At 47.1% G+C, this 115343-nt stretch carries 100 protein-coding genes and 1 pseudogene (2 of these 101 running past the window's edge); 13 read left to right on the top strand and 88 right to left on the bottom strand.

Translation table 11 applies throughout. The features are described 5' to 3' along the window. The 4 genes in view from BLCOC_RS11655 to BLCOC_RS11640 are tightly spaced (at most 21 nt apart) and all read right to left on the bottom strand, a layout consistent with a single transcriptional unit that may run on beyond the window. Nucleotides 1–1012, bottom strand: the 5' portion of a protein-coding gene (locus tag BLCOC_RS11655; RefSeq protein WP_115625374.1) for an NAD(P)-dependent oxidoreductase. 212 nt of this gene lie to the left of the window's left edge; 1012 of the gene's 1224 nt are visible here — the first part of the coding sequence; the start codon lies at nt 1010–1012; its stop codon lies off the left edge, out of view. 15 nt (nt 1013–1027) lie between these two features. After that, nucleotides 1028–2428: an MFS transporter gene (locus tag BLCOC_RS11650; protein ID WP_115625373.1), complete on the bottom strand. Its 1401-nt coding sequence runs from the start codon at nt 2426–2428 to the stop codon at nt 1028–1030. 12 nt (nt 2429–2440) lie between these two features. Continuing rightward, nucleotides 2441–4150: a glycoside hydrolase family 3 protein gene (locus BLCOC_RS11645; protein WP_115625372.1), complete on the bottom strand. Its 1710-nt coding sequence runs from the start codon at nt 4148–4150 to the stop codon at nt 2441–2443. A 21-nt stretch (nt 4151–4171) separates the two neighbouring features. After that, on the bottom strand, nt 4172–5014 hold the full coding sequence (locus BLCOC_RS11640; RefSeq protein WP_115625371.1) for an HAD family hydrolase: 843 nt from the start codon (nt 5012–5014) through the stop codon (nt 4172–4174). 205 nt (nt 5015–5219) lie between these two features. On the opposite strand from BLCOC_RS11640, the gene BLCOC_RS11635 reads away from it, so the two are divergent. Both BLCOC_RS11635 and BLCOC_RS11630 read left to right on the top strand, forming a co-directional pair. Then, nucleotides 5220–6452, top strand: a complete 1233-nt coding sequence (locus tag BLCOC_RS11635; protein WP_029469462.1) for a helix-turn-helix transcriptional regulator — start codon at nt 5220–5222, stop codon at nt 6450–6452. A gap of 158 nt (nt 6453–6610) precedes the next feature. Further along, nucleotides 6611–9052 carry a cation-translocating P-type ATPase gene (locus BLCOC_RS11630; protein ID WP_416385660.1) on the top strand — a complete coding sequence of 814 codons (2442 nt, stop codon included), beginning with the start codon at nt 6611–6613 and terminating at the stop codon, nt 9050–9052. Nucleotides 9053–9109: 57 nt separating this feature from the next. Here the strand turns inward: BLCOC_RS11630 and lon are convergent, their stop codons facing one another. Further along, nucleotides 9110–11386: an endopeptidase La gene (lon, locus tag BLCOC_RS11625; protein ID WP_115625369.1), complete on the bottom strand. Its 2277-nt coding sequence runs from the start codon at nt 11384–11386 to the stop codon at nt 9110–9112. 200 nt (nt 11387–11586) lie between these two features. Between lon and BLCOC_RS11620 the strand changes: the two genes are divergently transcribed. Beyond that, complete coding sequence (locus tag BLCOC_RS11620; RefSeq protein WP_226984467.1) at nt 11587–11970, top strand: winged helix-turn-helix transcriptional regulator; 384 nt, start codon at nt 11587–11589, stop codon at nt 11968–11970. Here the strand turns inward: BLCOC_RS11620 and BLCOC_RS11615 are convergent. The 39 genes and pseudogenes from BLCOC_RS11615 to BLCOC_RS11425 form a co-directional block, all read right to left on the bottom strand. Next, nucleotides 11940–12869 carry a tocopherol cyclase family protein gene (locus BLCOC_RS11615; protein ID WP_115625368.1) on the bottom strand — a complete coding sequence of 310 codons (930 nt, stop codon included), beginning with the start codon at nt 12867–12869 and terminating at the stop codon, nt 11940–11942. The genes BLCOC_RS11620 and BLCOC_RS11615 overlap by 31 nt on opposite strands. Before the next feature lie 98 nt (nt 12870–12967). After that, entirely contained in the window at nt 12968–14770 is a 1803-nt protein-coding gene (locus tag BLCOC_RS11610; RefSeq protein ID WP_115625367.1) for an ABC-F family ATP-binding cassette domain-containing protein, read from the bottom strand. Between the two features lie 102 nt (nt 14771–14872). After that, nucleotides 14873–16576: an amino acid ABC transporter ATP-binding/permease protein gene (locus tag BLCOC_RS11605; RefSeq protein ID WP_115625366.1), complete on the bottom strand. Its 1704-nt coding sequence runs from the start codon at nt 16574–16576 to the stop codon at nt 14873–14875. Further along, the gene (locus BLCOC_RS11600; RefSeq protein WP_115625365.1) at nt 16573–18324 is read right to left on the bottom strand and encodes an ABC transporter ATP-binding protein/permease; all 1752 of its coding nucleotides are present in this window, start codon (nt 18322–18324) and stop codon (nt 16573–16575) included. The genes BLCOC_RS11605 and BLCOC_RS11600 overlap by 4 nt, the downstream gene beginning before the upstream one ends. Next, complete coding sequence (locus tag BLCOC_RS11595; RefSeq protein ID WP_029469469.1) at nt 18317–18715, bottom strand: YbaN family protein; 399 nt, start codon at nt 18713–18715, stop codon at nt 18317–18319. The genes BLCOC_RS11600 and BLCOC_RS11595 overlap by 8 nt, the downstream gene beginning before the upstream one ends. Before the next feature lie 14 nt (nt 18716–18729). After that, the gene (locus BLCOC_RS11590; RefSeq protein WP_115625364.1) at nt 18730–19506 is read right to left on the bottom strand and encodes an ABC transporter ATP-binding protein; all 777 of its coding nucleotides are present in this window, start codon (nt 19504–19506) and stop codon (nt 18730–18732) included. Next, nucleotides 19496–19810 (bottom strand): annotated as a pseudogene (locus BLCOC_RS11585) (FecCD family ABC transporter permease); the annotation flags it as partial. The gene BLCOC_RS11590 and the pseudogene BLCOC_RS11585, both read right to left, overlap by 11 nt. Before the next feature lie 122 nt (nt 19811–19932). Then, the gene (locus BLCOC_RS11580) at nt 19933–20211 is read right to left on the bottom strand and encodes a hypothetical protein (protein ID WP_115625363.1); all 279 of its coding nucleotides are present in this window, start codon (nt 20209–20211) and stop codon (nt 19933–19935) included. Nucleotides 20212–20229: 18 nt separating this feature from the next. Beyond that, nucleotides 20230–20427 (bottom strand): hypothetical protein, encoded by a 198-nt coding sequence (locus BLCOC_RS11575; RefSeq protein ID WP_115625362.1) that lies wholly within the window; start codon nt 20425–20427, stop codon nt 20230–20232. Between the two features lie 330 nt (nt 20428–20757). Next, nucleotides 20758–21600 carry a hypothetical protein gene (locus BLCOC_RS11570; RefSeq protein WP_131918409.1) on the bottom strand — a complete coding sequence of 281 codons (843 nt, stop codon included), beginning with the start codon at nt 21598–21600 and terminating at the stop codon, nt 20758–20760. Between the two features lie 12 nt (nt 21601–21612). After that, nucleotides 21613–22458 carry a metal-dependent transcriptional regulator gene (locus BLCOC_RS11565; protein WP_115625360.1) on the bottom strand — a complete coding sequence of 282 codons (846 nt, stop codon included), beginning with the start codon at nt 22456–22458 and terminating at the stop codon, nt 21613–21615. Between the two features lie 133 nt (nt 22459–22591). Then, nucleotides 22592–23599, bottom strand: a complete 1008-nt coding sequence (locus tag BLCOC_RS11560; protein WP_115625359.1) for an Rpn family recombination-promoting nuclease/putative transposase — start codon at nt 23597–23599, stop codon at nt 22592–22594. Nucleotides 23600–24143: 544 nt separating this feature from the next. Next, nucleotides 24144–25226 carry a phosphotriesterase family protein gene (locus tag BLCOC_RS11555; RefSeq protein WP_115625357.1) on the bottom strand — a complete coding sequence of 361 codons (1083 nt, stop codon included), beginning with the start codon at nt 25224–25226 and terminating at the stop codon, nt 24144–24146. Between the two features lie 80 nt (nt 25227–25306). Then, nucleotides 25307–26500 (bottom strand): alanyl-tRNA editing protein, encoded by a 1194-nt coding sequence (locus tag BLCOC_RS11550; protein ID WP_115625356.1) that lies wholly within the window; start codon nt 26498–26500, stop codon nt 25307–25309. 2 nt (nt 26501–26502) lie between these two features. Continuing rightward, on the bottom strand, nt 26503–27795 hold the full coding sequence (locus BLCOC_RS11545; protein ID WP_018594843.1) for a homoserine dehydrogenase: 1293 nt from the start codon (nt 27793–27795) through the stop codon (nt 26503–26505). A 2-nt stretch (nt 27796–27797) separates the two neighbouring features. Then, nucleotides 27798–28631 carry a CehA/McbA family metallohydrolase gene (locus tag BLCOC_RS11540; protein ID WP_018594842.1) on the bottom strand — a complete coding sequence of 278 codons (834 nt, stop codon included), beginning with the start codon at nt 28629–28631 and terminating at the stop codon, nt 27798–27800. 45 nt (nt 28632–28676) lie between these two features. After that, the gene (locus BLCOC_RS11535) at nt 28677–29483 is read right to left on the bottom strand and encodes an amidohydrolase family protein (RefSeq protein WP_115625355.1); all 807 of its coding nucleotides are present in this window, start codon (nt 29481–29483) and stop codon (nt 28677–28679) included. Nucleotides 29484–29497: 14 nt separating this feature from the next. Next, nucleotides 29498–30289 (bottom strand): SseB family protein, encoded by a 792-nt coding sequence (locus tag BLCOC_RS11530; RefSeq protein ID WP_115625354.1) that lies wholly within the window; start codon nt 30287–30289, stop codon nt 29498–29500. Nucleotides 30290–30475: 186 nt separating this feature from the next. Then, complete coding sequence (locus BLCOC_RS11525) at nt 30476–31300, bottom strand: MBL fold metallo-hydrolase (protein WP_115625353.1); 825 nt, start codon at nt 31298–31300, stop codon at nt 30476–30478. Nucleotides 31301–31349: 49 nt separating this feature from the next. Beyond that, nucleotides 31350–32216, bottom strand: a complete 867-nt coding sequence (locus tag BLCOC_RS11520; protein ID WP_115625352.1) for a hypothetical protein — start codon at nt 32214–32216, stop codon at nt 31350–31352. Between the two features lie 133 nt (nt 32217–32349). After that, nucleotides 32350–32886, bottom strand: a complete 537-nt coding sequence (locus BLCOC_RS11515) for a Fe-S-containing hydro-lyase (protein WP_018594836.1) — start codon at nt 32884–32886, stop codon at nt 32350–32352. A gap of 32 nt (nt 32887–32918) precedes the next feature. After that, the gene (locus BLCOC_RS11510) at nt 32919–33764 is read right to left on the bottom strand and encodes a fumarate hydratase (protein WP_029469485.1); all 846 of its coding nucleotides are present in this window, start codon (nt 33762–33764) and stop codon (nt 32919–32921) included. Between the two features lie 33 nt (nt 33765–33797). Then, entirely contained in the window at nt 33798–34736 is a 939-nt protein-coding gene (locus BLCOC_RS11505; RefSeq protein WP_115625351.1) for an alanine-tRNA synthetase second additional domain-containing protein, read from the bottom strand. 89 nt (nt 34737–34825) lie between these two features. Beyond that, the gene (locus BLCOC_RS11500; protein ID WP_018594833.1) at nt 34826–36076 is read right to left on the bottom strand and encodes a methylaspartate ammonia-lyase; all 1251 of its coding nucleotides are present in this window, start codon (nt 36074–36076) and stop codon (nt 34826–34828) included. Between the two features lie 89 nt (nt 36077–36165). Next, entirely contained in the window at nt 36166–37614 is a 1449-nt protein-coding gene (locus tag BLCOC_RS11495; RefSeq protein ID WP_018594832.1) for a methylaspartate mutase subunit E, read from the bottom strand. Further along, nucleotides 37598–38986, bottom strand: coding sequence for a methylaspartate mutase accessory protein GlmL (gene glmL / locus BLCOC_RS11490; RefSeq protein ID WP_115625350.1), 1389 nt, complete (start codon nt 38984–38986; stop codon nt 37598–37600). Before glmL ends, BLCOC_RS11495 begins: the two co-directional genes overlap by 17 nt. A gap of 15 nt (nt 38987–39001) precedes the next feature. After that, complete coding sequence (gene glmS, locus BLCOC_RS11485; RefSeq protein ID WP_018594830.1) at nt 39002–39439, bottom strand: methylaspartate mutase subunit S; 438 nt, start codon at nt 39437–39439, stop codon at nt 39002–39004. A gap of 20 nt (nt 39440–39459) precedes the next feature. Then, the gene (gene citF, locus BLCOC_RS11480; RefSeq protein ID WP_018594829.1) at nt 39460–40863 is read right to left on the bottom strand and encodes a citrate lyase subunit alpha; all 1404 of its coding nucleotides are present in this window, start codon (nt 40861–40863) and stop codon (nt 39460–39462) included. Next, nucleotides 40856–41734: an HpcH/HpaI aldolase/citrate lyase family protein gene (locus BLCOC_RS11475; RefSeq protein WP_115625349.1), complete on the bottom strand. Its 879-nt coding sequence runs from the start codon at nt 41732–41734 to the stop codon at nt 40856–40858. Before BLCOC_RS11475 ends, citF begins: the two co-directional genes overlap by 8 nt. Next, nucleotides 41731–42003, bottom strand: a complete 273-nt coding sequence (gene citD, locus BLCOC_RS11470; RefSeq protein ID WP_018594827.1) for a citrate lyase acyl carrier protein — start codon at nt 42001–42003, stop codon at nt 41731–41733. Before citD ends, BLCOC_RS11475 begins: the two co-directional genes overlap by 4 nt. A gap of 158 nt (nt 42004–42161) precedes the next feature. Next, nucleotides 42162–42797, bottom strand: coding sequence for a cyclodeaminase/cyclohydrolase family protein (locus BLCOC_RS11465; protein WP_115625348.1), 636 nt, complete (start codon nt 42795–42797; stop codon nt 42162–42164). A gap of 50 nt (nt 42798–42847) precedes the next feature. Beyond that, entirely contained in the window at nt 42848–43741 is an 894-nt protein-coding gene (gene ftcD / locus BLCOC_RS11460) for a glutamate formimidoyltransferase (RefSeq protein ID WP_018594824.1), read from the bottom strand. 42 nt (nt 43742–43783) lie between these two features. Beyond that, nucleotides 43784–45037, bottom strand: a complete 1254-nt coding sequence (gene hutI / locus BLCOC_RS11455) for an imidazolonepropionase (protein ID WP_018594823.1) — start codon at nt 45035–45037, stop codon at nt 43784–43786. A gap of 24 nt (nt 45038–45061) precedes the next feature. After that, on the bottom strand, nt 45062–47104 hold the full coding sequence (locus BLCOC_RS11450; RefSeq protein WP_115625347.1) for a urocanate hydratase: 2043 nt from the start codon (nt 47102–47104) through the stop codon (nt 45062–45064). A 177-nt stretch (nt 47105–47281) separates the two neighbouring features. After that, the gene (locus BLCOC_RS11445; RefSeq protein WP_018596790.1) at nt 47282–49072 is read right to left on the bottom strand and encodes a S9 family peptidase; all 1791 of its coding nucleotides are present in this window, start codon (nt 49070–49072) and stop codon (nt 47282–47284) included. Between the two features lie 12 nt (nt 49073–49084). Continuing rightward, nucleotides 49085–50395, bottom strand: coding sequence for a helix-turn-helix domain-containing protein (locus BLCOC_RS11440; protein WP_018596789.1), 1311 nt, complete (start codon nt 50393–50395; stop codon nt 49085–49087). Nucleotides 50396–50440: 45 nt separating this feature from the next. Further along, nucleotides 50441–51619, bottom strand: a complete 1179-nt coding sequence (locus BLCOC_RS11435) for a M20 metallopeptidase family protein (protein WP_029469491.1) — start codon at nt 51617–51619, stop codon at nt 50441–50443. Nucleotides 51620–51630: 11 nt separating this feature from the next. Further along, entirely contained in the window at nt 51631–52377 is a 747-nt protein-coding gene (locus BLCOC_RS11430; RefSeq protein WP_115625346.1) for a hypothetical protein, read from the bottom strand. A gap of 13 nt (nt 52378–52390) precedes the next feature. Further along, nucleotides 52391–53110 carry a DUF5058 family protein gene (locus tag BLCOC_RS11425; RefSeq protein ID WP_018596786.1) on the bottom strand — a complete coding sequence of 240 codons (720 nt, stop codon included), beginning with the start codon at nt 53108–53110 and terminating at the stop codon, nt 52391–52393. A 288-nt stretch (nt 53111–53398) separates the two neighbouring features. Between BLCOC_RS11425 and glsA the strand changes: the two genes are divergently transcribed. After that, nucleotides 53399–54319 carry a glutaminase A gene (gene glsA / locus BLCOC_RS11420; RefSeq protein WP_029469493.1) on the top strand — a complete coding sequence of 307 codons (921 nt, stop codon included), beginning with the start codon at nt 53399–53401 and terminating at the stop codon, nt 54317–54319. Nucleotides 54320–54577: 258 nt separating this feature from the next. Here the strand turns inward: glsA and trxB are convergent, their stop codons facing one another. From trxB to BLCOC_RS11330, 18 genes are all read right to left on the bottom strand, one after another. Then, complete coding sequence (gene trxB, locus BLCOC_RS11415; RefSeq protein WP_115625345.1) at nt 54578–55489, bottom strand: thioredoxin-disulfide reductase; 912 nt, start codon at nt 55487–55489, stop codon at nt 54578–54580. A 16-nt stretch (nt 55490–55505) separates the two neighbouring features. Further along, complete coding sequence (trxA, locus tag BLCOC_RS11410) at nt 55506–55832, bottom strand: thioredoxin (RefSeq protein WP_115625344.1); 327 nt, start codon at nt 55830–55832, stop codon at nt 55506–55508. Between the two features lie 221 nt (nt 55833–56053). Next, complete coding sequence (locus BLCOC_RS11405) at nt 56054–57577, bottom strand: HAL/PAL/TAL family ammonia-lyase (protein ID WP_115625343.1); 1524 nt, start codon at nt 57575–57577, stop codon at nt 56054–56056. 7 nt (nt 57578–57584) lie between these two features. Beyond that, the gene (locus BLCOC_RS11400; RefSeq protein WP_018596780.1) at nt 57585–58613 is read right to left on the bottom strand and encodes an Ldh family oxidoreductase; all 1029 of its coding nucleotides are present in this window, start codon (nt 58611–58613) and stop codon (nt 57585–57587) included. Nucleotides 58614–58627: 14 nt separating this feature from the next. Next, complete coding sequence (locus tag BLCOC_RS11395; RefSeq protein WP_018596779.1) at nt 58628–60013, bottom strand: trimethylamine methyltransferase family protein; 1386 nt, start codon at nt 60011–60013, stop codon at nt 58628–58630. A 68-nt stretch (nt 60014–60081) separates the two neighbouring features. Beyond that, on the bottom strand, nt 60082–60510 hold the full coding sequence (locus BLCOC_RS11390; protein WP_018596778.1) for an aconitase X swivel domain-containing protein: 429 nt from the start codon (nt 60508–60510) through the stop codon (nt 60082–60084). Next, nucleotides 60498–61799, bottom strand: coding sequence for an aconitase X (locus BLCOC_RS11385; protein ID WP_029469498.1), 1302 nt, complete (start codon nt 61797–61799; stop codon nt 60498–60500). Before BLCOC_RS11385 ends, BLCOC_RS11390 begins: the two co-directional genes overlap by 13 nt. Beyond that, nucleotides 61796–62221: an aconitase X swivel domain-containing protein gene (locus BLCOC_RS11380; protein ID WP_018596776.1), complete on the bottom strand. Its 426-nt coding sequence runs from the start codon at nt 62219–62221 to the stop codon at nt 61796–61798. The genes BLCOC_RS11385 and BLCOC_RS11380 overlap by 4 nt, the downstream gene beginning before the upstream one ends. A 1-nt stretch (nt 62222) precedes the next feature. Further along, complete coding sequence (locus BLCOC_RS11375; protein WP_115625341.1) at nt 62223–63431, bottom strand: aconitase X catalytic domain-containing protein; 1209 nt, start codon at nt 63429–63431, stop codon at nt 62223–62225. Between the two features lie 69 nt (nt 63432–63500). Then, nucleotides 63501–65033 carry an HAL/PAL/TAL family ammonia-lyase gene (locus BLCOC_RS11370; protein ID WP_115625340.1) on the bottom strand — a complete coding sequence of 511 codons (1533 nt, stop codon included), beginning with the start codon at nt 65031–65033 and terminating at the stop codon, nt 63501–63503. Nucleotides 65034–65056: 23 nt separating this feature from the next. After that, entirely contained in the window at nt 65057–65593 is a 537-nt protein-coding gene (locus BLCOC_RS11365) for a hypothetical protein (RefSeq protein ID WP_029469501.1), read from the bottom strand. Between the two features lie 154 nt (nt 65594–65747). Then, nucleotides 65748–66026: a hypothetical protein gene (locus tag BLCOC_RS11360; RefSeq protein ID WP_018596772.1), complete on the bottom strand. Its 279-nt coding sequence runs from the start codon at nt 66024–66026 to the stop codon at nt 65748–65750. Between the two features lie 12 nt (nt 66027–66038). Further along, complete coding sequence (locus tag BLCOC_RS11355) at nt 66039–67460, bottom strand: sodium:solute symporter family protein (RefSeq protein ID WP_115625339.1); 1422 nt, start codon at nt 67458–67460, stop codon at nt 66039–66041. A gap of 68 nt (nt 67461–67528) precedes the next feature. Beyond that, nucleotides 67529–68920 (bottom strand): trimethylamine methyltransferase family protein, encoded by a 1392-nt coding sequence (locus BLCOC_RS11350; protein WP_029469503.1) that lies wholly within the window; start codon nt 68918–68920, stop codon nt 67529–67531. 14 nt (nt 68921–68934) lie between these two features. Continuing rightward, the gene (locus BLCOC_RS11345; protein WP_018596769.1) at nt 68935–69315 is read right to left on the bottom strand and encodes a RidA family protein; all 381 of its coding nucleotides are present in this window, start codon (nt 69313–69315) and stop codon (nt 68935–68937) included. 132 nt (nt 69316–69447) lie between these two features. Then, the gene (locus tag BLCOC_RS11340; RefSeq protein WP_165907333.1) at nt 69448–72303 is read right to left on the bottom strand and encodes an AAA family ATPase; all 2856 of its coding nucleotides are present in this window, start codon (nt 72301–72303) and stop codon (nt 69448–69450) included. A gap of 29 nt (nt 72304–72332) precedes the next feature. Next, complete coding sequence (locus BLCOC_RS11335; RefSeq protein ID WP_115625337.1) at nt 72333–73301, bottom strand: ATP-binding protein; 969 nt, start codon at nt 73299–73301, stop codon at nt 72333–72335. 282 nt (nt 73302–73583) lie between these two features. Next, nucleotides 73584–74345, bottom strand: a complete 762-nt coding sequence (locus BLCOC_RS11330) for a helix-turn-helix transcriptional regulator (protein WP_242999078.1) — start codon at nt 74343–74345, stop codon at nt 73584–73586. A 201-nt stretch (nt 74346–74546) separates the two neighbouring features. On the opposite strand from BLCOC_RS11330, the gene BLCOC_RS11325 reads away from it, so the two are divergent. Then, nucleotides 74547–75836 carry an IS110 family RNA-guided transposase gene (locus BLCOC_RS11325; protein WP_115623341.1) on the top strand — a complete coding sequence of 430 codons (1290 nt, stop codon included), beginning with the start codon at nt 74547–74549 and terminating at the stop codon, nt 75834–75836. Between the two features lie 586 nt (nt 75837–76422). Here BLCOC_RS11325 and BLCOC_RS11320 read toward each other — a convergent pair. The 5 genes from BLCOC_RS11320 to BLCOC_RS11300 form a co-directional block, all read right to left on the bottom strand. Next, nucleotides 76423–77337 carry a sugar phosphate isomerase/epimerase family protein gene (locus tag BLCOC_RS11320; protein WP_115625335.1) on the bottom strand — a complete coding sequence of 305 codons (915 nt, stop codon included), beginning with the start codon at nt 77335–77337 and terminating at the stop codon, nt 76423–76425. Nucleotides 77338–77349: 12 nt separating this feature from the next. Further along, nucleotides 77350–78363 carry a Gfo/Idh/MocA family protein gene (locus BLCOC_RS11315; protein ID WP_165907342.1) on the bottom strand — a complete coding sequence of 338 codons (1014 nt, stop codon included), beginning with the start codon at nt 78361–78363 and terminating at the stop codon, nt 77350–77352. 61 nt (nt 78364–78424) lie between these two features. Next, on the bottom strand, nt 78425–79309 hold the full coding sequence (locus tag BLCOC_RS11310; protein WP_115625333.1) for a carbohydrate ABC transporter permease: 885 nt from the start codon (nt 79307–79309) through the stop codon (nt 78425–78427). A gap of 10 nt (nt 79310–79319) precedes the next feature. Beyond that, a complete protein-coding gene (locus BLCOC_RS11305; protein WP_115625332.1) occupies nt 79320–80213 on the bottom strand; it encodes a carbohydrate ABC transporter permease in 894 nt (297 codons plus the stop codon). Nucleotides 80214–80284: 71 nt separating this feature from the next. After that, nucleotides 80285–81652, bottom strand: a complete 1368-nt coding sequence (locus BLCOC_RS11300) for an extracellular solute-binding protein (protein WP_115625331.1) — start codon at nt 81650–81652, stop codon at nt 80285–80287. Nucleotides 81653–82219: 567 nt separating this feature from the next. Between BLCOC_RS11300 and BLCOC_RS11295 the strand changes: the two genes are divergently transcribed. Both BLCOC_RS11295 and BLCOC_RS11290 read left to right on the top strand, forming a co-directional pair. Next, nucleotides 82220–83251, top strand: coding sequence for a Gfo/Idh/MocA family protein (locus tag BLCOC_RS11295; protein WP_115625330.1), 1032 nt, complete (start codon nt 82220–82222; stop codon nt 83249–83251). A gap of 13 nt (nt 83252–83264) precedes the next feature. Continuing rightward, nucleotides 83265–84254 (top strand): sugar phosphate isomerase/epimerase family protein, encoded by a 990-nt coding sequence (locus BLCOC_RS11290; RefSeq protein WP_115625329.1) that lies wholly within the window; start codon nt 83265–83267, stop codon nt 84252–84254. Nucleotides 84255–84362: 108 nt separating this feature from the next. Here the strand turns inward: BLCOC_RS11290 and BLCOC_RS11285 are convergent, their stop codons facing one another. Beyond that, the gene (locus BLCOC_RS11285; protein WP_115625328.1) at nt 84363–85913 is read right to left on the bottom strand and encodes an alanine/glycine:cation symporter family protein; all 1551 of its coding nucleotides are present in this window, start codon (nt 85911–85913) and stop codon (nt 84363–84365) included. A gap of 495 nt (nt 85914–86408) precedes the next feature. Here BLCOC_RS11285 and BLCOC_RS11280 point away from each other — a divergent pair, with 495 nt between their 5' ends. Then, nucleotides 86409–86672, top strand: coding sequence for a hypothetical protein (locus BLCOC_RS11280; RefSeq protein ID WP_115625327.1), 264 nt, complete (start codon nt 86409–86411; stop codon nt 86670–86672). 85 nt (nt 86673–86757) lie between these two features. Here the strand turns inward: BLCOC_RS11280 and BLCOC_RS11275 are convergent, their stop codons facing one another. The 3 genes from BLCOC_RS11275 to BLCOC_RS11265 all read right to left on the bottom strand — a co-directional run bounded on the left by BLCOC_RS11275 (nt 86758) and on the right by BLCOC_RS11265 (nt 89904). Then, entirely contained in the window at nt 86758–87606 is an 849-nt protein-coding gene (locus tag BLCOC_RS11275) for a carbohydrate ABC transporter permease (protein WP_018596764.1), read from the bottom strand. Between the two features lie 21 nt (nt 87607–87627). After that, nucleotides 87628–88476, bottom strand: a complete 849-nt coding sequence (locus BLCOC_RS11270) for a carbohydrate ABC transporter permease (protein WP_044912271.1) — start codon at nt 88474–88476, stop codon at nt 87628–87630. Between the two features lie 78 nt (nt 88477–88554). After that, a complete protein-coding gene (locus tag BLCOC_RS11265) occupies nt 88555–89904 on the bottom strand; it encodes an ABC transporter substrate-binding protein (RefSeq protein ID WP_165907341.1) in 1350 nt (449 codons plus the stop codon). A gap of 393 nt (nt 89905–90297) precedes the next feature. On the opposite strand from BLCOC_RS11265, the gene BLCOC_RS11260 reads away from it, so the two are divergent. Continuing rightward, nucleotides 90298–91170, top strand: coding sequence for an AraC family transcriptional regulator (locus tag BLCOC_RS11260; RefSeq protein WP_018596761.1), 873 nt, complete (start codon nt 90298–90300; stop codon nt 91168–91170). 104 nt (nt 91171–91274) lie between these two features. Here the strand turns inward: BLCOC_RS11260 and BLCOC_RS11255 are convergent, their stop codons facing one another. From BLCOC_RS11255 to BLCOC_RS11215, 9 genes are all read right to left on the bottom strand, one after another. Continuing rightward, nucleotides 91275–93317, bottom strand: a complete 2043-nt coding sequence (locus BLCOC_RS11255; RefSeq protein ID WP_115625325.1) for a urocanate hydratase — start codon at nt 93315–93317, stop codon at nt 91275–91277. Nucleotides 93318–93499: 182 nt separating this feature from the next. Continuing rightward, the gene (locus BLCOC_RS11250; protein WP_026255663.1) at nt 93500–96484 is read right to left on the bottom strand and encodes an AAA family ATPase; all 2985 of its coding nucleotides are present in this window, start codon (nt 96482–96484) and stop codon (nt 93500–93502) included. A 128-nt stretch (nt 96485–96612) separates the two neighbouring features. After that, the gene (locus BLCOC_RS11245; protein ID WP_018597265.1) at nt 96613–97197 is read right to left on the bottom strand and encodes a HutD family protein; all 585 of its coding nucleotides are present in this window, start codon (nt 97195–97197) and stop codon (nt 96613–96615) included. Continuing rightward, nucleotides 97166–97486 carry a hypothetical protein gene (locus BLCOC_RS11240; RefSeq protein ID WP_029469510.1) on the bottom strand — a complete coding sequence of 107 codons (321 nt, stop codon included), beginning with the start codon at nt 97484–97486 and terminating at the stop codon, nt 97166–97168. Before BLCOC_RS11240 ends, BLCOC_RS11245 begins: the two co-directional genes overlap by 32 nt. Before the next feature lie 122 nt (nt 97487–97608). Then, nucleotides 97609–99207 carry a BCCT family transporter gene (locus tag BLCOC_RS11235; protein WP_018597263.1) on the bottom strand — a complete coding sequence of 533 codons (1599 nt, stop codon included), beginning with the start codon at nt 99205–99207 and terminating at the stop codon, nt 97609–97611. A gap of 137 nt (nt 99208–99344) precedes the next feature. Then, complete coding sequence (locus tag BLCOC_RS11230) at nt 99345–100838, bottom strand: HAL/PAL/TAL family ammonia-lyase (RefSeq protein ID WP_115625324.1); 1494 nt, start codon at nt 100836–100838, stop codon at nt 99345–99347. Nucleotide 100839: 1 nt separating this feature from the next. Continuing rightward, entirely contained in the window at nt 100840–103104 is a 2265-nt protein-coding gene (locus tag BLCOC_RS11225; RefSeq protein ID WP_115625323.1) for a xanthine dehydrogenase family protein molybdopterin-binding subunit, read from the bottom strand. Next, nucleotides 103101–103949 (bottom strand): FAD binding domain-containing protein, encoded by an 849-nt coding sequence (locus tag BLCOC_RS11220; protein WP_242999077.1) that lies wholly within the window; start codon nt 103947–103949, stop codon nt 103101–103103. Before BLCOC_RS11220 ends, BLCOC_RS11225 begins: the two co-directional genes overlap by 4 nt. Nucleotides 103950–103957: 8 nt before the next feature. Then, on the bottom strand, nt 103958–104422 hold the full coding sequence (locus BLCOC_RS11215; protein WP_029469515.1) for a (2Fe-2S)-binding protein: 465 nt from the start codon (nt 104420–104422) through the stop codon (nt 103958–103960). A gap of 205 nt (nt 104423–104627) precedes the next feature. Between BLCOC_RS11215 and citC the strand changes: the two genes are divergently transcribed. Genes citC through BLCOC_RS11195 form a run of 4 tightly spaced genes read left to right on the top strand, consistent with a single transcriptional unit; the run spans nt 104628 to nt 107882 of the window. Further along, the gene (citC, locus tag BLCOC_RS11210) at nt 104628–105674 is read left to right on the top strand and encodes a [citrate (pro-3S)-lyase] ligase (RefSeq protein ID WP_115625322.1); all 1047 of its coding nucleotides are present in this window, start codon (nt 104628–104630) and stop codon (nt 105672–105674) included. Next, nucleotides 105671–107131 carry a citrate lyase holo-[acyl-carrier protein] synthase gene (gene citX / locus BLCOC_RS11205; protein ID WP_115625321.1) on the top strand — a complete coding sequence of 487 codons (1461 nt, stop codon included), beginning with the start codon at nt 105671–105673 and terminating at the stop codon, nt 107129–107131. The genes citC and citX overlap by 4 nt, the downstream gene beginning before the upstream one ends. Nucleotides 107132–107156: 25 nt before the next feature. Next, complete coding sequence (locus BLCOC_RS11200; protein WP_115625320.1) at nt 107157–107675, top strand: GNAT family N-acetyltransferase; 519 nt, start codon at nt 107157–107159, stop codon at nt 107673–107675. A 57-nt stretch (nt 107676–107732) separates the two neighbouring features. Next, nucleotides 107733–107882, top strand: a complete 150-nt coding sequence (locus tag BLCOC_RS11195) for a hypothetical protein (protein ID WP_018597255.1) — start codon at nt 107733–107735, stop codon at nt 107880–107882. 45 nt (nt 107883–107927) lie between these two features. Here BLCOC_RS11195 and BLCOC_RS11190 read toward each other — a convergent pair whose 3' ends face one another. The 8 genes from BLCOC_RS11190 to BLCOC_RS11155 all read right to left on the bottom strand — a co-directional run. After that, complete coding sequence (locus BLCOC_RS11190) at nt 107928–108644, bottom strand: DNA alkylation repair protein (RefSeq protein WP_115625319.1); 717 nt, start codon at nt 108642–108644, stop codon at nt 107928–107930. A gap of 80 nt (nt 108645–108724) precedes the next feature. Further along, entirely contained in the window at nt 108725–109285 is a 561-nt protein-coding gene (locus BLCOC_RS11185; RefSeq protein ID WP_115625592.1) for a GNAT family N-acetyltransferase, read from the bottom strand. Then, entirely contained in the window at nt 109278–109922 is a 645-nt protein-coding gene (locus BLCOC_RS11180; protein WP_115625318.1) for a GNAT family N-acetyltransferase, read from the bottom strand. Before BLCOC_RS11180 ends, BLCOC_RS11185 begins: the two co-directional genes overlap by 8 nt. 30 nt (nt 109923–109952) lie before the next feature. Then, nucleotides 109953–110627, bottom strand: coding sequence for a PHP domain-containing protein (locus BLCOC_RS11175; RefSeq protein WP_044954044.1), 675 nt, complete (start codon nt 110625–110627; stop codon nt 109953–109955). A 16-nt stretch (nt 110628–110643) separates the two neighbouring features. Then, entirely contained in the window at nt 110644–111942 is a 1299-nt protein-coding gene (locus BLCOC_RS11170) for a YybS family protein (RefSeq protein WP_115625317.1), read from the bottom strand. Nucleotides 111943–111950: 8 nt separating this feature from the next. Next, complete coding sequence (locus BLCOC_RS11165) at nt 111951–112787, bottom strand: DUF6179 domain-containing protein (protein ID WP_115625316.1); 837 nt, start codon at nt 112785–112787, stop codon at nt 111951–111953. A 39-nt stretch (nt 112788–112826) separates the two neighbouring features. Next, nucleotides 112827–113369 carry a DUF6323 family protein gene (locus tag BLCOC_RS11160; protein WP_115625315.1) on the bottom strand — a complete coding sequence of 181 codons (543 nt, stop codon included), beginning with the start codon at nt 113367–113369 and terminating at the stop codon, nt 112827–112829. Between the two features lie 224 nt (nt 113370–113593). Beyond that, on the bottom strand, nt 113594–115343 hold the 3' portion of the coding sequence (locus tag BLCOC_RS11155) for an ABC transporter permease (protein WP_115625314.1). Its footprint extends 509 nt past the window's final position; 1750 of the gene's 2259 nt are visible here — the last part of the coding sequence; the start codon falls outside the window, past its right edge; its stop codon occupies nt 113594–113596.

The raw sequence follows: 115343 nt of genomic DNA, 5'->3' as shown, positions 1-115343 counted from the left end.
GGCTGATGGAAACGATCACACTGTCCGCCGGATAGAGCTTTTCTGTCCCTTCGATCCGGCAGACACTCCCTCCTTCTGTCTCTTCCGTATCCGCAAAGACCACTCCCTCATCCCGGATCTCCACAGGCATCTTGCAATAGACAAATTCCACTCCTTCCAGCACGGCATAGTCATACTCACTTTTACTGGCAGCCACGGAAGAATCCCTGGAAAAACACTGCAGTTGCCGCACTCCTTTGCGCAGCGCAGTTCTGGCAACATCCATAGCCGCGTTTCCGGCGCCTATGACGATCACCCGTTCCCCCAGATGAAAACTGTCCGGATTATTCAGATAATGGATCCCGTAGTGCACATGCCCCAGTGTCTCCCCTTTTACGTGAAGCGCATTAGGCCTCCACACACCTGTCCCGATAAAAATAGACTTATAGCCGTCCCGGAGCAGATCGTCAATGGAAATAGCCCCTCCCACCGCAGTGTTTGGCCGTACCTTAATATCCTTCAGCCGCAGATGGCGATACTCGAAATCATCTAATATACTTTTGGGCAGGCGAAATTCCGGGATCCCGTATCTGAGTACGCCTCCAATCTTATCCTTGCTCTCAAAGATGGTCACCTGATATCCCTTCCGGGCCAGCAGCACTGCTATCGTAAGCCCTGCCGGACCGGAACCAATGATGGCAGCCCGCATCCCGTTGGAGGCTGCCGGGCCTTTTACCATCTTGGAACTGTAGGTGCTGGAAATATAGTTTTCGATTGTGGAAAAATGTACAGGCGCGCCTTTTCTTCCCAGCACGCAGTGTCCTTCACACTGTTTCTCATGGTCGCAGATCAGACTGCAGACTGTGGTCAGCGGATTATTTTCAAAAAGCTTCCACCCCGCCTCATCCAGACGGCCGTCCAGCATCAGCCGGATGACCGACGGAATCGGTGTATGGATAGGGCAGCCCTTCTGACATTGAGGGTTTTTACAGTTCAGACAGCGGTTCGCTTCGTCCAGTACATGTGCAGCCATATCCTTTTCCTCCTTTTATTTTCCTTCCCTCTTAATACGGAGATATTCCACGTTTGCCTCTACTTTCTTTTTCGACAGCGGATATACGAATATCAGCATCAGCGCCACACAGAGAAAGAGGATTCCCGGCACAACCGTTGCCAGTTTGTAAAGACCGCTCAAAACCTCTGCGCTCTGGGTCTTAGCTGTTGAGACATACCCGATAAGTCCCAGCGCATAGCCGCCCAGACCTCCGGCCAAAGCCTGACCTACTTTTCTGGCAAAAGAATAAACCGCATAGACTGTACCGTCTTCTCTCTTTCCTGTTTTCACCTCCACATCATCAATAACATCAATGATATTAGCCCAGATGATCAGGTTGAAATAACTCACGCCCAAATATCCCGCTGCCGCCAGGACCACGAACAGCCACGCATTTTTCACATTCATAAACCCTAATATCAGGAAGACAACACCTGTAAAAACAGTTGCCGCGGCTGCGGATTCTCTTTTTCCGAACTTCTTGACCGTGATACCTGTGATCGTTGCCATGAGCAGGGAACAGAGCATTGTGATCATATTATAAGAAGACAGTGCTTTTACATTACCAAAATAATCGGCGTACAGATATGTATTGACGCTGGACATCATCAGAGAGCTGAGAAGCAGGAAAATAGCTGCTCCTACGATGCCTAAAAGCGCCCGGTTGGAAAAAATAGCACCAAATGTCTTTGCCAGTGAAATCCTCTCCGCATTTGGGTCCGGTTCGATCTTAATACGCTCTGTGGTGCATTTGTAGCAGATAAAATAACAGATAATGGCACAGATGGAAAAGATTCCTGCCACAACCGGAAATATTTTTCCGTCATTGCGGATAACCTGCACACCGTTTGCGTCTGTGACATAGATGATCATAGGGCCACCCACACCGATGACAAGCTGGGCCAGTGTAGCGCCGATGCTTCGGAATGTGGAAAGGGCGGTGCGCTCCTCCGGTGCATCCGTGATCGCAGACGCCATGGATCCATACGGAATATTAATTCCCGTGTAACAGATACTTCCCCAGAGAATATACGTTGCGTACATATAGATCATCTTTACCGTCATGGAGGCGTCTACCAGGGCGGACTGGTACATCAAAAAACTGGCAAGCGCCACCGGACCGGCCATGATGCGGATCCAGCGTTTAAATTTCCCGTCTCTGCCCGGTTTGCAGGTATCCACAATACGTCCCATGGTCACATCTGTAAAGGCATCCACAAATCTCGCCACCAAAAACAGAGTTCCCACAGCCCCCGCACTGATGCCCAGGACTTTCATATAAAATACCATCAGAAAGGTACTGGAAAACATAAATGTGAAATCGTTTCCAAAATCACCGAGCATATATCCTATCTTATCTTTCAGGCCAAATGGCTTTACTGTCTTTTCATTCATTTTTATCACCCCCTAGAATCTGGTCTCCCATCTTCCGCAGAAAACATTTTCATTGTATCTTCCCTTGAATTCACTTTTTCCCATCATCTTCTCCAAGGTTGCCGCAAAACTCTCATGATGGTCCATATAGGAATTAATGTAGCATCTGGCCATAGGGACATCGATCAGATTATTGGTATTGCTCAGAGATACCACAAAGGTAGGCAGTTCCGACATATACCAGGGCTGTTTTACCGGCTCATCCCATTTTACACGCATGGTATTATACTGAGCAAATCCCTGTACATTGAGAACCAGCAGAACACAGTCGTACTGTCTCTTAAAGTCCTCTATTTTCCCTTTCTTTACGGGTACACCGGCATCCACTTCAAAGCCGGCCCCTTCAAGCTGTGACACAAGGTCAGAGATAATATTTTTGTCATTGGACTCAAATTTCATTCCCGCAATGACCGTGGCTTCTGACCCGATATACATGAGCTTGATCCTCTTATATCTCTTTGGTGTCATGGGGAGATAATGCAGGCGGTCTTTCACAAGCGTCACATACTTGTCGGCAAACTCTCTGGATGCCTTGTGATGTTCCGCACAACCAACCACCTCCAGATTTTCTTTTGGCGCAGTCAGTTTACCTTCCTTCTGGAGCTTGTGGAGATTCAGGGCAGCTTTTACTCCAAGTATTCTGTGAAGGGCGTCCTGCAGACGTTCTTCTGTGATGATACCACTTTGATACCCCTCCATCATATAAGCGAAATCTTCCTCTCTCTCATTGAAGAACAGGAACATATCACATCCTGCGGCAATGGCCTGGGGAACCTGCCGGCTTCTGGGGATGGTTGCTCCGAACATACCTATCATATGGGAGGCATCCGTAACAACCAGTCCGTTAAAGCCTAATTTTCCTTTCAGCAGGTCAGTGATCAGTTCTGGTGCCAGGGTCGCAGGACGGATATCCTCATCTTTGATACCGGGGCGCAGTTTTCTAGAATACGCAGGGAGTGCTATGTGGCCTGCCATGATAGTCATAACCCCTTCATCGATCAGCTCTTTATAGACTTTTCCATACGTCCGGTCCCATTTATCGCAGTCATACTCATTGATGCCCATGATCAGGTGCTGATCGTTTTCCTCTGTGCCGTCTCCCGGAAAATGCTTCATGCAGGTGGCGATATTCTGTGTCTTCATACCTTTGAAAAAGGCTTTTGCATAGCGGATGACATCCTCGGGACTGTCATTAAAGGCGCGGAGCTGCACAATGGTATTTCTCCAGTTATAGAGAAGATCAACAACCGGGGCAAAATTCCAGTTGCATCCAACAGCAGCAGCCTCCCTTGCTGAGATTTCCGCCATTTTAAACACTTCCTCCGGGGAATCTATGGCCGCCATAGCAGCGCCGTTGGCAATAGGCGTTCCTCCCTGGCAGCCGCCGTTTCCTCCTGCCTCACAGTTTGAGGCGATCAGCAGCGGAATTTTTGTAGTCTTTTGAAGACAGTCCGCCATTTCCCACAGTTCTTCCTTTGGCGCATTGTGATAGCGGATGGCTCCGGGATGATAGGTATCCAGTACCTTTTTAATATTTTCCGGTTTTCGTTCCTCCGCATTTGCCACCATATTGACAAAAAGCTGCCCTATTTTCTCCTCTGTGGTCATACCGGCGATCGTATCTTCCACCCACTGGATCTGTTCCTCATTCAGATAATACGGTTTTTCTCTTAAATTTACCATGATATTTCTTTCCTCCTGATCTTATTCTGTAAGATTTTTAATAAAGCTTTTGATCAACGCCTCCTGGAACGCACCTCCGAATGTGCCCTCCTTCATTCTCTCTGCCGCATCCAGAATCCCGGACCAGCTCATGCTCTCTTTGGATACCAAAATAGGATAAAAGAAAACATTGTTGTCCTTTGCCGCGTCCATGTCGCCGGGCGCATCCCCTGTCATCATGACATGTTCTCTTTCATATCCGTAAGTGAGCAGTTTGCTGATGCAGCTTTTCTTAGAACCTGCGTTTTGTGCCAGCAGTACATCCACATGTTCCAGAAGACCGAACCGTGTCCACTCCTCTTTTACCGCCTCGCAGTTGGCTGAGGAGACAATGGCGATATCACAGGTTTCATGAAGCTTTTCAATACTCTCTTTTACATGCGTAAAGGGTTTGATCTCCTCTTTTGGGATCTGTCTTATGGATTCATTCACCGCCTCTGACCAGCTCAGTGCTTTTTTCAGAATCGGACTATCCGCTGCGTCTATGGCTTTTTCCAGTGCAGCATTTGACAGTTCGTCTGTCTTATTTACCCACTGAATCAGGGTATCCACATCTTCTACCGGCACATATTTTTTATGGACTTCCTCCAACGCTTTCGCAAGCCCTTTAAAACGGTTGATCCCTCTTGTCATGGAATACAGATTCACCTGATTCCAGCGCTCCAGAATTTCCTTTTCGTGTGTCTCCAAATGCCATTCCTTTACCATGCACGGGCCAAAACACCTAAAATGCTTGATGTCCATACTGTCTATGGCACAGCCGTCCGAATCAATACATACCAGGTGATCATGCCTCCTTGTAAAATCTGAAAAAGGATTGTTCATACTCTCACGACCTTTCTTTCTAATTTTCTCTTGATGTGTTCAAGACCCGCAGGCCTGCTGAATCGTTATGTTTAAAATACTATAGTTTACAGTTTTAAAAAATAATAATATCCATTGAATTTAGCACAATTTTATGGTATTTTATTTGGTAGATGAATATTATATTATTTTTTCTTAAAATCATACCAAATTTCGAGGTAGACATATGAAACATAAACAACTGGAACTCCTTCAGCAGGCGGTGACCGCCTGCAGCGTGGGATGTCATATTATTTTCAGCGACAAATCCAACCTCTCCCAGACAGACAACGGACTCCGTCTCCGCCTTTATGAAGACTATGATTACCAGCCTTTGCTGGTACTTCTGGAACAATATGTGACAGACGGGAATATTGTCCGATACGAAGATTCCTTTGGAATGTATTATATTTTCCTGCACATTCCCTCCTCGTATCTATATGACTATGAATCCTCCTATTTTGTCATTGGTCCTTACCTGGAAAACCAACCGGACACAGAACAGATCCGTGATATGATGGAACAGCGCAGCATACCCGGCCGCCTTTTTTCTGATATCCGCATTGTCTATTCCTCCACTCCGGTCCTGCACAATACAGGAAGCTTCGAGTCATTGGTCCTGAACCTTGCCCAGGGATTATTTCACATGGAATATAATGTATCCCATCTCCCGGACAAAAATGAAATCCATATAGAACATTCCCCTCTGATCCTTAAGCTTCGGAAAGAGCCGCAGCTTACCATCAGCACCATTGAGGAGCGGTATGAAGTGGAAAATAAAATGCTGGAGGCTGTCTCCAAAGGGGATGACCGGCACGCCCACGAATTTTACCAAAAATTCCAGACCTATCAGTTGAGGCCCAGAACAGACAATGCCATACAGAACAAGCGCCATGGAGTGGTAATCTTAAACACGTTGTTTCGCAAAGCAGTGGAGGCCGGAGGCGTGCATCCATTATATATTGATGATCTTTCCGGAAAATTTGCTATTTTGATCAACGAAGCACGTACAGAGCGGGAGTTGGACCATCTGTCCACAGATATGCTTCACAAATACTGCCTGCTGGTCAGGAATCATTCCATGACCGGGTATTCCAAGGTGGTAAAAGAAGTGATCTCTTATATTGATTTTCATTATGCGGAGGACTTAAATCTGACATTTTTTGCTGAAATGTTCAGCCTGAACAAAAATTACCTGTCCGGGCTGTTTAAAAAAGAGACGGATATCACACTCACAGATTATATCCACCAGGTACGAATCCGGCGGGCCATCACCATGATCAACTCTTCCTCCCTGCCCATCAGCACAGTTGCTGCTTCCTGCGGATATAACGATATCAATTATTTTATCCGGCTTTTCAAGCGCACTTATGGGATGTCACCGAAACAATATCAGAAATCAATTCTGCATCCCGAGTAAATATAATATTTATAGAAAAAATGTATGAAATTGTTTGTATAAATTGGTAATTTTCTCCCTTATGTGTTAGAATATATGCATCAGTTATAGAAAATACTAAAGACAAAATGTCTTCGTCAGGAAGGAATGAGAGTATACTCGTGAAAAAACGGATAAAACTGAAAAAGCAAACAAAACCCCAGCTATCTGACAGTCAGGAGGAAAAGAAGGACCGGCGGATCCCAACTACCCGGTATAACCCAGATCATCAAACCGGGCTGACCAGCCAGCAGGTACAGGAGCACAGACTTCACGGCTGGACCAACAAAGCTGTGGACCCGCCGTCCAAGACCACGAAAGAAATCATACATGACAATATCTTCACATATTTCAACTTAATTTTCATAGTTCTGGCAGTCCTGCTGTGTATCGTCGGTTCTTTCCGGGATCTGACCTTTCTCCCGGTTATTATTGCCAATACACTGATCGGCATCATACAGGAAGTGCGGGCCAAGCAGGTTCTGGACAATCTGACCATGTTAAACGCCCCCAATGCCTCTGTGGTCCGGAACGGCAAAACTTCTGTGGTAAATGCCGAGGAATTGGTTCTGGATGATATCGTTATCTTCAAGGCCGGAAACCAGGTCTGCGCGGACGCTTTAGTCAGCGCCGGGGAAGTCCAGGTCAATGAATCCCTGCTCACCGGTGAATCAGACGAGATCACCAAGAGAAAAGGCGATCAGCTTATGTCAGGCAGCTTCATTGTGTCAGGGCAGTGCCATGCAAGGCTGGACAAGGTGGGGAAGGATTCCTATATTTCCCGCCTGACTCTGGAGGCAAAGGAAATGCAGAGCGGGGAACAGTCCGAGATGATCCGCTCCCTGGATAAACTGGTAAAATTCGTGGGGATCGCCATTATCCCCATTGGCCTTATGTTGTTCATACAGGCATTTTTCTTCCAGCATGAGGCTTTCCGCTCCAGTGTTACCTCCATGGTGGCCGCTGTCATCGGCATGATCCCCGAGGGGCTGTACCTCCTTGCAAGCGTGGCTCTGGCGGTAAGCTCCATCCGCCTGGCCCAGAAAAAAGTCCTGCTGCACGATATGAAATGTATCGAGACACTGGCAAGGGTCAATGTTCTCTGTGTGGATAAGACCGGAACCATCACGGAAAACTCCATGGAAGTCCAGGAGGTCATTGCAACAGATGACTACGATTCCGAAGAGATGGAACCTTTATCCGTGATGATCGGCGATTTCGCCGCAGCTATGAGCAGTGACAACATCACCATGGCTGCCATCAAAAAACATTTTAAAACCACCTCCAAGAAAAAAGCGGTGGGCAAAACAGGGTTTTCCTCTGCAACCAAATACAGCAGTGTGACTTTTGAGGACGTGACCTATGTACTGGGCGCCCCGGAATTTGTGCTGAAAGAGGACTATGATGACTATAAAGATGAGATTTTAGAATATGCCTCCAAAGGCTCCCGTGTCCTGGTATTCGGCACTTATGATGAGGAGATTGACGGGAAAGCCCTGCAAAGCCCCATTATCCCCTTAGGCTATATTCTCCTGGCAAACCCCATCCGTGAGCAGGCCAAGGAGACGTTTACCTACTTTGCCGAACAGGGTGTGGAGGTGAAGGTGATCTCCGGCGATAACCCGGCTACCGTATCAGAAGTGGCAAAACAGGCAGGCATCGCCGGAGCAGAGAACTATGTGGATGCCTCCGACCTGGAGACAGATGCGGAAGTGAGAGAAGCTGTTCTGAACAGCACTGTTTTCGGACGTGTCACGCCCAATCAGAAGAGACAGTTTGTACAGATATTAAAAGAAGCCGGCAAGACGGTTGCCATGACGGGAGACGGTGTCAACGATGTGCTGGCACTGAAGGATGCGGACTGCAGTATTGCCATGGCCTCAGGCAGCGACGCGGCAGCCCAGGCGTCCCAGCTTGTACTGCTGGAATCTGATTTTTCCTGTATGCCCCAGGTAGTGCTGGAAGGACGGCGGGTGGTAAACAATATTCAGCGTTCCGCCAGTCTGTTCCTGGTCAAGAATATTTTTTCCTTCCTGCTCTCCCTGTTCTCCGTTGTATTTATGCTCACTTATCCGCTGGAGCCTTCACAGGTATCCCTGATCAGCATGTTCACTATTGGCATACCGGCATTTTTCCTGGCACTGGAGCCAAATAAGAATATCATCAAGGGACATTTTCTCACCAATGTATGCCTAAAGGCCATGCCTGCTGCGCTGACAGATGTTCTGGCGGTAGGAGCGCTGGTGGTGTTCGGAAGAACCTTTGGAGTTAATTCTACGGATATCTCAACTGCGGCTACCATGCTGCTGGCCATTGTGGGATTTATGATCCTCTACAAGATCAGCGCACCTATGAACAAAATCCGTGTGGGCATTTTGTTGGGAACCATTGCGGGACTCATCTTCTGCAGTCTGTTTTTAAATAACTTATTTGCCCTTACCGGCATGTCCACAAAATGCATTATGCTCTTTGTAGTATTTGCCATCGCCACAGAACCGGTACTCAGATACCTGACCATGGCCATTGAAAAATGCCGCAATTTGTATCTCCGCTTAAGAGAACACGGCTTAAATGAACTATAACAACAAAAGGAGCGCAGGTTACCGCTGTTTTCAGACGACAGCCTGCGCTCCTCCTTTTTATTTCTTCTCACCAAAAACACGTTCCAGGACTTCCGCAGCCTTTTTCACTGGTATGATCTCCAGTTTTTCCTTCACTTCCTCTGCCACATCCTCCAGGTCCTCCTTATTTTCATAAGGGATAAACACTTTTTTCACTCCTGCTCTCTGAGCTGCCATTAATTTCTCCGGAAGGCCGCCAATGGGCATAACGCCGCCGCGGAGAGAGACCTCTCCTGTCATGGCATATTCCGGACTGACTGCTTTTTCTGTCACCAGAGAGGAGAGAGCTGTCACCAGAGTGATTCCCGCAGAGGGGCCGTCCTTAGGAACCGCACCCGATGGAACATGTATATGGAGGTCCATTTTGTCAAGTTTTTTTGTCTCCTCCGGGTACATGGCTTTTACCAGTGTCAGGGCAATCTCGGCGGATTCTTTCATCACATCCCCCAATTGGCCTGTGATCTTCACCTTTCCGGTTCCCCTGATAAGCGTAGTCTCCACAAACAGGATTTCCCCTCCGGCTCTGGTCCAGGCCAGGCCTGTCACAACTCCCGGCACAGCCTCCTGGAGAATGCCCTCATGATGCATGGCGTTTCTTCCCAGGAATTCAGGAACACGCTTTTCACTGACTGTGATGCTCTTCTGCTCGCCCTTGACTAGCTTCACTGCTGCAAAACGACATAGAATATCCATCTGTTTTTTCAGACCGCGGACTCCGGCCTCCGCCGTATAATCGCTGATCATCTTGGTGATGGCTTCATCTGTAACCTTCAGGTTCTGGGCTTTGATCCCCATACTTTTCATAGCTTTGGGAAGCAGGTGTTTTCTGGCAATGTGCAGCTTTTCGATGGGCGTATAACCTGGGAACTGGATCACTTCCATACGGTTTAACAGTGGTTCGGGTATGGTATCCGTACTGTTGGCGGTACATACAAAAAACACGTTTGATAAATCATAGGGCACATTCATGTAGTGGTCTGTAAAGCTGTTGTTCTGCTCCGGGTCCAGCACCTCCAAAAGCGCGCTGGCCGGGTCACCGCCGTAATCCTTTGCCAGTTTGTCCACCTCATCAAGGACCATGACCGGATTATTCGCTCCGCTTCGCTTCATCCCCTCCATGATCCGGCCGGGCATAGCCCCCACGTACGTCCTTCTGTGTCCTCTGATCTCCGCCTCATCCCGGATCCCGCCCAGGCTGATCCTCACATATTCCCTGTGCAGGGCCTTTGCAATGCTCTGTCCGATACTTGTCTTGCCGGTACCGGGCGCTCCCACAAACAGGAGAATGGAACCGGACTGTTTTTTGTTCAGAGCCATGACTGCAATCTGCTGGATGATCCTGTCTTTTACTTTTTTCAGGCCGTAATGCTCTTCATCCAGAATGTTTTCCGCCTCCTGCAGATCGATCTGCGGTAACTCCTCTGTTTTCCAGGAAAGACTTGTGACAAAATCCAGGTAATCATAGAGAAGCCCATATTCATGACTGTCCTTGCCCTCCTGCCTCATGCGGTTTAAGACCTTTTCGGCTTCTTTTTGCGCCTCCTCATTCATGCCTGACTCTTTTAATTTGTTCTCAAATCTTCGGACATCGGAGATATTTTCAGGGTGCATCTCATCTAACTGGTTCTGCAGAAAGTCAATCTGTTTTTTAATGGCAGACTCTCTGTATGCCTGTTCATGAGTCTCCTTTTGTGCGCTCTGAGCCTCCTCACTGACCTTGAACAGCTCAATAAATTCATAGATGGCTTTCTCGATCAGTTCACACCTCTGTCTCCTGGTCTCTGCCTCCAGAACAGCATATTTTTCCGGCCAAGACAAATTCAGATAACCAGAAAGAGCGCAGAGTATCTCATTCATATTTTTCCAGTGCAGAATAAAGCTTCTTGCCCACACACCCCATTGAAACATCTGTACAAACTTCAGCAGATCTCTTTTGAGTGCTTCAAAACGCTTCTGCATCTCCTCGTCGGAAAGATCCTCCACTTCGCCGCAGATGGCCCCGTCAGCGGATATGGACTGCAGGGTCACTTCTACATCGGAAATCGCCACACGCTCTTTCGTATGGACACGGATATTCCCCTCCTCATCCATGCTCTCGATTCTGCCGGATACCCCCATGGGACATATATCATCTGGTGTTATATCCTCCCGTTTCTTGTCCTGCTTCAGCATCAAAAACAGGACATCCTCGCCCACATGTTCTGCCGTTATCTCCTGTTCTGTAAAAATATCTTTTTTGAAAAAGAAGGTAACGTCCGGCAGTATCGTCATATCGTAAATAGGTATTGTGATCATATGTGCTTCCTCCTCATTTTATCAGCACTCATTTTAGTTGAGTGCTAGTATCAAATTAAAATATATAGCGAATTCATTGGAATCCGCCAAGTATTGTGATATAATTTTACCATTCAATAATTATTTTACAAGTACGCAGTATTTTCATACCTAGTATGTTTTTTCATACCTACTGAAAACCTGTAGAAAGGAAACCGGTTATGTATTCATCATCAATGGAAAAAGAGGAAAACAATGCTGTCTGCCCGCTGAAATATGCCCTGAATCTGGTGGGCGGTAAATGGAAGCTTCCTATCATCTGCATTCTGGAGCGGGAAGGATCTGTGCGCTATAACAGCCTGAAGCGAAAGCTCTCCGGGATCACCAACATGATGCTCTCCCAATCCCTGAAAGAACTGGAGGAGAACGGCATCGTCCACCGGGAGCAGTATAATGAGATCCCGCCCCGGGTGGAGTATTCCCTCACAAAGGAGGGGCGCAGTATCCTGGAACCGCTGGACAGCCTTTCCGAATGGGGAAAGACCCATATGGAAAAAATGCAGACGCACTCCCCCTATTGCCGGGAGTGCGGGGAGATGAAATAGGCTGCCCTGTCATCTGCCTGTTCAAAGGATGCCTGTTCTGAAATGATATCAAAGATCAGGCTGCCGCCCAGCCAGAATTCGTATCGGACCCGGCAGGAAGGACTTTCTCTGATGGTGCGGCTCATCACACCGCACTTTGGTGCCTTCAGGTCATGGGACGCTTCTTCCAGTCTGCGCACTCTAAGCCGCATCTTTCCCTGCCTGATGGTCACTTTTCCGTCTCCATATTCCTCTATGCGGACTCCTAGGTAGGTAGCCATCCTGTACTCTCTGCCTCCACAGTGTACAGCGCAGATGCACCCCTGAAAATGAGCACCTAAAAAGGGAATGTCCGCAACAGACAGCATCACACTGCTGCGTCTGCCGAATCCGCACTGGGTCCAGAGATATGTCTTTGGAAAGGAGCGCCCTTTATCTGTCTCAATATAACCTCTTCCTCCTGTCATGGGAATTTCTCTGCCGTTTACCAAAAGGCTTCCTTTCAGGCTGTGGTGCATACTCAGCACGCCGTGCCTGCACTGCAAAAAGGGGATATATTTGAAAAATCCCATAATATCATATGACAATCTGTCAAAAGGCGCATAGGCTATACAGCCTTTTACAGTCAGTTCCCTGCTCTCTATATCAATCTGTATTCCCTTATCCGTAAAAACGTTTTTTCCCACCCTGACGCCGAAAGGCTTCCTGCTGATGCGGCAGGCTTCCTTCGGATAAGTGAAATACCAGGCGCCTTCCTCAGTGACCACCTGCAGGGATACCGTCCACTGTCCGTTTTTATCTGCATGGACAGCCGGGATAAACGCAATGGTATTGTCCTGATTCTGATGTTTCAGATACCATCCCTCAAAGTAAGGGAACAAAAATGCCGCACATCCTCTCTGAATACATGTCTTTTTCATGTTCTTCACCTCTATGTCTAAAATTATCTGCAGCTTGCTTCCGCTTTTCAGACATATTTAGGATGTACAGCATTTATAAACGGTATACGTTATTTCATTCAGGCATTTTTCTGTTCCTCGATTTTTTCTGCCAGATCGTTTAAATAGACCCAGCGTTCCATCTTCTCTTCCAGTTCTGCCTCTGCCTTTTCCTTCTCGGCAGTGATCTCAGACAATTTTAAAGAGTTGGTGGCATTGGCCATCATATCCTGGTCCAGTTTTTCTATTTTTTCCTCCAGAGCCGCGATCTCGTCATCAATCGTATCGTACTCTCTCTGTTCCTTGAACGTAAATTTCAGCTTTGCCGGACGGTTCTGTTTCCAATCCTTGACTGCTTCCTTCTTTTCCGGAGTCTCTTTTTTCTGGGAAACGCTGATGTCAGCCCCTTTCAGTCGTCTCTCCTTAGCCTCCAGATAATCTGTGTAGCCGCCCTCATACTGCTGCAGATGTCCGCTGCCGTCAAATTCAAATATCCTGTCCACAACATTGTCCAGAAAATACCGGTCATGGGATACAGTGATCACAATACCGGAAAAGGAATTCAGATAATCCTCCAAAATTGTGAGAGTGGGGATGTCCACATTGTTGGAGGGCTCATCCAGAATATATACATTGGCCCCGCTCACAAGCACGGAGAGCATGTACAGCCTTCTCTTCTCTCCGCCGGATAATTTGCACACAGGCGTATACTGCATGTCCGGAGTGAATAAAAACCGCTCCAACATCTGAGAGGCACTGATCTTCCCGTCTCTGGTCTGGATGTATTCAGCAATATCTTTGATATAATCGATCACCCGCTGGTTCGTATCCAGATCCGGCTCTTCCTGTGCCAGATATCCGATCTTGATGGTTTCACCCACCTCAATCTCACCGGAATCCGGCTGTATCAGTCCCGCGATCATTTTGATCAGAGTGGATTTTCCGCAGCCGTTTGGACCAATGATCCCAAGTCTCTGGTTTCTAAGCACAATATAGTCAAAATCATCCACCAGCTTCGTCTCACCATAGCTTTTGCTCACATGGTGCAACTCAATGGTCTTCTTTCCCATCCTTGTCTCCACGGAATCCATCTCCACAGTCTGATCCTGTACCGGAGCCTTTCCGCTTTTCAGGGCTTCCAGGCGTTCCAGTCTGGCTCTCTGCTTCGTGCTTCTGGCCCGGCAGCCCCGCTTGGCCCACTCCAGCTCCATGCGCAGGACACTCTGCCTTTTTCGCTCAGAGGCCAGTTCCATCTCCTCCCGCTCTGCTTTCAGCTCCAGGAATTTGGAATAATTGGCATCATAACTGTACATATTTCCCCGGCTGATCTCCAGGATCCTGTTGGATACCCGGTCCAGAAAGTACCGGTCATGGGTCACCATAAGGATCACACCTCTGTATTCCCTCAGATACTCTTCCAGCCAGGTGATCATTTCCTCGTCCAGATGATTGGTAGGCTCATCCAACAGCAGAACATCAAAATCCGAGGCCAGAACCTTTGCCATAGCCACTTTCCTTCTCTGTCCTCCCGACAACTGGTCAAGTGGCGTGTCATACTGCACGATTCCAAGCTTTGTCAGGTTGCTCTCCACCATCCAGTCCGTCTCCGCCGACTTTCCCAGGGCATAGGAGGATACGGTTGCATCCCGGGGAAATTCGGGATTCTGAGGCAGATACGCAATGCGCAGTCCATTCTGCCTGACGATCTGTCCCGCATCCGGTTCCTCAATCCCCGCAACCATTCTGAGCAGGGTGGTCTTTCCCGTGCCGTTGATACCGATTATCCCTATTTTATCACCTTCGTGGATACCGAAAGAAGCATCCTCAAAGATTGTCTTTTCTCCGTATATTTTGCTGATATGTTCTATATTTAATATGTTCATTTGTGACGCTCCTCTTATTCTCATACTGACAATACTCATCATAAATGATTTTGAACGGAACGTCAACTTTTATCCTGATGCTTCAACTTGGAGCATACCGTTTCAGGACAGCCTTCCATTATCCATCGTATACACAATATCGGCCAGATTCATAGTGGACTTCCTGTGGGATACAAGAATCACGGTCTTTTTATGACAGGAGTCCTTCAGGGACTTCAATATGATGCCTTCATTCAAAGAATCCAGATTACTGGTTGGTTCATCCAGAAGAAGAAATGGCGCATCGTGAAGAAAAGCCCTGGCAATTCCAATCCTCTGGCGTTCTCCCCCCGAAAGGGTGTCCCCCAGTTCCCCCACCTCCGTATCATATCCTTTTGGCAGAGTCATGATAAAATCGTGGATGGAAGCTTTTTTTGCCGCCTCCATGATCTCTTCCCTGTCCGCATCCGACTTTCCAACCGCAATGTTGTTGGCGATGGAATCGTGGAACAAATAAGTCTCCTGGGTAACATATGATTCCATCCGCCGCAGATTTTCCGTGTTGATTTTCTTTATATCCCTGTCGGAGATTTTTATACTTCCGTCCTGCGTATCCCAGAATCTCATGAGGAGCTTTAAGAGCGTAGATTTTCCGGAGCCGCTGGCACCATGTATCCCCACGATCTGCCCCGGTTTAAAACAAATGGAATAATCCCTGAGAATCGTCTCCTCCTCATAAGAAAAGTTCACATGTTCACAGGATGCACCGGTAAATCCTGTCTCTTTTTCAGCGCTCACTTCCTGTACCATTGGTTCCTCCTCCAGAATGGAAAGCACCCGCTCCCCGCTGGCAAGTGTCTGGTTCAGATTATTGGAAAGACTGGATAATGCCACCACAGGTCCAAAAGAACCCATCATGGAAACCGTACACAAAAGCACCTCTGAAAAGCCAGCCTGTCCTCCCTGATACAGATACAGCATGAGAAACAGCATCAAAAAGGAAAATACCAGGATGCTCAGATTGGTGATGCCCCTGGCGGACGCCTCCATTTTGCTTAAATCCTTCTGGATACCGCCAAGTTTTACAGAGCGCTCATTCATCTGCTCTTTCCTCTTCTGTCCCTGTCCGTACTGAATGGTCTCATCCAATCCCCGCAGGGAATCCAGCACAAAGCTGTTCAGTTCCCCAAAGCCGGTTCTAAATTCCATGCCTTTACTTCCGCCTCGTTTTCCATTCCAGACAGGAAGTACGACACCCACCACCAAGTATCCCGCAAGAGCCAGCACTCCTGCATATAAATGAAAATGCCCTATAAACAGCACCATCACCAGAGATGTCAGGGAACCTATGGCAATGGGTGAGATCGTATGTGCATAAAACACTTCCAAAAGCTCAATGTCCGTAGTTATAATGGAGATCAGGTTCCCCTTGTCTCTTCCCTCCAATTTTGCCGGACATAGCCTGCGCAAGGACGCAAACACTCTGTGCCGGATAATAGCCAGCAATTTGAATGCAATATAATGGTTACAGTATTGTTCTGCGTAATGCAGCAGGCCCCGAAGAACTGCCATAATACCCATAACTGTAAAAACAGTTCCAAAGGGCAGAGAAATTAAAAATCCCGGCTGTTCTGTCAGACGGATCCCCCCTGCACCAACCGTAGTTAATCCGTGCAAAATGGCGCATCCGGCCAGTATAGTCAGAAAAATAGCACACAGGTAGCCGAGAACTCCCAGGGTAACTGCCGCAAACATTCGTCCCATAAGAGGTCTGACTAAACCAATCAGACTTCCCATAATGCGTATTCCGCTTCTTCTCTCTTTCATCCTCTCGCCCCCTCTTTGTCTGCTGCATGACTATACTGTTCCAAAGCGCTCTGGCTCTCAAAAAGTTTTCTGTAGCTTCCGCACTGTCCCATCAGTTCCCCGTGGGTTCCTGTCTCAGCAATTCTTCCGTTCTCCATCATATAGATACAGTCTGCCCCCACTCCATTGGCAAGTCTGTGGGAAATAAGGATCACGGTTTTCTCTTTAGCCATCTGCCGAATAACGCCCATGATCATCTCTTCACTCTCCACATCAATATTGGATGCGGCTTCGTCAAAAATGTACACCGGCGTATCGTGAAGCAGCGCCCTTGCAAGGGCAAGCCTCTGACATTGTCCGCCTGAAAAATTGCTTCCTTTTTCTAGTACCTTTGTATCCAAACCGTCCTGTTCTTTTAAGAACGCAAGCAGATTCACTTTTGAGAGTGCTTCCTCCAGCTCTGCCCTGGTGGCATCCGGCCTGCCCATCCGCAGATTGTCCTCCACGGTCCCTTTAAACAGATAGCTGTTATGGCTTACCAGTGTCACCGTCTCCATGAGATTTTCCTCATCCATTTGGGAAAGTTCTTTCTCACCTATGCGTATGCTCCCCTGGTACCCTTTATTGCGCCCCATCAGAAGGGATACAATGGTACTCTTTCCACAACCGGAGGTGCCTACCAGAGAAACCATACTTCCGGCAGGAATATGCAGAGACACATCCTCCAATATCCCCCTGTCCTCCTCATAAGAAAACTTCACATGGGACAGATCCACCGACAGATCACTTTTTTCGGCTCTCCCGGTTCCTCTTTCCGGTTCCGGTGTGTCCAGCAGAGCAAAAATCTTATCGCTGGCTGCCATGCCGTTCATCGCAATATGAAAAAATGACCCCAACAGCCTAAGCGGAATAAAAAACTCAGATGCCAGCAGCACAATGGCCAGCGTTCCCGCAAGGGATACATTTCCGGCAAGATACTCCCGTACAGCCACGATCATGCCAATGGCAGCACCGCCGTAAGCCACAATATCCATCACACTGGTGGAGTTAAGCTGCATAGTAAGAACCTTCATGGTAATATTGCGGAACTGCTCTGCCTCCCGATCCATCTCCTCTGCCTTCTTTTCATCCGCCCTATAAATCTTTAAGGTTGTAAGCCCTTGGAGATTCTCCAAAAAGCTGTCCCCAAGGCCGGCATAAATACCCCAGTATTTATTCAAAAGCCTTTTGGCAAACTTCTGGACCAGTACAATGGATATGGGAATCAGCGGGACACAAAGAAGCAGCACCACACTTGCCTTAATATCCACAAAAGCCAGCACTGCAAACAAAGTCACCGGTGCCAGCAGGCTGTAGAATAACTGCGGAAGATATTTTCCAAAATAAATCTCAAGCTGCTCCACTCCCTCTGCGGCCATCTGTACCACAGAAGAGGTGGCTGTATGCTCCCTGTAGGAAGCCCCCAGGCGCAGCAGCTTTTCATAAATCTTTTCTCTCAGAATCCGTTTTACATCCACACTTGCGTGATAGGATGCCCTGGAGGACATCCTGTCACATAGGAAGCGCATAATTACAGCAGTCCCAAAGACAAGGACTGTCTCTCCACAGTCTCTGGCAGTCATGGCTCTGTATAATGCCTTTTCCAGCAGTCCTGTCACAGAGAATATGGCGGCTATCCAAAATAGCAGCGCAATCCACTGCCACAGAATATTATAAACAATATACTTCTTTCCGTGGGCAAGAAGCTTAACCAGTCGTGTCTTAATCATATTCTTTTTCCCCTTCCGGAATGGTCCTAATACAGAAAGCAAAATAAAGTACATGGCATACCCATACGGCAGCCAGACAGATCCTTCCCACAGGAACACGGCTCATCATGATAAATCCTACTGACATAACAATGGTCACGGTACCCATGATGGTCAGCTTACTTCGCAGTGTCATAGATTTGCTTTTCACAAAGCTTTCCAGATGCTTCTTGTATAATCCTGTGCCCATAAACCAGTTGTGCAGCTTTTCTGAGCTTTTTGCAAAACAGAATAATGTCAGCATGTAAAAAGGCACTGTGGGCAGAATCGGAAGCACCACACCGATGGTCCCTAACGCCAGGCTGATAAATCCCAATATGATCCATAGTATCCTGAATGGATTTTTCTTCATAATCGTACACTCTCCTAAATTGTCAGGACAAATTTCTGCCCTTCTATTTTTGTTACATCCAGACGGATTCCATAGAGGGTCTCAATACTCTCTGTTGTGATCACGTCGTTTGGTTTCCCCAGGATTTCCACAAGCCCACCTTTCAGACCAATCACTTTGTCAGAAAAATATATGGCCTGATTGATGTCATGAAGCACCATGATGATCGTTATCCCAAATTCCTGGTTCAATTTTTTTACCAGCTCCAGGATTTCCACCTGATAACGGATATCCAGATATGTAGTGGGTTCGTCCAGAAACAATATTTTTGTATTCTGGGCAAGGGCCATGGCGATCCACACCCTCTGCCGCTGACCGCCTGAGAGCTTCCCCACCTCCCGGTCCCGGTATTTTGTTATATTCGTCACCTCCATGGCCCACTCTACCAGCCGGTCATCCTCCTCGCCTTTGGCCTGCATCATTTTCATGTGAGGAGTCCTTCCGTATGACACCAGGCGTTCCACTGTAATATCATCACTGGAGGTATTATACTGGTGTACAATAGACACCTTCTTTGCAAAATCCTTCAGCCCCAGATTCTGTATATTCTTTCCTCCCAAAAAGATTTTCCCCTTTCTTGGATACAGGTTCTTAGTCATGAGGGAAAACAAGGTGGATTTGCCGCAGCCGTTGGCTCCCATTATGGTTGTGATCTCCCCTTCCCCAATGGCAAAAGACACATCTCTTAAAATCTTGTTCTTACCATAAGAAAAGGAGAGATTCTTAACCTCCATTGCTGTTTTAGTTTGCATATTTCTTTGACCTCCTCAGCAGAATAATAAAGAATGGCCCGCCCACAACACTCATGATAATGGATGCCGAAATCTCATAGGGCGAAGCAACGGTTCTCCCTATGGTATCCGCCAGCAGGAAAGTAAACGCCCCGAAAAGCATGGAAAACGGTATCAATGCCTTGTGGTCACTTCCCACCAGTATCCTTCCGATATGGGGAACGATCAAGCCCAAAAAGCTGATAGCCCCCGCAACGGCTGTGGAGATACTGGCAAGCAGTACAGCTACAAGAGAGATCGTGATACGCATAGTGTTTACATTGACAATAGACGCCACGCCTGATTATAGATCTTACTTTTTATTCCATCCCTCATACTTTACCTCCAACGTCAGTAAGAGAGGCATGCCAACATCTGGTATGCCTCTCCCTGCGAATTTCTTTTATATTATTCCGTCACAACTGTGGGGAAAATAATGAAATCACCTTCGGATGCCGGCATGATAGAAACATTTGTTTTAAATTTCGCATCATACTTTGTTGCTTCTGTCGGAACGGTATCAGAAACAAAAGTAACACCTATAACGGCTTTATTTGATTTAATAATTTCATATAACCCAGCATCATCTTCGTCATAATCACCGTCTTTATCCATATCTAACTGTACATCGGTGAGATATCCCGTCATGCCATAAGCTTTAAATGATTCCTTCAGATTAATAGTCACTTTATATGTACCATCTGCCTATTCAACATAAGTAGTATTCTCTACCGCAGCATTTCCCATAGACAGATTGCTGTCCGGTGCACTCGCATCGAATTTGTCATTTTTATACAGTTTTGTTACTAGTGTAGTGGTATCTCCTTCGGCCGCGAATGTTGTAACCCCCATTGCCATCATCATAGTTGCTGCTGTACCAAATGCTACTAATTTCTTAAACATATCTTCCATCCCTTCTGCCGTAACGGCTATAAAACTTTAATATTTTATGGCATTCTTACGATGATAGTCATAGTTAGTATGCACTAACTATTCCCTAAAAAAAAGCAACGCCTGCCCACCAATCAAAAGCATATAATTTTTTGCTCTATCATACAGTTAGTTTCAACTACCTCACATTAAATATATAGCATATATTTCCAAATACTGTCAACTTCTTTTTTCCAAACCGTTTCCGTCCTGCACGGTTTTTTCCCTGTAAGTACAAGCGTTTTTGTTTCTTTTTACTCTCTAAAAAAATTTCATATTTTAATTATTTTTATATCTATCATGTTACATCCAAAAAAACAAAAGTGCCGTACTCTCCGGCATATGGGTTCTGCCTACATTGCAGGTCACCGTTACCGGAATCACGCCTTTGATTCTGCCCTCGCGTTTTCTCTGGAAGCGGCATGCGTCCAGTGGAATTCTCAGCTTATCTTCCTTTACTTCTGCCTGACACAACATACCTTTGTACTCATATTTCAGTGTTTCCAGATGCCCCAGCTTTTCTTCACCATCTGCCCGTGATCTGGCACTCATTTCACACACTCGAAGTTCCAGCCAGCTCCCTCTCTTGTTATGCCGTATGGTTGCCGGTTTTTGAAAACCTCTGTCTGCCATGGATATACTGATCTTATCCTCAGAATCCCTTTTATAAAGTGCAAAGCATACATGCCACATTCCGTTTTCAAAGGTACTGGCCAGAAAATTTTTAGATACTGCTCCTCTTTTTTCAGCAATATACATCCGTCTCATCTCCTGATCATTCCGCATCATTGACATCAATGTATGGTAACTCACATTTTCTATCAGATTCCTTACATTCTCAGCAACTTCCGCTTCCGGTTCTCCTATGCGCAGTAAATAGCCCTTTAATTCCTCTATAAGCTTTTTATACCCCCCAAGCCACGCTTTTCCTAATTTAGTAAACTCATAATCTTCTGTCAAATACCCTTTCTCACAGCAGAACTGCAGATAACGGCTGACCGGACTGTGGCTGACCCCGCAGGTTTTTGCGATCTGCATGACGCACCCTCTTTTTTTGTCAATTTTCTCCAGTTCCAAAAGATACTGAAGCTGCTGTATATTCGGATGGTTTTCCTGATTCAGATGCTCTTCTTTTCCCATTCTCAACTTTTCTCTCCTTTACCAGATATGTACATTTAATTCCCGAATATCCTCTTCTTTTGGCGGCTGTATCCTGGGTGGAAAAGCAATCATACAGCTTCCTTCTGTCACCGGATCATCCGTGCAGACGGTAAATATAAAAATATCTGAGGGGATTTGATAACCTTCTTTCGTTTCTTCTGCCTGCTTCCATTCCTCTTCATCCCTGTACCAGATACTGTCGATACTGTCCATCTCTGCTTCGTCCTTTTTTCTCAGATAAAAATAACTTCCTGCACTTTTTACATTTAAAGCAATCTCATCGGAAAACAAAAAAAACTCTTTTGCCAAAATCCTTGGATATCTCTTCTCTGTATAATAGATACCCATATAAAACTCATACCATCCTTCCCTGTACATAGAATAAAGATTGACATTGCGCATGACACGATCATAAGTGTCTCCATAATTCAAAAAATTACATATTTTCTTTGTAGCCTCATCACTCAGCACGTGTTCCATACGGCAGGCATCCTCCTCTGCCTGCTTCTCTTCCATTCCGATAAGCTGGAAAAACTGTGCAAGACGTTCATGGCGGAACCGGCACTGTGCTCCCTGGGATTTTCCAAATTCAGTTAGTTTAAGCCTCTCTCTGTTATCCAGGTTATAGAGATAACCATGCTTTACCATCTGCTTTAGATAGTAATTCAACTCCCGCTTTGCCATATCAAGCTTACTGCACAACTCCGAGCTCGTGGGTTGGGTTCCATTTTTCTGCCATTCGTAGAGTATTTCAAGGAGATCCTCCTCCCGCTCCCCTTTAGAAGATGGGAAATTTTGTCCGATTTCTCCGTGAAAAATATCTTTGACACATTCAGTTTTCATACGCTTATCTACCTCTCCAGTATTTCTTTATTTGGTTAGTCTTTGCTAACTTCAATCTTTTAAAGAAAGAATCCGGAATGCCGGATTCTTTACTCTGGTCTGGATTTATTATAAAAAAGATTTTATTCCTTTGTCAATGCTTATTTTCTGACTCATATGCATTCAAAATCTGTGAACTGCTGTAATCAGGGTATTTATCCTGCAGTTCTGCAACTGTTTTAACAAATTCCTCCTCCACATCGAGCCAATGACAGATGGTTATCACTGTAAGTCTCTTTCTCAGCATTTTACGTATAATATTGACCTCCTCCTCCCTTTTTCCCTCTATTTTTCCTTCTGACTTTCCTTCCTCTTTTAATTCTTCCAATGCTCTGCACACAGTGATCTCCTCCTTATAATATTTTCGTTTCATGTCGTTTCCCAGCATTGTAAGCAAAGCTCTGCTGGCTTTTGCAGACAGACCCTCCAGTTCTCTTTCATGATTTTTAATATACTGTATAAGATCCTTTTTATGGTTTCCACAGCTCAATGTTTCCAATATCAGCCTCCAGTCACCGGGAAATTTACCCGGGTCTGTGTTCTTGGGATCAACCAAATGTACTTTATACCTGGGAAGATACTCTTTTAACTCTGCCGCATCATCCGGCAGGCAGATCATCTCTTCCAGGGAGAGCGGACCGTCCCAGGGACTGTCTCCATAATAAAAAACAACACTTACCACCGGCGTGAGCTGTTCCCCTTTATGAATACCGGACAGAAACTCCGCTGATGATTTCAGATTTTTGGCTTTTTTATTGTCTTTTCGTTTTTTCTTCAGTTTGTCACCGTATTGGACAGAATCATATAACAACATACGTACCGGCATTCCATAATGTACCTCACTCTGGTTTTCACAGATGAAAACTGCATACATAGTATTAAAATATGCCTGCTTCACCGTGTCCCTTACCAGAGTGTAAGTCCTTTGATCTTGTCTCCCCTCCCCTTCCCAGGGAAGCTGCATGATCAATTCTCTCGGAAGCTGTTCTAAATGTTCCGGCCGCAATATCTGTTTCCCTCCGAAAACAGCCCCATTCATAAAGTCACAGAACACGTTAGGGTCCTCAAAAAATGGCGTAATAATATCATCTTTTACTCCCATTTCTCCTCCTTATTTACTTTTGATCCACTGGAAATCTTCTGGCCGAACGGCCGGAATAGATAAATATGAATACTGCATGATGCAGTGATCTGTTGTTTCCAGAATATCATGAAGAAGAAAAAAGGGCAAATGAATTTTCCATAAAATTTGATAAGAATATATAAAAGCGTTACGGTTCGCTCTGACCAGCCGCCCGCTTTACCACACACTGCTATTGAACATCCGTTCCATGATGGGCCGGCAGCTCTCAATTTTCTCATATTCTGTATAAAGACATCTCTTGGGATACCAACATGTGACAAAAAATATAAAATCATGTATCTATTCTTTAATATCAGTATATAATGCAATTTTTAATTTTGCAATACCATACTTAAATTATATTTTATCTGTAAACCCGAGTCCCGCTGTTCCCCCTTTATATAAATTACAGCAAATAAAAAACCAGGAATACCCATCCCGGCAGGGAGCGTACTCCTGATTCTTATGCAGGATACTGATTCTTTTGTTTGGTTCACAGCCCAAAATCCTTAAATACCCTGATTTAATAGGCAAGAATCCTGGCCGGATTATTTACAGTCATGTTACGGACAGCCAGATCAGAGACCTCCCCGTATTTCTTCAGTGCAGGAACTCCGAATTTTGTCAGTCTGCAGTACCCCTCTCCTCCAAACTGTCTGCACATGGTCTTCACACACATGTCCGTGCCAAGTACAATCTGACGGCTGTATCCCTGCTGGATGAGGCGTACGATCCCGGCCATCTTCATCCAATCCGGAATCGGCGCAGTCCCCAATGCTTCCAGGCCAATATCACCGGATAAAAATTCTACAGAAAAGTTTGCTCCTTTATCCAGCACCCTTTTTGCCACATCCAAGTCCAGTCCCCATTTTTCCGGGTAGAGGACCATTTCCTTCATGGGTCTTTTTACGGTTGTTTCCATGTGGGCGATCACGATCTTCTCCGGATCCACACCTTCCTCCACGAGTATCTCCACAATTTCACCCGGAGTACCACCGTAGGCATAGTCTGGGTGTACCGTAATGGACATACCTGTGTCTTTTGCGGCCTGTCCGCCTGCCCGGAGAGCTTTTTCCTCCGCCTCTGTAAAATCATTGAGTGCAATTTTCACACAACCCGGCTTTATCTGTGTATCCTCGATTCCGTTTTCGATTTCATCAATCATATGGTCGTAGAACTGCCGGATACTCCAGCCGTCATATTTTCCCGACCAGGAGGACTCCACATAATAGCCGGTTGCTGTAATAACATTGACTCCTGTCTTTTGTGAAATACGCTTCACTGCCTTCACATCCAGACGGATTCCCGGGACACTCAGCTCCACCATGGAATCTCCGCCGGAATCTTTATACTCCTGTACCTCCCTGGTCATGGCTTCCTCATCGTTCAGATCCATGGCATCTGCTACAAGCGGAAAGTTTCTCTTCAAAAAACCGATATTCTCCAGCGAAACCTTATCCTCATATTTTACCGGCAGGTCCGTGGGCATGGCCGGTCTGCAGATTGCCCCCATATCTGCGCCATTGAACATAATATGTTCATGCATATCCGTAAATCCCAGGTTCTCCGGAGCAATATCCCCGCACACGGTCGTTATTCTTTTCATAAACGCAAAATCCTCCCATCTTCCGGCCGGGCAGCCGTTCTTTCTTTCCTCCGCCGAGGCGAATTTTCAAATGCACTCTATCACTGCATCCAGCCCAGAAACACCTTTTCTACCTGTTTCCTTTTCCCTGTCAGGGACCCCTGGACCATGGGCGGCTTTCCTCCGCCTTTTCCGCTGCAGACCTGATTTATTTCCTTTGCAAGAGCAGTGATGTTTCTCCCCGTGCTGCCCAGGACATAACGGTATCCCGCCTTATCACTGCCCACAAAAACACCACAGATCCCCTCAGTGATCTCCATGGCATCATTGACAAACCGGCGCATGGCAGCCGGGTCCAGTTCCTCCTCGAACAAAAATACAGCCGGCGTGTCCGGTGTAACCTCGCACAAACGCTGTTTCAGATATTGTTCCTGAAGACGCTTGATCTTTTCTTTCTGTTCAGCGATCTCTGTCTCCAGCCTGCAGACAGCCTGCACAATATCCTCCTGCTTTGCGGAAAGTCTGCCTGATATGGCTGTCACACTCTCCTCTTTTCTGTTGTAGTCCTTAAGCGCCCGGAAACCACAGAGCATGTTCACCCGCATTCCGCCTTTATAGTGGATGGCACCGGTCAGCTTAATGATTCCAATGGCCCCTGTTGTCCTCACATGAGGCGCGCAGCAGGCACAGGTATCATACCCTGGAATACGGACAATGCGTACCTGCCCTTCTATCTCAATTTTACTCCGGTACGTTATCGTATCCAACTCCGTCTGGGTCGGATACAGGACTTCTATAGGTATATCCTCAGCCACCGCCTGATTGGCTTCCTGTTCTATCATACGGAGCTGCTCTTTTGTGAGAGGACCGTCATAATCCATGGTCACAGCTTCGTTTCCCAGATGAAATCCCACATTCCGGTAACCGAAATGCCGGTTTACAATTCCAGACACAATGTGCTCCCCTGTATGCTGCTGCATTTTTGAAAAACGCTCCTCAAAATCTAATACACCGGTGACAGCAGTTTTCGGCTGTGCCGGTCTGTCCGTGCAGTGAAAGACAACGCCTTGCCTCTCTCTCACATCCAGAACTCGGATCTCTGTATCCGGCAGACGCAGTACACCGGTATCCGCATACTGTCCTCCCCCCTCGGGGAAAAAGGCGGTTCTGTCAAGAACCACCTCATAGTTTATTCCTGTATTTATATCGTTTTCCTCAGACAGAGGACTGCATGAAAGCACCTCTGCCTGAAAATTCTTTATCATACTGTCTCTGTAAAATAATTTTTCAGTCATGGTCAGTCTCCATACACGCGGATCAGGGCTGAAACTTTATGTACCACACTCATGCCTTCAATTATCATCATGGCATCGTTGAAATTGCCTTCCCGCACTTTTGAGGTGACGACCACGATCTCAGCCAGATCCCCGTCTTTATTTTTCTGTATCATCTGCGCAATACTCACATCATTATTGCCTAATACACTGGCGATACTGGCCAGCACACCGGGTCTGTCATCCACCTGCAGGCGCAGGAAGAAACGGCTGTCCATATCGTCTGCCTTCTTTACAGGAAGCTCTTTGTAGCAGGTGCAGCTTATCCTTCCGGTACAGCCGAACCGGATATTCCTTACAATATCAAAAACATCACCTACAATAGCACTGGCTGTAGGCATCTCACCGGCACCACGCCCATAGAACATGGTATCTCCCACTGCGTCTCCTCTCACGAAAACCGCATTAAAGGAATCATTCACGGAAGCCAGGGGATGACTCTCGGAAATGAGCATTGGCTGAACCCGAACTTCAATTCCTGTCTCTGTGTTCCTGGCAAGGCCCAGCAGTTTGATTAGACATCCCAGCTCTTTCGCATACCGGATATCCTTAGCGGAAATATGCGTTATGCCCTCTGTGGTCACATCGTCAAAGGTCACCCTGGAATTAAAGGCAATGGAGGCCATGATCGCCATCTTGCGCCCTGCGTCATATCCTCTGATGTCCGCTGTGGGATCTGCCTCCGCATATCCCAGCTCTGTGGCAAGTGCCAGGGCTTCGGAAAATTCCATACCCTCCTGTGTCATCTTTGTCAGAATAAAATTGGTAGTGCCGTTTACTATTCCGATAACCTCCTGAATATGGTTTCCGGCCAGGCATTGTTTCAAAGGCCGGATGATAGGGATACCTCCGGCCACGGCTGCCTCAAAAAGGAAGTCACACTGGTGCTCTGCCGCGCAGTCTAAAAGCTCTCCGCCGTTGGAGGCCACCAGATCTTTGTTGGCCGTCACCACGTGCTTGCCCGCGCGCAGTGCCTCCAGGATATAGGTCCTGGCTGGCTCAAACCCGCCCATAACCTCAATGACGATCTCAATAGAGGGGTCTTCCAGAATGGACTTCCAGTCATTGGTAAGCAGGGACGGATCTTCCACCTTGGCAGCAGCTTTCTTTAAGTTGCGGACCAGGATCTTTTCCACCTGCACCACGGCTCCGATTTTTTTCTCCATCTCTTCTCTTTGGCTGTTCAGAACTTTATATACACCGTTTCCCACGGTTCCAAGCCCCAGCAGGGCAGCTTTTATCACTTTTTCACTCATAATTATTCTTCTCCGTCCTCCGGCTCCTCCTTTTTGGGCTTCACTACCTGTTCTACCCTCTCGATAAACCCTTTTTTCATCTTATTATTTCGTTTTAAGGCTTTGCTCCATCCCCCGATCTTGTTGTAAACCCAGAAGGAATGAACCAGAACCGCATTAACCTTGCCTATTTTATCCTTGGTGGTCTTATTGTAAATCTCACCGCCGCACTCAAACTTTGTGCCTTTGATGATCTCTGTGATTAGATCAGACTCACTGGCAACTGTGTCCGGCACCTCTGTATATGCCTTACCCACACAATCTGCTCTGTGTGCATCACTTCCGCCTGTACCTGTGAGATTATACTTTTCCGCCAGTTTTGCGGCTCTTTCATTGACCTCCATGGATTCACAGGCGTTAAAAGTCTCAATAAAATCAAATTCCTTTAAAATATCAGGATTTCTCTTATAAGCCTTCGCATTCATAAAGCTCATATATTTTTCCCCGCAGGGATGAGCCGGCCCCAGTATTCCCCCATAGTTGTGCACTATGGGTATCAGCATCTGGATTGGAATGCCCCGCAGCTCCAGAAGCCTGAGCTTAATGCTCTCCGGCATGATAACAATAATATGACCCGCATCCAGGGTGTCATATTCAATACCCTTGAGCACAACAAAATCTGTGTATTTCTGGCCTTTGATATTCTTTTTCCAATAACGGAATCCCCCGTAAGAATCATGATCCGTCACAAGCATTCCGCCAAATCCCTGGTTTCTCAGCATACGGATATACTCTTCGATGCTTACTTTGCCGTCTATAGAACCTTCTTTTGTATGGCAGTGCATGTCAATTTTCATGACAAAACATCTCCTTCCCAACACACTGCAGATCCTGAAATAAATCTACAGCTCTAAAATTCGTCTCGCATTCTCCCCCAATATGGCTTTTTTCTCATCCTCTTTCATATTCATTTCCCGTATGCGGGATAAAAATTCCTTTTGACCGTCCCAGGGACTGTCTGTTGCAAATAAAATTTTATCTATTCCATGTTTTCTGGACAGACGGATAAACTGCTCATCCTCCATATGTCCCAGGCTGTAAGCCGTATCAAAATAAAGCCTGCTGCCTGCCAGATACTTTTCCACATCCTCCCAGCAGTTCCAGCCGCCCATATGTGCCATGACCAAAATGCCCCCGTCTATCTGACGAAGCACCCGCTCCACCCGCTTGGGCATGCAGTGCACCACCTCAGGAAGCCCCACATCCACCCCTGCATGGGCAACGACAATAAGTCCCCGCTCTGCCGCTCTGTCCATAATACGCATATAGCGGATGTCATCAATAAATACTCTCTGGTAATCAGGATGCAGTTTGATCCCCTTCAGACCCATGTCCGCGATCTGGTCTACCTCGGCCTTATAGTTCTCCGTGTCAGGATGGATCCCTCCAAAAGAGAGGAATTCCCCGCCGCCGCAAAACTGCTCCGGAGTTATCTCCCTTGCATATCGGTTGACGGATGTAAACTGCTGCGGCTTTGTCACCACCGGCAGTACCACAGAGATATCTACCCCTGATTCCTCCATGGACCTTTGTAGTCCGTCCTTTGTCCCGTCTGTATACGCGGGAGAATCCGATGCCTTGGAAAGCTTTTCTATGGTTGCCCCGGCTATTTTATCCGGGAATATATGTGTATGGAAATCTATGATCATCTCTTCGGCCCCGCTTATTTGTCTTCCTTCTGGATACCAAAACGTTTCAGCAGGTTCTCAAACTGTTCACTCATGACGATGAGATTAAAGCCCTGGGGATTGACCACAACGCCCTTTGCCAGCGGAATTAATATTTTGTCCAGATTTTTAAATTCTACCACCACAGCCTTAAACTTTTTCTCTTTGTTGAATTTTGCAAATTCACCCGGATCTGTAAAAATAGGCTGGAATACATCACCGTTCTTGTTCTTGATATAGGGAACCTGAACGTTTTCCTGGCCTTCCTCCTGTTTCTCCACCGCTACCAGGAATTTGCTTTTTACCAGGTTAGCTGCCATCTCCTCTTCCAGCTCATTGATACTCGTTTTCTCAGACATATCCACGCCTCTTCGGAATTCCTGCATGAAATAAATGCCCGTGAGCTGAAGCTGGGGATTAAACAGCGGTCTCTGGTTCTCCGGAAGCTGAGAAAAATCAGGCTTTTTCACGATCTCCTCCAGATCGAAGGGTGTTGCCTTGTCTTTTTCCACAAACACAACCTCATTGACGCCCAGCGTAAAGAGAGTGGAGTAGAAATTCAGAAAACTCTTATTCTCTACCTTGATAGATGCCACAGGATTTTTCGTCTCCATATATGGCTTTGCCTTCTCCTCCAAATCCTTGCTGTCCTCAAAGACCCACACCTGATCATTATATGTCTCTGGATCACAGATGATAAAAGGATTGTTGGTCCCTCTGGAAAAAAGCACATAAAAAGCTTCCATCTGCTGAATTTTCTTAATCGTGTCCAATCTTACTTTGTCCATTGTCCTATGTTCTCCTGTTGTATATTTTAGTAATATTTTATTTTTTTAATGGCAGAAAACTGCCGGCTTTTTCTTCTTTTAGTATACACCTAAATCCTGTTCTTGTCCTCAAAAATTTGCATTTTGCCCCCCAAAGCATGTAGACGGGAAAACGTTTTATCCAAAGCGTGTATGGGGCGGCCGGTATTAAAACTCCAACACCTGCCCTGTCTCTACCAGAATACAGGTGTCCGGAAATGCCGAGGCCATCATCCCGGCAGCTCTTTTTCCTGTACAGTGCACAGGAAAAAGAAGCGGAATATCCATCCTTCTCAGACTCTCGATCGTCTCTTTGATCCTGCCTGTGCCTGCCTTTCCCAAATGCATACCTGCAAACACACTGTAGACAGGCATATCCGGCAGAACTTCCTTTGCCCGCAGGATGCAGTTGATCACACCTCTGTGGCTGCATCCCATGAACAGACAAAGCCCTTTTTCTGTACACACAGCCAGTATCTGCTCATCCTCCATCTCATCCGCCCGCCAGACCGCATCTGCACATCTTTCATCCCGTATCCAGAATCCGGCCGGCCGTTCCTCAAAATCCGTGCGGTATGGAATATTTCCGATCAGCCAGAACCCGGGTGCTATTTCTTCCGTATCCCCGGTAAAATGAACATTGGCCATCCAGTTTTCATGGTTTCCCGGAATGCCAATGAAATGCCTGTCTTTCCGCGTGCCGCTGTACTTCTTTTCAAAGGCACTTTTTTGTATGTACACAGGCGGCAGCCCGCGGCTTTTATCCAGATATTCCATACCTCCGCAGTGGTCGTAATGGCCATGGCTGAGCAGTATGCCGTCCAAATCTTCCAGATCCACCCCCAGAGCTTCTGCATTTTTCAAAAACACATCACTCTGTCCGGTGTCCATCAAAAATCTCCTGTTACGCTCCTCGATCAGAACAGACAGCCCATGTTCTGCCAGAAGTCCCTGCCTGTAAACTGTATTTTCATTTAATATGGTAATCTTCATTTTCGCTCCCCCTGCGTCCGGACAGTTGACAGTTTCACAGCATGTCCCTCTATTGCAGAGAAGGCATGGGGAAGGTTTGAAAACCGTATTCCGCCTCCCCGTTGTCCCACTTTGCCTTCACACTGTAAATATATCCCGGTTCTGCCTGCAGGACACTGCCCTCTTCCCCGGATGTGACTGTCACAGACTCTCCCTTTTGTTCCGTCCCGGCGTCCTCTGCCTGCCCCTGTGCAGAGGAGTCATAGCGCGTCACGGTTATCTCTTTTGGTTCTTTTGAAAAGACAAGCTTCACATCCGTATGCTCCGGTATCTTTATCTCCTCATACTCGCTCCACTGCAGAATAGAGGGGGCATCTGTGGTCTCACTGACGGTCTCACCATCCTCATTCTCATATTCCCATCGGTATCCGCCGATAGTATTCACAGCGGCAGTAACCTTCGCCTGGGGCTGGCTGTATTCCAGATCCAAAAAAGGCAGGGAAGAGGCTTCTTCCTGGTAACTGAACTGCTCTAAAAGCTCACCGTATTGTTCCAGAAGCTTCCGGTTCTGTTTCTCTGTCCTCACGATCCTGGTAATGCCCGGATACTGTCCCGGATAAGACATGGTCATAATGCCATTGCCGTAAATCTTCACAACATCACCGTTCTCCAGCTCCCACTGGGCCAGATTTTCTCCCTGTTCATCCAGAATACTTCCCTCCGGAAGCGGTCCTGTAAACGGAGTGCCGTTCTGTGTATTGACAAACAGATAATTTCCTATGGTCTCTCCGCTGCCATCCCGTAAAAACAAAGCTTCGAGTGCTGTACTTTCAGCCTCCCTGTCCTTTTTCTCTTTTCCAAACCAGAAAACCGAAACAGCCGCAGCAGCGGCCAGCACACCTGTCACTGCGATCACAATAATTGTCTTTTTTTTCATAGTGTATTCCTTTCCTGTTTATATTCCATATTATACCCTAAGTTTTCATTTATTCCAATGACAGATATAACCATAAAAAATAGAAAAAAACAGCGGAGGGAGAAATCCCCCTTCCGCTGCACTTATATATCAACTATTTACAAACTTCTTCGTAAAGATTCCTTCCCTGTGCATCAATGACCACTATGACAGGAAACTTTTCCACTTCCAGCCTGCGGACAGCCTCTGTCCCCAAATCATCATAGGCGATGACCTCTGCCTTCTTAATGCACTTTGAGAGCAGTGCCCCTGCCCCGCCCACAGCGGCAAAGAACACAGCACCATTTCTGACAATGGCATCTGTGACCTCTTTCTTTCTCTTTCCCTTTCCGATCATGCCGGTAAGTCCTAAGTCTAGAAGCCTTGGCGCGTATTTATCCATACGGCTGGCTGTGGTAGGCCCTGCAGAGCCTATGGGACGGCCTTCCCTGGCCGGAGTGGGACCCATATAATAGATCACATTTCCCTCCATCTCAATGGGAAGCTTCTCTCCCCTGTCAAGCGCCTGGTCCATACGGAGATGGGCAGCATCCCTGGCGGTATAAATGGTTCCCGTAATATACACATAATCGCCTGCATGAAGTGACTTTACTTCCTCCCTGTCAAGCGGCGCGTTCAAATATCTATCCATAACAAAACCTCCTTCATATCCTCACACCGGAATCAGATTGTCCTAACTATATGCCGGTTCACATGACAGCAGATATTCACCGCCACAGGCAGGCCGGCAATATGTGTGGCATATGTGTTGATATTCACAGCAAGTGCCGTAATATCTCCGCCCAGGCCTGCAGGTCCCAGGCCGATCTCATTGATCTTCGCCAGCAGTTCTTCTTCCAGTTCTCTGATATGTTCCAGTTCTGAATGGGTTCCTATTTCCCTTGTCAGGGCTTTTTTCGCCAGAACAGCAGCTTTCTCAAAGGTACCTCCAATGCCCACGCCCACAACCACCGGAGGGCACGCATTTGGTCCGGCCTCCCTGACAGCACTGACGATGGCATCTTTTACACCCTCCACGCCGTCTGAGGGTTTCAGCATGTAGATTTTGCTCATATTCTCACTGCCGAACCCTTTGGGCGCCACAGTGATCTCCACCTGATCCCCCGGTACCAGCTCATAGTGGATAACAGCAGGTGTGTTGTCCTTTGTGTTTACACGAAGAAGAGGATCTCCCACGACAGATTTGCGCAGGTAGCCTTCCTCATATCCTCTGCGGACGCCTTCGTTCACAGCCTCTTCCACGCTGCCGCCCTCAAAATGCACATCCTGTCCGATTTTTAAGAATACCACCGCCATGCCTGTATCCTGGCAGATGGGGATCATATCCTTTCCTGCAATGTCCAGATTCTCCAGAAGCTGTCCCAGGATCTGTTTTGCCAGTGGCTTTGTCTCTCTCTCACAGGCAGACTTCATCGCCCTGTCCATATCCGGGGCAAGATAGTGGTTGGCCTGAATACACATCTCTTTGATGTTATCTGTTAAAAGTTCCACGTTTACACTGCGAACCATGCCTTTTTCCTCCAAAATTTATTTCTTCCCTGTTCAGCTTAACTGCTGCTTCACATCAATTCGGTTAAAGTCTGACAGATCCTCAGATCTGTGTTTTCCGATCAGTCCCACCAGCATATAATACCCGGTCCTGGGATCAATGGGATAGTCTTTTACCAGGGTGAAATCCTCGATTTTTCCTGTGCTGGACACATGCATACGCGGTCCCAGACATTCCAGGACCATCTCCCCGATCTGCACATGATTTTCATCGTAGTAGGACACAGACAGATCCTGCTTCACCGCGTCCTTCACTTTTTTCTCCAGCTCGTACACATCCACATCCGGCTTATTCTCAAACTCCAGCACGAATCCGTGGCGCACATCCGAGCGCGGACCGTCCTGGGCATAGCCGTCACCCATATAATACACGCATAGATCCTCCAAGGTGTGGGCCATCTTTCTGTATTTTACGGATTTATGTACAATATTGGCGATGTTTTCCGGCAGAGGGCCGAACATATTCGGTCTAGTGATAATGATCTCCTCACCGATTCCCACAAGCAGATCCGCGTTTCTGTGCAGCATGGGATAAATCAAATCAAAATGTTCCACAATGACCTGCTTCCCGTGATTGGCAGCATCCAAAATGGTGTCTGCCAGCACATGCATCTGGGTAAATGCTGATTCAAAGCGGATATCCAGATGATAGGTGTGCGGGGAAAAGGGGTCTGTCAGATCTTCATGAAGAAGGGGCAGGGGGCGGATGTTCACGCCCTCATCATCATTGGTCAGATCAATGCCGGGAAACATTCCTTTGATGAGCAGGCTCTTTCCTGCCCCGGCATCTCCTATGATTCCAATAATATGGTCAAAAGGGCTTAAATACATCTGGCTGAGCTGCATTCCCAGATCCGCCATACGCCGGTTTCCTCTGGGAGCAAAATAAAAGCTGTACAGGTTTCCTTCCTGCATCTGTTTTGAATATGCCATAGACTCTTCCTTCCCAATATGCTGAAACAGCCGGACCGTCCTGCCGGCAAAAGCCCGCAGAACAGTCTGGCACGTTTCAAAAATTTGTTTTATTTATTCTTTTTTGCGTTTCTCAGTGCAATGATCCTCTGCATTTCATTGTATACGATCATGTAGCCTTCATCAACTCCCATGCCCGGTTTTGCCAGGATCTGGTCCGGTTTGGTAGCCATTGCGCAGTTTACACATACCTGAGCGGAACGGTCTGTCTCGTTGCAGGTACCGCCCTGATAAGCGCCGAAGCCTTTTTCCTTGCAGTAAAGAACAGCTTCCACAATGTTGTTGATACCGCCCAGGTCAGGAGTCTTGATCTGAGCCATATGGCCTGATTTGTTGTCAGCAAAGTATTTGACATCTTCCAAGGTGTTGCACCACTCGTCAGCAACCAGCTCCACATCAATGCCTCTTCTGTCCACTTCTTCTCTCAGACCTTTTAAGCAGAGCATCTGTTTTTCTCTCTCCTCTGCGTCCATAGGTCCTTCAATCCTCAGGTGGAAGGGTTTTGCAGCCTCTTCCAGCTCTGCCAGATAATCTGCCATAGCTGTGTAGTTGTCCACGCCGAAGATGGCACCGATGGTACCGTATACGTCAATGTGGAATACAGGCATGTAGTTCTCATCGCTGCGCAGCTTCAACACACGGTCGCTGAGCCATTTCACATACTCTTTTAAGAGTTCTCCGTGCTCGCCCAGCTTTGTCTTCACATTATTGATGAGAGCATGGGGCATAACTGCCGCGCCTTTTAAGATCATCTTGTCAGAGTTGTCATATCTGTTGTCACCGGACTGGGTGAAGATTGGGATCGGCTCCTCGGAAACCGTTGTGCCATATTCGTCTGCCACTACCTCACACATAAGTCTTCCGGAAGCTTTTGCCACTGCGTCCAGAATCGCCTGGCTCACACCATAACGGATGGCTGTATGCAGTCTCTTTCCCTCTACCTGGAGATTTTCCAGCATGGCACACATATCCTTGAAGCTGTCTGCTTCCCTACCTACCAGTTCAGGCTTGATATACTTTTCGATGATGGGGATAAAGTCCTCTGCCAAAAACAGCGGATCCCTTCCGCCTGCGCCGGAATACTGTACAGCCGCGCAGTCTCCCCATGCGATCTGTCCGTCCTCTAAGATCAGCATAACGGAGATGGCTTCTCCTGCCTGTCTTACGGATTTGAATCCTGGTGTCACAGTCTCGCCAAAATATGCGGAACCATCTGCCACAGCACCTTTTTTGATCGCTCTCTGATCATCAAAGAAAAACCCTGTTCTTGCTTTGGAACAAACAACATCTACAATTTTCATGATACACTTCTCCTATTATTGTGATTTTGTGTAACCGCCCAGATATCTGAACGGTTACGATCTTGTAACTATGGGATATGCCTTCTCTTTTATTTAGGTTTGCCAACCAGTCTTCCTTTGCTGATGGCATATACATCGTCGATGACCATCTGGAAGGATGCTTTTCTCTTCTCCATCTTCGCCCTGTGCTCAATCTTGCCCTGGTTGAAGTCTTTTAACTCTCTCGGGAGCGGTACATTGGCTACATTCAGGTAGCGCACAGCGCCTTCAAAGTCACGGGCCGGCAGCATTTTACCTGCATTGTATTTACTGGGGGCAAAGGGAATATCCAGCACACCGGCTTTCACGCCGCGGATAGCGCCAAGAGCCAGATCGCCCATACCAAGTTCAAAACATTTGTCCACGATAGCACATGTTTCCCCTTTGATAATGGCTTTTTCAAGCTCTAAGGCAGAGCTTTTCAGTTCCTGGTCCGCCAAAAGGGAGATGGCCTGTTTTGTACAGCGAAGTCCCTGTGCATTGGCCTCCATAGTCGGAACGCCCATTGCCTCGTGAGGTGTTTTAACGATAACTTTTGTGGCCTTGGCCAGAGCTGCCACAGAGCTTCCCCAGGAGATAACAGCGAAAGCTTTTGACTCATCCTGCGGGAAACCGCCCATCCACTGATGAAGCACTGAGGTAACTGTAACATCTTCATAGCCGTATTTTTCCAGATACTCTTCTGTCAGCTCCTCGAGAACTCTGAGGGCCGCAACGTCCTGTACCAGGTTACCGCACTGGCCGTAACCTACGGTCACATTCTTAACACCCTGCTCCGCTGCCAGCATGGCCTCAATGATAGCCACTGCATTGGACATGGAAGGGGGTACCAGTGTTCCTGTCAGAGGACCATAAGGCTCACGGTTGATGGAAACGCCTGCCTCCTCGTAGATACCTGTGAGACGGTCCACATACATCCAGTCATAGATGGTCCTCTCCAGGGGAACATCCTTTGCGTAAGGAATATTGTAGGAGATACCGCCGCCTTCATAGCTTGTAAATCCGCCTGCGTAGCAGATTTCTGTCAGCAGCCTGGCATCCGGTGTGCCGTGACGTACCTGTACCGGAGTATCCAGATTCTCAATAATGGAACGGCAGCCGAATACACCGTGGTTTACAGCCGGAAAACCGTTCAGCATGGATTTCTGGGTGTGGATAGATTCTTTGATTCCAACCTCAGCTTCCTCATAGCGGTTCTGACGGGTATAGGAGTCAATCGTGGTTGGCAAAAGATCTGCCTCGCCGTTGTCCTGCAGATACTGCAGCAGTTTGATATGCTCGTCAATCAGTGCCACACCGGCCCTGGGCTGGATCAGTGTTTTTCTCTCTTTTTTGGCATTTGCCAGTTTCCGTGAAAAGCTCTTGCTCTCCGGCATCGCTTTATGGTAATCTATGGCCTCCTCAAAGTTTACTTCTTTTCCGGTAGGCCACTGTTCCATAACCTCTTTCCGTATTCCATAGAACTCATCATCAGATAATTTCTTATTCCTTATGTCCATAATAAGCAATCTCCTTCTTCATGATTTCCAGGGCAGCCTGCGGGTACTGTTTTGAGAGCAGTCCCATGGCAGCCAGGATATACTTTCTATCCACCAAGATTTCCGCGTTTTCCGGCCTTAATGAGGCAGGATTGCTTTCATCAAATAGTGCATACTTTGCAATTTCTTCTGTATGTTTTGCGTGGATCAGTGCGCCTCCTGTGACAACCACATATTTTACACGGCGCAGATCCTTTCCGCTCTGTACATAGGTCAGACCGCAGGGGGTATAGACCTGTTCCAGAGAACCGGCATGACGGGCAACCGCAGTCTCCACGGCAGCACATGCCAGTGCATGATCCATTTTTTCCATCTCTTCGCTGTCAGGAATGTAATCTGTGTGGTGTTCCAGATAATCCACAAGCTCGTTTACCTTGTTCCTGGCAAGCCCTGCCATTTTCGCCAGCTTTCTGTCTCCTGCTGCCTCCATGATGCCTCTGACGCTATAGCGCATCCCTATGTCTCCCTCGACAGTCCGCTTGGTGTATGGCTCCTGCAGTCCCTTGATGACTGTCGCGGCGTTGGCCGGGCTTCCGTCTGCCACAGAATACACGTCTGTGGTGGCACCGCCCAGATCCACACCTACCAGTTCCCCGATTCCCGGAATCTCATCATAGCCGTCTGAGAGAAGCTCCATAGCTGTCAGCATTGCCGACGGTGTGGGCATGATAATGCCGGACATCAGATCCATGGCCTGAGTCAGCCCCTTTCCCTGCACAATGCGGTTCAGGAAGATTTCCCGTATCTGCTTCTGGGTGGGTTCGATATTTAACTCGCCCAGTCTCGGCATTACATTTTCACAGATATAGGTGGTCCTTCCCTCCAGGATCTCCTGACAGTCATCCGCGCAGCAGCGGTTTCCCGCGATCACGATGGGACAGTCATAGCTAAGTCCTGCAAGCATCTTTGCGTTATACAGAATACAGTCCGTATTTCCGCCGTCCGTCCCTCCGGTGAGCAGAATGATGTCAGGATGATATTCCTCGATCTCCTTCATATCGCCTTTGGTGAGCTGAAAAGAATAAGTCTTCCATACCTTTGCGCCCGCTCCCAGAGACGCCTCTCTGGAGGCCTGGGCCGTAAGCTCGGGGACCAGTCCGCAGGATATCATTTTCAGTCCGCCTGCCGCGCTGGAGCATGCATAGGTCTCACTGAACTCCAGATAGCCTGTGGTCTTCTCCAGAACCTGTATCGCGTCATGAAGTCCATTGTTGATGTCTGTCTCTACTGTTGTATACGCTGCCGCCGTTCCAAGAATCTCACAATTCTCCACGTCAACAGCCGTCGCTTTGGTGTTGGTACTCCCAAAGTCCACCAAAAGAACTGGTTTCATTTTACACCGCCCCTTTTACTCTGCTGCCTGCTGATCTTCTTCCGGGATTCCCAGGTCCTCATAAAGCGCTGCAATGGTGGTCTCCGGTGCAGTGCCCGGTCCGAATACACGGTCAAATCCCATGGCTTTAAAGCGTCTCTCCACCTCGTCAAAAGGCTGTTTTCCGACTACGATATTGCCGCCCACATAGAGGAGGATGCCTTTTAATCCGGCCTCGTCACATTTATCGCGGAGACCTCTGCAGTCCAGCTCTCCGTGTCCGTAGAGAGAGGAGACCATAATGCCGTCAGCATTTGTCTCGATCGCTGCTGAAATATACTCTTCCTGGGAAACCATAACCCCCAGGTTGATCACCTCAAATCCTGCACCTGTAAATGCATGTTCCAGAATACTGATGCCTACTGCGTGCACATCAGCTCCGATAACACCAATGACTAATTTTTTCTTATCCACTGTAAACCGCTCCCTTCCAGTTATATAGTATTTTTAATGGTATCCAAAAGTGTGCCGTCACGGTACAGGACTTTCGCCACCACCCTGTCGCCGCGTTTCACGGCTTTCGGTACACCCGCAGTCTCTTCTGCGATCTTCTTTAATTCTTTTATATCCTTCACCGGAAGTCCGGCTTTCACTAATTTTTCCCTCAGCTCTTTCTGGGCCGGGTTGACTGCAATGCCCCTCTGCGTCACGATCACATCCACCGTACTGCCCGGTGTGGATTTGCAGAGTACCTCATCCACGATAAGGGGAAGTCTTGCCCTTATCAGGGGAGCCACCACGATAGCCAGCTTAGCGCCCGCCGCTGTATCACAGTGTCCGCCGGAGCCGCCCATAATGTAGCCGTTGGAGTCTGTATGTACATTTACATTGAAGTCTGTATCCACCTGGGTCGCTCCCAGGATCACCACATCCAGACTGTCCACCGCAGCGCTTTTCGCTGCCGGAGAGGCATAGCGCATAGCGGAGATTTCCTGGTGCTTGGGATTCTCACGGATGGATTCAATGGCTTTCAGATCAAAGCACTGTACATCCAGGATGGTTTCAAAATACCCTTTGTTCGCCATATCTACCAGATATCCGGTGATTCCGCCCATGCAGAAGCTTCCCTTGATGTGGTCTTTTTCCATCATCTCCTCCACATACTTCGCAACAGCCAGGGACGCACCGCCGGCTCCTGTCTGGAAGGAAAATCCGTCTTTTAAGTATCCTGAATTCTTTACCACCTGTGCCGCCAGTCCTGCGATTCTCAGTCCTACCGGGTCACGGGTGATCTTAGTTGTTCCCGAAACAATTTTTGTAGGGTCGCCGATCTGCTCCACTTCCACTACATAGTCCATGTATCCCTCTGCAATGGAGGTATCTTTCAGCGGGTAGGGTACCAGATTGTCTGTCAGGACCACCACCTTATCCGCATGCATAGCGTCGGAGAAGGCATATCCCAGGGAACCGCAGGCAGACGGTCCGTACTTGCCGCTTATGTTTCCCATATTGTCCGCACAGGGCGCGGCGATGAACGCAATGTCGATCTTCGAGGAACCATTCTCCATATCTCCTGCTCTTCCGCCGTGGCTTCTGAAGATCACAGGGCGCTCCAGGATGCCTTCGGAGATGGCCTTTCCCACCTTGCCGCCCATGTAATTGCATTCCAGGCCTGTGACAACACCGTTTTTGATGTGTTCGATTATAGGTTCATGGATATCGAATATAGAACTTGCATTCACATTCAGGTCCCTGATCCCCATCTCTGCCGCCTGAGCCAGCACCATGTTCAGCACATAGTCTCCATTTCTCATATGGTGATGGAAGGAAATGGTCATTCCGTCCTTTAAACCTGTCTTTTCAATGGCCTCTTTTAAGGAGCCTAACAATTTACTCATACTGCGCACCTCCATAAATGGCTTTCTCCATCTCCAGCACCTGGGAGGCGCGTTTCACTATGGGGGCATCTATCATTTTGCCGCGGAGAGATATCACGCCTTTACCCTGACGCTTGCCCTCTTCAATGGCATCCATCACATCATGGGCATAAGCGATCTCAGACTCCGTGGGAGAAAATACAGCATTGACAATGTCCACATGGCGGGGTGAAATGACTGCTTTGCCGGCAAAGCCCAGGCTCTTAGCAAACTCTGTATCTTTTTCAAGGCCTTCCATGTCCTCCACATCCGTGAACGGTGTATCATAGGCTTCAATACCGCAGGCCCTGGCAGCACACACCAGCCTGGTTCTGGCGTAGAATATTTCATTTCCCTCTTTTGTCCGCTTACAGTGCAGGTCAGCGGTAAAATCCTCACCGCCCAAAAACAGGCCGATCACTCTGGCGTCTGCGGACGCAATGTCAAAAGCCTTTTCCACACCCATTGCGGTTTCGATCAGCGGAAGGATCTTGACAGTCCCCTCCTCTATGCCGGCCGCCCGTTCCACCTCTGCCATACAGGCAGAAACTTCCCGGATCATATGGCCGCCGCTGACTTTTGTGGGCATGATAACATCCGGTTTCAGGGGAATGACAGCTTTTAAATCTTCTTTCCAGAACGCTGTGTCTGTGGGATTTATCCGCACCACGGTCTCACAGCCCGCATAGGACTGATAGCGAAGAGCGTTTCTCACAAGAATTCTGGCTGCATCCTTCTCATCCGGAGATACAGCGTCCTCCAGATCAAAAATGATCGTATCAGCTCCCAGGGTATCGCCGTTGATCAGCATGTTCGGCGTATTACCCGGCAAAAACAACATGGTTCGTCTCATGACTGTTCAACTCCCCCTCTTTTTAATGCGGTCTCCATACGCGCCCGGATCACACAATCCAACGCGCCTTTGTCTTTGATAAAAATTTTCCCTGTAGACACTTCAAATTCTTTCAGTGTGTCCAGCACAGCGGCCCGAATGGAATCCATATACTGGTTGGCTACTACAGAGTCAATTTCCAGGGTCAGCTCTTTGTCATCCGGCTCGATCTGGATAAACAAGTCACTGGATTCCAGGGTTCCTGCTACTGCATTCTTGAGAATCTTCACAGGTTATCTCCTTTCTGCATTACATATCTTTTTCTTTTATTTTTGGTAGAAATATTGAGAACATTTCCTCCGCACAAAAGTCCGTCGACTCCGGCTTTTGCAGAAACCTCTGCCATGAACAGAACCTTCTGGAAAAGCCGAAATCAATCGGCTTTCTCTCATTCTTCCACCGCGCTCTTGGAGACATCGGCCTGTGCCAGTATCTTTTTCTCATATGCCAGAGCGTTTTTTTCTATAACTGCAGCTTCTTTGGCGGTCTCTTCCACAAAAGCCTCGTCCTTAATGGATTCCAGGTTGATCTTTACATTGAAAAGTGCTCCCAAAACGGCTGTTCTCGCCATCATGGTGGCTACCAGGGCATCTGTCACGGCTGTCTTATTGCCTTTTGTCACCATGACTTCCGCGTAGGGCATTACCTCGTAAGCACGTTTTGCAACAGATAAGGGAACCGCAACGGCTGCCTTCAGGCCGTCCTGCATAGCCTTTGTGCGGGCTGCCTTCTCTTCCTCTGTCTCTTTCGGGAGTGTCAAAGCCTGCATGTACAGGTCAAAGGATTCGCTGTCACGCTTGATGTCATCCAGAAGATGCTCACAGATCTCATGCATGGGAGCAACTGCCTTCTTCATCTCTTCTTCCACTTCCGCATATTTCTTTTTGCCAATGGTGAGTCCTGCCACCATCTCAGTCAGGGCTGCCGCCAGGGCACCAGCAAGGGCGGAAATACTTCCGCCCCCCGGTACTGGTTCATTGGAGGCTGTCTGCATGGCAAACTGTTCAACTGTCATATTTTTCATGATGTGTAACCTCTCCTAATCGAATCAGATATATGTCGTAATATAATTTCTTACAGACGTGTCTCCAGAACCTGTTTGGAATCAAAGCCTTCAAAGCCTAAGTAATACTCAGCGCAGTCAACGATGGCCTGCAGCGGGATCAGTCCCACTACCTCGCTGCCCAGTACATTGACGCCATAACGTCTTGCTTCCATGCGTACGGTCTCAAATACTGTATATACAGCAGTCTTTGTATAGTCTGTCAGGTTCATGGACACCTGAGCGATATTTCTGTCTTCCAGCATAACGCCCATGGCTTTGCAGAAACGGAAGCCGCCTTTTACGTGACGGATCTTGTCTGCGATCTTCTGTGCGATCTCCACATTTGGAGTATCCAGGTTGATGTTGTAGGCGATCAGAGGCATTCTTGCGCCGATTGCTGTCACACCGCCGGTAGGGTGAATGGTGTTCGGACCAAAGTCCGGTTTCCATTTTTCCTGGTCTTTCATTTTCTCAGCCATTCCCTCAAACTGTCCCTGGCGGACTTTAGCCAGATTTTCTCTGTGAGGAGCTGTAGCTGATTTCTCATATAAGAAGAAAGGCTGACCGAATTTCTCAGATGCCTCTTTTGCCACTGCTTTAGCCACTGCATCCGCGTCTTCCACAGTCACGCCGCGGATGGGGATGAACGGAACAACGTCCACACAGCCCATGCGGGGATGCTGACCCTGATGTTTTGTCATATCGATCAGTTCCACTGCTTTGCCAATCGCTGCAACCATTGCGTCCTTTAATGGTTCCGGCTCACCGATCACTGTTACAACGCTTCTGTTGTGGTCTTCATCGGAAGTATAATCTAAAAGCTTAACGCCCTCTCTGTTGCGGAAGCAGTCAACGATCTTTTCTACTTTGTCTTTGTCTCTTCCTTCACTGAAATTAGGTACGCATTCGATAATTCTTTCCATGATATTTTCTCCTTTATGTTGTAATGAATTTTGTGTTGCGGGTTACCATTCTTTATGATAAACAGTATCGCCATTCTTGATGACCGTCTCCACCAGATTGATAGCGGTGTGATACGGCATAAAATGAATGGACGGGAATTTCAGGAAAATAATGTCCGCGGCTTTTCCCGGTTCTATGCTTCCCACTTTATCTGCCCGGTCAACAGCGGCTGCGCCGTTGATGGTCAGAGCTGTGATGACTTCCTCTATGGACATATTCATATAAATACATCCAAGGGCAACCATCAGCGGGATGGAATTTGAAAAACAGCTTCCCGGATTCAGATCGGAAGCCAGAGCAACAGCGCAGCCCTCATCGATCATCTTACGGGCAGGTGCATACTCCTCTTTCAGCCCAAAAGCAGTCAGGGGCAGGATCGTACTGATGACACCGGCATCCCGCATCTGGCGGATTCCTTCATCGGAAGCCTTCAGCAGATGGTCCGCAGAGACAGCTCCTACTCTTGCCGCAAGCTCGGAACCTCCAAGCTGGTAAATCTCGTCTGCGTGGATCTTCAGCTTAAAGCCCATTTCCTTTGCTTTTGTCATATAATACTCAGAGTCTTCCACAGTAAATACATTCTTCTCTGTGAAAATATCTGCAAATTCTGCCAGATTCTCCTCTTTTACCTTTGGCATTACATGGTTTAACTGTTCGTCCAGGAATTCTCTTTCTTTTCCCTTCCATTCCGGAAGTACACTGTGAGGACCCAAAAAAGTAGATACAATGTCCACCGGATGAGTCTCATTCAGTTTCTTCATGGCACGGAGCATTTTCAGCTCTGTGTCGCAGTCCATACCGTAGCCGCTCTTGCCCTCTACGGTTGTCACGCCAAATTCCAGCATGCGGTTCAGGCGCTCTTTGCCGGCTTCCATCAGTTCTTCCTCTGAGGCTTCCCTGGTAGGTACCACGGTGGCGTTGATGCCGCCCCCGCGTTCCATAATAGACATGTAACTGTCACCTTTCAGTCTCCAGGAGAACTCATCTGCCCGGTATCCGCCGAAAATAAAATGTGTATGGGAGTCTACGAATCCCGGCATTACAGTCTTTCCCGATGCATCCGTCACTTCGTATTCTTCCATATTTACCTGTTTATCCAGTTCTTCTGTGGTACCCACAGCTATGATCTTATCATCATGGATGATCACCGCACCGTCATAGATCAGGCCGATATCTGACATTTCTTTTCCATGTTTCGGCGCTTTTCCTTTACAGGTCACAAGCTCAGAGGCATGGCGAATATAACGTTTTTTCATGTCTTGATCTCCTTCTAACGGTTCTCAGTGATGAACGTGGTGTTCTTCCACCACTACATCTTTGCATACTCTCTCGATCATATCTTCATCTGCAAGGTACGGCATGGTGATGTAATCCTGCCCTTCCCTTATCTTGTTGTACTCGGCTACTGTCTCGATGGAGTGCTCGCATCTTCCCCAGCTCCTCCTGGATACCCCGATCATGGTATCCCACGGGATCGCTGCCCGTAAGATCTCATCCACACGCTCGCTTCCGTCCAGCACCATTCCGAATCCTCCGTTGATGGATTTGCTGATGCCTACTCCGCCTCCGTTGTGCAGCGCGATCAGGCTCATTCCCCTGGCTGCGTTCCCGGCATAACACTGTACTGCCATGTCCGCTGTGATATTGGAGCCGTCATAGATGTTGGAGGTCTCTCTGTACGGGGAATCCGTTCCGCCTGTATCATGATGGTCACGGCCCAGCATCACCGGTCCGATCTCTCCATTTCTTACCATTTCATTGAACCTAAGGGCAATGTCCCTTCTTCCAAGGGCATCCTGGTACAGGATACGGCACTGGGTGCCCACCACCAGTTTGTTCTTCTCCGCGTCACGGATCCAGATGTAGTTGTCCCTGTCCTGGCTCCTTCTGTTCGGGTCGATCACTTCCATGGCCGCATGGTCTGTGGCTCTTAAGTCCTCCGGTTTTCCGGACAGGCAGCACCAGCGGAACGGGCCGTATCCGTAGTCGAACAGCTCCGGTCCCAGGATATCCTCCACATAGGACGGGAACACGAATCCCTCACTGGTATCCTCCCCGTTCTTGGCGATATCCTTTGCTCCCGCGTCAAACACGGCGCGCATGAAGGAGTTTCCGTAGTCAAAGAAGTAGGAGCCTCTCTCCACCAATGTCTTGATCAGGTGGTAGTGTTTGATCAGGGTCTGGTCCACCAGCTCGCAGAACTTCTCTTTGTCGTTGGCCAGCATCTCGGTGCGCTCTTCAAAGGTCAGTCCCTGCGGGCAGTAGCCTCCGTCGTACGGCACATGGCAGCTGGTCTGGTCAGACAGCAGCTCGATCTTGATGTTGTTGTCCACCGCGTACTGCAAAAGGTCCACGATATTTCCGTGGTAGGCAATGGATACGGTCTCTTTCTTCTCCATGTATTCCTCTGCCACACGGAACGCCTCTGCCGCGTCCTCGATCACCAGGCTCACCCAGCCCTGGCTGTGGCGGGTCTCGATACGGGAAGCGTCCACCTCCGCTACGATGCCCACGCCTCTTGCGATCTCTATGGCTTTCGGCTGTGCGCCGCTCATCCCGCCAAGGCCGCTGGTCACGAACAGATGGCCGGACAGGTCTCCATCCTGAGGCACGCCCAGGAACTTACGTCCTGCGTTCAGGATGGTGTTGAAGGTTCCGTGCACGATACCCTGCGGTCCGATGTACATCCAGCCTCCGGCTGTCATCTGTCCATAGGAGGAGCAGCCCATAGCTGTGGCCTTTGCCCAGTCCTCCGGGTTATCGAACATGCCCACCATCAGGCCGTTGGTCACGATGACACGCGGGCTGGTCTTGTGGGATTTGAACAGGCCCATGGGATGGCCGCTCATCATCACCAGGGTGTGCTCATCTGTGAGTTCCTCTAAGTATCTCTTGATCAACTGGTACTGCATCCAGTTCTGGCAGACCTGGCCGGTCTCTCCGTATGTAACAAGTTCATATGGGTACAGGGCCACATCATGGTCCAGGTTGTTGTCGATCATGACCTGGAATGCTTTTCCTTCCACACAGTGTCCTTTATATTCATCGATCGGTCTTCCGTAGATCCTGTCCTTCGGCATAAAACGGTATCCGTAGATACGTCCTCTTGTCAGAAGTTCGTCTAAAAATTCCGGTGCGAGCTGTTCGTGCAGCTCTTCCGGCACATATCTGAGGGCGTTGGCCACTGCCAGCTTGATCTCCCTTTTGTTCAGGGTCAGCTCTCTCTTCGGGGCTCTTCTGACACCCTCTTTAAAGGTAGGGTATTCCGGCAGTACGGGATCCAGTTTTATCACCATTGCTTTTCCGATTTCCGCATTGTTCATTTCACATCGTCTCCTTTACTTTTTTTATGATTTTAGCACTGGGACAGTCTAAAAAACGTCTATTTCTGATAAAGTTCTACGATGCTTTGATTTTTTTTTAGATATTTTAACCGAAATCCCTTCTGTATTTTAGTCTGATAAAGGGAAAATGTACTAATATACCAGAAAGTATTTTAGCTATTTTTGCAACAAATGCGATTTCAGGAATTCTGCTGCCGTTAAAATGTATTTTATTCTGTTTTTTTGCTTAATTATCATATGGCCTTCATCCTCAAAACAGAGATATTCCACTTCTCTTCCCAGGGCTTTCAGCCGTTTTGCCGCGTTCTCCGCCTCCGTTACAGGCACTCTCGTGTCATTGGCTCCGTGCACGATCAGCAGGGGACATTCCAGATCTTCAATGACAGCTTCCGGTGAGATATCTTCCAGTAACTGTATGTCATGTTCCAGACTCCCATATTCAGCCTCCCTTGCCGCTCTCCGGTAACCTGCCGTATGCTTCAAAAAGCTCACCAGATTAAACATTCCCACCACTTCCACTGCGCAGGCCCAGAGCTTGGGCATCCTGGCAGCACAGGAAAGAGTCATATATCCCCCGTAGCTTCTCCCGAAAACCGCCATTCTTCCCGGATCCGCAGTTTTTGTCTCTGTGAGGTGTTCCACCAGCGCTTCTATATCTTTCACTGCGTCAAGACGCTTTTCTTTATTGTCCAGATCCAGGTAAGTCTTGCCGTATCCGGAGCTTCCCCTTACATTAGGGGCCGCTACCGCAATCCCCTCACTGACAAGATACTGGATGGTTTCCTCGTAAAAACGTCTGATCTGAGACTCAGGTCCCCCGTGGATATAAACCGCCACCGGCAGATTTTTTGCAGGCATTCCCTTTGGAATATAGAGCCAGTAGGGGATCTCAAGGCCGTCAAAGCTCTGACAGCGGCATAGCACAGGCTCTGTCAGCATATCCTCCGTCACTGCCGTGTCTTCATTTTCTGTCACCTGTTCCAGAGTGCCTTTTTCAGCGTCCAGCAGCCAGATATTCTGTATCCTGCTGCCACTTTCAAAAGAAAAGAGAAGTCTAAAGCCTGCATTTGACCACGTGACAGGTTCCTCATCCCCTATGGTTCCCAGAGGGATCTGAGGGATATGGATCTCTCTTTTCGTTTCCGCTTCCAGAATATGTATCCTGGAATCCCCGTCCTCATTCACCACCACAGCCAGATACCTGTCCTGTCCTGACAGGGCAATATGGGTCACATCCCAGTTCACCTCATAGATTTCCTCTGTGAGGCCTGTTTTCCTGTCCCAGAACATGACCCTTTTAAATTCCCGCTCCCTGTCGCTGATAAAATAAAAACCGCTTCCGTCTTCAAGCCATACAGGGCTGTCCTCCATAGCGCACTGCAGATCCCGGCTCACCTTTTTCTCCTCCCCGGTGAGAAGATTTTTACAATAAATCTGCAGATCTGCAAATGAAGTTCTTCTGCTGTACAGCAGTATCTCCTCGTCCGGACTTATGCACAGCGGAAGGCAGACCGCATCCTTTCCTTCTATTAATATATCTGTTTTACCGTTCTCCAGATTTTTTCTGCATATATCAAAAATACTGCGCAGTCTTTTATTAGAAGCGTAATAGACCCAGCTGCCCCTCACATCTCCCAGATGACTGCGCACATTCCTTGGATGGTACACAACAGGCATGACCTCGCCGCTGTCACCGCCGATACTATATATTTGCTCGTTTTCATCTCCGTCCATATCCATAGCAAAATACACTCGTCTCCGGCAGAACCGCATCCGGCTGATCTTATCGCTATTATGTGTCCTTTTCCTGCTTTTCCCCGTGTGCAGGTCTTTTTCCCAGATCTGAGGCGCTCCATCCCTGGTGTCCAGGTAATAAATGGTGTTCTCCTCTCCCCATACAGGGTAACTGCATTTTGCTGCTGTCAGATAATCTCTTATATTTCCCATATTCCATCTCCATTAGTCTGGAATCCGGATGATCTGTTCTGGTCTGCCTCTGGTTTTCCGCTGTTTGGTGCCCACCACCTGTGCCGCGTCTGCAGCCACCATCTTCTGAAGATATTTGCTGGCTGCGCGCACTGTGACTCCCAAGCTGTCCGCCAAAAGCTGGGCTGTGACGGTTCCCTCCTCCTGTTTTTGGGCAACTGTGCATATCTTCTGCAGGGTCAGCGCCGAAATTCCCGTCTCTTTTGCCATTTTGGCATACTTCTGGGAGGGGGTTGTGGACAGTATCATACAGCTCCCTGTAACCAGAGGGCCGATCAAGTTTTCGTTTTCATCTATGGCATAGCTGGCACCCTGAGGGTGCATCATGGATTCCTGGTTGGCATTCATGGCCTCCAGTCTTGCACGTGTGGTATCTCTTCCCAGTCCATATCCGATGCATACCCTGGCGCCTGTCTTTCTCTCCAGATATTTCTTCAGCATGCAGACAGAATATTTCTCCGTGATCCTGTCAACCACGCCGGCGCTGGTGTAAACCTCATACACAGAGGCATGCCTCTGAAGCATAAAATCGCAGTCATTCTCCTTGGAAAACTGCAGGATCGCAGTCTGCATGGCAAGCTCTTCCAGCTCATCCCGGTTCTGTCCGCCTCTGTCTCCGGTGATATTGATGACCGCCGGCATGCTCTCCTTCATTTTATCCATCTCTATGGTCATGAGTAGACGGTTGACCACATCTCTCATGTAAGGAATGCCAGGATATACAAAATGACAGGGAATCCCCATCTCCTTAAAATCCTCGGCTGCTGTGCTCAGACGGGTGATGACCTGGTCTATCTGTTCCGCCTCCCACTTCTTCCTGACATCCTCCACCATCTTATAGCGGAGTGCCTTTAATTCCTCCAGGCTCATGTGCGCCACCATATTACAGAAGTTATCGCCTTCCGCATCCAGCGTATCATTCTCTACGGCTTCCCTGATGTTTTTTCCCATCATGAAATCCGCATAGAGCCGTTCCGCCTTCAGATCCGGGGTCAGTGTCATAAGCCTAAAGAGTTCCTGATAGTAGGCCAGCATGTCCACATGGAAGGTCTCGATGGGTTTTTTTGTGTCCGGACAGGCCGCGCGCAGCAATGCTCTCGATATAATGCCGTTTACAATGAATCCGTCGTACTTGTCTTCGATACTTTTATAGATTTCCGGAATTTCCGATGATTGTTTATAATAAAAGGCAGTAAACGTACAGCGCTCTTCAAAAGGAAGGATTGCCTCCTTCACCCTGTTCTCCATAAATTCCGTGCTGATGACTGCTGTTCTGTATTTCATAGTCTACCACCTTTCATGATTAATTGAATCGTTACGTTTAGTTTACTACGACTTCACATTCGCCGCAAGATATGCTTTTGCACCGCAGGCGAAAGCCGCAGCTCCGCTTGCAAGGCTCGTCTCATCATAGCGGACCTTTGGGTGGTGTCCTGAGAATTCATACCCGTGTTCCCGGTCTCCTCCGCCTACCACAAAGAACATGGAGGGAACCAGGCGGCTCACCTCGGCAAAATCTTCGGAGCCGGAGGTGGTCTGGCTCACACGGGCAGCCGCTTTTCCAAGTGTTTCGGAAAATCCTTTTCCTATAATATCAGCGCATGTCTCATCCACAGTCAGGGCACTGACGGAGGCCGGAATCTCTAGGCTTGCTTTTGCGCCAAACATCTTGGCTGTCATCTCAACACAGTTCTCGATCCTTGCCAGCAGATATTCCCTGGTCTCCTGTCTGACCGTCCTCAAAGTACCGCCCAGATAAGCTGTCTTAGGAATAATATTTTTCGCGTCTCCGCTGTGGAATTCTCCAAAAGTCAGAGCAGCCTGATCCTGAGGGTCCACTTCTCTGGCGATCAGCTCCTGGAGAGCCAGATGAATGTGCACGCCCACATTGATAGGGTCCACAGACAGATGGGGGCTGGCCCCATGTCCGCCTTTTCCTTCAATGGCAATGTGCAGCAGATCACTGGAATTACACACAACGCCTGCATTGTATCCCACAAATCCCGCCGGTGCCAGGGGCATCATATGTACCCCCATAGCCGCATCCACACGGGGATTCTCCAAAATCCCGTCTGCGATCATGGCTTTTGCTCCTTCCAGTGTCTCCTCCCCCGGCTGGAACATAAGTTTGACGATTCCGGGAAGCTCCTCCTCCTGCTCCTTCAAAATCTTCGCGGCGCCTAAAAGCATAGCTGTGTGCATGTCATGACCGCAGCAATGGGCAGCTCCGTCTGCGGCTGCAAAGGGAAGACCGCTCTCCTCCTGCATAGGCAGTGCGTCCATATCCGCTCTTAAAAGGAATACCGGACCGTCCGTCTTTTGGCCGATGAGGGCAGTGACACCGCAGCCCCCGCAGATTTTCGGCTCTATTCCCATGTCACGGAGTTTCTCCATGACAAACTCTGTGGTAACCTTCAGGTTCATACCCAGCTCCGGATTCTGATGCAGAAATCTTCTGTTGGCGATCATCTCCGGAAGAATGGCTTTTGCTCTCTCTAGATCGTTCATTTTTTTCTCCTTTATTTTTCATTATTTGTTTCACTGTTACCTGTTTCCTGCTGATTTTTCCCCTGTATGACCTTTACCTGCCCTGACTTAAAGAGAAGCCAGGAGGAGAGGATCATGACCGGTATGGTGATCAGCACACCGATCCCCCTGTTGAGCTTTGTCACAAATACCAGAATTCCCAGCAGGATTAAAATGGGGGCTATCATCATCTTCCACTTTCCTGTGATCTTTCCTCCCGCCGGATTTGTCACCATAAGGCGGATGAACATACACCCAAAGAGGGCCGGCAGCATGTAAGAAGTAGCCACCTGGACTGTGGGGGAGCTTAAAAGAGGCTGCAGGGGCACCAGCATGAGCACACCCACAATGACAACCGCTATGGTGATCAAGGAGGACACGGCAATGGCAATGGTACACACCGCGTCCCCCTCATCGGTATTCTGCTCCGCTTTTGCTATGTCCAGGGCATTGAGGGCGCAGGGCAGTTTAATGTTGGACACATTTCCGGTGATCAGGCTCATGTAAATGGAGGAGCCTAAAATGGGGGTATAGGTGACTGACTCCACAATTCCAGTGGGAACATACAAAGCCAGCAGACCGCCGCAGAACATGAGATGATCTGCCGCCTTTGGCCACATGTCAAAATATGTACACATAGTAACAGGAATCCCCAGCATGATCAAAATAGCGATCACGGTACCGGTCCTGCCAATTCTATGGACAGAATTGGTGTATTCGCTTAATCCGTTTTTGTTCATTCTTTCCTCTCCTTTATCCCAGAATATTTACAGTGCAGACAGCAGCGGCCATGCCCATGAGCAGGGCTGCCGACATGATAAAGCTGCCAAGCCACTGTATTTTGTATTTGCCCACAATATAGAACATGACCGCGGACACGCAGGCACTGACGATCAGCACCACGATCCCCACAGGCCCTCCCAGAATAATATAGGGGATGAAGGCGGCAACAAGAGCTGCGGCAAACGAAAAATTAAAAACAGCGCCCCAGGCTCCCTTGCTTTTCCTGTATCTTGTCATACTTACCTGGATTTTTTTTGCACAGAAAATATTTGTTATCATTCCTGCCAAAATGCATATACTGGTTACGAACATGATCGCCCCGAACACTTCATAATTGTTGGCTGCCGCCATAGCACCTGCTGACTGAAACCCCAGGGCATCGGATACCATTTCCGCTGCTGTCAGTTCATAGCTCACCGCACCTACCACGGAAAGCCGGAACCAGGACCAGGGAACACCCAGCACTGCGGAAAGGGAAAAGAGTCCGATAATTACAGATATGGACGGGATTACGGTAAACACAGCAGAGGACTTGACAACTTCCAAGATCGTCTTTTGGGTAATTCCAAGTTCCAGTGCCCGCCTCCAGGCTTTGCGCATAAATACCAGCACAAGTCCGGAAATGTACAGCAGCCCAATGCCCACCAGTATATAGAGCAGTCTGCTGTTTGCCACATCAAAATAATTCATTGTTTTTCCTCCTGTTGTTTTGTGTTCTTTTTTTAATTAAAAGAACATTTAAAGAACGTACGTTAATTGTACAATAAATCATATTAGCATTTTAGTCAATATATTTTTGTATTTTTCTTTGTTTTTGTAAATATATCACAAATCTAGAGTGGTTTTTTCGTGGTATTTGCGGGGTAGTCAGAATTTATTTTTGATGTACAATGGAAATAAAGAACGAAATGAACCGTTTAACCGAAGGAACGGTTACGAAAGAAACAGCTTTTCAAATTGATAAAGGAGACAGAACACATGATATCACAGGATTGCCTGCACGATGCTTTGTCCTACGGAAAATGCTTCACCGGACTTGGACAGCCCGCAGATTATATTCCGGAGCTTGCCCGGGTAAACAAACACCAGCTCGGTGTGAGTATTGTAAAACTGGATCAGGAGATTTTGAACGAAGGAGATTATGACAGGCCCTTTACCATCCAGAGTATCTCCAAGCTGGTATCCCTGATCCTCGCCCTGCATGACAGGGGCGGCGAATATCTTTTTCAGGACAAGGTAGGCGTGGAGCCAACCGGAGACCCTTTTAACTCTATCATAAAACTGGAAACCAAGACACGCCCTTTCAACCCCTTCATCAATGCAGGCGCCATTACCGTGGCAAGCTGCATCGACGGCAGGGATACCGAGGAAAGATTCGCGCGTTTTCTCACCTATATCCGGCATCTGTGCAACAACGAGAGCATCTGTCTGAACGAAAATGTCTATCTCTCAGAAAAAAGCACTGGAGATCGGAACCGGGCCTTGGCCTATTATCTGAAAGCCTCTGGAATCTTAGAGGGGGATGTGGAGGACTGCCTGGACTTTTATTTCAGGATGTGCTCTGTGGATGTGACTGCCCTGGACATAGCCAATCTCAGTGCTGTGCTGGCCAATCACGGAACCAATCCCTTTACAGGGGAAACGCTCATTGAGCCGTCCTGCGCCAAGGCCCTCCGCGCCCTCATGCTCACCTGCGGCATGTACGACGGCTCCGGAAGATTCGCCATGAAAGTGGGCTTTCCTGCCAAGAGCGGCGTGGGCGGCGGTATTGCTGCCGTTGTTGTGGACCAGATGGGCATCGGTGTGTACGGGCCTGCTCTTGATGAAAAGGGAAACAGTATCGGTGGGATCAAGATTCTGGAATATCTGGCAAAAAAGCTTGACTGCAGCCTTTTTTAACTGCTGTCCTTATATTTTCGTGGACATGTAGATCAAACGGTAAATAATGCGTTTATTCTGTTTTGGACTGCCCTTTCTTTTATAGTATACTATTCTTGTATGTAACAGTTCAGCACAGCAAATATGCAGACCTGCTGAATGGTTACTATTGTGTTTACTCATTTGTCTGGAAAACAGTTCCCCCGCTTCTGTTTTCCAGGCCTCGCAACAAGAAAAGCCTCTTCCCGTAAAATTATAGGAAGAGGCTTATTAAATATTCTATGCCAGATATTCTTCAATGAAGTGAGAGGCTACTGCGCCGTCTGATGCTGCTGTTACGATCTGCCGCAGAGGTTTTTTCCTCACATCACCTACCGCAAACACTCCCGGCAGATTTGTTCTGGTGGTCTCATCTGCCTGAATGTATCCCTGACTGTCAAGTTCTGTCTGTCCCTTAAAAAGTTCTGTGTCCGGGATCCTGCCGATAGCTGCAAAAACACCGTCGCAGGGAATTTCCCTTCTCTGCCCTTCTTTATCCTGGACCACAACTCCTGTCACTTTTTTCTCGTGAAGGATTTCTTTTACCTGACTGTTCCAGACAAACTCCACATTGCTTTTTTTCAAAGGCTCCAGATAAACCTTTGACGCCCGCAGGGTATCCCTTCTGTGGATCAGATAAACCTTCCTGCATATCTTTGAGAGATACAGGGCATCTGCCGCTGCGCTGTTGCCGCCGCCCACCACGACTACCGTCTTATCCCGGTACATCATGCCGTCACAGGCTGCGCAGTAGGCAACGCCGCGCCCCCGCAGGGATGGCTCCTCAGGCAGCCCGATCTCTCTTGGAGATGCCCCTGTTGCCAGGACCACTGCTCTGGCTTTTACCTGGCCTTTGGAGGTCTCAATGGTTTTTATATCATGCTTCAGATCAACTGCCGTTACATTTACAAATGCTGTCTCAGCCCCAAACCGTTCGGCTCCCCGCTGCATTTTTTCTCCAAGCTCAAAGCCGTCGATGCCATCCTCAAATCCGGGATAGTTGTCCACCACACTGGTGGTTGCCATCTGTCCACCCGGCGACATTTTTTCCAGGACCAGAACAGAGAGTCCGCTTCTGGCGCAGTAGAGAGCCGCCGTGTATCCGCCGGGGCCTCCGCCGATCACTGCCACATCGTATATATCCTGTCTCATTTGTATTCCTCCTCTGTCAAAGCACCTGGTTTGTCTTCAGCCACTCTTCCACCGCATCCTGGGAAGGCGGGTTGACCACACGGTCTGCTTCTTTTCCGTCTTTAAAGAGGATCAGAGTGGGAATGGTATCTATTTCGTACTGCTGAGCAATCTCCGGAAGTTCGTCAATATCTGCTTTTAACACTGTGACTTTACTGCCTATCTCAGCTTCCAGCCTTTCTACCGCGGGGGCAAGTCTGCGGCAGTAGCCGCACCATGGTGCCCAAAAATCTACTACGACCGGTTTTGTGGACTCTAATACCTCTGTTTGGAATTTTGTTTTTTCAACTGCGTTTACTGACATATTTCATCATCCTTTCGTATTTGATATCCGGAAGTACCGGAATTTTTTATCTGTATTGATATTGTTTACAGTTCCTATACTGTTACTATAGCAATTACAGTTGACTTTGTCAATAGGTAAATGTAATTCCAGCCCTGCACAAATATAAAAAGACAGACAACCCAGGCAGAACTCCATGAAGGAGTTCCAACCGTTTTGTCTGTCTCCGGAATTGTCGGAAATCACAGTTTTACATTCACACCTGCACTTCGGACTGCCTCCAGTATCTCACCATTCAGAATAAGATTCCTCACCGCTTCTATATATGGCTCCAACGCGGCATCTTCTTTCAGGGCCGGCATGACTTCCCTTATTTTTGCATAAACCGCTTCTATGGCAGGGGAAGACTCGCCTTCCGGATAGAATTCTTTTGCCTGCGCAGCACAGATCAGTTCGATGGCAAGGACGTACTGGGCAGTCTTCACAGCATCACAGGCTTTTCGGGCGGCATTGTATCCCATATTTACATAGTCTTCCTGGTTGGCACAGGTCGGCACATTGTCTACCACCGCAGGATGTGAGAGAAGACGCATCTCCCCCGCAAGTCCCGCTGCCGTGTACTGTATCATCATCAAGCCGTCATTAAAATCAGCACTGGCATTTAAAAAAGGCGGCAGTTCGCTCAGATGGCGGTTGACCAGACGGTCTGTACGGCGTTCCGCCATTTTTACCAGATCCGCAAGAGCAATGCAGAGAAAATCCGAGGCCATACCCAGGTATGTTCCATCCGCATTACATCCCATGAGAGCTTCTGCTTCTCCGTCTTTTTCAAAAATAAGAGGATTGTCCACCGAAGAATTTAACTCTATGGCAATGGACTCAAGACCGTCCTTCAAAGTCTTTTTCACTGCCCCGTGAAGCTGTGGAATGCAGCGCAGGGACAAGGCGTCCTGGACACGATAATCCCTGTACCTCTCTGCGATTTTGCTCCCTGCCAGAAGGTTTCTGATGTTTTCGGCTGTCTGCATCTGGCCCGGGTGGGGTCTGGCGCGCATCAGCCTTTCGTCCATGGCTTTCAAAGTACCTTTGAGCATTTCCAGCGAAAAGGCACCGGACACGTCCGCTGTCCCGGAAAGTATCACACTGTCATAATAGGCAAGACAGGCAAGGGCTGTAACAGATGTGGTGCCTGATACAAGGGTAAGTCCCTCCTTGGAGCCGAGGACCGCCGGCTGTATTCCCGCGCGTTTTAGCGCCTCCGCACCCGGAAGAAGTTCTCCCTCATACCATGCCTGTCCCTCTCCGATAAGCACCATACCAATATGTGATTCCAAACCTATATATCCCACAGAGCCATGCTTCGGAACCCTTGGGGTGATCTTTCTGTTCAGCAGTTCTTTTATTAATTCCAGAGTTTCCAGGCGAAAACCGGTAAGACCGCTGCCAAAATGCAGGAGCATGACAAACATCATGGCTCTGACACCTTCTTCATCAAGAGGCTCACCCACAGAGACTGTATGTGCTAAAATGTGGTTTCTCTGGATCTTAACACGCTCCTCCTCAGGAATAAATTTCCTGCAGTTGTCACCCAGACCCGTGGTGATACCGTAAATAGCTTTTCCCTCACGGCTGAAACGCTCCACATGCTGTCTGCAGATTTTGACTCTTTCTATGTATTTAGCAGAAAATTCCACCACAGCACCATACCTGGCCACTGCTGCCACTTGCTCCAGTGTATTTCTGCCTCCTAATGTAACAATTTTCATATATACCTCAATTCAATTTTTTATTATTCTCATATCCCCCTTCCAGGGACACACTCATGATCTTCAGTCTGCGGTAAACATCCTCTTCCACCTCTGCATCCTCCGGGGGCATCTGCTCTACCGGTCTGCTCCCGAATATCTCACCGGGAACAAACACCCGGCCGCCTGGTTTTGCAGACGGACAGCTGCGGACATCGTCAGCCAGAGCATCCACCTCTTTTGTAAAGGCCTCCAAAGTCGTAAACATATCCGGAGAAAATGCCACAAACAGATAGCCCAGATCATACTCGTCTTTGGCGTCATATCCCATTTTCGCTCCCACAAAAGCGCCTGTCATCACTTCCAGAGCATAACACAGGGCATAACCTTTTGGTCCCCCGAAGGGCACACCGGCCTCTGCTTTCTCAGGATCTGTTGTAAAGTTTCCCTCTCCGTCAATAAAACAGTTATCCGGAAGAGGACGGTTTTCCACAATTGCCTGGCGCACCTCCCCCCAAACCTTCTGGGATGTGGCAAAGTCAAAGATATAGGGCTTTCCTCTGCCGCTTGGGAAAGAAAAACACAGGGGATTCGTTCCAAACATGGCTCTTGCTCCCCCAAAAGGAGCCACACAGGCGGGGCCTCCGTTATTGGTTATCATTCCCACAAGACCCTCCTGTGATATTTTTCTGGCATAGGGGGTGATTCTGGAATAACGCCCCACATTTTTCAGGGCTGTGATACCCACGCCGTGTTCTTTTGCCGCGGCAATCGCCAGATTGGTGGAGTACAGAGCCGCAATATGCCCAAGCTCTCCGCTGCCGTCCACCTGGGCATAGCAGCCCTTTTGTTTTAACAGCTTCATCTCTCCGCTTCTTCTGGACAGACCTGCGTCCACAGTCAGAAACTTTGACAGGCCATGGGTCCTGTGTCCCTCCAGCTCAGATTCCAGATAATCGGAGATCATAAATTCCGCATATTCCCCCGTGATCCCTCTGAGGGCCAGAGCTTTTCTCATCAGCTCTTTTATCTCTTCTATTTTTACTGTAACAACCATAAATATTATCCTCTCTACAAGATCGCCAGAAGCTCATCCAGCATCTGGGTCTGCCGTTTATCATATACCGGCAGGCGGTATGCATCCAGACGTTCCCTCACCATTTCCTGTGCCTTCAAAATGACAGAGGGCATGCCGAGCTGTTTCCAGTTGTGGTAAATCTCACTGTTAAACAGTTTGGGATGAAACAGCTCTTTCTGGTACAGCTCTAAAGTCTCATCCTCCAGCATATAAGTTCCCCCGGGGCCTACTCTCCTGATCATGTCCATATGAATGGCTTCTTCTGTTATATAATCACAGTTTTCCACGGAGAACCTGGCCTCCAGCAGTTCCTCGTCCAACACGTATTTTTCCAGGCTGAACACATTGAGGCAGTCCATCTCACCAAAAGCATGGAAAATGAAATCCGTATCACAGTCAAAAGTGGTCATCAGAGACACGGCTGTCTCCGCGCCGTCCTGCCAGTCAAGCTGCTTTGCGCCTGAGAGAGAACCTCCCACTCTGGATGGTATACCATAAAAATCAGCCATTGCCTTGGCGTACTGCATAAAGACCGCAACCTCCGGTCCCCAGGAAATGGGAACAGCCTTGCGCATATCCGCACTGTATGTCACATTGCCGTAGACCACCGGCACACCAGGGTTGACCACCTGGGTCATAAGAATGCCTGCCAGCACCTCGGCATTGTTCTGTACAACGGTCCCTCCTACGGTGATGGGGCTTGTCATCCCCGGCGCAGAGCAGCAGGTGATGACAACCGGCTGGTTTCTCTTAACATAGGCCAGGGTTGCCGCCACATCCTCCCTGCTGTACCGAAGGGGAGAAATGACATTCTCCACACCTATAGTGAAATATTCTCCCATCTCTCCGTAAAAATCCCTGATAAATTCAATGGATTCCGCCGCGCTTTTTCCCGTCTCACAGGACGCGATCAGTGGCTTTTGGGAATATTTCAGACTCAGAACCGTCTTTAACAATTCTACCTTGCCGTCCGGAAGATCCGAGGCATAAATGCCCGGCACACAACACAGATTTACAAAACGGCTGGTCTCATCCATCTTGGTACCGTCAATATAATCTTTTACTGTGGGAGTACAGATCTCCCCGTCTTTCAATATGGTCATGGCACCTGAGGCAGTGGAGACGGCCTTTCCTCCGTCCCCTATTTTCAGGCTGGCAAAAGGTGTCTCTATGGTAAAGCTGGGTTTCAGGCCCCTCAATAACTCCTCTGTCAGGGAGCGCTCAAAATAAACCCTCTGTCCATCCACACGGATTCCTCTTTTTTTGAACACCTCCAGAATCTCACGGTGTTCAAAATTCACGCCCACACTCTCCAGAATCTCCAGAGACTTCTCATGAATCATCTGCACTTCTGAATCTTTTATCTTCTTCACAAGCATAGCAGGTTATTCCTCTCTTCCTGTGCCGGCTCTGCCATGGTCCCGGCCTTCAATCTATCACTTTTTCTTTACTGCGAACATGCCTTAAGGATTTCCAGCGTGCCCTTTGTTCCGTCAAGTCTCACAAAATCTCCTGTCTTCACGCGCACACAGGGATCCTCCTCTTTGGAAAAATCCACCACTGTCGGTATCTGCATAACCGCGCTTGCCACCCCGGCACTGCTGTCTATTTTGGAAAATGCCCATCCCTTAGGCGCAGAACCGGCTGCCCTGGCAGCTCCGAAATAACAGGACCATCCGTTGGAGCCCTTGCTGCCCGGCATGATCAGGATCGTGTCCTTTATGCATTTTCCTCTGTTGACGTTTTCATAGTCTTTTATCACACCGGTCTCTGGGTCGATACCTCCCCATCCTGTAATGCTGTCAGCGCACACAAGCGCCTCACCTTCCACAATGCCCGGTATCACACCTCTGCCCTGCAGAACTATTTTCTCCACCTGTACTCCTCCTTCCACACGCCGGAAACTGCTGCATCGATACAGCGGTATTTGTCCGTATAATATACACGCTCGGCACAGCCGTCTGAGCGCACGCTTCCGGACTGTTTCAGGCTGTCATAGGCCTGCCCTTTGTAGTGCTTCAGGAAACAGTCACCTATGGTGACCGGACAGGTACTTGTCTGTATGGTTCCCCCTGCATCTTCGATTATTTTCGTGTATCCGTTTAAATCAGCCATGGCCTTGATGGGATACACGGTCCATACCATAAATCTTACACCATCATGTACCTTTTTTCCACAAATATAATCCGCAACTTCCTTGATCTGATGAATATCATAGTGAGGACAGCCCAAACTGACAAGATCCACAGAGCCGTCTTCCTTGCTGCACAGCTCCTCATAAGCTAAATTGATGTCCTGCTGCGTCAATGTGAACTCCTCCTGCACCTCATGTCCCATGAAAGCCTCCTCCTGCGTATTGGCCTCCGGGGTGATCCCCACAATGTGGCACATCCGGCAGTTGGTGGTAATGGCAAGGGCCGTAAAAAAGCTTTTCAGCTTTACAAAGTCCACGCCTTCAAAATTGCCGGTAAGAACCGGTGTACATCCGGTAAGGGGCAGTCGTTTTCCCATGGCTTTTCCCAAAACTTCCCATTCGATCGGTGAGTTAAGCTCTGCTTCCACGTGTATCAGATGGGTTCCGAAACGATTTTCCTTCACATGGTATCCCCAGTATGGCGTCCTGCCGCAGATGGCTGACCAGAAAGCCGCCTCGATTCCATCTGCGTTGCAGCATGCTCCCCAGATGGAATTGCCCATAATAGTAACACCTGATTCTGTGGTCACAAAATGCTCTCCCCGCACAGGCAGCCATCCCATCAGATAAGGGGAACAGGAACCGGCTATGGTAACGCCCGCCTTTCTGGATTCCTCCAGATAGTAACTGTTCTTGTCAAACTCCTCTTTGGGCTGGTCAAAGATCTGGTAGTCATACTGGTCACTGGCAGCCACACAGGACTGCACATAACAATCCTTGTCCACACTGTCAAAGACGATCCTCTCATCACGGGCCAGGTTCATCCTGGAAAATACTTCATGGAAATCCTTACTTTTACAGACATTGAGGTAATTGTGACTGCCGCAGAACACTGTGGCCTTTGTCACTTTACAGAGTCTGTCCGCCCCCAGCACCTGCGCATAGCGCACAATATTTTCCAGTGCCGTCTGACAGAGCTTTCCCTTTTTTCCGTCCAGGATATCCTGTTCTTCCTTTGTCAAATGAATCACTTGCACTCCTCCGTTTCCTCCAGGATTTCGATGATCTCCCGGTCCGCGTCCACTACGATCCTGTCCCCGTCTTTTACGGTTTGGTAAAACGCAGGCTCTACCCGGTCCACCATGGGCACTTCCATGATAATGGCGCTGGACACCAGAACGGTTTCCGGGTGCTCAATGATCATAGCTGCCGGTGAATTTTCCTTCTGGTTCAACTGATAAAGACCATCTGCCTGTACCACAGAACTTCCCTTTCCGCCCGGAAAAATGAGCACCTTATGGGCAACGGATCTTCCCTCCAGATCATGCGCTTTCTCTATGACTGTTCCCGTAGCCGGGTCTATCAGGTAGAACATAATATGATCTTTTGATATAATGGCCTGTGCTTCCGCGCGTCCCTCAGAAATCTTATGGCATTTAAATTTTTTTCCCATGTCATTTTACCTCCCCGGTGAGTGCTGCTTCGATACATGTATCCAGATCACGGATAACAAAATGGATTCCTCTTCTCTGCGGATAGTAGGCACATTTCGGTGATTCCGTGATTCCCACTTTCCCTGTCAGATGTCTCCAGCAGGGCTGGTCCGGACAACTGTCAGGCACTATAAACCCGCCTGCGCCGGTAATGATCTCATCAAATCCCATACGGACTGCCATCTCCTTTACATGGCTGGAGGTGAGGATCCACATTTCTTTTTCCAGTTTCTTTCCTTCCAGTTTTTCTGCGATATACTTTACTTCCTCCAGTGTGAAATGAGGGCATCCGAACATGGCAAAATCAATTTTCCTGCTGCCGTCCAGAGATATTTCTTTTAGGATCTCTTTTTTATCCTCATTGGTGATGACCACCGTTTTCTTCGGCTTCTTTCCTCCAAAGGCAGTCTCCAGATCGGGAGCCTCCGGTGTGAATCCCACAATATGATACATGCCGTAGGCACCTGAGGTATTCAACTGTGCCCCCAGGTTTCTCAGTGCTTCTTTTGTGATGGTCTCCTTGGGAAATCCTGTAAAGACAGGAATACCCTCCCCGATTTTTTTGCCCAGCATGCCGATGATATGATAGTCAAAATCATTTTTTACGTCTGCCTGTATGTCCACCAGGATATCCCCTTTCCGGTTCTCATCCAGCAAAAGACCGTATTCCGGTACATAACCTGTAATGGCTGCACACAGTGCGCTGTTGGCACCCTCCCGGTTACTCCTTGCTCCCCACACAGCGTTGATGTAAGGCGTTGCGCTGGATTCAGAAAAGGCCGTCACCTCCCTGTAATTTGGCACATTGGTATCGATATAAGGGGTGCAGTTATAGCTGAGCTGTGCCCCCAGTGCTTTGTAGGCATTATGTGTTCTCTGCATCAGATCCGCATATTCTGGTGCCACCATATCCCTGTTCTTGAAAAATTCCAGACAAAAACCGGGGTTTACTGTTGGGGTCACACGGCATTTTGCGCCTCCTGCCAGCATTTTTTCTGCAAACCACAGGTCTGCCTCCTGATTCGACAAAGCCACATGTGCTCTCGTAATAGGAACCATTTTTTCGGCTCCGAAGGACTCTCCGATCGCCACCTGTATCTTCATGGCATAGGCTGTCCCTTTTCCATATTTTCCGTCCAGCATATCCTGCTGGTGCTGTGTAAGCTGCATTTGAATTCCTCCTCTGTTTCTCTTTTTTACCGGTACTTTCTTCTTTTTCGGATGACGTAGATCCAGACTTTATTTTCTGTTTTTTTCACTTTTCAGCACGCATCCCGCGCTCTCTAACAGTCCTCCGTCATGGATCCAGTTCCTGATCTTCTCCAGATAAGGATACAGGTAAATATCCTCCTCCATGACCGGAACCAGGTCTTTCATGGCTTCCAGTACCGCTTTTGTCCCCTCTCCTCTTGTAAGGGAAGGATCCACAAACTGCTGTGCCTGATATGCGGAGAACAGTTCGATTGCCAGAACATACTCAAACTTTTCTGCTATACCGAGAGCTTTTTTGCATGCGTTGTATCCCATGGATACATAGTCCTCCTGATTGGCACTGGTGGTCACACTGTCCACGGAGGCCGGGGTGGATAAAATTTTCATATCATTGAGCAGCCCTGCCTGTGTATACTGGGGTATCATAAGACCGGAATTCAACCCTGGCTTTTTGATCAGGAAATAAGGATACGGCGACAGTTTTTCATCCAGAAAACGGACATTTCTGCGCTCGGACATTTTCGCCGCCGCTGTGGCCGCAATACAGGCAGAATCCATCTCGATCCCCACATAGGACGCGTCTGGATTTCCATTGGAAAACACCTGCGGGTCATCCGCTGCTCCACACACAATAGGATTGTCCGCGCATCCGTTGATCTCCACCTCAACAGCAGCCCAGGCATCCCTTAATGTCTTCTTCACCGCGCCGTGAAGCTGCGGGATACATCTGAGAGATAAGGGGTCCTGCACATGAGTCCCCTCGGCTTTTGTTGTCACCTGGGAACCGTGCAGCATGCGTTTGATAATGTCGGCAGTCTCCAGAAGCTCTTTCTGGGGACGGCAGTTTAACACACTCTCATCATAGGCGCGCAGAAGCCCGCCCAGCATCTCAAAAGACATGGCAGCCACTAAGTCGGCGGATTCCACAGCTTTCAGCAGATCATAAACGGCAACAGCAGCCAGGGCTGTAGGGGAAGAAGTTCCGTTCAGAAGTGCCAGCCCCTCTTTATAGCTGAGCACGAAGGGTTCCATGCCTGCCCTGTGAAGTGCTGTTTTGCTGTCCGAGAGTTCTCCCCGGTAATACGCTCTTCCCTCTCCGATCAAGGCTGCCGCGATATGTCCCTCCGCACACAGATATCCCACGGAACCTTCCCGTGGTGTATACGGTATCAGATCTTTGTTCAAAAAATCCCGGTACCGCTCCAACAGCTCCATGCGCACACCGCTGACTCCCATGCCAAGGCTCTGCAGCACCATCAGGATAATGGCTCTTACCTCTTCCTCTTTGAATGGCTCCCCGACACTGGTGGAATGGGTCAGTATTATATTCCTCTGTAATTTCTCCGCATCCTCTTTCCCTATGGTCTTTGTGACCAGCGCGCCAAAACCGGTAGTGGTGCCGTATACTACACGTTCTTCCTCCACACACGTCTCTACGATCTTTCTTGATTTCTCCACACGCTGTCTGTATTCATTAGAAAAATCCACTTCTGCATGAAACCGCACCACCGCCATAAATTCTTCTATGGTCAGTTTTTTGCCCAATATCACCTTTTTCATTTTATTCTTTCCTCTTTTCCCCTTTAAAAGTTTCTGCACACTACATTTCCGTCTGCCGCTATAGGCATATATCTGGCTTTTGTACCTTCCACCATATCTCCATATATGGCTATATAAAACGGACGGTATACCTTTCTCTCCTCAACCGGTTTTATCGCTAAATTCCTTCCCACATGACGTCTGACCATCCGTCCTGCCATGATAGCACCGCAGTCTGTAAGCCTTTTGTCTTCATAGTAAGTGGGCTGGATATCATTTTCTTCCACCTCTTTTACTTCTGTGGCAATGTCATCCTCCACATAAGATGCACTACATGTGGTGGCCTCCACCATCACTCGGATCTTCTGCCTGTCCTCTTCTTTTTTCTTCTTGATGGTCCTGACGATAATATTGTCTTTATATGTCATTTCATAAGTAATATAACGGCTTTCCAGATACATAATACGGAGGTTGATTTTCTTTCTTCCGAACAATGCCCGTATAATAGGGTTTTTTCCTCCTCCGGCGATTTTGAGAGCTTCCTCTTCTTTCATTTTCACAGGAAAACATTCTATCTTCATAAATCTATACCTCCATACAAATCCTTCACTCAGCGGGGTCTGTTATTCAGCCCGCCTGCTGATCTTTACCGTTTGTCACGCACAGGGCGGTCCTATGCAGCATATCTGCCGCATAGCCCTGTACCTGTTTCCTTTACCTGCTTTTATTATTTTTTTATTTTTCTTTTTTCTTATCTGATCCTTTTTTGCCTGTGGCAAAGGAGACAACCTCTGTACAATACTTCAAAAATACGCCTACGGTTATAAGGATTGCAATTCCCGGCGCCATAATGCCGATGATAAAATCAACACTGTTCAGCAGTCCATATCCATAGATACATGCCAGCACAATGTAGAGGAGCACCAGAGCGCCGTCCACACCCAGCCATTCCACTTTCAGTTCTGATTTTTGCTGTTCTGTCAGTTCACTTGTATTTTCCTTGGGATCCTTCATATTGCTTCCTCCTTATAATCCTTTCAGTCTGCGTTCTGCACTTAAATCTTTTCCGAAACGGTTTCCGATCAGGAAAGCCACAAAGGAAAGAGGCAGACCGATCAGAACCGGGTCAATGGTTACACCCGATATGGTCACAGGCCATATATACTGGAATACGATCCAGGTAACACCACCCACGATCATACTTGCAATTCCTGCCACGTTTGTCTTTTTGCCGTCAAACATCAGCGCTGCAATAATAGGCACAAATAATAGGGTCATACTGATACTGCTCAAAAACAGAAACGCATCGTACACACGGTCAAAACGGAATGCTGTAAAGAGGCCGATAATACCGAAAATAACAGCAGCCACTCTTGTGATCGTGATACTGACTCTGTCTTTCAGTTTTCTGTCCCCTCGGAGCATGTAGATAATATCATTGGAGATGATCTCCCCACCGATCAGATAATAACTGTCCAAAGTTGAGATGATCGCCCCCAGAATTCCTACAATAAACAGGCCTTTTGCCACAACCGGCAGATATTCCACCACAGTTGCCACATAGGTAACTTCCGGCTGGACTGCCAGAGCGGTATCACGTACACGGATGATCGTTCCTGTCATAATAGTCACTACATCGAAGGACAGCCAGATGGAAAAGCACAAAAGCATGGCTCTTTTGCCTGTCTTCGGAGAGTTGGCGGCTGCGAATCTCTGATAAAACGCCGGATCCTTATACAAATTGATACAGAGAATGATCAAAATTGCAGCCTGCGGAATTGGGATTCCTCCAAAGACCGTGAGCATCTCCGGAGCCGGGCCGCTCAGAGCTGCCTTGATTCCTTCCAGTCCTCCCACATCAAAAAACAGCTTTGGAAACGCGGAGGACACACAGGTAACCATCAGGAAAAAGAATATCATATCCGTAACAGCTACGCCCATGAGGCCGCCCAGACAGGTAACTCCAATGGAGATAGCCACAACAATAGCCGCTACCATCACCTTGTCTGCATGCCAGGCACCTTCACCTACATACCCTACAGCCGCGATCTCTCCAATGGAAAGACAGGTGATCACAATGACTATAGCCCCCAACACAGCGGCAAATTTTCCGTAATGTACCCTCAGAAGATCCGGAATTGTACCCTTTGCCTTTACAGAAATCCTGGGTGCCACCCACAGAGCAAGGGGAAAGCGCACTGCATGGGCACCGATAGACCAGATAAAGAATCCGGCAAAACCCATGGTGGTGGAATATCCAACTGTACCCACAACACCTGCACCACCATACCAGGACGCCATTAATGTGCCGACTACCAGAGACCAGGGCAAAGCCCTGTTTGCTTTATAAAAACTGTCCATATCCTGTGATGTTTTTGAAAAATAATAACCTACCAGCAGAATACCGATGAAACAGACAACAACTACTACGTTATCAATAATGGTCATAGAACAACCTCCCTCTTCTTTCGCTTTTCCTTTATCGCACAGGGCAGACAGCCGTATGCGTTCTCATATTACAGGTCAAATCCCTCCAGAGCTTTTTCAAGCACAGCTCTCTGCTTTTCGGTGTACTCCGGCGCCGTGTATTCTTTCAGGCGTTTTTCCACTCTTTCTTTTGCCTTTTGTTCCACGGAGACTCTTCCGTTTCTCTCCCAGTCCGCATAATTTTCCAGGCTGTAAAGCTCCGGATAGTAGATTTCCGTGCGGTAACGAAGGATGGTTTCCTCCTCTGCCAGATAATTTCCGCCCGGTCCCACTTCCTGAATGGTCTCCAGATCCATATCTTCCTCTGAGAAGATATCAATGCTCTCCACAGACTTTCTGGCAGCCATCATCTGTTCGTCCAGCACATATTTCTCAAAGCTGAAGACATTCAGGCCGTCCATCTCCCCGAAGGAGTGGAAAATAAAGTCTGCCTTTACATCAAGACTGGTCATAAGGGACATGGCCGTCTCCGCTCCATTCTGGTAATCCAGTTCTTTTCCCATGGACAGGGAGCCTCCGGTTCGGCAGGGCACGTGGTAGTAATCTGCCATAGCCTTTGCATATTGAATAAACAGTGCCTCCTCACAGCCCCAGGATACCGGCATGGCTTTTCTCATGTTGGAGACATAGGTGGTGTTTCCATAGACTACCGGTGCCCCCGGATTGACAAGCTGGGTCATAATAACACCAGCAAGCACTTCCGCATTGTTCTGGACAATGGTTCCGCCCAGTGTCACCGGACTGGTCATACCCGGGATCGCACAGCAGGCGATCACTACCGGAAGATTTCTCTTTGTGTAGGCAAGCTGTCCTTCTATATCATCCTTTGCATAGCGCAGAGGTGAGATGACATTTCCTACACCGATAGTAAAATAGCCCTCGTCTGTATCATAAAAATCACGGGCCAGTTGTATGGTCTCCTCTGCATCCGTCTTTCCAAAACAGGACATGATGACAGGATGCGTGGAATACTTCAGAGTAAGCGCTCCCTTGATAACCTCTGCCCTCTCTTTTGGGAATGCCGGAACATAGGTCAGAGGTGAGCTGGACAGATTGATCATGCTGCTGGATGCGTCCAGTTTACGGATATTCACATAGTCTTGCGGAGTGGGATCATACACGTTATTATCCCTCAGAATTTTCCTTGCTCCCGATGAAGAACTGATGGCCTGTCCTCCTTCTCCGATCTTCAGTTCCTCAAAAGGTGTCTTCAGTATAAAGCTGGGCGGTACTGTGGACAACGCCCGCTCCACTGTTTTCCTGTCAAAATATACACGGTTTCCCTCTGTGCGTATTCCCTGTTTTCTGTAAAGCTCCAGAAGCTCCGTGTGTTCAAAATCCACGCCTACATGTTCCAGCAGATATAAAGTTTTTTCATGGATTGTTTCCAGTTCTGATCGTTTAACTTCATTTATTATCATATGCCATCCTCCATCTACAGTTTTACAATGGCTCCCACTTCAATCTTCATGCCGCCCCACAGTTCAAGGGCAACGCCGCATCTGGCCGGCGGACATTCGGTGCCGAAAAATTCTGCATATATTTCATTCATGGCATCAAAATCTTTCATCGTGGATAAGAACACATCGCATTTCACCACATCCTCCAGAGAGGCTCCCATCTCCTCCACCAGCAGCTTCAGATTGCTGAGAGCTGCCCTTGTCTCCTCCTGGATCGTTCCGTGAATAATATCACCTGTCTCAGGATCCAGGGCAATTTGTCCTGAAACAAAAGCAAATCCCCCTGCAATAACTGCCTCAGCCACGGGTCCCCCGAATACCTTCATTCCTTTTGGGGTAAATACTTCTTTCTTCATTTTCGCTGTTACTCCTTTCCGTTTTTCGTCATCTGAGTGATAACTAATTTGTACCAGGAATTCGTCGGAAAACCGTCTGCTCTCAAATATTATTCAAAAAAAAGACACGGAGTTTTTTCCCCGTGTCTATCCTCAGCTTTCCATACTCTTCAGTTCTTCCCATAAAAATCTGCTGTCCAATTTCTTTGCTATCCGGTCAGCTAGCTCCCGGCGGTGTTTTGCCTCTTCTGTATCACCTTCCACTTCCGCGATCAGCGCACAGCACAGCTCTGTTTTCGCCTCTCCCCACAGAGAACCGGCCTGAACAAAACAGGAACGTGCTTTTTCAGCAAATTTTTTTGCTCTGCTGCTGTCTCCCATCCGGCACAGCACCAGGCTCATATCCGAGTAGAATACACCTGCCTCCCCGGAAATCATGTATTTTTCTCCAATCTCCACTGCCTTTTCCAGGCACCTGCAGGCCATATCCCACTTCTTCTGGCGTATATAACAGATTCCCATGTCATGATGACAGGCCGACAATTCTATCCTGTAACGCTCAGTTTCTCTGTCCGCATGACTCAGACGGTCCACTGCCTCCATAAAAAGCTTCTCTGCCTTTTCATACTCTCCGTCCTTCATCATACAGATACCCAGATACCGGATCAGCATACACTCTTCCTCCAGATGGCGGCATGTACAGTCTTTCATAAATTCCATACAGGTTTCGATCACACTGCGCATAAAGCCATTTTGTCCTGTCAGATCCCCGTATAAGATGAGCTGCAGATAATTATAAAAAATATAGTCTCTGTCCTGAATCTGCTTCGCCAGTTCCAGACTTTTCTCAATACAATTTTTCCCTCTCTGGCAGTCTCTGACAAACATCTCATAGCGCCCCAGCAGATATTCCACCCGCATGCGAATGGGAGTCATCTTAGAATCTGTCTCCTGCAGTGCCCTTATTTCCTCCGCCAGCTCCACAAGCTCATCTTCCTTTGCCGAAAAGCCGTCAATATTGCCGCTGAACACAGCTTTTCTGGCCAACATGGGATAAAAATCATAGGAAATCCTGTAGAACGCCTCCAGATATTCCACCTTATACCAGTACATTTTGTACCGATCCCGGCAGCGCTCATAGTGATAAATGACCAGGGAGCAGATGCCCAGATTCCTGTCCTTTTGGTATTCCTGTTCATAATATCTGGCAATGTAGTTATGGTAAATATCCTTTTTTTCTTTTGGCAGACTGCTGTATACATATTCACGGATGATCTGATGGCGGAACCCGTAATGCACCTCCCCGCTCATCAGTTTTTCATAAAGGATCTTTTTATCCAGCAAAGGTTCCAGTATCTGCAAAAGCTGCAGTTCCTCCATGCCCAGGATCTGATTGATCTCTCCTTTGGTCACAGGAAGAGAAAAAATGGATATGATATCCAGCATAACGCGCTCCCGCCTTGAAAGGCTTAAAAGCCTGCTCTGGATAACATTGGTCATGCGGTCCGTAAATGCGGTGCCATCCCCTTTTTTCTCAAACAGCCGCAGAGATTCCATAAAAAACAGAGGATTTCCCTGGGTTTTTTTATAAATCTCCTCCACAAGCCGCGGATCGTTCAGAAGACCTGCGTCTGTCTCCTCTATCACCCGCCTGGCCTCCTCCAGGGTAAATGGCTTTAGTTCTATTTCTTTCAGGATTCCCCGTCCGATCAGAGGTATCTTGAAGCTCTTGATGTCATCACCGTCGTCCTCCCGGCTGGCAGCCACCACAAGCATCTGCCCATGGCCCATGCGGAACAGCAGATTGCTCATAAGCCTCATGCTCATGGAATCCATCCACTGAATGTCATCAATAAACAGAAGAATTTTCCTGTCCCGGAAATATTTTGTCAGATAGCGGAAGACCGATTCTGTCAAAATTTCAAAACGGGTCATAAAAAACTGCACATCCGAGGCATTCTGCCGGAGCAGAATATCAGTAGGGGACTCTACATCCAGTCCGTTTTTCTTACAGTATTCATCCACCTTAGCCATGATCCCATGCCACGGCATCAGATACAGATCCTTTTCCGTCTCACAGCATGTCCAGGTAAATATCAGATAGTCTGAGTCCTCCACCATCCGCCGGATTTCTTCCAGGAGCATACTTTTCCCCACACCAGGCTCCCCTGTGATCAGGAAAGAACGGCAGCGCCTTTCCGAATCCCCCTCTTTTGCGCTGATCCGCGAATAGATGTCATAGAGAATATCCGCTCTTCCGAAAAAATATTCGCCTCTTTCTTCCGGGGGACGTTTCAGCCTGTTTTTCATCTCTGAAATTTTCTCATAAAGCGCCTGTGTCTCCTCTTCCGGCTGTTCCTCCACTTCCTTTTCCAAAAATGTTTTCAGAGACTGATAAATCTCCATGGCAGGGAGATATCTTCCCGCCTCCGCCAGTTTTTTCATGATACTTCGGTACAATTCTTCGTCCAGAACCTCATTCTGTATGAGTATCCTGCTGCTCTCCTCCAGAAAATCAAGTCCCTGCCCTGTTTTCTGCCCCATGATCTTAAGCTGCAGTGCTTTTAAATAGGCTCTTTTCCGCTCTGCCCTCTCCCCCTCGGCCCATGCCTCAAACTCATAGCAGTTCTTCACAAAGAAAAACTGGAGGAATTCGCCCTTCCAGCTTTCCAGCAGATTTTCCCTTGTGATATGCTCCATGTCGATATCAATATCCATTTGACGGTTCAGAACGATCAGCGTGTTACCCTCCACAGTCAAAATGTCCTGTCCCAATACTTTTCTTATATTATAAACCGCGTCCCGCAGGTTTTTCCTGGCCGTTGCCTCGCTGTTTCCCGCCCACAAAACACTGATCGCCTGGCTTCTGGATATCTGGTTATTCACACACAAATAATAAAACAGGCCTTCCACTTTCTGATAGGGGAAAGAGACTTTTTCTCCAAAAAGCAATACACCGGGCCGTCCTAAAAGCTGAACTTCTATGTCATGAGAATATCTTCTATCCATGTTTTCACCTTTACCTATTTTCCGTAAGATTACTTCCCGCTTCTCTTCTTTAATGTAATTGCACTCTTGGGACAATTTGCAGAACAGATGGTACAGCCCCAGCATTTTTCAGGGTCAAACTTCACATTTCCCCCTTGGTCTTTATAAAAAGCACCGAAATTACAGATTTTCGTACATTTCCCGCATTGGACGCACTTACTTTCATCCCACAGCGTCTCATAATGGGATGTGGGATAATGAAGCCTTGTTCCCAGTATCCTGGCCATTTTCGTGGGATAGCAGTACACACCGTCACAGTTGCACAGCACATTATTTTCCCCTGACTGCATCAGTCCTTTTTTGTTGATCCCACGGATCAGCTTTTTTGTCTCATCCAGAGAGAGAATGGTTCCCAATTTTCTGTCATAAGGGGTGTTCGGTCCCTTTACCAGCTTATTAATGCATACATTCACGGGCTTTTCCGTACATCTGCCCATGGCTTTACAGTTGCAGGGCAGAATCAGGATTTCCTCTCCCAGAGTGTCCATCATGTCGTAAGACTCCTGCAGGGTCAAATATTGTGTCTGATGCATGGGTACGTCTTTACCTGCCGCTATATCAAGGGCAGCCTGCGCAGTGCGGTCCATATACACCTTCAAATCCCATTCATTTAACCGGTCCACTGTCTCCTGTGGAAATTCCCCGTACACTTCCGGTTCATACTGAGCGAAATACGGATAACGGGCATAGAAATCTGTCATTCTGTAAAAGATTTCGCCGCTGCTGTCCCCCTCACATTTTTCCATTACATTTCTCTGATAACTCTCAAAAAGCAGCTTCCTTACATCCTCTTTCCCACTTTCTTTCAGCAGGCTGCAGATTTCCTGTTCAGATACGGGATTGCTTCCGAACTTAACGGCAAGCTCAGCCTCATAGTCACGGTACATGGGAACTGCGGCCTCATAAAATTCTTCCGGAACCGCCCAGACTTCCATTGCTTTTCTGTAAATTTCCTTCATGCTTATCCCCCAATTTTAAAAAGATCATCTGTAAATAAAGTTATCGAAATCGTAGCGCCGGATTGTCGAAAAAATGTCGGCTGACGTCGGTTGGGATTTTTACTCTATTCTACCTTATATTTTAATTGATGTCTATCTTACAGAAATTGAATGCAACGATTTTTTTATATCCGAGTTCGCTTTTTCAAATAAAAAATGTTCAGGATGATTGGTGCTCATGTAAATAACATGCACGCTTATATCCTGAACAAGCCCTTAATATTTTCTATATTTTGAATTTCCCTATTTTTCAATTTTCTTTTGAAGAAGAATACTTTTTCTAAATTTACTGGGTGTTTCCTGAAAAGTATCTTTAAAAATTCTCGTAAAATAGTTTTGATCTTTAAATCCTGTCCGCGCTGCGATCTCGCCAATACTCAGATTAGTGTCTACCAGCAGTTTTCTGGCTTCTGCCAGCCTTACCTTATTAAGATATTCCATAAATGTAAGTTTTGTATGCTGCTTAAATAATTTGCAAAAGTATGTATAACTTAAAAAAACTTCGTCCGCTGCATCCTGAGTCTTTATATCTTTCATGTAATTTTTATTTGCATACTCAAACACCACTTGCAGGCGTTCATCCTTTTCTGTTTCCAATACATGGCTGCCTTCTTCCAATTTCAGGCACTCTTCTGCTTTTCTGAAATACCAAGCTATCAATTTATAGAAATCCGCCTTCAGCACCATCTCATATCCTACTTTTTTCTGTTGTACCTCTGTCAGAAGTTCATTGAGAATTTCCAATATACCCTCCTCTTTCCTAGCGTCAAGATACGTTGGAAAATGAACTTGTTTGTTAAGTATAGGTGAAATATATTTTACTTCATGGGCAATACCGCCTAATGAATAGAGAATATCCGTATCAAATTGAATACATAAGATTTTATGTTTTTCATCATTCATAAAATCCGTTTTATGATCTTCCTTGCTATTGATAAAAAACAGAGAACCAGGATTGGCTATCATATCTATAGAATTCACCTGAACTTTCACCCGTCCTTCCATAATATAGAGAATTTCCAGGTATTTATGATAGTGTAGAGGAGATGAATACTCATGTATAAAAATCTTAAAGGAGCTTCTTGTATAATTCAAATATAAGGAATTCCGAGAAAGAAGGTTGAGAAAAAAATACCTCAGAGTAAAATAAGATTACTGACTTTGGACGGTTAGTAAAAAATCTTATTAAACAGTGAGGTACTTGAAATGAATTATAACACACAGAACGCAAAAATTGCATCTATTACGGAAAAGACTTTAATCGTTGGTATTGATGTGGGAAGTGAAACCCATTATGCAAGAGCTTTCGGCTGGCGCAATTATGAGTACTCAAAGAAACCGTTTGCCTTCAGCAACGATGAAGCTGGATTTTCCTCATTCAAAGACTGGATGGACGATATAGCAGAGAAACATGGGATGGAAGCTGTGATTCCGGGAATGGAACCAACCGGTCACTACTGGCTGAACCTTGGAGCGTACCTGCAGGAACAGGGAATGAAGCCGGTACATGTGAATCCGCATCATGTCAAGAAGTCTAAAGAACTGGATGACAATAATCCGAGTAAGAATGACCGTAAAGATCCAAAAACAATTGCAGGTCTGGTAAATGAAGGAAGATTTTCATATCCATATATTCCAACCGGGATTTATGCAGAAATTAGAAATTTGTCCAACCTTCGTATTCAGACACAGGAAGAGATTACAAGAATCAAAAACAGGATCGCCCGCTGGTTCAGCATCTATTTTCCAGAGATCAAAGACGTTTACAGGAATCCGGATGCAGTAAGCGGACTGATGGTAATCAAACAGGCACCATTGCCCTGCGATATCAAAGAGCTTGGCGTGGATGGTGTTAATAAGATATGGAGAGATGCAAGGCTGAAAGGCGCTGGGATAAAGAGGGCAACGACCCTGGTAACCGCAGCGGAGCACAGCATCGGAAATACGGAAGCACCAAGAAGTGCCAGGAAAGAGATCCGAAACCTGTTGAATGACTACGAAATATATAAGAATCGTATGGATGAACTTATGGAAGAGATAGAGGAAACACTTTCTGAGATTGCCTATATAGATAAGCTGATGGAGATCAATGGGATTGGAATAAAAACGGTAAGCTGCTTTATTGCAGAGGTTGGAGACATTGGACGTTTTGATAATCCAAAGCAGGTGCAGAAACTGGCAGGATATGCTATTGTCGCAGACAGCTCCGGAAAGCATAATGGAGAAAGTCGTATCAGCCACAGGGGAAGAAAGCGTTTGAGATATGCGCTGTATGAAGCTGCGATATCGGTGATTGGGAAAAATAAAGAATTTAAAGAGATCCATTGTTATTACAGGACGAGGGAAAAGAATCCCCTGAAGAAGATGCAGTCGGTGATAGCGGTGGCATGTAAACTGATCCGGATATTTTATACAATACTAACAAAAGGCATAGAGTATGACGGTCAGAAGATGTTAAGTGACATTGTAAGACCTAAAATGCAGCCAGCAGCATAAAGAGAAAGAAACAGTGAATCATGGCCGGTCTGAGCCTTTGAAAGGAAAGAATGGAAGGCTGAGGCCAGCCATGATAGCTGGAAGAAACAAGTAAATGGAATGTAACAGGAAAACGTCCACCGAGAGGTGCTGTTGCAGGAAAAAGTCAGTAATAAAAAAACAAAGAATGGAGCCAGTAGTCGGCAGGAATATTCACCAGAGGGCATGACCCTGTAAAGGAGCTGAGCTGACACCCTGGTTATGGACAGGCGGGACGAGAGAAGTTAGGACTCAGCAATGGTCTGATGATCCTGGTAGACATGGGAGGTTCGCTGCCGTAGATGGATGGGTACACACAAGGCCATGTAGAACGAAAAGAGAAGACGTTTTATTTTGTGCACCCAAAATCCACTACTTTCGTACCAGATACAGAGAAATGTCCATTCCAATGGTTCTTTCTTCTGAGATATTTATTGATGAAACATTAAAAAATCCTTGATTTTCAAGGAAAAAAGACTTGACTATATAGGGAGGTGCATATATTGTCATCACTTAAATACAGTCTTTCTTCCAAGCCACGATTCAATATCTGCACCCCCTTAATGTCTTACAATTTTTCCAATATACTTTCTATATAACGTTTTGAATCGGCTATTACCTGATCCGCGTGCAGAAATCCTGCCATTTCAAAAGAAAGAACACCGTCATATCCTGTCCTTTTTAACGCTTTCAAGGTATCTTCCCAATTATTAATCCCTTTTCCCGGCGGAAGATTATAATTTATCATACCATCTCCATCCCTCATATGGACATGGAAAATTCTGGCACCTAATTTTTCCACCACCATGGGGACATATTCCCTCTGTATCATATGCCATGCTGTGTCCAGGTTGATTCCCAAATCCTCATCCGATATATAATCAAACATTCGCAGCATTGCGTCTGAATTACCAACAATAACATTCGCATGGCCTTCCACGTTAAATCTCATCTTATATTTCCGGCAGATTTCCAGGCAGCGTTTAATCGTATCCATATAACGTTTCCAAACTTCGTTCCAGTCAATCTCATTCGGATAGGTCATATTTTGAGTCAATTCCTGATATGGAACACCTTCCACATGAGGAGACCAGTAATTTGGTACATAATCAACCAGACATTCATGCCCATATACCCAGTTTGAAACCATGTTGATCATGTCTGTCCCCAATTCATATCCAATATTTACCATTTCTTCAAACTTCAGGAATGCCTCCTCTCTGACTATATCATCAAGACTTGCAAGCCCCTGTGTAATCTGTGTATAAAAAGCAAACTCTGAAATTTCCATATGATAAGAGTTTATTAATTTTCTCAGTTCTTTTATTTTTTCCGCAGTATAATATACTTTTACATCCTTTTCGTTATGGGCAATCATTTCGATTGCCTGAAATCCAAGTTCTCCCACAGTGCGGATTGCCGGCTCATAAGGTGCCTGATAATGAGGAGCCGTGAAACACCATGATGCACATCCCAGTTTCATTTTTATTCCTCCTTACAATTTTTGTCTCTGTCCTGTCCTGGCACTTTCATAGGCGGCTAATATGGTTTTTACAGAGCAGATTCCATCTTTTCCTGAAGTAATAGGAGTTTTATCTTCTAAAATACAGTTTGCAAAATGTTCCTCCATTCCATAAAATCCGTCTACCTCTTCATAGGCATACTCATTCCAATGATTATCCCCTTTCTGAACAAGTCGGATAGAAGGCTCTTCTTTTGAATCGCAGGTAACAAATATAGTTCCCTTATCACCATAGATTTCAAACTTATCATAACAGACACCATCCGGTGCTATCGTAGAGAAACTCCAATGTCCCTGTGCCATAACACCGTTCTTAAAGGTCATATTCACAATTGCATTCGTTTCTGTGTTCCAGTCCTTGGAAAATCCAATCTGCGCATCTATTATATCCACCTCTGATCCTGCAAACCACCGCATAAGATCCAGATGATGTGCTCCCATATCTGCCAAACACCCGCCGCCCGCAAGCTTAGTATCACTAAACCATTCTGTACGGGGATGATAAAACTTTCCAATCCCCTCATGGGACATCTGCGCCTTGATCATTAACACTTCCCCTATCTTTCCCTCATCAATACACCTTTTTATTCCAGCGCAATACCCTCTGAACCGCTCGAAAAATGCTGCCTGCAAAATAATTTTATTTGCCTCGGCCGCTTTACAGATTTCATTTGCCTCTTCCAGAGTATTTGCAAAAGGCTTTTGTGTCAGCACATGTTTTTTAGCCCTCGCAGCGTCAATGGCCACTTTTGCATGCAAAAAATTTGGTGTACAGTTATAGACAGCCTGTATTTCAGGATCACTCAGCATTTTTTCATATTCTGTGTAAACCTTAGGTATTCCAAACTTCTTTGCAAATGCTTCCGCTGCTTCCTTATTTTTATCGCAAACAGCTGCCACTCTTGTATTTTTAAGTTGAACAGCACTTGCTGTCTGGTCCTGTGCAATTCTGCCGCAGCCTATAATTCCAATATTTACTTTTTCCATAATCATCCCTCAATTTTATGTTTTTTTTGATAATTATTCAGTACCCTCATATTTCTTTTAATCATTCTTTTACAGCCCCCATTGTAAGTCCTTGCGTAATATTTTTTTGGAATACAACAGAAATAAGTACCGGCAAGGCTGTTGCAATGCAGCCTGCGGTCATCATCATTCCATAATCCACACCAAATTTTGTTGTAAATTCAGAAATGGCCACCGTAATCGTTTTATGCGCCTGTGAATTCATAAAAATAAGCGCATACATAAACTCATCCCATGCCATTAAAAACGCCAGAATTCCAACTGCTGTAAAACCTGGTTTTGCAATGGGAACAATTACCCTAAAATACGCTCCTATGCGTGAGCAGCCATCAATCATAGCTGAATTTTCCAAGTCTGCCGAAATGGATTTAAAATAACCGCTCATAACCCATATGGTATATGCCAATGTAAATGAGACATATAAAAGTACCAGACAAATCATATTGTCAATAATTCCTATTTTTTTAAAAATCACATACAAAGGAATCATCAGCGATACCGGCGGCAAAAGCTGAAAGAACATTACAAGCATTAAAAGCTTATCTCTGAACCGAAAAGAAAGTCTGGCAAATGCGTATGCCGCAAATCCACCTACTGTCAAGGATATCACCGTTGTAATACCTGATACGAGAATGCTGTTAAACATAGCACGTTTAAACACTGCCGCTGGCGAAGAGACAATCGTACCTTTATTTATTATCGTTTCGGATAATAAAATACTTTTATACCGTTCATAACTGGCATGGGGCGGAAACCATGACGCATCCATGTCAAGCAGGTGCTTCGCCGGGCTGATACTGGATATAAACATCCATATAAGTGGAAGGACGGTCCAACATATAATGATCAAACATCCCAAGAAGATCAGCCCCGATTTTATAAAATGTTTTTTGCTTTTTTCCCTCATAACATCCTCCTCAATAAACATCGTCTGCCTTTAGGATTTTCTTATAAGTCAATGCAATAAAAACAGTCAGTATTGCAACTATCATTGCTATAGTTGCTCCATAACCAAAATCAAACAGACTGAACGTCTGGAAATATGTATAATAGCTGATAGTCATGGTACTGTTATTCGGTCCTCCCTGAGTCAGCATATAAATAACGTCAAACACACGAATTGTTTGTGTGGTGCGGAGAACTAAAATCACCAACAGCATGGGCTTCAGCAACGGAAATGTTATTTTCCTGAATGTATGCCAAAAACCTGCTCCCTCCATTTTTGCTGCCTCATAATAAGTTCCCGGTATCGTTGAAAGACCGGCAAGGAGCATAATAATGAATAAAGGAAGCATTTTCCAGGTATCCGCCAGTATGATCACATTCAGAGCCAGTTTTGGTTCTCCCAGCCATACTATCGGTTGTCGGATAATTCCTAGCTGAAGAAGCAGTTTATTCAGTGCTCCATAACTGGCATTCAATATCCAGTTCCAGAGCTGCGCGTTCACAACTGTAGGAACTGCCCAAGGTGCCAGAATTAATGCCCTTAACAGCTTCTGTCCCCGAAAAGGAATATTTAAAAATAACGCTGCCATAAATCCTAAAATCAGCTGAAGACCAAGAGAAACAACCGTAAAATACAAAGTCACTGACATGGCATGCCAAAACTTATCGTCCGTAAGAACACGCGCATATTGTTTTAGTCCCAAAAAACCCTGGCTCACATTTGAAAGTAAATTATACTGAACCATTGTCAGATAAATTGTATAAAAAAGGGGATATAACATTAATCCGAAAATAATGAGCATTGCCGGAGTTACCATGCCAATACCAAGGTGGGCCTCCCTTTTTGCAAGTGTACCCTTCTTCATTCCTATCTCCTCCCCCCGAATACTTTTTCTCTATACCGGACTGTCTTTCAGACAGCCCGGTTTTTTTATTTTTAATTTTGTATCTGACTGGTCACATTCTGTTGTAAACTATCCAACACTGTTTGCGGGTCCTCTCCATTAGCAATCACTTTATGTATACTTTCCTGAACCATATTACTCCAGTTTTGGTACTGTACCAGAATCGGTCTAAAGTGTGCATATTCATATTGTGGATATGCCATATCCAAAATTTCAAATTTACTGGTCAATTCTTCATCTTCATACAGTTCTTTCAGCGTAGGCATCTGGGAAACGCCTTCTAGAAACGATTTCTGTATCTCAGGCTCTGTAAGAAGCTTCAAAAATTCTACTGCCCATTTCGTACTCTTTGTGGTTGAAACTACAGCATAGCCACCTCCACCAGCAACACTTCCGCTTTTCATCTTTTCAGAACCAGGCAGCATTGTCATACCTACCTTTCCTGCGATTGCTGACTCTGATTCACTATTTGTCGCGGTCCAATAAGAAGACCAGCCTGTTACGAACGCCACATCTCCAGCCATAAAGGTATTCATTACATTACGGTCTGTATAAGTAGTAGAAGCAGGGTCTGCGATTCCATTTTCCATGGAGTCACGAAACCATGTCAGCGCGTCCAAAGATTCCTCACTATTTAGTTTCCAATTTCCACTGCTGTTCTCATCGTCCTCACGATATTGTCCTCCAAATCCATACAGCAGTGCAGTATAATCGCATACCAATCCCTCGGCCTGACTGGCTCCCCAGGCAATTCCGTATTTTACAAGCCCCTCCTCTTTCATTTTCAGAGACATATCTCCCAGTTCCTGCCATGTTTTTGGTGGTTCATGATAACCTGCTTTTTCTAAAATCTCTTTGTTATAAAACAACCATTTTGCATCGTTTCCTGTCGGTATTCCATACTGGTGTCCATTATACTGGAGTTGTTTCCACGATATATCTGTAAATTTATCTCCAAATCCCGGCTCCAGATATTCATCCATCGGAAGTATCAAATTCGATTTTGCAAATTCTGCCGGCCATACCGTATCCAGACACACAATATCGCATTGACTTCCGCCTGCAACCATAGTCATAATTTTGTTATGTACATTATCATAAGCTTCTGAGATCAATTCAATCTCTATTCCCGTCTCCTCTGTGAACTGTTTGATGGTCTGCTCCATAGGCCCCGTACCTTCGGATGAAATTACCATTACGAGCTTTTCCGGTTTTTCTTCCTGGTTATCGTCATTTACAGTCTCAGACTTTTCTTCTGGTTCTGTCTCCTGTTTTTTATCTTCTTCTGTTGTATTACTTTCTTTTAAATCTGAACTGTCTTTCTGTTCACCGCCGCATCCGGACAACAATGCTGCCGTCAATATGGTTGTCAAAAACAGCGAAATCATTCTTCTTTTCATACTTTAGTCTCCTTTACTTACTCTTAAAGTATTTCTAACACCGAGTGATAACACAAGTCGATTTTCACCAGATTTTACTTCCTCGCCGATACGTTTGATAGGCCTATCCATGCATTTGCTCTTAAAAGTATTTTTCTTCGACTGATATCAGTGTAACAAGTTTCTTTTTTTCGGTCTATCCGCTTTCTTATTCTAAATTAGCACTGCATTATCTTCTGAATTTTGTTATTTCCCTCCAGTCTTCTTATTTTTTCATTGTAATCTTACATTTTTAACATATTTTCTCTCCATATTTTGTATATAGTGACTATGCCAAAATAATGCAATACTAATATCTGATAATTACAGGCTAATTTGTGTATTTTTAAATCTCAATTGGCATTATTTTATATATTCACTGTCTTTTAAAGTTCTTGACAGCTTTTTTTCGATATGTTAGTCTGATATCACAGATGAATCTTCACCAGATTTATGATTTTCAAATCCGATAAATTCAATCATGCTCTATTTTTCTGAGTACATTCCCATAAAACAATCTATATATTCATTATCGAGAAAGGAGAAAACATGATTCATATAGGTATTATCGGCTGCGGGAAAATTGCCCAGACACGCCATCTACCAGAATATGCGGCAAATAAAGATGTTGTCATAGATGGTATATATGATATGAACACTGAACGAGCCAAAACGATTGCAGATGTTTATGACACAAGAGCTTTTGCCTCTTGGGAAGAATTATTGGCAGACTCTTCCATCGATGCAGTCAGTATTTGTACTGCAAACACTACCCACAGCGCTCTCACTATTGCCGCATTATCGGCTCAAAAACATGTTTTATGTGAAAAGCCTATGGGTATCACACTTGATGAATGTGAAGCTATGGTAAAAACCGCAAAAGATAACAAACGTTTTTTAATGATTGGCCATAACCAACGCCTAACCCGCACACATCAAAAAGCCAAAGAACTGCTGCTGCAGGGAATCATTGGTAATCTTTGTACGTTCTCTACATCCTTCAGGCATAGCGGTCCCGAAACATGGACTATTGATCCAGGGCAAATATGGTTTTTTGACAAGCAAAAGGCTTCTATGGGAGTAATGGCAGATTTGGGTATTCATAAAACCGATATTATTCAATATTTAACCGGACAGCATATCACCCAAGTCACAGCTCAACTCTGCACTCTGGATAAAAAGAAAGCTGATGGCTCTTTTATAGAAGTTGATGATAATGCTTTCTGTATTTATAAATTAGAAAACGGTATCACCGGAACTATGGCTGCCAGCTGGAGCTGTTATGGGCCTGAAGATAACTCAACTGTTTTATATGGAACAGAAGGTGTTATGTATCTTTACACTAATCCTGCTTATTCTCTTATCATTGAAAGAAAAAATGGAGAACGAATTTTATACACGTTGGATAAAATACAGACAAATGAAACACAGACCAAATCTGGTGTCATAGATACCTGGCTAAATTGTCTTAGAAAAAATATTCCTCCTGAAATTTCCGGTGAGGAAGTCCTTCATTCTATGCGAGCCGTTTTTGCCGCAGCCACTTCAGCCCAAACAGGAACTACCATCGATATTCTATAAAGGAGGAGAAATTATGTATCGGCCTATAACTCTTGCATCCGGGCAATTCGGTGATTTATCTTTAGAAAAATTATGTTCTATGGCGCAAAAAGCCGGATATGATGGAATAGAGCTTGCTACCCATGCTCATTTCCAAGTAGAAAAAGCCCTGACGGATAACTCCTATATTCCTTATGTCAAAGAAACACTAAATAGGTATAATCTCAAATGTTTTGCCCTCTCCGCCCATCTGGCAGGACAGTGTGTGGGCGATGATTGGTATCCCAGACTAAATCAATTTGCGCCTGCAGCATATGCCGGTAATTCTGACAAAATACGTGAATGGGCCGTTAAGGAAATGATACAAACTGCATATGCCGCACAAAAAATGGGGATACCTGTTGTAAATGGATTTATGGGTTCTCCCATTTGGTCCTGTTGGTATTCATTTCCAAACACGTCACCTCAAATCATAGAAGATGGATTTCAGAAAATTCATTCCCTTTGGTCGCCTATTTTTGATATTTATGACGAGTGTGGCATCCGTTTTGCCCTTGAAGTACATCCGACGGAAATTGCCTTTGACTACTATACTGCTAAATATTTGCTGGATATTTTTGATAACCGGCTCACTCTTGGCTTTAATTATGATCCCAGTCATCTACTTTGGCAGGGAGTGAGCGAGCTGCTATTTCTCCAAGACTTTGCCCCGCGTATCTACCACGTACATATGAAAGATGTAAAAATGAACGCAGACCCAAGAGCTGGGATTCTCGGGTCTCACCTGCCTTTCGGTGATACCAGACGAAAATGGAATTTTGTTTCCGTTGGTCATGGAGATGTGGATTTTGATGGAATCATCAGAGAACTAAATGCAATGAATTATCAGGGGCCTTTATCCGTAGAATGGGAGGACTCCGGTATGGAACGTGAATTTGGTATCACTGAATCTTATGAGTATATCAAAAAAATGAATTTTTATCCTTCAAGTATTGCTTTTGATACTGCTCTAAAAACCAAATAAGTGAAAAGGCTGAAATATACGTTATCTTTTACTTCATCCGTGTAGTCCGGTGCAGGACAGAAAAGTGCCGGGGAAAAACTTTTATAGTCTCTCCCCGGCCTTATCCCATTACTTCTCTTCTTTTATTTTTGCTTTCTTATCCCAGAACTCACAGTCATCTCTTCCGATAACCTTTGATGTAAACGGTGTACCGTCATGTTTTTTATAATGCCTGGTGGCCCGGAATACATATCTTGCTCCTACATACACAATAGGAACATTGAAATACACGATCAGAATATTCCCCAAATCTGAGAATGCCCACAGATTCCCAAGCTCCAGCCCGGCTATATTACAGAGAATTCCAAAGGCTGCCACAAAAAGCGCAATACACCGGACCGTATTAATGCAGATTTTATCTTTCCTGATCCTGTTGGCCGCTATCTCAGAAAAACTGATCATTCCCAGCAGACAGGTAAAAGCGAACAGGCAGAAACACAGGGTCACCAGAAATGTCATAACAGCATTCATAGCTGTTCCGGGTGTGAGTATGGCAATGGATTCCGTGAATTTCGGAAGCTTATCCAGAGCCGCCCAGGAATCTGCTCCCGCTCCTGTCCAGCAGTGAGCCATGACCACTACAAAACCGGTCAATGTACAGATGACCATAGTATCCAGGAACACACCGATGGAAGCGGTCATACCCTGCTCACAGGGATGCTTTGCATCTGCGGCTGCGGCTGACATGGTAATGGTACCCTGGCCGGCCTCGTTGGACATCAGCCCTCTCTTCACACCCTGAGCCAGAACAGTGCCGAATACACCGCCGAAAAAGGCATCCGGTCTGAAAGCACCGGCAAATACGGCCTGGAAGAAATAGGGAATCGTCTTAAAGTTCATCACGATCAAAACCAACACCACTACAATGTATAAAACCGCCATGACAGGCACCATCTTGTCTGTCCATTTTGTTACCTTTTTGATACCGCCGAATGCAATAACAGCCGTCAGGATAATGATACCGGCCCCCACCAGGTAATAGAAGACAGAATCTGTGGAAATTGTAGAATTTGTCACGATCTCTGCCATACGTCCCACTGATGATACAACATTAAACCCCTGGGCCGGAAGACAGCACAGCGCGTAAAGTATATACAGCACAGAGAGAAACACTCCAACCCAGACCTTATTTCCCAGCAGCTTTCTTCCATAAAAAGGCAGACCGCCTACGAACTCCCCTTCTTTTTTCTCCTTGAATATCTGTGCCAGAACGCCCTCCATATAGGCAACTGCCATTCCGAAAAAAGCGGACACCCACATCCAGAACAAGGCCCCCGGCCCGCCCACGGCAATAGCTCCGGTCACACCGATAATATTGCCGGGTCCCACACGCATGGCCGAACTCAAAAAGAAGGCCGCAAGGGGTGAAATCCCTGTCTCCACAGAACGTTTCTCTGTCAGGATCTTAATAGCCTTTTTAAAATGTGTCACCTGCATAAATCCTAGTTTAAAGCTGAAAAAGATACCTGATCCCAAAAGCAGAATTATTGCAAATGAAAAACTGCCAAGAATGGGGATGTCTGCATACCATGCAAAGTTCGTGGGAAAATCCCACAAAAAATCAGACAGGGGTCCGATAAAACCAAAGACACTGTTGATTCCTTCAAATACAGCTTCCATACTTTACCCTCCTAAGTTGTCGGCACCACAGAATCCCTTGATACAAAATAAAATGTGTGTGTTCTGTCAGGCGCATAAATCCGTTGTTACTACAAGTATATGGTATATTTTTTGCACTGTAAACCCTTTAAGTGCTCATTTTATTACAGTTAGTGCTAATGTTGTTACTGTTCACAGATCACTATCCTGGGAGGCGTATTCCCCTAAGGGATACTGTGGACAGTGACCTAATGTCCGGAATCTTCATGCATCAACAAGTTCTTAGCAGACAGCCTCTTCTTACAGCACCGATGCTGCGGCTTTTTTATGTCCCTTTTGTGTTTCATTGACATTCCGGCTTAGACATTGTAAAATACCCATATATTAACAGAAAACTATATACATATAATAAGGATATAGTAAATATTAACAGATAGCTTTTACCGGCAGCGCAGTAAATGCACAGGCCTTTGCAGTTGTTACGTTCATTCCTAAGTTATACGGAGGTGGATATCTATGAAAATGTCAAAAAAAATCGCTTGGACAGCCACATTTTTCACCCTGCTTGTACTGGGATATTCAACTGCCAAACCCGGGCAGCAGGAAGAATTTATCCCTATATCAGAGTATAACGAAAAATTCTCCGGCCAGGATGAGGATTTCGTACCTGTCACAGAGTATAATGAAACGTATTCTGACCCGGAACAAGAATTTATCCCTATCCAGGAATACAATGATAGAATGACGGAATATATAAAGAGCTTACAAAGAGAGAAGTAACCGGATGCATCTTTATTCCAAACAGAAAGAAGGCTGATTTTTATACTTTATCAGCCTTCTTTTTTGTTCTGCCATCCGCAGATTTTTATGCCTTTGTACCTGTCAATGCGATACCCTCAATAAACTGCTTCTGGAAGATCAGATAAATTACGATCATAGGCACCATAGCCAGCACTGACCCGGCCATCAGATTGGGGTAATTCACAGAGAACTGCCCGCGCAGCGTTGACAATCCCGAGGAGAGTGTCAGCATATCCAGTTTTGTATTCACGATCAGCGGCCACATCAGATCCGCATAGGCAAACAATGCCGTGAATACGGCCAGTGCCGCGATTGCCGTCTTTGTGAGCGGAAACGCAATACTCACAAAAGTCCTGAACTGTCCGCATCCGTCGATTCTTGCCGCTTCGATCAGATCATCCGGTATTCCCATGTATGTCTGCCTGAGAAAGAAAGTTCCAAAGGCACTCACAAGTCCCGGAAATACCAGAGCAAAGATGGAATCCGTTTTTCCGATAGCGGAGATCATCTCATACTGGGGAAGGATAAACACCTGTGCCGGAAACATAAGCTGTGACACCACCAGCGCAAAGCACAGATTCTTCAGAGGAAAATGTACTTTTGCAAATGCGTAAGCTGCCATGGAAGAAAATACAACCGCGCATATGACCCGGATAAAGATCATCATCAGCGTATTGTAATACAGCTTCAAAAACGGAAGACTGTTCGTCACCTGTGTATAGGCAGCCGTATTTTCAAACGATGCCGGGAAAAATGTGGGCGGTACCAATGTGGTCTCCGGTACGGATTTAAAACTTGTCAAAATCATCCATAAAAATGGAAAAATCATTATTACACTGCCGAGTATCAGCACAAGATATATAAATATATTGGCTTTGCTGATTTTTCTGCCCTTTCTGCTTGTTTCAGCCATCACCTGCAACCTCCTCCTGCATTACACATCGTAAGTAACCCATTTTTTCTGTCCGATAAACTGAATGATCGTTATTGCAGCGATCAAGATCACACACCAGACAACCAGCGCAGAGCCATATCCCTTATTGTTCTTCACAAACGTCTCCTGGTAGAAATTATAAAGGATCGTCTCCGCACTGCGGATCGCAGGGTTCGTCTTCTCGATCATCATATAGACAATGTCAAACACTTTCAGGGATGACATGACACGCATCATCAGAACAAAGAACAGGGTCGGGGAGACCAGGGGAACCGTAATTTTCCGAAACTGCTGGAATCCCGTGGCACCGTCTATCCTTGCAGCCTCATAATAGGTTCTGGAGATGCTCTGAAGCCCTGACAAAAGCAGGATGGCGTCATATCCCACGCTGCTCCAGATGGTCACTATGGCGCAGGTTAAAAGCGCTGTCTTGGGGTCTGCGATCCAGTTGATGTCCGAAGGCAGATGTAAGGCGCTTAAGACTGTATTGATAATTCCGTACTCTGAATTAAACAACCATTTCCAGACCATAGCCACCGCTGCCGGCGCAACTACCATGGGCAGAAAGTAAATGGCCCTGAATACTGTTTTTCCCTTGATCTTCTGATCCAGCAAAACCGCTATGATGAGACCAAAGATAACGGTCACCGGAACTGTGAGTACCATGAATACCAGTGTATTTTTCGTAATGGTCCAGAAACTGGCGCTCTGAAACATTTTAATATAATTGTCCAGTCCTACAAATGTCCATTTCCCGAAGGCTCCTGACTTGAAGAAACTCATATAAACAGTCCGAAGCAGCGGATAAATATTCAAGATGATCAATCCGATGACGGTTGGCATCACCATAAAAAATCCTGTTGCCGCGCCCTTGCTGTATTTTGTCTTTGTTTTCTGCTGTCTTGCCACCTCGTCCACCTCTCATTCTCAGTGTTCTGTAGCCAGGCTCTCATCCACTTGCTGCTGACACTGTTTGCATGCATCCTCAAAACTCATATTTCCGCTGTATACCTCAAGAAGAGTTGCCTCTACCTCCGGGAACCAGGTTGATTTTGTCTTGGAATAGGGATACTGTACACTGTACTCCAACTGGTCTACATAGGCCTGTACGTTCTTGCCTTCATAGTTTTTGGACCAGGATTCTCCTGTGCCGTTAAATGCCGGTATGGCTGCGCCGTTTTCCCCGTGGATGATGGCTGCCTCCTCAGTTCCCAGGAATTTGAGGACATCTTTTACCACATCCAGGTTCGGGTTATCTGCTGCTGTGGAGTATGCAAGACCGTTGGAAATGCTAGCACGTCCGTCACCTTTCACCGGATCCGGGCATTTCGGCAGCACTGCCACATCCCAGTTCAGATCAGGATAATTGATATACAGATTGTTGATGCCCCAGCTTCCGAAGTACATCATGGCACCCTCTCCCGCAAAGAAGCGCTCTGCCTTTCCAAGGTCGGAAAGCTCTGACTGGTTCGGTGAGAAATCATAGGCAAGCTGCCAGTCCATGTACTCTTTTAATCCCTTTTGTGTACCGGGATCCTCAAAGCCTGCTTTTGTCTTATCCTCATTTACATAGAATCCGCCGGCCTGATATATGGTGTTCAGCCATCCTTCCTGCTCATTGTGGTCTGCCATGATCCCGTATTTTCCGGTCTTGTCATGGACCGTCTGGGATGCCTCCACCAGCGTATCCCATGTCCAGGTATCATCAGGATAAGATACACCGGCCTCGTCAAAAATGTCTTTATTATAGACCAGCGCTACTGTATCCACATCTTTTGGAACGCCGTAAACCTTGTCCTCATAGGTGAAGTTCTGAACCAGATTCTCAGCAAAATTGTTGGTATAATACTCTTTTCCCTCATCATACAGATCCGTCAGATCTGCCAGGATTCCCGCTTCCGCATATTTGCTGAACTCATTTGTGTGCATCCAGAAAATATCAGGAAGGGAATTGCTGTTTGCCATTGCCTCCAGCTTTGTCCAGTATTCACTCCATGTAGATATCTGCACATCTATGGTCACATTTGGGTGCTGTTCGTGATAAGCCTTTGCCAATGCCTCCATACCTGCCTGCTGGTAGATCTCCCAGCCCAGCATGGTGAGCTTCACTTCTTTGTCGGAAGAGGTTCCGCCTGCATCTGCCTCTGTCCCTTTATCCGTATTTCCCTCTGAACTCCCCTTTGAATCGGAGCCTCCTCCGGAACCGCATCCGGCCATCACAGACGCCAGCATACATGCTGTTAAACCTAATGCCCAATAACGTTTTTTGTTTCTCATAACTTTTCCTCCCATATGTCATTGTTTTTTTACATATTTCATTTTCTGTTAAGGAAATATGTCTCATATATGATGTGTATTATTATAACATTTCGTCATTTTCCACAAAACATCATAAGATGGCATTATGTGTACAATTTGAATGTACAAAGTAGTATTTTGTATATACATGCGCGATTTTGATAGTATATTTAAATCACATCACCTATTTTTCGCATTTCTCTCTTATTTTTTTCTACTTTACAGTTTTCTTTTCAGTCTATAAAATAACAATGCAATACCCACTTTGGCAAAAATTTCATAACAGTTCAGACAGCCGGACTGTTGCAGGCGTTCCCCGTCAAAGAGCGCTTGGCCACAGGCTGATTTTATCTTTACTCAGGAGGCATATATATGGAAAGCTATATCTTTAACTTTAATGAGTGTCAGGACTTAAATTTACTGGAAATCGGTGACCAGCAGTGTACCCCTCTATATTCTTTTGGTCCGTACATCAGGAATGAATATATTTTCCATTACGTGCTTTCCGGAAAAGGGTATATCTCTTATGCACCGTCCACCTGCTCTGACAATAAGATCCTGGCAGAAGTATCGGGCAGCATTGAGATCAATGCAGGAGAAGGCTTTCTGTTTGAGCCTCACAGCAAGCATATTTACCATGCGGATGAGAAAGAACCATGGCACTATATATGGGTTCTTTTCAAAGGGTTATGTGTTCCGCAGTATCTCAGGGCCTGCGGGCTTAACCACGGCTCCCCGGTCTATCACCCCAAGGATTACACAGCCCAGACCACCACCAGCATAAAGGAGCATCTGTCAGCGATCCTGCAGCATCCCCATGCTTCCAAGGCCTTTATTATAGGGCATCTGCATCTGTTTTTTGACACCCTGATCAAAAATGCCGCCGGCTCCATCAAATCCGGACATGCCAATATACGGATCGCTGATCTGTACATATCAGAGGCGGTCCGGTACATAGGCGCAGAATACGCCGGCATCCGCTCCCTGGATGAGATATCCAATTACTGTAATGTGAGCAGAAGCCATCTGACCAAATTATTCCGCGCCAATCTGCATATGTCCCTGCAGGAATACCTGATCCAGTTTCGGATCAACAAATCTCTAGATCTTCTGGCAAGTACCAATCTTCCTGTCTATCAGATTGCTTACCATGTGGGATATGAAAATGAATTGAACTTTCTGAGAGCTTTTAAAAAACAGATGGGAATGTCGCCCAGTACATGGCGGAAACAGAATAAGCTTTGATGAGGAATCTGTAAAAAACATACACAACAAAAGAGACTCCCGGCAAGCCGGCAGTCTCTTTTGTTTATTTTAGGAATGAATTTTGTGGCCTTTATTATTTCAGATCAGTGGTGTGCGTGATGCTCTTCCACCACTACGTCTTTGCATACTCTCTCGATCATATCTTCATCTGCAAGGTACGGCATGGTGATGTAATCCTGCCCTTCCCTTATCTTGTTGTACTCGGCTACTGTCTCGATGGAGTGCTCGCATCTTCCCCAGCTCCTCCTGGATACCCCGATCATGGTATCCCACGGGATCGCTGCCCGTAAGATCTCATCCACACGCTCGCTTCCGTCCAGCACCATTCCGAATCCTCCGTTGATGGATTTGCTGATGCCTACTCCGCCTCCGTTGTGCAGCGCGATCAGGCTCATTCCCCTGGCTGCGTTCCCGGCATAACACTGTACTGCCATGTCCGCTGTGATATTGGAGCCGTCATAGATGTTGGAGGTCTCTCTGTACGGGGAATCCGTTCCGCCTGTGTCATGATGGTCACGGCCCAGCATCACCGGTCCGATCTCTCCATTTCTTACCATTTCATTGAACCTAAGGGCAATGTCCCTTCTTCCAAGGGCATCCTGGTACAGGATACGGCACTGGGTGCCCACTACCAGTTTGTTCTTCTCCGCGTCACGGATCCAGATGTAGTTGTCCCTGTCCTGGCTCCTTCTGTTCGGGTCGATCACTTCCATGGCCGCATGGTCTGTGGCTCTTAAGTCCTCCGGTTTTCCGGACAGGCAGCACCAGCGGAACGGGCCGTATCCGTAGTCGAACAGCTCCGGTCCCAGGATATCCTCCACATAGGACGGGAACACGAATCCCTCACTGGTATCCTCCCCGTTCTTGGCGATATCCTTTGCTCCCGCGTCAAACACGGCGCGCATGAAGGAGTTTCCGTAGTCAAAGAAGTAGGAGCCTCTCTCCACCAATGTCTTGATCAGGTGGTAGTGTTTGATCAGGGTCTGGTCCACCAGCTCGCAGAACTTCTCTTTGTCGTTGGCCAGCATCTCGGTGCGCTCCTCAAAGGTCAGTCCCTGCGGGCAGTACCCTCCGTCGTACGGCACATGGCAGCTGGTCTGGTCAGACAGCAGCTCGATCTTGATGTTGTTGTCCACCGCGTACTGCAAAAGGTCCACGATATTTCCGTGGTAGGCAATGGATACGGTCTCTTTCTTCTCCATGTATTCCTCTGCCACACGGAACGCCTCTGCCGCGTCCTCGATCACCAGGCTCACCCAGCCCTGGCTGTGGCGGGTCTCGATACGGGAAGCGTCCACCTCCGCTACGATGCCCACGCCTCTTGCGATCTCTATGGCTTTCGGCTGTGCGCCGCTCATCCCGCCAAGGCCGCTGGTCACGAACAGATGGCCGGACAGGTCTCCGTCCTGAGGCACGCCCAGGAACTTACGTCCTGCGTTCAGGATGGTGTTGAAGGTTCCGTGCACGATACCCTGCGGTCCGATGTACATCCAGCCTCCGGCTGTCATCTGTCCATAGGAGGAGCAGCCCATAGCTGTGGCCTTTGCCCAGTCCTCCGGGTTATCGAACATGCCCACCATCAGGCCGTTGGTCACGATGACACGCGGGCTGGTCTTGTGGGATTTGAACAGGCCCATGGGATGGCCGCTCATCATCACCAGGGTGTGCTCATCTGTGAGTTCCTCTAAGTATCTCTTGATCAACTGGTACTGCATCCAGTTCTGGCAGACCTGGCCGGTCTCTCCGTATGTAACAAGTTCATATGGGTACAGGGCCACATCATGGTCCAGGTTGTTGTCGATCATGACCTGGAATGCTTTTCCTTCCACACAGTGTCCTTTATATTCATCGATCGGTCTTCCGTAGATCCTGTCCTTCGGCATAAAACGGTATCCGTAGATACGTCCTCTTGTCAGAAGTTCGTCTAAAAATTCCGGTGCGAGCTGTTCGTGCAGCTCTTCCGGCACATATCTGAGGGCGTTGGCCACTGCCAGCTTGATCTCCCTTTTGTTCAGGGTCAGCTCTCTCTTCGGGGCTCTTCTGACACCCTCTTTAAAGGTAGGGTATTCCGGCAGTACGGGATCCAGTTTTATCACCATTGCTTTTCCGATTTCCGTATTGTTCATCTTTTATCTTCTCCTTTTCCTGTTTATTTCATCTGATCTTTACATAGACTTTACCACACAGGTTGTCAAGAAAGCGTCGAAGAAGATGCCAAAACTATTAAAATTTTGTGAATTATCCACTATTTTTATCTTTATTTCGTCTAAAACATGTAGTAAACAACAATTTCAGGCAGCTATGAAGCTCAAATATCTTCCAGCCACTCGATCTCATAGGCACCCGGTATTTCCTTCAGACATCTCTTTGCCGTTTCTTTATAGACATCCACCGGTTCTGTGAGTATCTCCCTGAAATTTTCCGGAAAACGCACCATAAGCTCTGCCTCTGTCAATGCCAGAAGTCCCTTTGCATAGGGGGATGCAAACTGATCCGCGCTTTTTTTTGCATCCTCCAGATACCGGACCGCCTCTGCCTTATTTCCCTTTTCCGCCTCCAAGACCGCCAGATACCCCTTGGTTATGGAGCGTCCGATCAGGGTAAAGGACTCCTCATAGACACGATCTGCCTGATAGAGAGCATCCTGGCTCTGTCTCGTCTTTCCCATAGCCAGATAGGATCGCCCCATATTGGAATAAAATGTGGCATTGCAGGGACAGTGATTGCTGTCACAGGTTGCGACCGCCTCCCGGTAATACCTGTTCGCCTCCTGAAAATGCTTCTGTTTTCTCAATATTTCTCCCATGTAATTGTAACATGCTGCAATATTCAGGGCATAGATCCTGGATTTCAGCGGCGCATTCATAAAAAATTCCAGGGATTTTTTCAGGTACTCCATGCCCTGCTCAAATCTTCCCTTCATGGTCAGATACAGCCCATAGAGGCGGCAGGTTATGGCATAGTCCTCAGACAGTCCGTTTTTTTCCGACAGTAGAAGGCTTTCTTCCAGATACTCTTCTGTGTGTTCCATCTCCCACAGATTGATCTGCTGGTATATGAGAAAACGCAGACATCTGATCTTCTCTTTCGGGTCATCCCCTGTAAGGACATTGGACTTTAAAGCCTTTTCAATACACTGGGCGCCTTCCCTGTAGTACCCCTGAGGAATACAGTATTGGGCCGTAGCCTGCATGAGACTTACATGCAGTTTCAGATACGACTCCTTTTGAGGATTTCTCCGGCACAGCTCCAAAAGCTCTTCCTCAAGCTGTCTGCAGTAATCCAGCACGGAATCCATCTGCACTTCTTTTTTCCCGGCAGCAGGGAAGAGAGGATACAGTTCATAATACCTGTAAGAGTATTCTGTCAGCGCCTTTATCCTGTACTCCAGGGCCTTCTCCCTGTCCCCGCACAAGGTATAGTGGTAGATCAGTCTTTCATATCTGTTTGCCTCATAAAAGGGCAGCCCTTCAATGTATTCCGCCAGTTTTCTGTGAAATACACGGCGCTTTGAGGGTGACATTTTAGTATGTACAAATTTCTGGATACTGTCATGGCAGAAAAAGAAGCGCACGGTCTCATCATCCTGCTGCTCTCTGATAAATCCCTGCTCCTTCAGTTCATCCACAGCATCCAGGATCTCCATCTCATCACATTTCAGGATCTGCATACAGGCATCCATATCCGCCCATGCCTGGCAGGAGGATATGAGTTCCAGTACCTGCCTGGTCTTTTTCTGCAGCGCGGCCATTTTCTGCTCCCAGACCTGATTCAGAGGTGTAATATCCCCGGCCTCCAGTCTTCCGTCCCCGCAGCAGTCCAAAAGCGTCTTCAGATACAGGGCATTTCCTGATGTTTCACTGTAAACGGTATCCAACAGCTCCTCGCTGACCCGCTCCTCCCCCAGTCTCCCGGCCAGGATCTTTCTCACGGCTTCCCTGGTAAATGGGAACAAGGTAATCTCCTGCAGACAGCTTTCCTTCAAAAGAGGCTTGAGCGCCGTCCGCAAAGGCTGGGTAAAAATGCATGGGCTGGTGACCAATACCATAATATTGGGATTCTTTGCACGCATGAGCAGGGAGAGAAACTCCAGGCTTGTCTCATCCATATATTGTATATTGTCAAAAAAGAGTACCACCAGCGCCTGTTCGCCAATCTCTTCAAACAATTTTATCAGCAGATTTCTGGTTGCCCGGTAGCTGTACGATATGGTGGTGTCACCCATGACAGGTTCCTTCACATCTCCGGTATTAAAAAGCGGGAATAAAAGCTCTGCTGCCTGCAGATATTTTTTGTCCAGAGCAAAATCATGCTTTTTCAACAGGGAGTTCACCTGCATCATTATGGTGTTCCATGGCTGCAGTACAATATTCTGCTCATTCTCCAGACAGGCTGCCCGCAGAACAACTGTATTTTCCCCTGTGATCTCCTCCAGAAACCGTTCCGCCAGGTAAGTTTTCCCCACACCACTTTTGCCGGAGAGCAGAACTGAGGTTGGAGTGCCTGACAAAAACTGCCGGTAAGAAGCCTGGAGAAGCTGAAGTTCACATTCCCGCCCTGTACAGACTTCTCCTGAATTTTCCTCCTCCTTCTCCCCTTCCTCTGACCAGACATGGAGAAGCTTCCTGTAAAGCTCCCGTATTTCCCTGCGGGGCGCTACCCTAAGCTCTGTATTCAGCAGATTCACAAGCTGCTGGTACAGGCGGATTCCCTTGTAATAGAGATGCGCGCTTTCATAAATCTCCATCATGCGCAGATATACCCGTTCATCTAAAGGGTCCTCCTGCACATAGCGCTCAAACAAGGTCTCCCCTTCCGCAACACTCAGACCTGCATTGTTCTGCATTTTCTCATAGATAGCTCTCAAAAACGCCTCTTTTGCAAGCCCTCTTTTCATTGTCAGCCACTCTTCATAGGGGTACGCGTTCTTGATATAGAACCCTCCCAGAAGCTCCTCCCGGTAAAGCTCCGGTTCTCTGTTTTCCATGAACGCATCGTAATCCACAAGAAAGGTAAGCTCAGGGTTCAGCTCCAGCGTCTGCCTTGTCGGTGAGGAGACAAGATCTGTATGAAATATTTTACGGATGGTGTACAGAGCGTGCCGCAGATTCTTCTTGGCGGTCGCCTCATCACAGGAATCCCACAGAAGAGCTGCGATCTGGTCCCTTGTGGCTTTTTTCTCAATGGCCATATAGTACAGAAGCGCCTCTGCCTTTTTATAAGGCAGAAGGATCTGTTCTCCATCCAGTAAAATCTGCGGTGTCTGTAACACATATATCTGAACTGTTGACACAATTTTTCTCCTTTCCGAAAAAGCTGCCTTCTCTGCACTCCATTTTATACAAAATCCTACATAAAGTAAAGCATAAAGGCCGCTGCTTTGGAAATTCTCCAAAGCAGCGGCCATACTGCCAGAAACTTTTATTCTGCTGTCTTTACTTTACAGATACCCAGTTTTGCGGCGGTATCACCTGTACACTGCACATCAAGCGCTTCCTCCCAGTTTTCACACAGGAGCAGTTCGCCTTCTTTTACCATATGTTCCGAAACGCAGATGCATCCCTCTCCCACATAGACTGCCAGCAGGTCAAACACTCCCTCAGGCTCCAGTACACAGGACTCTCCGGCCTCTAATATGGCCGCCTCCATTCTGCCGTCTGCGCCGTTTTTCAGCATCAGGTTAAAGTCTGTCACTTTTCCGTAGCTGACTGTGGGCACTCCTCCATCGAAGCAGTCAACCTCATATGGCTCCAATTCCGCCTTGGTGTTGACACCGTGGATCATATCCAGATGTCCTTTCAGTGTCATCAGATAACGTTTGACACCGGGCAGACTTGTGAAGCTGGATTTTAAAAGCTCCACTGTGGCACTGCTGATGCGTACCTGGAAGCTCCCTGCTTTGTAATCTCCATCCTCCGGATAGATAAAGAGCTGTGTTGTGGTTCCTCCTGACCAGACAGAAGTCTGATACTGCTCAGCGTTTCTTACAGTGATACTGGCACTCATGACGTTTTTCCCCTTTCTTTGCCTGCGGTCCGGGGTCTTTACAGAATTCCCTCTTCCGAAACAGGCTTCTTAAAAGCACCATCCAGCCCCATGAAATGGAAAGGGCAGGAAATGCTGATAAAATAATCCCTTTTACGGGAGATATCTCTGTAAATGTAACCGGTCCGAAAAACATCACAAATACCACTACCATCATGATCACCAGAGTAATCTTCTCCCTCATGGTGTTCGGCGGAGTCAAAAATATCTTCTGGAGATCCATCTCCACTTTTTCCGGTTCTTTTCTCATACGCTCACTACTCCTAAGTCTTGTGCAGATACCCGGACCCATCTCCGGGTATCTCTATATATTAAACTATACTTCAAAAATCTGTTTCTGTAAAGCAGCAGTAAAAAATCAATGCTACTGTGTTACTGTGCCTCCAGTACCTGAGGCTCCACATCTACCACATCATCCACGTCTTCGATGATCTTATCCACAAAGAACACCTTAAAGGTAGATGCCAGTTGCAGCAGGAATATAGGCAGTACGCAGAATCCTCCTACACCGGACAGGTATTTCACACCTTCCACACCCTGCTGGCCTCCGCCGAAGATAACCATGATAACGGAGATAATACCGATAGATACACCCCACACGATCTTCTGCCAGTTTGCAGGCTCTTCGTCATAGCTGGAACCCTGGGTACAGATCTGGGAGATCGTGGTGGACATGGTATCCGCCGTGGTTGAAAACGCCGCTATCATTGTGATCATGATCAGAGGAATGAGGATAAAGCTGAGCGGCATCTTCTTCAGAAGTTCCCACAGTCCTGACACCGCAATGCCGTTCTTTATGGCTCCGATCAGATCCGCCTTTCCGATATCCTGCCAGTTAAGTGCAGTTCCGCTCCATACAGAGAACCAGATAAGACCAAAGGTGGACGGCATGATCCAGTTTACGATCATGAACTGACGGATGGTTCTTCCGTAAGAGATCATTGCAAAGAAGATTGCCATCAGCGGAGCATACGCGATCCAGCAAGCCCAGTCGAACATAGTCCACCAGGTAACCAGTGCCTCCCCGCCTACGATGCCGGGGTCAAGTCCCCAGGACATAAAGTGGTCGCCCCAGTATCCGATACCGGTGTTCATCATGTTCAGTATGTACACCGTCGGTCCTGCGATCAGCAGAAATACCAGCAGCACATAGAAGATCTTGGACGTTCCGTTTGCCAGCCATTTAATACCTTTGTCAAGACCGGCCACAGATGCAATGGTAAAAGTAGCCGTTATGATGGCGAACAGGGTAAACCACACAACCGGTCCCTGCTTAATGCCGTAAGCTGCTTCCAGGCCGGAACCGATCAGCGCAAGTCCCATACCCAGGTTACTGGAAAGTCCAAGGGCAAGGGCTACGATGGAAACCACATCGATGATACTTCTCCACACGCCATATTTGACTTTCTGTCCAAACAGAGGTGTCAGGGAAGCTGCCACAGACAGTTCTTCCTTTTTGTTGAAATAAATATAAGCCATTGCACATCCAACGATGGAGTACATTGCATAGGGGATAAAGGTCCAGTTGTAGAACACACGTCCCATACCGAACATGGCAGCCTCCTGGGTCAGCGGCTCAATGCCGTAACCTCCCAGTTCCCCGTAAATACTGCCGTAGTAGATCATAACCTCATTGGCACCGTACACGATACATCCTGTAGCGATACCGCCTGTCAGTGTCATGGCGAACCATGAACCGAAGGAGTGTTTTGCTTTCGCATTGCGCCCGCCAAATCTGACCTTGCCCAGTTTTGAAAATGTCAGGATCATAACCACGACAAGGCAGAAGATAGCTACCAACTGATATAACCATCCAAAACTCTTCAGGGACCATCCGAAAATAGCAGAACAAACCTTGGTCAGCCAGTCATTTTTCAGGATTCCCAAAAGTGCGCCGCCGCCGATGATGGCGAATGCCGGGATAAATACACTCCACCGGACACCTTTTTGTTGTTTCTTTTCTCCACTCATAGAATACCTCCTGGTAATTTTATTTTTCCCGCAGCCGCCCCGTGTGCCTGACGGAGCAGCCGCTATGTAATGCGGACCGGTCCTTCCGCTTTACTGCATCTTTTCCCAAAATTCCCGTTGCTTTCTTCCTATATCCTTTACGCCTTATAGGATTTCAGGAACTCGTATGTTTTCTGTATATCTACTGACATATTCCTGTCATTGTCCAGATAAGGAACCTTTTTTCTGTAGGCTTCAAACAGAGGCTTTGTCCCCTCTCCAAGCTGCGGAATCTCTCTTAGATCCACTGCCTGGGCTGCATGCATCAGTTCAATGGCTGCCATGTAATACAGATTGTCAATGATTTTCCGCATATTTGCAGCTGCCATGGTAGAGTTGCTGGCTGTATCCTCAATGTGGCCTGCCATACTCAGGAAATCAAGAGAGCAGGGATTTGCGTACATGCGGTTCTCCGTATCCAGATAAGACACTGTCTTCTGGATGGTCCCGTAGGCAATGACAGCTCCCTCAGCAGGCGTCAGGAAACGGTTCAGCTTCGTAAATCCCGGATCACCGATCCTGAGAATCTGCTGGGAAATCATTTTTGACATATGAGCCAATCCTGTGCTGGCCATTTCCACAGCCAGGACCCAGGTCAGCGGCTCGAAGTTGGGACTTCCGCACATTCTGTCCTCCTCAGGGAGAAGGCAGGGATTGTCATCCGTGGCATTTAACTCCACGCCGAGCTGCTGCTTCAGATAGGCCAGCGCGTCCATCACAGAACCTGTGATCGCGCTCTGGCACCGGAAACTCAGGGGATCCTGAAGTGCTCTGCCCTCCCAGGGCTTTTCCAGATAACTGCCCTTTAAAAGCTCTTTGCATTTTCTTGCTGACTCCATCTGGCCCTGATAGCCCCGTTCCCGGTTCACGCTTTCGTCCATGGGATCCAGCACACCGTTCAGTCCCTCAAGGGCCAGGCAGAATACTCTCCTGTAGCGTTCAATAAACTGTTCCGCCTCAATGACTCCCATGGCTGCGAAAGCGGCTCCCTGGGCATTGGAGGAGACAATGCCCAGGCCGTCCTTTGGTCCCAGCTTCAGAGGTTCAAGGCCGGATAACTCCAGAGCTTTTGCACTTTCCATGCGCTGATTCTGGTAATAGGCCTCCCCTTCCCCGATGGCTGTCAGACCGATAGCCGGAAGAGTTGCTATATCAGCTTCCCCCACACTTCCCCGGCTCTTTATGACCGGATGGACACCTCTGTTTAAAAATTCCACATAATACTGCACGATCTCCGGGGCCACCCCTGTATGCCCGCAGAGAAATCCATTTAGCCGGACAGCCATAATGGTCCTGGTCTCCGGAATGCTGCACTCGGGACCTACGCCGATCATGTGGCTTCTCAGCAGATTTTTATTGTACGCGTCATATCGGTCTGCATATACCACCTTATCCTTATTCCAGCCCACGCCTGTATTCAGGCCATAGACTGCAACACCGCGCTTGTCCAGCTCGAAAATCAGTTCCCTGGCTTTCTGTACTCTGGTCATAGCTTCTGCGTCCACTTCCACTTTTGCATTTTCAAACGCGATTTCCTTGATCTGGGAAATCGTCAGCTCACTTCCGGTCAGCCGAATTACCTTCTCCTGCATGTTAATTGCCCTCCTTACGTTTCTCTTCCAGATATGCCACTACCTTCTCCGGTGTGATGGGATAGCTTGCGAAACTGCTGCCCAGCGCATAGTTGACAGCATTTGCCACTGCCGGCGCCGGCGCTACCGCCGCGATCTCACCCAGGCTTTTTCCTCCGTACGGACCGTCCGGTTCCCCGTCCTCCACAAAGATGGAGCGCACCTTGGGCATATCCGGCGCGTTGATGATATGATACTTGGAGAAGTTTTTGGTCTTTACCCTTCCCTTTGCATCATAGGAAATCTCTTCAAACAGGGCCTGCCCAAGACTCATCTGGGCACCGCCCTCCACCTGCCCTTCCGAGAGCGTCCGGTTCATGACCTGGCCCACATCATGTACGCAGAGCAGATCCAGCACCTCCGTCTGGCCTGTGTACTTATCCACCCGTACCTCTGCAAAAGCACAGCAGTAGGTTCCCGGATTGGACGGCGGCTCATATTCAAGCTCTGTGTGCATATAACGACAGCACCGCAGTTCATAATCAAGCGCTACTTGTTTATATGACTTCTCCTCCTCTTCAAAGCGAAGGATGCCGTCATTGGCCGTTATCTTATCTTTATCCCAGTGATACATCTGTACACATGCATTTTTCATCTTGTCCAGTAGCTGTTCCCCTGCCTTCTGTACAGCGCGTCCGCACACATAGGTCACACGGCTGGCCTGTGTTCCAGCGGCATCATAGGGAGTGATGAAGGTATCAGCTTCATGTACTTTGATGCGGTATACATCCACATGCAGGGCTTCTGCTGCAATCTGCTGCATGGTCATAACCGTTCCACATCCCTGTTCGTGAATACCTATCTGTACCTCCACAGAACCATCTGAATGCACAGTCATTCTCACATTTGTAAATTCCGGATACGCACCTTTATAACCATTTCCATGGGCACCACATGCCATACCCACTCCATAGGCATAGCGCTTTGTGTCCTTTTCACGGATGTGCTCTCTTTTTTCTTTCCAGGAAAATGCCTCCATTCCTTTGCGGATGCATTCCTCTATCCGGGCATTTCCCAGATTAGTGCCTCCTGTTGGATCCTCATCCATGGGATGTACCACATTTTTCAGCCGGAATTCGCAGGGGTCCATCCCTATGGCATTGGCCGTCTGGTCCAGATTCACCTCTGTGACAGCGTGAGCCTGAGGGGAGCCATATCCCCGGCAGGCACCGCCGGATATGGTATTTGTATAAAATGTGCGCACATGGCATGTCTGGTTTTCCACTCTATACATACGGAACAATTTTTTGCAGTATGCCATGGCAACAGAAGATGCGTTGGTATAATAAGCACCTCCGTCAAAATCTGTGTCTATCCTTCTCCCTCGGATGATACCATCTCTGGTAACAGCCGTCTCCACACAGGTCTCGGATGCGTTTCTGCTTCTTGTCCCCATCACCGCGTCCTGTCTGTCCATATACAGCATGACCGGGCGTTTTAAGATCCAGGTGGCAAACGCACATGCCGGTTCTACCACAGTCTGGCCTTTTCCTCCGAAAGAACCTCCCATCACAGCTTTGATCACACGCACTTTAGAATAGGAAATCCCCAGAAGATGGCTGATGTGGTATCTCACCTGGTAAACTGTCTGGCATGGAGTCCAGAGCACCAGATTGCCGTTCTCATCTATTTCGCTCAACGCAATATGCGGCTCAATGGCACTGTGATGGATCTTCTGTGTACTGCCATTGGTGCGCACCACTGTCAGTTCCTCTTTGCTCTCCTCTGTGAGAGCCCCATAATCACCACAGCTCACTTCTTTTTCAAAGGCCAGCATTCCTTCCGTCTTTCTCGCCGCATCAAGGCCGATGACAGGAGCCTCCTCCTTATAAGTGATCTCCACAAGGCTCACGGCCTCCTCCACTGCGGCTTTCGTCTCTCCAACCACCAGTGCCAGGTGATCTCCCACATATCTGGCCCTTTCACTGAGGATATACTGATCCAGAGGAAACTCCAGGCAAGCTGACCAATTGTGGGGATTGTATGTGATCTTCGGCACATTGGCGTGCGTAAAAACAGCATGTATTCCAGGTACCCGGCTGGCCTTCTCTGTACTGATGCTGATCTCGGCATTGGCCTTCTCACTCAGAACAAGCTTTGCATAGAGCATGCCTGCGATCTGCCGGTCGCAGGTGTACTGGGTCTTTCCCCTGGCTTTGTCATAGGCGTCCTCGCGGATATAACTCTTGCCCACATATTTTAAATCACTTTTTTTTGTCTCCGTCATCTGCCCGCCTCCTCTTCTGCCCTGCGAAGGTCATCGAGAATCTGATCGACAACCCCGAAAGCGGCTGATTTTTTATAATGCTTTGACGGCCTGTCGGGTATGTTTTCCTCAATCTGGGCATACACGGCATCCCGCACCTTTTCCTCATCACAGCCTGAAAGACTTAAACCCTCCAGACACACCTCGATCAGACGGGCTCTGCTGGCTTTCGCGCCTACGGCTCCCAGGTACACAACAGGATGCACCATGCAGCCTTCTTTTATCTCTGCGCAGATACAGCCGTTGATCTTAGATATGGTAACTGCTTTTCTGGTACCTACCTTTGCAAATCCCGACAGTACATTCTGTTTCCTAACTAAAAACTTCAGGATAACTTCCCGTTCTCCCAGACTGGTCTTCTCAAGCCCTTCCACAAAATCGTCTACCAGACGTATGGTCTCAGCACCGCTTTCATCCAGGATTTCAGCTTCTGCGCCATAGGCCAGCAGTACCGGTGTGGTATCTGAGCTTTGAGAAGCGTTGGCCACATTTCCTCCAAGTGTTGCCCTGTTCCGGATCTGGGTGGAGCCTACCATGGAGGCAGCTTTTGCAAGAGCCGGCATCCATTTTCTGATAACAGGGCTTTGTTCCAGCTCCGTCATGGTGACGCCCGCGCCGATCAGCACATGGTCTTCTGTCTCTGTGATCTTGGACAGCTCTGGCAGATGCGTCAGGTCGATCAGAGAATAATGGAAATTTTTATCTTTTCTTAAGTGGATGACCAGGTCTGTTCCCCCTGCACAGAGATAAGTATTTTTATCTTTTTCCCTAAGAGCAGCGGCCAGTTCATCCAAATTTTGCGGCATTTGGAAACTCACTTGATCTCCCCCTCTCCCACGGCGTTCACAGCCTTCACGATTTTTTCATATCCTGTACAGCGGCACAGGTTTCCCTCGATAGCTCTCTTTATCTCCTCCACGGTGGGATGGGGATTTTCATAGAGCAGCGCCTTACAGGACAAAATCATGCCCGGCGTGCAGAATCCGCACTGAACGGCTCCCATTTGGATAAATGCTTTCTGCAGCGCGTCCAATTCTCCGTTCTGTTCCAGGCCCTCAATGGTGGTGATCTCCCGGTCCATGACCTGGCCTGCGAAAACTGTACAGCTTGTCACCGCCTTTTTATCCAGCAGCACTGTACAGGCACCACACTCTCCCTCACTGCATCCCTCTTTCACACCTGTCAGTCCGCAGTCCTCACGCAGAAAATCGAGCAGACGTTTCGTCGGCTCTGTGTCTTTCTCTACCTGTTTTCCGTTAATCATACATCTGAGCAGCATTCTATTCACCCTCTCCTGCTTTTTTCTTATATTTCCAACACCTCTTTGTGCGTTTTTCAGTCTGTTCTATGTCTGATGAGACTATTGTATATCATTTCCGTTGAAAAACCGTTGAAATTCTTCTGGTTTTTTGTCTAATTTCCAAGAATCTCTTGACGGAAGACGTTTTTTCTTAAATAATGGGTAACAGACAGGAGGATTAACTATGGAACTGGCAAACAGCTACCTGGAGGAGGGTTTTCCCTTTCAGGGACGAAAACGAAAAAAAATGGAAGAGTTTCTGGAAAAAAGCGGCCTGACCTATGACCCACAGATCATCTACTCTGTTCTTCTGTGCCGGGAAGACGGAGAGATTATAGGCTGCGGTTCCAGACATGAAAATATTTTAAAATGCATTGCTGTGGATGAAGCTTACCAGGGCGAGGGGCTTCTGCAGAGGATCGTCACACAGCTTATCAAACAGGCTTATACCTGCGGTATCCCGCACCTGTTTTTATTTACCAAACCGGAATACAGGACTGTTTTTACAGATATGGGATTTTACACTATAACGGGTACGGATTCCATACTTTTGCTGGAAAACAGGAAGGACGGTATCTCCCGTTATCTGGAGCAGGAACTTGCCCGGCACCCTCTCCCCTCCAAAGAAGACGCCGGGGCCATTGTCATGAACGCCAACCCCTTCACCTGCGGCCACCGCTATCTGACGGAAACAGCAGCCCGGGTGTGCAGCGTACTGCATGTCTTTGTCCTCTCCGCTGACGCCTCGGAATTTCCCGCAGACGTGAGGCTCCGCCTTGTGGAGGAGGGCTGCAGGGATCTTAAAAATGTGGTGGTCCACGGCAGTTCCGAGTATCTCATATCCCATGCCACCTTTCCCGACTATTTCCTGAAAGATAAAGCCGGGGCGTCGGACAGGGCTGCGGAACTGGACCTGAAGATTTTTGCTGATCATTTCAGGGATGCCTTTCATATTACGAAGCGTTTTGTGGGCGAGGAGCCTTTTTCTCTGGTCACCAGAGCATATAATGAACAGATGAAGCGAACCCTTCCGGCTTGTGGCATCGAAGTGGTGGAGATACCCCGGAAGACAGCAGGCGATACCGTCATCAGTGCAACCTATGTGCGCGAAAAATTCCTAAAAGGAGACTGGGACGCCCTGCGCCCGCTGGTGCCTGATACCACCTACCGTTATCTGGTATCAGAGGCGGGAACCGCACTTAGAAAACAATTATTGGAGAGACAGTCATGAACCATACAGACTTATGCACAGGCACTGCCATTACCCTGCAGCAGGTGTTAGATGCCAGGGAACAGCGGGCAGCGGTGCAAAACGAAATGTTAAAAGACCTGCACAGTGACCATGCCGCCCTTATCAGCTTTACACTGAATATTGTGGGACCGGTCAAAGTCTTTCCCTATACGATCCTGGCCTACGAGGCAGGCCTGGAAGCCATACGGGAATGTCTCATGTGGCTGGAAGCAGATATCACAGATTTCCGGGAAGTCCGGGAGAACACAGGTTATGAGGCTTTCTTTTCTATAAAAAAGGAAACGGGAATTGCGGATATCTGTAAAGAACATCTCACAGAACTGGAGGAAACACATCCTGTTGGCCGTCTGTTTGACATTGATGTGCTTCGGTCTGACGGCACTAAGGTGTCCAGGGAATCCCTGGGTTATATGGGACGCACCTGCCTTCTCTGTGATAAGCCGGCTTTTCTGTGCGGACGCTCCCGCAGGCACACAGCCCAGGAACTGGTGGAACGGGAAACAGCCCTCATCAGAGATTTTTTTGTGGAACGTTTTTCCGTCCATGTGGGACTGTTGATGCAGAAGGCACTTTTTTATGAAGTAAATACAACTTTGAAACCGGGACTTGTGGACCTTGTGCATAATGGCGCCCACACAGATATGGACCGGTATACCTTCCGGGACAGTGCCTATGCTCTTACTTCTTATTTTATTGAGACCACCCAGCGGGGTATGAAATTCGCCCTGGAAGGAAGAAAGGAGGAGGATCTGCCCGCTCTTTTTACATCTCTGCGCCCGCTGGGTATGGCTGCTGAGGTCGCTATGAGACAGGCAACAGGTGGGGTCAACACCCATAAGGGTATGATTTTTTCCGGGGGAATCCTCTGCTGCGCCCTTGGCTATGATATGGTTTCCAGAGACGGCATCGGCTCCTTCCGCCTGAAATACACAAATCCGGCAGAAGCATTTCCCCATTTAAAAGGTACTGTGCAGCGCATTCTGCCTTATCTTCTGGAGGACTATCAGACCCTTCCTGCCGGAGAAGCTGCAAGCCACGGAGAACGTCTGTATATACAGTATGGCATCACCGGAATCCGCGGGGAGGCACATCTTGGATTTCCCTCTCTCTTTCACATGGGGTATCCCCTTTTTATCCGCATGCTGTCTCAGGGGTACTCCTTAAATGAAGCAGGATGTATCGTGCTCCTGCACTATATAGCGTACACAGAGGACTCCAATCTCATCATCCGCTCCGGCTATGATACTGCAGCACGAATCCGGTCTGAACTAAAAAACTTTCTGGAAAAGGCTCCCTACAGCGAACAACTGGCTATACTTCCCAGACTGGATGACCATTTCGTACAGAATCATATAAGTCCGGGCGGAAGCGCGGATATGCTGGCACTCACTTATTTCTTATATTTTATAAGCACACTGCCCTGTAAATGGGATTAGAGATCTGTGCGGAAAGGAAACAACGATGGAATTTAACATCAGAAAAGCAGACTTCAGTGACATTCCTGCCATTATGCAGGTCATGGCAGACGCACAGAAAGCTATGGAACACCCGGAATGGTTCTGTTCTGACTGTGAGGAATACATGAAAAAACACATTGACGCGTACGGCTTTACTATTATAGCAGAAGCCCTCCCAAAGTCCTCCCCGGCAGGTTTTTTCCTTATAAAATTCCCGGGTCTTACAGAGGAAAACCTTGGGTACTTACTCGACTATTCAGAGGATGAACTGCTGAAGACCGTTCACATGGACATGGCTGTCGTACATCCCGCTTACCAGGGAAACCGGCTCCAGGCCCGTATGCTCCAAAAGGCAGAGGAGGTGCTTTCCGATTCCCCTGTTTTGAGGAACCGGCTTCTGGCCACCGTGCATCCTGACAACCGCTACAGTCTGAACAATATGCTGAACAACGGCTATAAGATCGTAAAAACCACCAGCCTTTACGGCGGCCTGCCAAGGCATGTGCTTCAGAAAATATTATAATATTTATTTTTATTCCGGTTTTGTTATAATTTATCACTTTCTTCGCAGACTATATGCATGGAGGTGATTACAGTGGAAAACGATTATCAGGTAGCTTCTATCTCAGAAGACTGTGTCTCAGAAATCAATGAGCTTCAGAACAAATTAAATAAAGAAACTGACAAGGATATTGTACTTATCGCTTATCAGTCAAAGGCAGACGAATAGGATTGCTGCGTCAGAAGGGGCTTTTTTGCCCCTTCTGTTTTGATGTCAGGCTTCTCCCTTTCCCATCCGGGAATCCGAAGATATGAGGCGGCTGCGCCCTTCTGCCTTGACCAGCTTTTCCAGTTCCTTCAAGGCATCCTTCCCTATCCATTTCTGAGCTTTGTTTCCATTTTCCATGAGGTCGTGCGCCAACAGTACAGCCTTCTCCTGATAGTCAAAATCTCTTTTTCCAATCTCTCTTAATGCCCATGATACTGATTTCTTTACATGTTCCCTCTCGTCATCGGAATATGTACGGATAAGTGTAAGATAATGGTCCAGTGCTTCCATTTGCAAATTCTTTTCGTGAATAGCCGCAGAAGCCATAAGCGTGAACGCAGCTCGTTTCATATACGTTGCCTCCGCGTCACACCATTTTTCTATAAGATCCTCATATCCTTTCAGCTGGATAAGAAGATTCTTACAGAGATGGTCGCACAGATCCCAGGAGATGACATCGTGCATAAATGCTTCTGCCTCCTGCAGTGAAAACTGTTTTTTATCAACGATTAAAACGGCAAGCAGCCTGGCCTCGTGATATCCTGTATTCCACAAATCATGAGCCAGGGCATTATCTTTGCCCACTGTCTTGGCAAGTTTTCTCACATCCCCTGTAGACACGCCGATACTGCACGCCTCTGGAATGCCTAGTTTCACCACATTGACTTTGTATTTTTCTGAGCTGAGCGCTTTTAATCCTGACAGGATTTCATTGCTTGTCATAATGTATTTCCCCCTTTGCTCTGTACGCTATCGGCAGCCTTCAACTGAGATGTTCATAACTGCCGCAAACTTTTCTTTCACTATAACTGTAGCCTGCCCACCGGAATCACTGCCTCCGGTTTCTCCAAATGTTCCTGCAAAAATTTTTCCATCCATACCACATCACGCCATTGCCCGTCTTTATAGCCACATTTTGAAAAATGTCCCACGATCCGGTATCCCATTTTTTCATGAAATCCGATACTCTCCGGATTGGGATATGTGATACATGCATTGGCATTCGTTATATTCTGTTTTCTCAAAATATCCTCCAATGCTGTATAGAGCTGACGGCCTATGCCTTTTCCCTTGGCATTTTCTTTCAGATAAACCGTTGTCTCCACAGCCCAGTCATAAGCCGGCCTCCCTTTAAAAGGGGATGCGTATGCATAGCCAACGATTTCGCCGTTCTGCTCTGCGGCCAGGTATGGGTATTTCTTCAAAGTCTCCCTGATCCTTTTTGTAAATTCCTCCAGAGAAGGCACCTGGTATTCAAAAGTGATACAGGTATTTTCCACATACGGTTCATAGATTCCAAGAAGTGTAAAAGCATCATCCGGTTCTGCCATTCTGATGCGCAGATCATTTGCATTTTTATTCATAGACTTTCCATTTCCCTTTCCCATTTTTTTCTTCGTCGGCTTGAGGATATATTGTCCTGCTGTATTTTATCTGACTAAAGGAACCCCCTCGGTATATGGTCCTTTTTTCATCTGTTTCGTTAAAAGCATTCCGCATATAAAACTGTCTTGCCTTTTTATTGCAGGCTAAAGTCCATAGAGATATTTCACGCTTTTCCAATTCCCTTGCCTTGTTCACTGCAAAATCCACAGCCGCAGTACCTGCCCCTGAATTTCTAAAAGATTCTATCATATAAAGACTTTCTATCTCAATACAGCTTTCACTGATTGTCGATAGGAGCAGAATCCCGATTGGCGTCTCCCCTTTGAAAACCAGATAATCAAAAGAATCATCCTCATGCATTCTTCCTAAAAATTCTTTTTTTCTGACCTCAACAGATTGAGACAACAGGTATACCTCATCAAAAATCCCTCTATAGGACTGCTGCCAGGCTGTTGCATGGATATACGCCGCTGTTTCTATATCCGAAGCCTCCGCTTTTCTCAACGCAATTCCTTTCTTAAAACCATGGGACATCATATTCTTCAACCTCCCTGCATCCGGATTCACAGAATAACCGACAGCAGTGTCTGCATTTTCACGATACTTTTTATACATAACAGACAACTGCTGTATAGAGCTGTCGGCCTATGCCTTTTCTTTCCCTTCTATGAGCAAACGCGGCGTATGATATTTCAGAAATTCTGCCAATTCCACAGAATCTTTAACCTTTTGCTCCAATATAATACCGCCGAAGCCCAAGTTATCCATAGTGTGGAAATCGCTGCCGGATATCCGTCTCAAATCAGGATAGTCACAGATCCACTTTTCCAGAAGTTCATTCCGGTTCTCACCATTATGCCGCTGGTTAAACTCCACTCCATCCAGATATTCAGGATTTTGCGGTCTGCATGGCGGTCGGAACGGATGTGCCTGATACAGGACCGCCCCATTTTCATGGCATAATGCATACAGCTCCTTTTGGGACAGAAAACACAGATTGGGATGTGCAAACAGAAAATCCCGGTCTATCCCATAGATAAGAAAATCTTCTGCATAAGGTTCCAGGCGTATTTCGATTCCCAGTATTACAGTAAAACCACATTCCATACCGGTATCATACGCTTTGTCGTACCCTAAAAGATATCTTTCTATGCGCTGGCGGTCCGTACTACCAAAATCCTTTAAAAGGTCATTGTCAAAATGATCCGTTATCACAATACCGTCATAATCGGTACGGCTGTACGCCTTTACCACTTCCCTCGCAGAAATCTGTGCACATGGACTGCTTTCAGATGTGTGAGCGTGCATTTCCAGTTTCATAGTGTTACCTGTCTTATTAATACCATGGGACATCATATTCTTCAACCTTCCCTGCATCCAGATTCACAGAATAACCAGCAGCCGTGTCTGCTTTTTCATGATACTTTTTATACATGACAAACAGCAGAGAGTCCCCGTCATCTGAAACCCTGTCATACACTACCGTTACCTCATAAGGCCTGTCTGCCTCATTTTCATATTCGGCAGTATCACCTCCCAATACAGCATAGAAATTCCCCTTTGCATTATACATTTTTTCTGATGTTGTATACTGCTTCGAGAGTTCATTCTCATACAGGAAATCATAAGAGCTTTCCATCCTGCTGAAATAATCCTGATTTTCCTTATCTGTGTCTTCCCTGATCTGTTCCATCATTTCGCTTTCCTCAAGGGAATCCAACAGTTCATTGTAAGTCTGCTCCAAAGTTTTCTCTGTATGATCCGCATTCGTATAATAAGCTCTGTCCCTTTCCACCTGATCAGATTCCCCTGCACCGCCAAAAGCCAGGCTGCATAACCTTACACTGCCTTTCACTTCTATCTCTACCTGCAAAGCCCCGGTGAATTTTTCAAATATAGGGTCTTCTATGGCATCGGCTATCATCCCGGCAGCCTCTTTGGAAGCCTGTCTCATCTCCGCCTCACTATTCACAATAAGACGATATCCTGTGATCCCGTTCTCTTCCTCCTCACTCCACTTGGTGCAAAATCCTTTTTCCTCATACGTCTTTTTAAAATAATACGCCTGAATATTATCTATAAAATCATCTGAAAGTTCGCTGCCGGAACCGATGGGATATCTGAGAATGTGGACAGCTATATCCGGATATTTTTCGTTCCTGTATGCCCCTGAACTCTTTTCAAAATCCATTCCATATTTATCTTCCAGCAGTCTGATATCCCTCTCTTCATCCCACTCAAACTTTTTCCTGCCAAAGAAAGATATCTTATCCCAATATGTATAATCTGACGTATATCCCCCTGACTGCTCCGCCACACAAATCATACCCAAGCCGATATCATACTCTGTGGGAGAAGTGAACAGAAAGTAAAAAAAGCCGGCCAAAAACACGATCACCGCCAAAACAGCATAAATGACAGTCACCACCACAGCCAGCACTTTATACTTAATCCTGGTCAGATAATATCCGATCAGCAGAGCTGGAAAAAGAAAAGCCAAAACCCAAAACAGGGCCTGCACCCATATCCTGAACTCAACTCCAATCCCCTGCAGAATAAATTTTGCAAGGCAAAATCCCATTAAGCTTCCGAGATAAACGATCCAGGGAAGCACATACTTTGTCTTACGTTCCATACTGTCTCCTATCCGAAAAATACGGTTTCCAAAGTACCATACCCCATGCCGTTTTGGATTCTGACGGCATATTCATGACACAGTCTGTCAAAATAAGGAATCCATTCCTGTCTGCCGGATTTTTCAGCCAGAACACGCAGCAGCATTTTCAGTTTTCCTTCTGTTCTCTGCAGATCATCACCTGAAAAATACTGTTTCACTGCGTCCATATCCTGACTGCAGAGCGAAAGCTCTGAAAGACGCCTGTCAGCGATCATACATCCAAATGCTGTCACCAGCACCATCTCGCTGATATTTCCCATGTATGCAGTGCCGATCCGGCTCTGTATCCGCCCCAGCAGCTGCCTCACAGCCTGTTGGGGAAAACATTCCAAAAATCCTTTCTCCAATACTATATCACATAAATATTGATAAATGATATCTATTCCGCACATTTCTCCGCTGAAATTCACAGTCGGATAATCCAGTGTCAGCAAATGATCCTGTGGTCTGAATCTGGCATCGTAAAAGATAAAAAACGAGGGCATTCCTTCCGGGACAGTAGCCCTGTAATTGCTGCAGCCATAATCACAGAAATCTCTGCTCAGTTTGTCATAGATAGCTTTGGCCTTATGCACCTTTTCCACTACCCTGTCATAACCGATCTTATACGCGTCTTCCGCTTTCACTGCCTGTTTTCCCATTAATGCATTAGACGAAATATCGCCGCACTCCTTCACGCAATAGATCACTGCTTCCATCAGCATCTGTGCCGTATCATAAGTCACAGAGCTGCTTTCCTTGGAGGTATATTTATCTGCAAGCCATGCCGTTATAGGAAGCAATTCCTCTAATTGATATTCCATTTGCCATTTCCCCTTTCTGTCACAGATGACAACACTCCTCTACTCCCAGAACAACTCTTTCAGAACAGACTGATAAAGCTCTGCGTCCCACCGTGTCTCCTCACTGAATTCTTCATACTCATCTGCGCCCCCGCTCTTTGTGAATCCGCGATACCCTCCCCTGACAGCCTTTGAAAAACGTTCCAGACATGTATTTTCCAGATAATCCAAATCTCCGTAACACACGGATTCATACTGCTGCCTCATAAATGTCAGCAGCTCATCATCTGTCAGCTTATCCTGGGATTCATTTTTAAAATGATAAAAGATATCCTGCAGTCTGGTCAGGACTGCCAGATAGTTCTCCCTGCTGATATACTGGGAATCACAGAAGCTATAGACAAGTTTATCCAGAATCCCTTTGCCAAATTCTACCCTTCCGTACTTTTTCAGGCTTTCATCCCGGCTCACGATCAACGCTTTTGCTTCCTCCTTAGTGAGTGCCAATCCGAACATTTCCGTCTTTTGATTGTACGCGTCCAGCATTGCCAGTTCATCCCTCTGCCGATTCTTAGTCAACAGTTCAAAAATCTGTTTTTCCATGGACCATCCACCTGTTCTTTCTAAAATCATTTTACCGGTTTCTACAGCTATTCCATCTCTGCATTCACATTGTCACATTCCCTGTACCTGTGAATTGTAACGCTCATTATACAGCCCCAGTATTTCCATTACAAGCCTTGAAAAAAGCCCCTTTTTGTGGTAATATAATAGTGAAAAAGGAAGCAGAAAATAAATATCTGCTTCCTTTTTGTCACTTCTTTATTCTATTCTTTTGCCTTTAACGCCTCCACCATATTTATATGCGGAATCTTCCGCGATACTGCCAGACTGATCAACCAGGAGAGTGCCAAAGGCCCGGCTGCGCTGAAAATCCAGGACATTCCTTTTATAAATATGGGCACATCCATAGACTCTGGTATGGTTGACAGCATATATATCAGGAGTCCATATCCGGCGGGAAGTCCAAGCAGGATACCTGCAGCGGAAAGCCACACGTTCTGTTCCACCATGACACTGCGTATTTTCATATCGGCAAATCCCAGAACCTTCATAGTGGCGAACTCCCGGCCGCGCTCCAGATAAGACAGCACGCCCAGGTTATACAGCATGACGCCTCCCAGGATCACGGCACCCAATACCAGCAGGACGATCATCATGATCATCCCTTCCATCATGGCGTCTATCCCCTTTGTCAGATCACTTTGATGGGTAATACTGCACTCTTTTTCATAACCTGCGAATCCCCGGGCCGGTTCCTTTCCGATGATCCCGGTGGGCACAAAGACGCCCTGTTCTTTTTCAAAAGAACTTTTCATGATCGTGATTCCCTGGCTGAGAGGGGTGCGGATGACTGCCTCCACTTTCGAGTCCCTCCATCCCTTTTCCCCGGCCTGTTTCCAGGTCACTGTATCCCCTGTTTTCAGGCCCATACTGTCAGCGGTTTTCTTTGAAAGAGCTATGCCGTCACCAATCCCCACAAAATCATCCAGGCTGCCCGCCAGTTTTATATATTTTGTACTCTCCGGGACCGTAAGGCTGACCTCCTTTTCTTTTTTGCCATCCTTTATAACCGCGGATGTCTCCATCAAATACTCCCCCTCCGTACGCGAAAGCAATACTCTTTGCCCTTCTGTATCCGGCAGATTTGTAATTTTACACTCATAGCCCTGCTGTTTTGTGAAAGTCCATTCAGACAGGTTCTGAAAGGTATCAAACAGCGCAAAAGCGCAGAACAGCAGCGCTGTACATCCCAAAATACCGCACAGGGTCATAAAGCTGCGCAGCCGGTTTCTCTCCACATCACGAAGATTCCAGCGGCTGGAAAAGGGAAGGTGTCTGCATATTTCAGGCAGAGAGACAGTCCTTCTTCCGCTTTCCTCCCTGTAAAGACATTCGGATGCATTTCCTTTCAGATATTTTCTGCATATAACCAGACTGACTGTAATACAAAAAAGGACACAGATAACCGGCAGCAGCAGATAAACCGGCGGAAGATATCCGCCCCATTCCGGCAGCACATATATTTCTTTCATAAACGGATAGATGATTCCCGGCATCACTCTGCAGCCCAGAACACAGCCTGCAAGGGCACCACAGAAGCATATGGTACCGCTGTGGGACAGGTAATGGATCAACAGTTTTAGTCTGCTAAAGCCAAATGCCTTTAGGATTCCAATCTGTGTTCTCTGATTCCTCAGCATCCTGTGCATTGTGGTCATGACGATCATCACTGCGATCATTAAAAACGCGGAGGAAAATGCAGAACCAATGGTTTTATGCTGTTTGATCTCGTCCTGTACCATGGAAACTGTGGGATGTTTTTTCGCCTCCAGCACTGTCAGATCCGGATTTTCAAGTATTTCCCGCAGCAGTTTTGTGCTCTGTTTTTCTTTTGTTTTAACAGCAGCCTGATTTACAGAATAAAGTTCCTCAGACGGCAGAAGCCGGGGACTTATCCATGCAAATCCGTAAAGTCTGTGCTCAGGCATCATGCTGCCGTCCCGGACTCCATAG

Source organism: Blautia coccoides, assembly GCF_034355335.1.
Classification (GTDB): domain Bacteria; phylum Bacillota; class Clostridia; order Lachnospirales; family Lachnospiraceae; genus Blautia; species Blautia producta.
Note: the sequence above shows the minus strand (reverse complement) of the source record. Positions and strands in the feature narration are given on the sequence as shown.

Bases quoted from the DNA above. Each gene is read 5' to 3' on its own strand.
- lon (WP_115625369.1), bottom strand. From the start codon at position 11,386: ATGATCACAATACCTATTTACGATATGACGATACTGCCGGACGTTACC.
- BLCOC_RS11255 (WP_115625325.1), bottom strand. From the start codon at position 93,317: ATGAACAATACGGAAATCGGAAAAGCAATGGTGATAAAACTGGATCCC.
- BLCOC_RS11300 (WP_115625331.1), bottom strand. From the start codon at position 81,652: ATGAAAAGAAGAATGATTTCGCTGTTTTTGACAACCATATTGACGGCA.
- BLCOC_RS11535 (WP_115625355.1), bottom strand. From the start codon at position 29,483: ATGATCATAGATTTCCATACACATATATTCCCGGATAAAATAGCCGGG.
- citC (WP_115625322.1), top strand. From the start codon at position 104,628: ATGGAACTGGCAAACAGCTACCTGGAGGAGGGTTTTCCCTTTCAGGGA.
- BLCOC_RS11195 (WP_018597255.1), top strand. From the start codon at position 107,733: ATGGAGGTGATTACAGTGGAAAACGATTATCAGGTAGCTTCTATCTCA.
- BLCOC_RS11530 (WP_115625354.1), bottom strand. From the start codon at position 30,289: ATGGACAAAGTAAGATTGGACACGATTAAGAAAATTCAGCAGATGGAA.
- BLCOC_RS11445 (WP_018596790.1), bottom strand. From the start codon at position 49,072: ATGGGAAATATAAGAGATTATCTGACAGCAGCAAAATGCAGTTACCCT.
- BLCOC_RS11360 (WP_018596772.1), bottom strand. From the start codon at position 66,026: ATGAAGGATCCCAAGGAAAATACAAGTGAACTGACAGAACAGCAAAAA.
- BLCOC_RS11325 (WP_115623341.1), top strand. From the start codon at position 74,547: ATGAATTATAACACACAGAACGCAAAAATTGCATCTATTACGGAAAAG.
- BLCOC_RS11330 (WP_242999078.1), bottom strand. From the start codon at position 74,345: ATGGAAGGACGGGTGAAAGTTCAGGTGAATTCTATAGATATGATAGCC.
- BLCOC_RS11515 (WP_018594836.1), bottom strand. From the start codon at position 32,886: ATGGATAGATATTTGAACGCGCCGCTTGACAGGGAGGAAGTAAAGTCA.
- BLCOC_RS11525 (WP_115625353.1), bottom strand. From the start codon at position 31,300: ATGAAGATTACCATATTAAATGAAAATACAGTTTACAGGCAGGGACTT.
- BLCOC_RS11185 (WP_115625592.1), bottom strand. From the start codon at position 109,285: ATGAATAAAAATGCAAATGATCTGCGCATCAGAATGGCAGAACCGGAT.
- BLCOC_RS11220 (WP_242999077.1), bottom strand. From the start codon at position 103,949: ATGCCGCAAAATTTGGATGAACTGGCCGCTGCTCTTAGGGAAAAAGAT.
- BLCOC_RS11450 (WP_115625347.1), bottom strand. From the start codon at position 47,104: ATGAACAATGCGGAAATCGGAAAAGCAATGGTGATAAAACTGGATCCC.
- BLCOC_RS11340 (WP_165907333.1), bottom strand. From the start codon at position 72,303: ATGGATAGAAGATATTCTCATGACATAGAAGTTCAGCTTTTAGGACGG.
- BLCOC_RS11520 (WP_115625352.1), bottom strand. From the start codon at position 32,216: ATGAAAAAAAAGACAATTATTGTGATCGCAGTGACAGGTGTGCTGGCC.
- BLCOC_RS11645 (WP_115625372.1), bottom strand. From the start codon at position 4,150: ATGGTAAATTTAAGAGAAAAACCGTATTATCTGAATGAGGAACAGATC.
- BLCOC_RS11640 (WP_115625371.1), bottom strand. From the start codon at position 5,014: ATGAACAATCCTTTTTCAGATTTTACAAGGAGGCATGATCACCTGGTA.
- BLCOC_RS11545 (WP_018594843.1), bottom strand. From the start codon at position 27,795: ATGAGTGAAAAAGTGATAAAAGCTGCCCTGCTGGGGCTTGGAACCGTG.
- BLCOC_RS11235 (WP_018597263.1), bottom strand. From the start codon at position 99,207: ATGAGTGGAGAAAAGAAACAACAAAAAGGTGTCCGGTGGAGTGTATTT.
- BLCOC_RS11565 (WP_115625360.1), bottom strand. From the start codon at position 22,458: ATGAAAACTGAATGTGTCAAAGATATTTTTCACGGAGAAATCGGACAA.
- BLCOC_RS11550 (WP_115625356.1), bottom strand. From the start codon at position 26,500: ATGACTGAAAAATTATTTTACAGAGACAGTATGATAAAGAATTTTCAG.
- BLCOC_RS11605 (WP_115625366.1), bottom strand. From the start codon at position 16,576: ATGAAAGAGAGAAGAAGCGGAATACGCATTATGGGAAGTCTGATTGGT.
- glsA (WP_029469493.1), top strand. From the start codon at position 53,399: ATGATATCACAGGATTGCCTGCACGATGCTTTGTCCTACGGAAAATGC.
- BLCOC_RS11290 (WP_115625329.1), top strand. From the start codon at position 83,265: ATGTATCGGCCTATAACTCTTGCATCCGGGCAATTCGGTGATTTATCT.
- BLCOC_RS11600 (WP_115625365.1), bottom strand. From the start codon at position 18,324: ATGATTAAGACACGACTGGTTAAGCTTCTTGCCCACGGAAAGAAGTAT.
- BLCOC_RS11245 (WP_018597265.1), bottom strand. From the start codon at position 97,197: ATGAGTGCCAGTATCACTGTAAGAAACGCTGAGCAGTATCAGACTTCT.
- BLCOC_RS11560 (WP_115625359.1), bottom strand. From the start codon at position 23,599: ATGGGAGTAAAAGATGATATTATTACGCCATTTTTTGAGGACCCTAAC.
- BLCOC_RS11355 (WP_115625339.1), bottom strand. From the start codon at position 67,460: ATGACCATTATTGATAACGTAGTAGTTGTTGTCTGTTTCATCGGTATT.
- BLCOC_RS11430 (WP_115625346.1), bottom strand. From the start codon at position 52,377: ATGAACAAAAACGGATTAAGCGAATACACCAATTCTGTCCATAGAATT.
- BLCOC_RS11540 (WP_018594842.1), bottom strand. From the start codon at position 28,631: ATGAAAATTGACATGCACTGCCATACAAAAGAAGGTTCTATAGACGGC.
- BLCOC_RS11380 (WP_018596776.1), bottom strand. From the start codon at position 62,221: ATGGGAAAAAAATTTAAATGCCATAAGATTTCTGAGGGACGCGCGGAA.
- BLCOC_RS11175 (WP_044954044.1), bottom strand. From the start codon at position 110,627: ATGAAACTGGAAATGCACGCTCACACATCTGAAAGCAGTCCATGTGCA.
- BLCOC_RS11350 (WP_029469503.1), bottom strand. From the start codon at position 68,920: ATGATAATAAATGAAGTTAAACGATCAGAACTGGAAACAATCCATGAA.
- BLCOC_RS11215 (WP_029469515.1), bottom strand. From the start codon at position 104,422: ATGCTGCTCAGATGTATGATTAACGGAAAACAGGTAGAGAAAGACACA.
- BLCOC_RS11425 (WP_018596786.1), bottom strand. From the start codon at position 53,110: ATGAATTATTTTGATGTGGCAAACAGCAGACTGCTCTATATACTGGTG.
- trxB (WP_115625345.1), bottom strand. From the start codon at position 55,489: ATGAGACAGGATATATACGATGTGGCAGTGATCGGCGGAGGCCCCGGC.
- BLCOC_RS11315 (WP_165907342.1), bottom strand. From the start codon at position 78,363: ATGGAAAAAGTAAATATTGGAATTATAGGCTGCGGCAGAATTGCACAG.
- ftcD (WP_018594824.1), bottom strand. From the start codon at position 43,741: ATGGAAAGAATTATCGAATGCGTACCTAATTTCAGTGAAGGAAGAGAC.
- citF (WP_018594829.1), bottom strand. From the start codon at position 40,863: ATGAGTAAATTGTTAGGCTCCTTAAAAGAGGCCATTGAAAAGACAGGT.
- BLCOC_RS11365 (WP_029469501.1), bottom strand. From the start codon at position 65,593: ATGAAGATAGAATGTTTTCCTGTGAAAATGAAAGAAGAGGAAGCTCTC.
- glmL (WP_115625350.1), bottom strand. From the start codon at position 38,986: ATGAAACCAGTTCTTTTGGTGGACTTTGGGAGTACCAACACCAAAGCG.
- BLCOC_RS11635 (WP_029469462.1), top strand. From the start codon at position 5,220: ATGAAACATAAACAACTGGAACTCCTTCAGCAGGCGGTGACCGCCTGC.
- BLCOC_RS11160 (WP_115625315.1), bottom strand. From the start codon at position 113,369: ATGGAAAAACAGATTTTTGAACTGTTGACTAAGAATCGGCAGAGGGAT.
- BLCOC_RS11405 (WP_115625343.1), bottom strand. From the start codon at position 57,577: ATGAAAATTGTTACATTAGGAGGCAGAAATACACTGGAGCAAGTGGCA.
- BLCOC_RS11280 (WP_115625327.1), top strand. From the start codon at position 86,409: ATGAAAATGTCAAAAAAAATCGCTTGGACAGCCACATTTTTCACCCTG.
- BLCOC_RS11370 (WP_115625340.1), bottom strand. From the start codon at position 65,033: ATGAAAAAGGTGATATTGGGCAAAAAACTGACCATAGAAGAATTTATG.
- BLCOC_RS11335 (WP_115625337.1), bottom strand. From the start codon at position 73,301: ATGAAGGAAATTTACAGAAAAGCAATGGAAGTCTGGGCGGTTCCGGAA.
- BLCOC_RS11435 (WP_029469491.1), bottom strand. From the start codon at position 51,619: ATGAACGATCTAGAGAGAGCAAAAGCCATTCTTCCGGAGATGATCGCC.
- BLCOC_RS11465 (WP_115625348.1), bottom strand. From the start codon at position 42,797: ATGAAAAATATGACAGTTGAACAGTTTGCCATGCAGACAGCCTCCAAT.
- BLCOC_RS11265 (WP_165907341.1), bottom strand. From the start codon at position 89,904: ATGAGAAACAAAAAACGTTATTGGGCATTAGGTTTAACAGCATGTATG.
- BLCOC_RS11285 (WP_115625328.1), bottom strand. From the start codon at position 85,913: ATGGAAGCTGTATTTGAAGGAATCAACAGTGTCTTTGGTTTTATCGGA.
- hutI (WP_018594823.1), bottom strand. From the start codon at position 45,037: ATGAAAAAACGTTATATTCGCCATGCCTCTGAGCTTGTGACCTGTAAA.
- BLCOC_RS11375 (WP_115625341.1), bottom strand. From the start codon at position 63,431: ATGCAGCTTACACAGCACCAGCAGGATATGCTGGACGGAAAATATGGA.
- BLCOC_RS11555 (WP_115625357.1), bottom strand. From the start codon at position 25,226: ATGAAAAGAATAACGACCGTGTGCGGGGATATTGCTCCGGAGAACCTG.
- BLCOC_RS11615 (WP_115625368.1), bottom strand. From the start codon at position 12,869: ATGAAAAAGACATGTATTCAGAGAGGATGTGCGGCATTTTTGTTCCCT.
- BLCOC_RS11440 (WP_018596789.1), bottom strand. From the start codon at position 50,395: ATGAAATACAGAACAGCAGTCATCAGCACGGAATTTATGGAGAACAGG.
- BLCOC_RS11305 (WP_115625332.1), bottom strand. From the start codon at position 80,213: ATGAAGAAGGGTACACTTGCAAAAAGGGAGGCCCACCTTGGTATTGGC.
- BLCOC_RS11180 (WP_115625318.1), bottom strand. From the start codon at position 109,922: ATGTATAAAAAGTATCGTGAAAATGCAGACACTGCTGTCGGTTATTCT.
- BLCOC_RS11170 (WP_115625317.1), bottom strand. From the start codon at position 111,942: ATGGAACGTAAGACAAAGTATGTGCTTCCCTGGATCGTTTATCTCGGA.
- BLCOC_RS11345 (WP_018596769.1), bottom strand. From the start codon at position 69,315: ATGAAGAAAGAAGTATTTACCCCAAAAGGAATGAAGGTATTCGGGGGA.
- BLCOC_RS11610 (WP_115625367.1), bottom strand. From the start codon at position 14,770: ATGAACATATTAAATATAGAACATATCAGCAAAATATACGGAGAAAAG.
- BLCOC_RS11595 (WP_029469469.1), bottom strand. From the start codon at position 18,715: ATGAAGAAAAATCCATTCAGGATACTATGGATCATATTGGGATTTATC.
- BLCOC_RS11495 (WP_018594832.1), bottom strand. From the start codon at position 37,614: ATGGACATAAGGAATAAGAAATTATCTGATGATGAGTTCTATGGAATA.
- BLCOC_RS11320 (WP_115625335.1), bottom strand. From the start codon at position 77,337: ATGAAACTGGGATGTGCATCATGGTGTTTCACGGCTCCTCATTATCAG.
- BLCOC_RS11275 (WP_018596764.1), bottom strand. From the start codon at position 87,606: ATGGCTGAAACAAGCAGAAAGGGCAGAAAAATCAGCAAAGCCAATATA.
- BLCOC_RS11475 (WP_115625349.1), bottom strand. From the start codon at position 41,734: ATGAGACGAACCATGTTGTTTTTGCCGGGTAATACGCCGAACATGCTG.
- BLCOC_RS11190 (WP_115625319.1), bottom strand. From the start codon at position 108,644: ATGACAAGCAATGAAATCCTGTCAGGATTAAAAGCGCTCAGCTCAGAA.
- BLCOC_RS11510 (WP_029469485.1), bottom strand. From the start codon at position 33,764: ATGGTTCGCAGTGTAAACGTGGAACTTTTAACAGATAACATCAAAGAG.
- BLCOC_RS11260 (WP_018596761.1), top strand. From the start codon at position 90,298: ATGGAAAGCTATATCTTTAACTTTAATGAGTGTCAGGACTTAAATTTA.
- BLCOC_RS11310 (WP_115625333.1), bottom strand. From the start codon at position 79,309: ATGAGGGAAAAAAGCAAAAAACATTTTATAAAATCGGGGCTGATCTTC.
- trxA (WP_115625344.1), bottom strand. From the start codon at position 55,832: ATGTCAGTAAACGCAGTTGAAAAAACAAAATTCCAAACAGAGGTATTA.
- BLCOC_RS11400 (WP_018596780.1), bottom strand. From the start codon at position 58,613: ATGGTTGTTACAGTAAAAATAGAAGAGATAAAAGAGCTGATGAGAAAA.
- BLCOC_RS11230 (WP_115625324.1), bottom strand. From the start codon at position 100,838: ATGCAGGAGAAGGTAATTCGGCTGACCGGAAGTGAGCTGACGATTTCC.
- BLCOC_RS11620 (WP_226984467.1), top strand. From the start codon at position 11,587: ATGTATTCATCATCAATGGAAAAAGAGGAAAACAATGCTGTCTGCCCG.
- BLCOC_RS11590 (WP_115625364.1), bottom strand. From the start codon at position 19,506: ATGCAAACTAAAACAGCAATGGAGGTTAAGAATCTCTCCTTTTCTTAT.
- BLCOC_RS11270 (WP_044912271.1), bottom strand. From the start codon at position 88,476: ATGGTGATGCCAACCGTCATCGGATTGATCATCTTGAATATTTATCCG.
- citX (WP_115625321.1), top strand. From the start codon at position 105,671: ATGAACCATACAGACTTATGCACAGGCACTGCCATTACCCTGCAGCAG.
- BLCOC_RS11395 (WP_018596779.1), bottom strand. From the start codon at position 60,013: ATGCTTGTGAAGAAGATAAAAGATTCAGAAGTGCAGATGATTCATGAG.
- BLCOC_RS11505 (WP_115625351.1), bottom strand. From the start codon at position 34,736: ATGGCATATTCAAAACAGATGCAGGAAGGAAACCTGTACAGCTTTTAT.
- BLCOC_RS11295 (WP_115625330.1), top strand. From the start codon at position 82,220: ATGATTCATATAGGTATTATCGGCTGCGGGAAAATTGCCCAGACACGC.
- BLCOC_RS11500 (WP_018594833.1), bottom strand. From the start codon at position 36,076: ATGAAAATTGTAGATGTTGTTTGTTCCAAAGCAAGAACAGGGTTTTTC.
- BLCOC_RS11575 (WP_115625362.1), bottom strand. From the start codon at position 20,427: ATGTTTAAGAAATTAGTAGCATTTGGTACAGCAGCAACTATGATGATG.
- BLCOC_RS11650 (WP_115625373.1), bottom strand. From the start codon at position 2,428: ATGAATGAAAAGACAGTAAAGCCATTTGGCCTGAAAGATAAGATAGGA.
- BLCOC_RS11200 (WP_115625320.1), top strand. From the start codon at position 107,157: ATGGAATTTAACATCAGAAAAGCAGACTTCAGTGACATTCCTGCCATT.
- BLCOC_RS11225 (WP_115625323.1), bottom strand. From the start codon at position 103,104: ATGACGGAGACAAAAAAAAGTGATTTAAAATATGTGGGCAAGAGTTAT.
- BLCOC_RS11240 (WP_029469510.1), bottom strand. From the start codon at position 97,486: ATGAGAAAAGAACCGGAAAAAGTGGAGATGGATCTCCAGAAGATATTT.
- BLCOC_RS11165 (WP_115625316.1), bottom strand. From the start codon at position 112,787: ATGGAATATCAATTAGAGGAATTGCTTCCTATAACGGCATGGCTTGCA.